General features: G+C 72.3%; 67 protein-coding genes and 1 pseudogene. 49 read left to right on the forward strand and 19 right to left on the reverse strand.

All coding sequences use genetic code 11. The features are described from left to right. Positions 1 to 19 precede the first annotated feature (19 nt). The 17 genes from ACIPAE_RS36765 to ACIPAE_RS36845 all read left to right on the forward strand — a co-directional run bounded on the left by ACIPAE_RS36765 (position 20) and on the right by ACIPAE_RS36845 (position 29,255). Complete coding sequence (locus ACIPAE_RS36765) at positions 20 to 10,699, forward strand: amino acid adenylation domain-containing protein (RefSeq protein WP_402451364.1); 10,680 nt, start codon at positions 20 to 22, stop codon at positions 10,697 to 10,699. 7 nt (positions 10,700 to 10,706) lie between these two features. Next, a complete protein-coding gene (locus ACIPAE_RS36770; protein WP_402451366.1) occupies positions 10,707 to 11,921 on the forward strand; it encodes a cytochrome P450 in 1,215 nt (404 codons plus the stop codon). Between the two features lie 5 nt (positions 11,922 to 11,926). Continuing rightward, positions 11,927 to 12,178, forward strand: coding sequence for a ferredoxin (locus ACIPAE_RS36775; RefSeq protein ID WP_329372616.1), 252 nt, complete (start codon positions 11,927 to 11,929; stop codon positions 12,176 to 12,178). Between the two features lie 86 nt (positions 12,179 to 12,264). Continuing rightward, positions 12,265 to 12,831, forward strand: coding sequence for a hypothetical protein (locus ACIPAE_RS36780; protein ID WP_329372618.1), 567 nt, complete (start codon positions 12,265 to 12,267; stop codon positions 12,829 to 12,831). After that, positions 12,828 to 14,195 carry a peptidoglycan-binding protein gene (locus ACIPAE_RS36785; RefSeq protein ID WP_402451369.1) on the forward strand — a complete coding sequence of 456 codons (1,368 nt, stop codon included), beginning with the start codon at positions 12,828 to 12,830 and terminating at the stop codon, positions 14,193 to 14,195. Before ACIPAE_RS36780 ends, ACIPAE_RS36785 begins: the two co-directional genes overlap by 4 nt. Beyond that, positions 14,192 to 14,917, forward strand: coding sequence for an ABC transporter ATP-binding protein (locus ACIPAE_RS36790; protein WP_402451372.1), 726 nt, complete (start codon positions 14,192 to 14,194; stop codon positions 14,915 to 14,917). Before ACIPAE_RS36785 ends, ACIPAE_RS36790 begins: the two co-directional genes overlap by 4 nt. Then, complete coding sequence (locus ACIPAE_RS36795; RefSeq protein ID WP_402451375.1) at positions 14,914 to 16,173, forward strand: ABC transporter permease; 1,260 nt, start codon at positions 14,914 to 14,916, stop codon at positions 16,171 to 16,173. The genes ACIPAE_RS36790 and ACIPAE_RS36795 overlap by 4 nt, the downstream gene beginning before the upstream one ends. Positions 16,174 to 16,457: 284 nt before the next feature. After that, positions 16,458 to 16,682, forward strand: coding sequence for an MbtH family protein (locus tag ACIPAE_RS36800; protein ID WP_329372624.1), 225 nt, complete (start codon positions 16,458 to 16,460; stop codon positions 16,680 to 16,682). A 70-nt stretch (positions 16,683 to 16,752) separates the two neighbouring features. Then, the gene (locus ACIPAE_RS36805; RefSeq protein WP_402451377.1) at positions 16,753 to 18,909 is read left to right on the forward strand and encodes an ABC transporter ATP-binding protein; all 2,157 of its coding nucleotides are present in this window, start codon (positions 16,753 to 16,755) and stop codon (positions 18,907 to 18,909) included. 347 nt (positions 18,910 to 19,256) lie between these two features. Beyond that, a complete protein-coding gene (locus ACIPAE_RS36810; protein ID WP_329372629.1) occupies positions 19,257 to 20,321 on the forward strand; it encodes a ParB N-terminal domain-containing protein in 1,065 nt (354 codons plus the stop codon). A gap of 491 nt (positions 20,322 to 20,812) precedes the next feature. Further along, a complete protein-coding gene (locus ACIPAE_RS36815; RefSeq protein ID WP_402451379.1) occupies positions 20,813 to 22,081 on the forward strand; it encodes a PLP-dependent aminotransferase family protein in 1,269 nt (422 codons plus the stop codon). A gap of 115 nt (positions 22,082 to 22,196) precedes the next feature. After that, the gene (gene dpgA / locus ACIPAE_RS36820; RefSeq protein ID WP_402451381.1) at positions 22,197 to 23,303 is read left to right on the forward strand and encodes a 3,5-dihydroxyphenylacetyl-CoA synthase DpgA; all 1,107 of its coding nucleotides are present in this window, start codon (positions 22,197 to 22,199) and stop codon (positions 23,301 to 23,303) included. Beyond that, positions 23,297 to 23,983 (forward strand): enoyl-CoA-hydratase DpgB, encoded by a 687-nt coding sequence (gene dpgB / locus ACIPAE_RS36825; protein ID WP_402451383.1) that lies wholly within the window; start codon positions 23,297 to 23,299, stop codon positions 23,981 to 23,983. Before dpgA ends, dpgB begins: the two co-directional genes overlap by 7 nt. Before the next feature lie 155 nt (positions 23,984 to 24,138). Further along, the gene (gene dpgC / locus ACIPAE_RS36830; RefSeq protein ID WP_402451509.1) at positions 24,139 to 25,410 is read left to right on the forward strand and encodes a (3,5-dihydroxyphenyl)acetyl-CoA 1,2-dioxygenase DpgC; all 1,272 of its coding nucleotides are present in this window, start codon (positions 24,139 to 24,141) and stop codon (positions 25,408 to 25,410) included. Between the two features lie 4 nt (positions 25,411 to 25,414). Further along, complete coding sequence (locus tag ACIPAE_RS36835; RefSeq protein WP_329372637.1) at positions 25,415 to 26,230, forward strand: alpha/beta hydrolase; 816 nt, start codon at positions 25,415 to 25,417, stop codon at positions 26,228 to 26,230. A gap of 377 nt (positions 26,231 to 26,607) precedes the next feature. Continuing rightward, a complete protein-coding gene (locus ACIPAE_RS36840; protein ID WP_402451386.1) occupies positions 26,608 to 28,116 on the forward strand; it encodes an arabinofuranosidase catalytic domain-containing protein in 1,509 nt (502 codons plus the stop codon). A gap of 146 nt (positions 28,117 to 28,262) precedes the next feature. Next, positions 28,263 to 29,255 (forward strand): EamA family transporter, encoded by a 993-nt coding sequence (locus ACIPAE_RS36845; RefSeq protein ID WP_402451388.1) that lies wholly within the window; start codon positions 28,263 to 28,265, stop codon positions 29,253 to 29,255. A gap of 105 nt (positions 29,256 to 29,360) precedes the next feature. Here ACIPAE_RS36845 and ACIPAE_RS36850 read toward each other — a convergent pair whose 3' ends face one another. The 5 genes from ACIPAE_RS36850 to ACIPAE_RS36870 all read right to left on the reverse strand — a co-directional run bounded on the left by ACIPAE_RS36850 (position 29,361) and on the right by ACIPAE_RS36870 (position 36,393). Continuing rightward, positions 29,361 to 31,775: an Ig domain-containing protein gene (locus ACIPAE_RS36850; protein WP_402451390.1), complete on the reverse strand. Its 2,415-nt coding sequence runs from the start codon at positions 31,773 to 31,775 to the stop codon at positions 29,361 to 29,363. Positions 31,776 to 31,879: 104 nt separating this feature from the next. Continuing rightward, the gene (locus ACIPAE_RS36855; protein ID WP_402451392.1) at positions 31,880 to 33,208 is read right to left on the reverse strand and encodes a Gfo/Idh/MocA family protein; all 1,329 of its coding nucleotides are present in this window, start codon (positions 33,206 to 33,208) and stop codon (positions 31,880 to 31,882) included. Between the two features lie 56 nt (positions 33,209 to 33,264). Beyond that, a complete protein-coding gene (locus tag ACIPAE_RS36860) occupies positions 33,265 to 34,095 on the reverse strand; it encodes a carbohydrate ABC transporter permease (RefSeq protein WP_329372647.1) in 831 nt (276 codons plus the stop codon). Then, on the reverse strand, positions 34,092 to 35,042 hold the full coding sequence (locus ACIPAE_RS36865) for a sugar ABC transporter permease (RefSeq protein WP_329372649.1): 951 nt from the start codon (positions 35,040 to 35,042) through the stop codon (positions 34,092 to 34,094). Before ACIPAE_RS36865 ends, ACIPAE_RS36860 begins: the two co-directional genes overlap by 4 nt. Before the next feature lie 46 nt (positions 35,043 to 35,088). After that, positions 35,089 to 36,393, reverse strand: coding sequence for an ABC transporter substrate-binding protein (locus ACIPAE_RS36870; RefSeq protein ID WP_402451396.1), 1,305 nt, complete (start codon positions 36,391 to 36,393; stop codon positions 35,089 to 35,091). A gap of 189 nt (positions 36,394 to 36,582) precedes the next feature. On the opposite strand from ACIPAE_RS36870, the gene ACIPAE_RS36875 reads away from it, so the two are divergent. The 3 genes from ACIPAE_RS36875 to ACIPAE_RS36885 all read left to right on the forward strand — a co-directional run bounded on the left by ACIPAE_RS36875 (position 36,583) and on the right by ACIPAE_RS36885 (position 43,763). Next, positions 36,583 to 37,698: an ROK family transcriptional regulator gene (locus ACIPAE_RS36875; RefSeq protein ID WP_402451399.1), complete on the forward strand. Its 1,116-nt coding sequence runs from the start codon at positions 36,583 to 36,585 to the stop codon at positions 37,696 to 37,698. Between the two features lie 253 nt (positions 37,699 to 37,951). Continuing rightward, a complete protein-coding gene (locus ACIPAE_RS36880) occupies positions 37,952 to 40,750 on the forward strand; it encodes a galactosylceramidase (RefSeq protein ID WP_402451401.1) in 2,799 nt (932 codons plus the stop codon). 316 nt (positions 40,751 to 41,066) lie between these two features. Further along, on the forward strand, positions 41,067 to 43,763 hold the full coding sequence (locus ACIPAE_RS36885; protein WP_402451402.1) for a beta-N-acetylglucosaminidase domain-containing protein: 2,697 nt from the start codon (positions 41,067 to 41,069) through the stop codon (positions 43,761 to 43,763). Between the two features lie 427 nt (positions 43,764 to 44,190). Here ACIPAE_RS36885 and ACIPAE_RS36890 read toward each other — a convergent pair whose 3' ends face one another. Then, positions 44,191 to 47,928, reverse strand: a complete 3,738-nt coding sequence (locus ACIPAE_RS36890; RefSeq protein WP_402451404.1) for a carboxypeptidase regulatory-like domain-containing protein — start codon at positions 47,926 to 47,928, stop codon at positions 44,191 to 44,193. 546 nt (positions 47,929 to 48,474) lie between these two features. On the opposite strand from ACIPAE_RS36890, the gene ACIPAE_RS36895 reads away from it, so the two are divergent. Next, positions 48,475 to 49,593 (forward strand): LuxR C-terminal-related transcriptional regulator, encoded by a 1,119-nt coding sequence (locus ACIPAE_RS36895; protein WP_402451406.1) that lies wholly within the window; start codon positions 48,475 to 48,477, stop codon positions 49,591 to 49,593. Next, positions 49,580 to 50,758, forward strand: a complete 1,179-nt coding sequence (locus ACIPAE_RS36900; RefSeq protein ID WP_402451409.1) for a hypothetical protein — start codon at positions 49,580 to 49,582, stop codon at positions 50,756 to 50,758. The genes ACIPAE_RS36895 and ACIPAE_RS36900 overlap by 14 nt, the downstream gene beginning before the upstream one ends. Positions 50,759 to 50,802: 44 nt before the next feature. On the opposite strand, the gene ACIPAE_RS36905 is transcribed toward ACIPAE_RS36900, so the two are convergent. Both ACIPAE_RS36905 and ACIPAE_RS36910 read right to left on the reverse strand, forming a co-directional pair. Further along, positions 50,803 to 52,329, reverse strand: a complete 1,527-nt coding sequence (locus tag ACIPAE_RS36905; RefSeq protein WP_402451412.1) for a sulfatase-like hydrolase/transferase — start codon at positions 52,327 to 52,329, stop codon at positions 50,803 to 50,805. Beyond that, positions 52,329 to 53,504: an ROK family transcriptional regulator gene (locus ACIPAE_RS36910; RefSeq protein WP_366411286.1), complete on the reverse strand. Its 1,176-nt coding sequence runs from the start codon at positions 53,502 to 53,504 to the stop codon at positions 52,329 to 52,331. The genes ACIPAE_RS36905 and ACIPAE_RS36910 overlap by 1 nt, the downstream gene beginning before the upstream one ends. Positions 53,505 to 53,695: 191 nt before the next feature. Here ACIPAE_RS36910 and ACIPAE_RS36915 point away from each other — a divergent pair, with 191 nt between their 5' ends. The 3 genes from ACIPAE_RS36915 (at position 53,696) to ACIPAE_RS36925 (ending at position 58,822) form a co-directional block, all read left to right on the forward strand. Then, positions 53,696 to 55,201, forward strand: coding sequence for a sugar porter family MFS transporter (locus ACIPAE_RS36915; RefSeq protein WP_402451415.1), 1,506 nt, complete (start codon positions 53,696 to 53,698; stop codon positions 55,199 to 55,201). 95 nt (positions 55,202 to 55,296) lie between these two features. Continuing rightward, positions 55,297 to 57,576, forward strand: coding sequence for a DUF4838 domain-containing protein (locus ACIPAE_RS36920; protein WP_402451418.1), 2,280 nt, complete (start codon positions 55,297 to 55,299; stop codon positions 57,574 to 57,576). A gap of 367 nt (positions 57,577 to 57,943) precedes the next feature. Then, positions 57,944 to 58,822, forward strand: coding sequence for a formylglycine-generating enzyme family protein (locus ACIPAE_RS36925; protein ID WP_402451419.1), 879 nt, complete (start codon positions 57,944 to 57,946; stop codon positions 58,820 to 58,822). A 79-nt stretch (positions 58,823 to 58,901) separates the two neighbouring features. Here ACIPAE_RS36925 and ACIPAE_RS36930 read toward each other — a convergent pair whose 3' ends face one another. Continuing rightward, on the reverse strand, positions 58,902 to 59,531 hold the full coding sequence (locus ACIPAE_RS36930; protein ID WP_329372701.1) for a TetR/AcrR family transcriptional regulator: 630 nt from the start codon (positions 59,529 to 59,531) through the stop codon (positions 58,902 to 58,904). A gap of 99 nt (positions 59,532 to 59,630) precedes the next feature. On the opposite strand from ACIPAE_RS36930, the gene ACIPAE_RS36935 reads away from it, so the two are divergent. The 3 genes and pseudogenes from ACIPAE_RS36935 to ACIPAE_RS36945 form a co-directional block, all read left to right on the forward strand. Next, positions 59,631 to 60,284, forward strand: a complete 654-nt coding sequence (locus tag ACIPAE_RS36935) for a CatB-related O-acetyltransferase (RefSeq protein ID WP_329372703.1) — start codon at positions 59,631 to 59,633, stop codon at positions 60,282 to 60,284. A gap of 84 nt (positions 60,285 to 60,368) precedes the next feature. Further along, entirely contained in the window at positions 60,369 to 61,580 is a 1,212-nt protein-coding gene (locus tag ACIPAE_RS36940; RefSeq protein WP_402451423.1) for a macrolide family glycosyltransferase, read from the forward strand. 353 nt (positions 61,581 to 61,933) lie between these two features. Beyond that, positions 61,934 to 62,143, forward strand: a pseudogene (locus tag ACIPAE_RS36945) (hypothetical protein); the annotation flags it as partial. A 20-nt stretch (positions 62,144 to 62,163) separates the two neighbouring features. Here the strand turns inward: ACIPAE_RS36945 and ACIPAE_RS36950 are convergent. Next, positions 62,164 to 62,742, reverse strand: a complete 579-nt coding sequence (locus tag ACIPAE_RS36950; protein WP_383212222.1) for a TetR/AcrR family transcriptional regulator — start codon at positions 62,740 to 62,742, stop codon at positions 62,164 to 62,166. Positions 62,743 to 62,822: 80 nt separating this feature from the next. Here ACIPAE_RS36950 and ACIPAE_RS36955 point away from each other — a divergent pair, with 80 nt between their 5' ends. The 4 genes from ACIPAE_RS36955 (at position 62,823) to ACIPAE_RS36970 (ending at position 67,031) form a co-directional block, all read left to right on the forward strand. After that, positions 62,823 to 63,596: an oxidoreductase gene (locus tag ACIPAE_RS36955; protein WP_366411293.1), complete on the forward strand. Its 774-nt coding sequence runs from the start codon at positions 62,823 to 62,825 to the stop codon at positions 63,594 to 63,596. Between the two features lie 33 nt (positions 63,597 to 63,629). Continuing rightward, positions 63,630 to 63,998 (forward strand): VOC family protein, encoded by a 369-nt coding sequence (locus ACIPAE_RS36960; protein ID WP_402451425.1) that lies wholly within the window; start codon positions 63,630 to 63,632, stop codon positions 63,996 to 63,998. A 191-nt stretch (positions 63,999 to 64,189) separates the two neighbouring features. Then, entirely contained in the window at positions 64,190 to 64,357 is a 168-nt protein-coding gene (locus tag ACIPAE_RS36965) for a hypothetical protein (RefSeq protein ID WP_402451428.1), read from the forward strand. 643 nt (positions 64,358 to 65,000) lie between these two features. Further along, positions 65,001 to 67,031, forward strand: coding sequence for a PQQ-binding-like beta-propeller repeat protein (locus ACIPAE_RS36970; protein ID WP_402451429.1), 2,031 nt, complete (start codon positions 65,001 to 65,003; stop codon positions 67,029 to 67,031). 13 nt (positions 67,032 to 67,044) lie between these two features. Here the strand turns inward: ACIPAE_RS36970 and ACIPAE_RS36975 are convergent, their stop codons facing one another. After that, positions 67,045 to 67,344: a hypothetical protein gene (locus ACIPAE_RS36975; protein WP_402451431.1), complete on the reverse strand. Its 300-nt coding sequence runs from the start codon at positions 67,342 to 67,344 to the stop codon at positions 67,045 to 67,047. Between the two features lie 141 nt (positions 67,345 to 67,485). Between ACIPAE_RS36975 and ACIPAE_RS36980 the strand changes: the two genes are divergently transcribed. Continuing rightward, positions 67,486 to 68,319 (forward strand): PIG-L family deacetylase, encoded by an 834-nt coding sequence (locus tag ACIPAE_RS36980; RefSeq protein ID WP_329372716.1) that lies wholly within the window; start codon positions 67,486 to 67,488, stop codon positions 68,317 to 68,319. Between the two features lie 100 nt (positions 68,320 to 68,419). Here the strand turns inward: ACIPAE_RS36980 and ACIPAE_RS36985 are convergent, their stop codons facing one another. Together ACIPAE_RS36985 and ACIPAE_RS36990 are read right to left on the reverse strand one after the other, a co-directional pair. Continuing rightward, positions 68,420 to 69,649, reverse strand: a complete 1,230-nt coding sequence (locus tag ACIPAE_RS36985) for an amidohydrolase (RefSeq protein ID WP_402451434.1) — start codon at positions 69,647 to 69,649, stop codon at positions 68,420 to 68,422. A gap of 66 nt (positions 69,650 to 69,715) precedes the next feature. Continuing rightward, a complete protein-coding gene (locus tag ACIPAE_RS36990; RefSeq protein ID WP_329372720.1) occupies positions 69,716 to 70,393 on the reverse strand; it encodes a FadR/GntR family transcriptional regulator in 678 nt (225 codons plus the stop codon). A 246-nt stretch (positions 70,394 to 70,639) separates the two neighbouring features. Between ACIPAE_RS36990 and ACIPAE_RS36995 the strand changes: the two genes are divergently transcribed. The 9 genes from ACIPAE_RS36995 to ACIPAE_RS37035 all read left to right on the forward strand — a co-directional run bounded on the left by ACIPAE_RS36995 (position 70,640) and on the right by ACIPAE_RS37035 (position 81,043). After that, on the forward strand, positions 70,640 to 71,602 hold the full coding sequence (locus ACIPAE_RS36995) for a sugar phosphate isomerase/epimerase family protein (RefSeq protein ID WP_402451437.1): 963 nt from the start codon (positions 70,640 to 70,642) through the stop codon (positions 71,600 to 71,602). Further along, positions 71,599 to 72,471 carry an ABC transporter permease gene (locus ACIPAE_RS37000; RefSeq protein WP_366411301.1) on the forward strand — a complete coding sequence of 291 codons (873 nt, stop codon included), beginning with the start codon at positions 71,599 to 71,601 and terminating at the stop codon, positions 72,469 to 72,471. The genes ACIPAE_RS36995 and ACIPAE_RS37000 overlap by 4 nt, the downstream gene beginning before the upstream one ends. A gap of 14 nt (positions 72,472 to 72,485) precedes the next feature. Beyond that, positions 72,486 to 73,502 (forward strand): ABC transporter permease, encoded by a 1,017-nt coding sequence (locus tag ACIPAE_RS37005; protein WP_329372726.1) that lies wholly within the window; start codon positions 72,486 to 72,488, stop codon positions 73,500 to 73,502. A 28-nt stretch (positions 73,503 to 73,530) separates the two neighbouring features. After that, a complete protein-coding gene (locus ACIPAE_RS37010; RefSeq protein ID WP_402451441.1) occupies positions 73,531 to 74,574 on the forward strand; it encodes an ABC transporter ATP-binding protein in 1,044 nt (347 codons plus the stop codon). Next, positions 74,571 to 75,656, forward strand: coding sequence for an ABC transporter ATP-binding protein (locus ACIPAE_RS37015; RefSeq protein ID WP_402451443.1), 1,086 nt, complete (start codon positions 74,571 to 74,573; stop codon positions 75,654 to 75,656). Before ACIPAE_RS37010 ends, ACIPAE_RS37015 begins: the two co-directional genes overlap by 4 nt. Further along, a complete protein-coding gene (locus tag ACIPAE_RS37020; protein WP_402451445.1) occupies positions 75,653 to 77,284 on the forward strand; it encodes an ABC transporter substrate-binding protein in 1,632 nt (543 codons plus the stop codon). Before ACIPAE_RS37015 ends, ACIPAE_RS37020 begins: the two co-directional genes overlap by 4 nt. 178 nt (positions 77,285 to 77,462) lie before the next feature. Then, a complete protein-coding gene (locus ACIPAE_RS37025; RefSeq protein WP_402451447.1) occupies positions 77,463 to 78,536 on the forward strand; it encodes a sugar phosphate isomerase/epimerase family protein in 1,074 nt (357 codons plus the stop codon). Between the two features lie 51 nt (positions 78,537 to 78,587). Then, entirely contained in the window at positions 78,588 to 79,481 is an 894-nt protein-coding gene (locus tag ACIPAE_RS37030; RefSeq protein WP_402451449.1) for an aspartate/glutamate racemase family protein, read from the forward strand. 65 nt (positions 79,482 to 79,546) lie between these two features. Beyond that, complete coding sequence (locus tag ACIPAE_RS37035) at positions 79,547 to 81,043, forward strand: chlorohydrolase family protein (protein WP_402451452.1); 1,497 nt, start codon at positions 79,547 to 79,549, stop codon at positions 81,041 to 81,043. A 536-nt stretch (positions 81,044 to 81,579) separates the two neighbouring features. On the opposite strand, the gene ACIPAE_RS37040 is transcribed toward ACIPAE_RS37035, so the two are convergent. Further along, the gene (locus ACIPAE_RS37040) at positions 81,580 to 82,608 is read right to left on the reverse strand and encodes an NAD(P)/FAD-dependent oxidoreductase (protein WP_402451455.1); all 1,029 of its coding nucleotides are present in this window, start codon (positions 82,606 to 82,608) and stop codon (positions 81,580 to 81,582) included. 249 nt (positions 82,609 to 82,857) lie between these two features. Here ACIPAE_RS37040 and ACIPAE_RS37045 point away from each other — a divergent pair, with 249 nt between their 5' ends. Next, entirely contained in the window at positions 82,858 to 83,784 is a 927-nt protein-coding gene (locus tag ACIPAE_RS37045; protein WP_402451458.1) for a DUF4862 family protein, read from the forward strand. Between the two features lie 137 nt (positions 83,785 to 83,921). Here ACIPAE_RS37045 and ACIPAE_RS37050 read toward each other — a convergent pair whose 3' ends face one another. Continuing rightward, a complete protein-coding gene (locus ACIPAE_RS37050) occupies positions 83,922 to 86,498 on the reverse strand; it encodes a discoidin domain-containing protein (RefSeq protein WP_402451460.1) in 2,577 nt (858 codons plus the stop codon). A gap of 674 nt (positions 86,499 to 87,172) precedes the next feature. Next, positions 87,173 to 88,027 carry a TIGR03564 family F420-dependent LLM class oxidoreductase gene (locus ACIPAE_RS37055; protein ID WP_402451463.1) on the reverse strand — a complete coding sequence of 285 codons (855 nt, stop codon included), beginning with the start codon at positions 88,025 to 88,027 and terminating at the stop codon, positions 87,173 to 87,175. Between the two features lie 84 nt (positions 88,028 to 88,111). On the opposite strand from ACIPAE_RS37055, the gene ACIPAE_RS37060 reads away from it, so the two are divergent. Both ACIPAE_RS37060 and ACIPAE_RS37065 read left to right on the forward strand, forming a co-directional pair. Continuing rightward, complete coding sequence (locus ACIPAE_RS37060) at positions 88,112 to 88,654, forward strand: TetR/AcrR family transcriptional regulator (protein WP_402451466.1); 543 nt, start codon at positions 88,112 to 88,114, stop codon at positions 88,652 to 88,654. Further along, positions 88,651 to 88,884 carry a choice-of-anchor Q domain-containing protein gene (locus tag ACIPAE_RS37065; RefSeq protein ID WP_402451468.1) on the forward strand — a complete coding sequence of 78 codons (234 nt, stop codon included), beginning with the start codon at positions 88,651 to 88,653 and terminating at the stop codon, positions 88,882 to 88,884. The genes ACIPAE_RS37060 and ACIPAE_RS37065 overlap by 4 nt, the downstream gene beginning before the upstream one ends. Positions 88,885 to 88,933: 49 nt before the next feature. On the opposite strand, the gene ACIPAE_RS37070 is transcribed toward ACIPAE_RS37065, so the two are convergent. Continuing rightward, positions 88,934 to 90,256 (reverse strand): alpha/beta fold hydrolase, encoded by a 1,323-nt coding sequence (locus ACIPAE_RS37070; protein ID WP_402451512.1) that lies wholly within the window; start codon positions 90,254 to 90,256, stop codon positions 88,934 to 88,936. 153 nt (positions 90,257 to 90,409) lie between these two features. Between ACIPAE_RS37070 and ACIPAE_RS37075 the strand changes: the two genes are divergently transcribed. Together ACIPAE_RS37075 and ACIPAE_RS37080 are read left to right on the forward strand one after the other, a co-directional pair. Continuing rightward, the gene (locus tag ACIPAE_RS37075; RefSeq protein WP_402451471.1) at positions 90,410 to 91,012 is read left to right on the forward strand and encodes a TetR/AcrR family transcriptional regulator; all 603 of its coding nucleotides are present in this window, start codon (positions 90,410 to 90,412) and stop codon (positions 91,010 to 91,012) included. A 222-nt stretch (positions 91,013 to 91,234) separates the two neighbouring features. After that, on the forward strand, positions 91,235 to 91,846 hold the full coding sequence (locus ACIPAE_RS37080; protein ID WP_402451473.1) for a chloramphenicol phosphotransferase CPT family protein: 612 nt from the start codon (positions 91,235 to 91,237) through the stop codon (positions 91,844 to 91,846). 126 nt (positions 91,847 to 91,972) lie between these two features. Here ACIPAE_RS37080 and ACIPAE_RS37085 read toward each other — a convergent pair whose 3' ends face one another. After that, positions 91,973 to 92,923: a hypothetical protein gene (locus ACIPAE_RS37085; RefSeq protein ID WP_402451476.1), complete on the reverse strand. Its 951-nt coding sequence runs from the start codon at positions 92,921 to 92,923 to the stop codon at positions 91,973 to 91,975. Between the two features lie 513 nt (positions 92,924 to 93,436). Further along, positions 93,437 to 93,880 carry a MarR family transcriptional regulator gene (locus tag ACIPAE_RS37090; RefSeq protein ID WP_329372759.1) on the reverse strand — a complete coding sequence of 148 codons (444 nt, stop codon included), beginning with the start codon at positions 93,878 to 93,880 and terminating at the stop codon, positions 93,437 to 93,439. A 313-nt stretch (positions 93,881 to 94,193) separates the two neighbouring features. Between ACIPAE_RS37090 and ACIPAE_RS37095 the strand changes: the two genes are divergently transcribed. Together ACIPAE_RS37095 and ACIPAE_RS37100 are read left to right on the forward strand one after the other, a co-directional pair. Continuing rightward, positions 94,194 to 94,967 carry an SDR family NAD(P)-dependent oxidoreductase gene (locus ACIPAE_RS37095; RefSeq protein WP_402451479.1) on the forward strand — a complete coding sequence of 258 codons (774 nt, stop codon included), beginning with the start codon at positions 94,194 to 94,196 and terminating at the stop codon, positions 94,965 to 94,967. A gap of 188 nt (positions 94,968 to 95,155) precedes the next feature. Beyond that, positions 95,156 to 95,733, forward strand: a 578-nt coding sequence (locus ACIPAE_RS37100) for an NAD(P)H-binding protein (RefSeq protein ID WP_402451482.1), incomplete at its 3' end; no start/stop codon positions are given.

Consider the following 95,733-nt stretch of genomic DNA (forward strand, 5'->3'; position numbering starts at 1 on the left):
GTGGTCGGTGGGGCGTCGGATGGTGAATGCGTATGGTCCGACGGAGGTGACGGTGTGTGCGGCGATGAGTTTGCCGTTGGATGCGGGTGCGGTGGGTGTGGATTCGGTGGGTGTGGGTGTCGTGGGGAGTGTTCCGATCGGGCGTCCGTTGCGGAATGCGGGGGTGTTTGTGCTGGATGGGTTTTTGCAGCCGGTGCCGGTGGGTGTGGTGGGTGAGTTGTATGTGTCGGGGGTTGGTTTGGCGCGGGGTTATGCGGGGCGTGCGGATTTGACGGCGGAGCGGTTCGTGGCGTGCCCGTTCGGCGACGGCAGCGACGGCAGCGACGGCAGCGACGGCAGCGACGGAGACGGTGGCGGTCGGATGTATCGGACCGGGGATCTGGTCCGCTGGACCGCGGACGGCCAACTCACCTTCGTCGGGCGGGCGGACGAGCAGGTGAAGATCCGCGGCTTCCGTATCGAACTCGGCGAGGTCGAGGCCGCCCTGGCCGCCTATCCCGGCGTGGACCAGGCCGTGGCAATGGTGCGGGAGGGCCGGCTGGTCGGTTACGTCGTCGGGGACGCGGACGCCGAAGACCTCCGTACGTTCGCCGGCACCCGTTTGCCGGACTACATGGTCCCGTCAGCGGTCGTCGTGCTCGATGCCTTCCCGTTGACGGTGAACGGAAAGGTGGATCGTGCCGCCCTTCCTGCCCCTGATCTCGGTGCCGGTGGCTCCCGGGGTCCGGTGACGCCTACGGAAGTGGTCCTGTGCGGGTTGTTCGCGGAGGTGCTGGGCGTGGAGAGCGTGGGTGCGGAGGAGGGCTTCTTCGAGCTGGGTGGTGATTCGCTGCTGGTGATGCGGTTGATCGCGCGTATCCGGTCGGTACTGGAGGTCTCGGTTGGTGTCCGTGAGGTGTTCGCGGAGCCGACCGTGGCGGGAGCGGCGCGGCTGGTCGACGCTGCTGGGGCGTCGACGGTCGTGGCGTTGGCGCGGCGGGAGCGTCCGGAGCGGGTGCCGTTGTCGTTCGCGCAGCAGCGGATGTGGTTCCTCAACCGCATGGAGGGCGAGGACATCGACGGCGCGGGGGCCGCCGCGTACAACATGCCTCTTGCGCTGCGCCTCGTGGGCGGTCTCGACGTCGAGGCGTTCGGGGCGGCGTTGGGTGATGTGGCGGATCGGCACGAGAGTCTGCGGACGGTCTTCCCGGATGTGGAGGGCGTGCCGTACCAGGAGATCCGCGAGGGCGCGGAGGGCCATCCTCCGCTTCAGGTGGTGCAGGCCGGCGATCGCTGGCAAGAGCTGATGCAGGAGGAGGTGGGGCGCGGGTTCGACCTGGCGGTGGAACTGCCGTGGCGCACAACGCTGTTGAAGGTCTCGGAGGAGGAGTGGGTTCTGCTGTTGGTGGCGCATCACATCGCGACGGACGGCTGGTCGATGGGTGTGCTGGCGAAGGATCTCCAGACCGCCTACCGGGCCCGCTTGTCGGGTGCTGCGCCGGGTTGGGAGCCGCTTCCTGTCCAGTACGCGGATTACGCGCTGTGGCAGCGGGAAGTGCTGGGCGAACTGGACGACCCGGAGAGCGCGGGTGCGGGGCAGGTCGAGCATTGGCGTCGCGCATTGGCGGGGGCGCCGCAGGAGACGGTGTTGCCGTTCGATCGTCCGCGGCCGGCGGTGCCGTCCTTCCGCAGTGGTGCGGTGCCGATCGACGTGGATGCGGCGACGCACACGCGGTTGGTGGAGCTGGCCGCGCGGGGCGAGGCGACGATGTTCATGGTGGTCCATGCCGCGCTGGTGGTGCTGTTGGCGCGGATGGGCGCGGGGGAGGACATCTGCGTCGGCACCCCGGTCGCCGGCCGGTCGGACGTGCACCTGGAGGGGCTGGCCGGGTTCTTCGTCAACACCCTTGTCCTGCGGGCGGATGTGACGAGAGACCCGTCGTTCCGTGAGGTGCTGCGGCGGGTGCGCGAGGCCGACCTGGCCGCGTACGCGAACCAGGACGTGCCGTTCGAGCGGCTCGTCGACGAACTCGGCGTGGCGCGCTCCGGGGCCCGCAGCCCCTTGTTCCAGGTGATGCTGGCACTCCAGAGCGTGCCCGAGGCGCAGTGGGACCTCGACGACCTGACGGTCGAGATGATCCCGCCCCCGTCCGCCCCGGCCGCGCGGTTCGACCTGTCGGTGGCCCTGAACGAGTTCCGCACCGCCGACGGCGAACCGGGCGGCCTGGGCGGCGGCATCCTGTTCGCGGCCGATCTGTTCGACGAGGAGACCGTCCGCCGGTTGGCCGAGCGCCTCGCCCGGGTACTGGAACAGGTCGCGGCCGACCCGGAGTTGCTGCTGAGTGCCGTCGAGGTGCTGGACGAGGCCGAGCGGACCGCTGTCGCGGTCGAGCGGAACGCCACCGCACGCGATGCCGATGTCACGACCGTCGTGGAGCGGTTCCGTGAGTGGGCCGCGTTGACGCCGACAGCGGTGGCGCTCGGCTCCGCCGGGCGTTCCTTGACGTACGCGGAAGTGGAGTCCCTTTCCGACGCGCTGGCTCGGGGGTTGGTGGCGCGGGGCGTGGGTCGTGAGTCGCGGGTGGGGCTGTGCCTGCCGCGCGGGGTGGAGATGGTGGTGGCGATCCTGGCGGTGTGGAAGGCCGGTGGGGCGTACGTGCCGCTGGACCCGGAGTACCCGTCCGACCGTCTGGCTTTCGTGGTGGCCGACAGCGGTGCCGGGCTCGTGCTCGTCTCGGACGAGACCGCCGGTCGACTGCCGGAGGGGGTCGCCACTGCCCGTGCCGACGAACTCGACGGCGCTTTGGGTGACTTGCCGGAGGTCGGTGCCGACCAGCTGGCGTACGTCATCTATACGTCGGGTTCGACGGGGCGGCCGAAGGGCGTCGCCGTGGCCCACGCGGCTGTGGCGAACCTGGCCACCGCCATGCGTCCGGTCCTGGGTGTCGAGGCGGGCGTGACGGCGCTGCAGTTCGCGTCGTTCAGCTTTGACGCGTCCGTCCTGGACCTCGCGGTGACGCTGGCAGCCGGGGGTACGTTGGCGATCGCCTCCCCGGAGGAGCGTCTCGACCCGGCGGCCCTGACCGCCATGGTGGAGACCTACGGTGTCGAGGTCGCGAGCGTCGTCCCCTCGCTGCTGGGTGTGTTGGAGCCGGCGGACGTGGCGGGGGTCGGCAACTGGGTGCTGGGCGCCGAGCGGTTGGAGTCCGGCCTTGCCGCCAAGTGGCGGGCGCGAACCCGGGTGTGGAACACCTACGGGCCGACCGAGGCCACCGTCATCTCCACAGCGACGCTGCTGCCCAGGGGCATCACTGCCGAGGATGCGCCGCCGCCGATCGGCCGCTCGCTGGACAACGTCCGCACGCATGTCCTGGACGCGTATCTGCGGCCTGTGCCGGTGGGTGTGGTGGGTGAGCTGTACATCGCCGGAGACGGCCTGGCACGTGGGTACATCGGTCGCCAGGACCTGACGGCGGAGCGCTTCGTGGCCTGCCCGTTCGGCGCGGACGGCGAGCGGATGTACCGCACCGGTGACCTCGTGCGCTGGATGGCCGACGGGCGGCTGGAGTTCGTCGGACGTGCCGACGAGCAGGTGAAGATCCGCGGGTTCCGCGTCGAACTCGGCGAGGTCGAGGCGGCGTTGGCCGCCCACCCGGACGTGAAGACGGCCGTGGCCGTGGTGACCGACCAGCGGCTGATCGGCTACGTGCTGCCCGCGACCGGGCGGGAGCCGCGGACCGACGCGGTGCGGGAGTTCGCCGCCGCCCGGCTGCCGGACTACATGGTGCCGTCCGCCATGGTGCTGCTGGACGCCCTGCCGTTGACGGTGAACGGCAAGATCGACCGTGCCGCTCTGCCCGAGCCGGCGCGTGCCGCGGACGGCGGCCGTGCGCCGTCGACCCCGACCGAGGAGACGCTGGGCACCCTGTTCGCAGAGGTACTGGACCTGGCGGCGGACCAGGTCGGGGCGGAGGAGAGCTTCTTTGAACTGGGCGGTGACTCGCTGAAGGTGATGCGTCTGATCGCGCGCATCCGGTCGGCGTTGGGGGTGTCGGTCGGGGTCCGTGAGGTGTTCGCGGAGCCGACCGTGGCGGGGGTGGCGCGGCTGGTCGAGAGCACTGGGGTGTCGGCGGGCGTGGTGTTGAGGCGTTGGGAGCGTCCGGAGCGGGTGCCGTTGTCGTTCGCGCAGCAGCGCATGTGGTTCCTCAACCGGTTCGAGGACGCCGGGAGCGAGGACACGGAGGCCGCTCCCTACAACCTGCCCTTCGCCCTGCGCCTTGCCGGGCGTCTCGACATCGAGGCGCTCAGGGCGGCGCTGGGCGATATCGCCGACCGTCACGAGAGTCTGCGGACGGTCTTCCCGGATGTGGAGGGTGTGCCGTATCAGGAGATCCGTGCGGGTGCGGGAGGCCGTCCCCCGCTTCAGGTGGTGCAGGCCGGCGATCGTTGGCGCGAGCTCATGCAAAGGGAGGCGCGGTGGGGCTTCGACGTCCGGGTCGACCTGCCGTGGCGGACCACGCTGTTGAGAGTTTCGGAGGAGGAGTGGGTTCTGTCGCTGGTGGCGCATCACATCGCGACGGACGGCTGGTCGATGGGTGTGCTGGCGAAGGATCTCCAGACCGCCTATCGGGCCCGCTTGTCGGGTGCCGAGCCGGGTTGGGAGCCGTTGCCGGTCCAGTACGCGGATTACGCGTTGTGGCAGCGGGAAGTGCTGGGCGAACTGGACGACCCGGAGAGCGCGGGTGCGGGGCAGGTTGCTTTCTGGCGTGGGGTGTTGGCGGGGGCGCCGCAGGAGACGGTGTTGCCGTTCGACCGTCCGCGGCCCGCAGCGCCCTCGTTCCGGAGCGGTTCGGTGCCGATGGACGTGGACGCGGCCACGCATGCGCGATTGGTCGAGCTGGCCGCGCAGAGCGGGACGACGATGTTCATGGTGATGCATGCCGCGTTGGTCGTGCTGCTGGCGCGGATGGGCGCCGGGGAGGACGTCTGTGTCGGGACGCCCGTCGCAGGTCGGACGGATGCGCTGGTGGAGGAGTTGGCGGGGTTCTTCGTCAACACGCTCGTCCTGCGGTCCGATGCATCCGGTGATCCGTCGTTCGGTGATCTGCTGGCGCGTGTTCGTGAGTCGGACCTGGCGGCGTACGCGAACCAGGACGTGCCGTTCGAGCGGCTGGTGGATGAGCTGAACCCGGCCCGTTCGGCCGCCCGTAATCCGTTGTTCCAGGTGATGCTGGCGCTCCAGAACGTGCCCGAGGCGCGCTGGGACCTCGAAGGGCTGTCCGTCGAGGAGGTCCCGCCGGCGGATGACCCGGCGGCCCGGTTCGATCTCTCGCTCGCGCTGGTCGAGCGCCGTTCCGGCAGCGGTGCCCCGGCCGGTTTGGGCGGCGGCATCCTCTACGCCGTGGACCTGTTCGACGAGGAGACCATGCGTCGGCTGGTGGAGCGGCTGGTGCGGGTGCTGGAGCAGGTGGCGGCTGATCCGCGGGTGCGGCTGAGCGACCTCGACCTGCTGGAGGAGCCCGAGCGGTTCGCGGTCGTGGAGGAGTGGAATGCCACGGCGCGGCCGCTTGAGTCCGGCATGGTGCTGGACCGTTTCCGGGGGTGGGTGACCGAGACTCCGGACGCGGTGGCGTTGTGGTCGGGGGGTCGGGCGCTGTCGTATGCGGAGGTGGATGCGCGCTCCGATGCTCTGGCGCGGGGGTTGGTGGCGCGGGGTGTGGGTCGTGAGTCGCGGGTGGGGCTGTGTCTTCCGCGCGGGGCCGAGATGGTGGTGGCGATCCTGGGGGTGTGGAAGGCGGGTGGGGCGTATGTGCCGCTGGACCCGGAGTACCCGTCGGAGCGGCTGGTGTTCATGGTGGCCGACAGCGACGCCGAGTTGGTGCTGGTGACGCCTGAGACCGCTGGTCGGTTGTCGGCGGATGTCGAGACGGTCCTGCTCGATGAGGTGGGGAGTAACGAGGGCGATCTGCCTGCGGTTGTCTCTGACCAGTTGGCGTATGTGATCTATACGTCGGGGTCGACGGGGCGGCCGAAGGGTGTGGCAGTGGCTCACGCCTCCGTGGCGAACCTGGCCACCGCCATGCGTCCGGTCCTGGGTGTCGAGGCGGGCGTGACGGCGTTGCAGTTCGCGTCGTTCAGCTTTGACGCTGCGGTGCTGGATGTGGCCGTCACCCTGGCCGGGGGTGGGGCCTTGGCGGTGGCGTCGTCCGAAGAGCGGCTGGACGGTACGCAGTTGGCGCGGATGGTCGGGGCGTCGGGTGTCGAAGTGGCGAGCGTCGTGCCGTCGTTGTTGGGTGTGCTGGAGCCGGAGGCGGTTCCCGGGGTGGCCAACTGGGTGTTGGGTGCGGAGCGCTTGGAGGCCGGCCTGGCGGCGAAGTGGCGTGAGAACGCGCGGGTGTGGAACACCTACGGTCCGACCGAGGCCACCGTCATCACCACGGCCGTCCTGTTGGAGGAGGGCATCACCGGTCAGGACCCGGCACCCGCGATCGGCCGTCCGCTGCCCAACGTCCGTACCTACGTCCTCGACGCGTACCTGCGTCCCGTCCCCGTAGGCGTCACAGGTGAGTTGTACATCGCGGGCGAAGGGCTTGCCCGCGGCTACATCAACCGGGCCGACCTGACGGCGGAACGGTTCGTCGCATGCCCGTTCGGTGGCGACGGTGGCGACGGCGGTCGGATGTACCGCACCGGGGACCTGGTCCGTTGGCTGCCAGGCGGAGACGGCCGACTGGCGTTCGTCGGGCGCGCGGACGAGCAGGTGAAGATCCGCGGCTTCCGCGTCGAACTCGGCGAGGTGGAAGCGGTCCTCGCCGCCCACCCGGGTATCAGGACGGCCGTCGCGACGGTCCGCGAGGACCGCCCGGGCAACCCGCGCATCGTCGGCTACGTCCTTCCGGCCGGCCCCGAGGACGGAGGAGCCGCCGAGGACGGGGGCACCGAGGACGAAACCGCCGAGGGTAGGGGCCCCGGAACCGGGATTCCCGAGGCCGCGAGTGTGCGCGAGTTCGCCGCGACCCGTCTGCCGGACTACATGGTCCCCTCCGCCGTCGTGGTTCTCGACGCCCTGCCCCTCACCGTCAACGGCAAGATCGACCGGGCCGCCCTCCCCGCCCCCGACCCCGAGAGCGACGGGTCCGGCCTTCTTCCGCGGACCGGGACCGAGGCACTGCTGTGCACCCTGTTCGCCACGGTGCTGGGCGTCGACCGGGTGGCCGCCGACGGCAACTTCTTCGACCTGGGCGGCAATTCGGCGCTCGCCATGCACCTCGCGGGCCGGGTCCGCACGGAGACCGGCGCCGAGCTGAACCTGAAGCAGTTCTTCGGAGATCCGACGCCGATCGGCGCGGCGCGCGTCCTGGGCACGAAGTCGCGCCCCTCGCTGGTCCCGGTCGAGCGCGAGAACGGCGAGGCGCCGGCGACCGCCGGACAGCGACTCGTCTGGCGGCGTGCCGCGGCCAACCCGCGCACCCGGGCCCTCCAGTCGTCCGTGGCCCTCCGCCTGCGCGGGGAGCTCCACCGGGACGCTCTGCGGGCGGCCCTTGCGGACGTTGCCGCACGGCACGACATCCTGCGGACGGTCTTCGCCGAGACCCAGGACGGCGGGCTGACCCAGCGGATTCTGGCCGCCGACGACCCCGCCGTCCTCCCGGCGCTCCCGGTCGTCGCGGCGACCGAGGAGGAACTTCCCGCCGCCCTGGCCGCCCGCGCCGCCCGCCGCTTCGACCTCGGAAGCGAAACACCCTGGGCGTCCTGCCTGTTCACGCTCTCCGACACCGATCACGTCCTGCTCCTCGCCCTGCACCGGATCGGTGGCGACGACGCGTCCCGGGACGCTCTCGTGCGCGACCTCTCCGTGGCGTACGGCGCGCGCCGGGAGGGCCGTGCCACGGAGCGCGCCCCCCTGACGCTCCAGTTCGCCGACTACGCGGTGTGGGAGAGCAGGCTGCTCGCGGGCGCGGAGACGAAGGAGAGCGTGGCCGGCGACCAGATCGCCTACTGGAAGGACGCGCTGGCGGACGCTCCGCCCGCCACCGCGCTCCCCGCGGATCGGCCGCGTCCCGAGCGGCCGAGCCACCGGGCCGGCGCGGTGCCGCTGCGTGTCCCGGCCGCGGTGCACGCCCGCCTGATGGAGACGGCCCGACCGCTCGGCGTGACCGCGGGTGCCGTCGTGCACGCCGGGCTCGCGATGCTGCTCGCCCGGATGGGGGCCGGCACCGATCTGACGCTCGGCGCCGTGCGGCCCAGGCCGACGGGCGAGGGCGAACTCGACGCCGCCATGGGCCCGTTCGCCGGGTTGCTCCCGTTGCGCACCGACGTCTCGGGCGACCCGACGTTCCAGGCCGTGCTCGTCCGCGTCCGGGAGGCCACCGAGGAGGCGGAGCGGTCCGGGGACGTTCCGTTCGCGCGTATCGCCGCGGCCCTGGGGCTCGCCGGCGAGGCACCCGGCGACCCGCATCCGCTGGTCCAGGTCGTCCTGGACATCCGGGACGACAGCGCGGCGAAGTGGGACGTCCCGGCGGTCCCGGGGCTGGACGCCTCGCTGGTCGACCTCGGCGCTCCGGCGTCGGCGTACGACCTGACGGTCCGGCTGACCGACCGGCACCGGGACGACGGCGGGCCGGACGGCCTCGACGGCAGCCTGGAGTACGCCGAGGAACTGTTCGACCGGGCCACCGCCGTCGACCTCGCGCGGCGGCTGCTGCGCCTCCTGGGGCAAGTGGCGGCACACCCGGGACTGAAACTGAGCCAGATCGACATCCTGCTCGGCGAGTCGGAGCTGCGGCGGCTGACCGAGGACTGGAACCGCGGCGCGGCCCGTGTCCCGGACAGCACCGTGCTCCCCGCGCTCACCGAATGGGCGACCCGCGACCCGCGTGCCGTGGCCGTCCAGGACCGGCACGGCCTGCTCAGCCGCGACTCCCTGGACCGTACGACGGCGTGGCTCGCCGCGCGGCTGAACCGGCGCGGGGCGGGCGCGGGCGACGTCGTGGTGGTGGCGGTGCGGCCCGGCACCGGCTGGGCGGTCGCCGTGCTCGGTGTGCTCCGGTCCGGTGCCGCGTGCCTGATCGCCGACCCGGACGGCCCCGAGGGCCCGCTGGCGGCGGCCGCCGCGCTGGGCTGCGCCCGCCCGGCCGCGCTCGTCGTGTCGGGCGGCGCCGCGGCCGGTGCGCCGGGGAGGACCCCCGGGGCGGAGGCGGTGACGGTGCTGCGGGTGGAGGACGCGATCCGGGCCGGGGGCAGGCGCCTGCGCCGTGCCGTCGCCGTCCCGGACCCGCTGCCGTCCCACCCGGCCGTGGTGCTGCCCGCGCGGGCGCCGGACGGCACGCTCGTGGGCGAGCTGGTGGACCACCGGTCCCTGCTCGGCCGGGTGATCGACCGTCAGGCGGCTTCCCCGCCGCCGGAGTCGGCCGGAGACGCGGTGCGCCTGGACACGCGTGCGACCGTCACCGAACTGCTCGTCGGGCTGCTGGCCGCGCTGCGCGGAGGCCGCACCGTCGCGGTGGAGCCTGCCACCGAGGCCGCCACCGAGCCTGCCGCCGAGCGCGCCACCGAGCCTGCCGTCGAGCCCGCGGGCGGGCAGCCGGGGGCCGAGCCCGCGCGGTCCGTCATCCCCCTGCCCCGCACCGCCCGTGCCTACGTCCTCGACGAGTGGCTTCGCCCGGTCCCGGTCGGCGTGGCGGGCGACCTGTATGTGGCGGGACCGTCCTTGGCCCGCGCCTATGCCGGCGCGCCGGGCCGCACCGCGGGCAGCCTCGTCGCCGACCCCTTCGGGTCCGGTGGCGGCCTGATGCTGCGCACCGGGCGGCGTGCCGCGTGGAGCGCGGACGGGCTGGTGCGACCGCGCGCCGCGGCGGACGGCGTTGCCGGTCCGACGGCGCCGCGGCGCGCCGGCCGGCGGGGCGACGGCCTCGACGCGCTGCTGCCGCTGCGCAGCGGTGGCTCCCGCCCGCCGCTGTTCTGCCTGCACCACAGCACGGGCCTGGCCTGGTGCTACGCCGCGCTCCTCGGCCATCTGCCCGAGGACCTGCCGGTCTACGGCCTCCAGTCGCCCGGGTTCGCCGACCGCAGGGCGATGGCGGACAGCGTGGACGCGATGGTGGCCGACTACGTCGACCGAATCCGGTCGGTGCAGCCCGAGGGGCCGTACCAGCTCCTCGGCTGGTCCTTCGGCGCGGTGCTGGCCCAGGCCATCGCCGTGGAACTGGAGCGGCAGGGCCAACAGGTCGCGCTGCTGGCCCTGCTCGACGGCTTCCCCGGCGGACACCACCGGGACAGCGTGGGCGGTCCGGAGGAGGCCGGCGAGGGGGAGGCCGGCACGCGGGTTCGCGGCGACGGCCGCGCGGACCAGGAGGGGCGGGCCCTGCTCGACGGTTCGGGAGTGGTGAACGCTCCGGCCGATGCGTTCTCGCTGAACATGGAGGAGACGAGGCAGTACCTGTTCCGGCTGGCGCAGGCGTACACCCCCCGTCGGTTCGGCGGTGGCGCGCTGCTGTTCCTGGCCACCGAGGGTGATCCGGCCGGCATGTCGCTCGCGACGGCGCGCACGGCCTGGGAGCGGTACATCGCCGGCCGTATCGAGGGGTTGGAGATCGCCGCCGACCACGCCGGGATGCTTCGGGGCGCGCACGCCGCGGCCGTCGGCCGGGCGGTCGCGGACCGGCTCGTGACGGGTTCGCCCGAACCCGGGGCCGACGACACATCCGTGTCAGAAAGGTAGGACTCGCATGACGCAGTCGTTCGACATCCCGATCGACAAGCGCCGGAACATGCTGGACCCGGTGCCGGAACTCCTGGAGATCAGCGCGCGCAAGCCGCTGTTCGGGCGCCCGGGAGGGATGCCTCAGTGGTTCGTGACCGACCGCGAGCTGGTACGGCAGATCCTCGCCGACGCCGAGCGGTTCTCCAGCATGCCGCCCCCGGAACAGGACGGCCACAGGCCCGATCCGCACCCGGGGAGCCTGCTGCAGACCGACGGGGAGCAGCACGCCCGGTTGCGGCGACTGGTGGCGCCGATGTTCACGGTGCGCCGGATGAAGACGCTGGAACCGATGATGACGCGGATCGTGGCGCGGCGCCTGGACGTGCTGGAGCGGGCGGGCAGGCCCGCCGACCTGATGCGGCACTTCGCCCGGCCGGTCTCCGGTCTGGTCCTCGCCGAGCTGCTCGGCCTGCCGCGGGACGACCTGCCCGAGCTGTCCCGTCTCGCCGATCACCGTGTTTCCCGGTACAGCCCCCGCCGTGACTCGGCGACATCGGAGTACATCGGGCACTTCCGGAAGCTGGTCGCGGCGCAGCGTCGTGATCCGGGCGAGGGCCTGGCCGGGGCACTGATCCGGGAGCACGGGGACGCGGTGTCGGACGAGGAGCTGATCGGGATCTGCGAGAGCGTCGCCAACGGCTCGCTGGAGAACACGTCGGAGACGATCGCCCTGGGGACCCTGGCGCTGCTGTGCCATCCCGAGCAGTTGGCCCTGCTGCGGGAGCGGCCCGAGCTGATGGACCGGGCGGTGGAGGAACTGATGCGGTACACGTCGGTGGTGGCGGCCGTCTCGCCGCGCACGGCGCTGGTGGACGTGGAGATCGGCGGTGAGGTGATCAAGGCCGGCGAGGTGGTGTCGTGCTCGGTGTTCGCCGCGAACCGCTGCCCGTACGGCGGTGACGGCGCTGGTGACGGCGGCAGCGGCGACGGCGGCAGCGGCGGTGACGGCGGTGCCGCGGACGGCCTGGACATCACCCGGGAACCCGGCAGCCACCTGGCACTGGGCTACGGCGTCCACTTCTGCCTGGGCGCGGCGCTGGCACGGCTCCAGTTGCGCGTCGCGTTCACCGGGCTGCTGGAGCGGTTCCCCGGCCTGCGGCTCGGCGCCGGGGCGGAGGAGCTGCGCTTCCGGCTGCTGGCGCCGCAGTTCGGCGTCGAGACGCTGCCGGTCCTCTGGTGAGGCCGGTGGAAGACGCGGCGCGGGTCGGGATTCGGGTGGACCGCGGCAGCTGCGTGGGCTCGGGTGCCTGCGCGCTCTTCGAACCGGAGTTCTTCGAGCAGTCGGAGGAGGACGGTCTGGTGCTGCCGCGCGTGCGTGAGGCGGGGCCGGAGGCGCTGCCGGCGCTGCGCGCGGCCGCGTCCCGCTGCCCCGTCTCCGCGATCGAGTTGGTGCCGTCCGACGGGCCGGGAAGCGCCGGGCGGGACCGGGCCGACTGAACCGGTGAACGGGGCCCCGGTTGCAACCCTGGTGTGACCGGGCGCCCCGTAGAACTGGCTGCATGCCGAATTACCATCGAAAGCGCGTGGCCGGACCACTCCTGCTGACACTGTCCGCGGTGACCGCCGGAATATTCGTCGTAGGGTGCTCTTCGGATTCGGGCTCGTCCGCGTCCGGCGACATTCCCGGCTCCGACCACACTTCGTCGAGCAGCACGAGCAACACGAACAATGCCGGCGTCGCCTACGCGAAGTGCATGCGCGAGCACGGCGTCTCGAACTTCCCCGACCCGGACCAGGCCAGCTCGGGCGGCATGAAGGTGGTCGTCCCCAAGAGCGTCGACCAGACCTCGACGACCTTCAAATCGGCCCAGGCGGCCTGCCAGAACCTGCTGTACCAGGGCAACGCCGGAAATGCCGCCGGCACCCGGCCCTTCGACGCGACGAAGGTCGCGGCCTGGGCGAAGTGCCTCCGCCAGAACGGCCTGCCCAACTTCCCGGACCCCCAGGTGAACGGTGACGCGATCATCATCGACGCCAACGCGGCCGGCGTGACCGGGCGGGACGATCCCAAGTTCGCCAAGGCCGCGGCGGCCTGCTACAGCATCCGGCCCGGGGGGATGCTCGCCTTCTCGATGGGGCCGCAGCAGTGACCAGCCAGGACGAGGGGATCGTCGCGCGGAGGTCTGCCGAGGACCCGGCGGGCGCAGAGTTGGAGCCCCTGGGCGGAGACCTCACCTCCTTCGACGGGGGCGGGAGCGGGGACGTCGTGGAGCCACGATCGCCCGCGGGCGGCCACCGGCGGCGCCGCCGCGCGCGCATCACGCTGATCGTCGCGTGTGCGGCGGTGGCCGCCGCGGCCGCGGGTGGCGCCGCCGCCGGCGTGTTCGGCGGTGGGAGCGACAATGCCGCCACGTCGGCGCCGTCCGGGCCGCCCGCCACCGCGAAGGTGCAGCGCACGACGCTGACCAGCTCCCAGACCATGGACGGGCAGCTCGGGTACGGCGACACCTCGGCCGTGCAGGCCCCGCCGTCGTCCGGGTCCTCGTCCGGGTCGTCGTCCGGCTCGGCGCGGTCCGGCGGCCCCACGCAGGGCGGCGGCTCCACGCAGTCCGGCGGCAGCACGTCCGCCGGGATCGTCACATGGATGCCCTCCGACGGCGACACCATCACCCGCGGGGAGCCGGTCTACAAGGTGGACCAGGAAACCGTGCCGCTGCTGTACGGCTCGGTGCCGCTGTACCGGACGTTGAAGTCGGGCAGCAGCGGGAGCGACGTCAAGATGCTGGAGCAGAACCTCCACGCGCTCGGCTACCGGGGCTTCACGGTCGACGACAGCTACGACGCGAACACGGCCGCCGCCGTCGAGACGTGGCAGGGGAAGCTGGGGCGTCCGAAGACCGGCGAGGTGCAGGTCGGCGACGCGGTGGTGACCTCCGGTGCGCGGCGGGTCGCCAAGGCCGGGCTCTCCATCGGCGACACCCTCTCCGGGCAGGTGCTCACCTGGACGGGCACCGATCGGGTCATCTCCGTGGACCTGCCCGTGCAGTACGCGGACCTGGCGAGGAAGGGCGGACAGAGCACGGTCACGCTGCCGGACAACACCACGGTGACCGCCGTGGTGACGGACATCGGCACGCCGACGTCGGCGAACAACTCCGGGGGCTCGGACTCGGGTTCCTCGTCCGCCGGCGGTTCGTCCGGCTCCGCGGACTCGGACTCGGGCTCCTCGAACGCGACCATCCCGGTGGAGCTGCGGGTCACCGACACCAAGAAGCTCGGCACCTACCAGGCCGCCTCCGTCAGTGTGGACTTCGCCTCCGAGACGCGCCAGAACGTCCTGGCGGTGCCGATCAGCGCCCTGTTCGCGCTGCCGCACGGCGGCTACGCGGTCGAGGTCGTGACCGGGACGAAGACCGAGTACCGCACGGTCAGACTCGGGGTGTTCGGCAACGGCATGGTCGAGGTCTCCGGCGCCGGCATCACCGCGGGCACGGTCGTGGGGGTGCCGAAGTGACCGTCACCGCCCACCCGGTGATCGAGCTGGCCGGAGTCAGCAAGTCGTACCAGGACGTGGCCGCCCTGACAGCAGCGGACCTGGTGGTCCACCGCGGCGAGATGCTCGCGGTCGTCGGGCCCTCGGGCTCGGGCAAGTCCACCATGCTCAACATCATGGGCACGCTGGACCTCCCCTCGTCGGGAACCGTGTCGATCGTCGGCCACGCCGTGGAGGACCTCAACGACCGCGAGCTGTCCGCGCTGCGGGCCGGCACCATCGGCTTCGTCTTCCAGCAGTTCCATCTCGCCTCCGGCGTGCCCGCCCTTGACAGCGTGGCGGACGGTCTGCTGTACAGCGGGCGGCCGCGGCGCGAGCGCCGCCGGGCCGCCGAGGAGGTGCTGCGCAGGGTGGGCCTGGGGCACCGGCTCTTCCACGAGCCGCAGCAGCTGTCCGGCGGTGAGAAGCAGCGGGTGGCGATCGCCCGCGCGGTGGTCGGCAACCCGCCGCTGCTGCTGGCCGACGAGCCGACCGGTGCGCTGGACTCCCGCTCCGGGACGGTGGTGATGGAACTGCTCCACGAGCTGCACGAGGCCGGGACGACGGTGGTCGTCATCACCCACGACCGCGACATCGCGGCGTCCCTGCCGCGCGAGGTCAGGCTGCGGGACGGCCGTATCGAGCACGACCCGGGGACGGCGGCCGCGGCCGGGGCACTACAGCCCACGGGGGTGGAGCGATGAGCACGACGGATCTGACGCAACCGGCCGAACCGGGCCGTCCCTGGGCGCAGTTGCCGCCGCCGCCACGGCCCCGGCCGGCCCGGATGGGCCTGGCCGATGTGGCCCGGGTGGGCGGCTGGGGCCTGCGCTCGCGGCCCATGCGGGTCTTCCTGTCCGCCCTGGGCATCGCGATCGGGATCGCGGCGATGATCGGCGTGGTGGGCATCTCCACCTCCTCGACGAACGACCTGAACAAGAAACTGGCCGCGCTCGGCACCAATCTGCTCACCGTCGCCCCGGGCACCACCATGACCGGCGCGTCCGCGCACCTGTCCAAGGACTCCGTCGCGATGATCGCGAACCGGCCGGAGGTGGTCTCGGTCTCCGCGACGGGCACCACGAGCGCGAAGCTCTACCGCAACGACCACATTCCGGCGGTGGAGTCCGGCGGCCTGTCGGTCAGCGCGGCGCGTACCGACCTGCTGCGCTCCATCGGCGGGAAGATCGTGGACGGCCGCTGGCTCAACGCCGCCAACAGCAACTACCCGGCCGTGGTGCTGGGTTCGGAGACGGCGCAGAGCCTCGGGATTCACCGGGCCGGGCCGGACGTGCAGGTGTGGCTCGGCAACCACTGGTTCACCGTGGTGGGACTGCTGGCGGACAACCAACTGCTGCCCGCCCTTGACACGCAGGCGTTCGTGGGCTGGTCGGTGGCGGAGAAGGAGCTGTCCTTCGACGGCTATCCGACGACGGTCTACACGCGGGCGAAGGACGCGGACGTCCAGAAGATCCACGCCGTGCTGGGCCCGACGGTCTCCCCGCAGGACCCCAACGAGGTCAATGTCTCCCGTCCCTCCGACGCGCTGGCCGCCAAGAACGCGACGGACAGCGCGCTGAGCGGGCTGCTGGTGGGCCTGGGCGGGGTCGCGCTGCTGGTCGGCGGTGTCGGGGTGGCCAACACGATGGTCATCTCGGTGCTGGAGCGGCGCTCGGAGATCGGGCTGCGCCGCTCGCTCGGCGCCACCCGCGGCCAGATCAGGGTGCAGTTCCTCGCCGAGGCGCTGCTGCTGTCCGGGCTCGGCGGCCTGGGCGGGGTGCTGCTGGGCATCGGGGTGACCGGCGGCTACGCCAGCTACAAGGGATGGGCGGTGCTGGTGCCGCTGTGGGCCATGGTCGGCGGCATGGCCGCCACCCTCGTCATCGGGGGCCTGGCCGGCTTCTACCCCGCGGTCCGCGCGGCCCGGCTGCCCCCGACGGAGGCCCTCGCGACCAACTAGCCAGGCCGGCCCGAGGGGTTGACAAGACTGCGGCGCCCCCTGACCGACCCCCGCGGATGGGGGCGTCGCGCCGCCCGGGTGTCCAAGCGCTCGGGATCGCCGGTTGGACACGCTGTCGCGCCGGCGGCCCGGCATGTGAGACTGGTCGCGATTCCGTCCGCCCGATGGAATAACAATATCAATATGCGTGGATTGCCTCCGGATATGGGAAACCTTGTTCCGGCCTGAATCGGTCGGCTAGGGTCTCGTTATCCACCAAGGGAATTCGATCCACGGGAGCAGTCATGGCCAACCCGTTCGATGACGAAAACGGGACCTTTCTGGTGCTCGTCAACAAGGAAAACCAGCATTCGCTGTGGCCGTCATTCGCTGAAATTCCGAATGGCTGGCGGCTTGTTTTCGGGGAAGCCTCGCGCAATGAGTGCCTCGCCTATGTGGAGGAGAACTGGACGGATCTCCGTCCGCAGAGCCTCATCGACGCGATGAGGGAGACCGAGGCGGCCCGCTAGTGGCCCGCCCGACCGCAGCGACGCGACCCAGGGAGTACCTGTGGCCATGATGGGCGGACCCGGCCCGGTCATGATCAGATCTGACGGGCCGGATTCCTCGAACAACAGCCAGCGGGCGAAGCCCGGAACGACGAAGAGAATCATCCCGTACACCCGCGGACACCGCCGCTCCATAGGCTTTCTCGTGGTCTGCACCACGCTGAACGCCGCCTGCGCGGTCGCTCCGCCCCTGCTGCTCAAGTACCTGATCGACAACGGCATCATGGCCCGCGACACCGGGACCGTGATCTGGCTCGCGGCCGCCGTCGCCGCGGTCGCCCTGCTGGCCGTCATGGTGGGCTTCGGCGAGACCTGGTTCTCCGCCAAGATCAGCGAGGGCCTGGTCTACGACCTCCGCGTGAAGGTCTTCGACCATGTGCAGCGCCAGTCGCTGGCCTTCTTCACCCGCGCGCAGACCGGCGCCCTGGTGAGCCGGCTCAACACCGACGTGATCGGTGCCCAGCAGGCGGTCACCCAGATGCTCTCCACCGTGGTGTCCTCCGGACTGACCGTCGTCTTCGTGCTGGCCACGATGTTCTACCTGTCGTGGACGGTCACCTTGATCTCGCTGGTGCTGGTGCCGTTCTTCATCCTCCCCGGCCGCCTCATCGGCCGCCGCCTGCAGGGCCTGGCCCGCCGGCACATGCAGGTCAACGCCGAGATGGGCTCGCTCATGCACGAGCGGTTCAACGTCGCCGGCGCGCTGCTCGCCAAGCTCTACAGCCGTCCGGACCGGGAGACCGTCCGCTACGCGCGGCTGGCCGGCCGCGGCCGCGACATCGGCATCCGCAACACCGTCGCGATGAAGCTGCTCTTCCTGTCGTCCATGTTCATCGGCGCGATCGCCACCGCCGTGGTCTACGGTGTCGGCGGGGTGCTGGCGGTGCACGGCACCTTCGAGATCGGCACCCTGGTGGCGCTGACCACGCTGCTCACCCGGCTGATGAGCCCGGTGGGCCAGCTGTCCAACGCCCAGGCCGACGCGATGACCGCGCTCGTCAGCTTCGACCGGCTCTTCGAGGTGCTCGACCTCCAGCCGCTGGTCACCGAGAAGCCCGACGCGGTGGCGCTGCCGCCGGCCGCGACCCGCGGCGCGGCCCCCGGCGTCGAGTTGCGCGGGGTGTCGTTCCGCCACCCCAGGCCCGCCGACGTCTCGCTGGCCTCCCTCGAGGAGTTCGCCACGCCGATACGCGAACACGACGGCGACAGCTGGGCGTTGCGTGACCTCAGCTTCACCGTGCCGGCCGGCAAGCTCACCGCGCTGGTCGGCCCGTCCGGGGCCGGCAAGACCACCATCACCCACCTGGTGCCGCGGCTGTACGACCCGGAGGAGGGCACCGTCCTCATCGACGGCCACGACGTGCGCGACCTGACGCTGGAGTCGCTCAACGACACGATCGGGATGGTCACCCAGGACGGGCACCTGCTGCACACCACCATCCGGGAGAACCTGCTCTACGCCCGCCCGGACGCCACTGAGGAGGAATTGGTCGCCGCCTGCCGGGCCGCGCAGATCTGGCGGCTGGTCGCCTCGCTGCCCGACGGCCTCGACACCATGGTCGGCGACCGCGGCTACCGGCTCTCCGGTGGCGAGAAGCAGCGCATCGCCATGGCCCGGCTGCTGCTCAAGGCACCGCCGGTGGTCGTGCTCGACGAGGCGACCGCGCATCTCGACTCCGAGTCCGAGGCCGCCCTGCAACAGGCCCTCAAGACCGCGCTCGCGGGCCGGACCTCGCTGGTGATCGCGCACCGCCTGTCCACCATCCGGGACGCCGACCAGATCATCGTCCTGGACCAGGGGCGGATCGTGGAGCGCGGCACCCACGACGAACTGCTCGCGCTCGGCGGTCTGTACGCAGAACTCCACCGCACCCAGTTCGCCGGACGCGCCCTCGCCGACGGCCCCGACGCCGACTCCGACACCGCGTACGAGGGCGACTACGAGGTCGAGGACCTGCCGGAGCGGCGGGTGCCGGAACCGGTGGGCGGCCCCGGCCCCGCGCCGGTCTTCTTCGGACCTGGCGGGGGGCCCGGTCCCGGCGGTCCCGGCCCTGGCGGCGGCGGCCCCGGCCCGGTCGTCTTCGGTCCCGGTGGCCCTGGTGGTCCCGGCGGTCCCGGCGGTTCGGGTCCGGGTGGTCCGGGAGGACCGGGAGGACCGGGCGGACCGGGCGGACCACGGTTCCGCTGAGCCCGCCCCCTGAGCGGTGTCCGTGACGCGCCCGACGGCGTCGCGGGCACCGCTTCGTCGTACCCGGCCAACCTCTTCACTGAGCCGTCACCCCACTGGTAACAGGGGGTTTCTAACGATCTGACGGGCTGTTACGTTCGGACTCATCCACGACGGGGGATGTTTGTGGTGTTGGATGCCGAATCGGGGGAGAGGGCGGCGTTCGACCCTGAGCAGCAATGATCCCGCGGACGGATGGTTCAGCTGAAGAAGTTCCTCTCTCGCTGACGAAAGAGCTGCCCGTCGCCACGGCAGGGGGCAGGTGAGGAGTCGGGGTGGAGTCCGGGGGATTCATCGATCAACAGGCTGTGACAGAAGTAGAAGTCGACGCATTACGGCTGGCCGGCTCGCCCCGGCTGGCGGGCGAGAGACAGGAGCACGTCGAGATACTCGCGGCCGCGTCGAACCCGCTGCCGCCGATCATCGTCCACCGTCCCACGATGCGCGTCATCGACGGTTTCCATCGGCTGCGCGCGGCCCGGCTGCGCGGGGACACCACCATCGCCGCCCGCTTCTTCGAGGGCGACGAGTCGGCCGCCTTCGTCCTCGCGGTCCAACTGAACGTCACGCACGGCTTACCGCTCGCCCTGGCCGACCGCCAGCGCGCCGCGGAACGGATCATCGACTCCCACCCCCACTGGTCCGACCGCAGAGTGGCCACCGTCACCGGCATCGCGCCCGGCACCGTCAGCGAGATCCGGCGACGCCTGGCACCGGGTACCGCCGACCCGGACGAGCGGCGGCTCGGCCAGGACGGCCGCATGCGCCCGCTCAACGGCAGCGCCGGCCGCCTGCGGGCCGGCGAACTGCTCACCGAGCAACCGGAACTGTCCCTGCGTCAGGTCGCCCGCGCCGCCGGAATCTCCCCGGAGACCGCGCGCGACGTGCGCAACCGGCTGAGGAACGGGGAGCCGCTGCTGCCCCGCTCGTACCGCCGTGACCAGGACGCCGAGCCCGACCCGCACGAGGACTCCGAGCTGGTGCCCACGATCCCTGTCCAGGTCAAGGTCCACGTGCAGTCCGAGTCCGAGTCCGACTCCGCGTCGCGGCCCGCCCGGACCCCGCACACGGAACCCGCCACCCTGCGGCTGGCCCGCGCCGTGCGCCGGGCCCGTGCGGACGCGGCGCCCGACCGCGTCGTCCTGGTGAAGCGGCTGACCGCCGACCCGGCGCTGCGCTTCTCCGAGACCGGCCGCACCCTGCTGCGGCTGCTGGCGATCCACGCGGTCCGGGAGGAGGAGTGGGAGGCGATCATCGGCAACGTCCCGCCGCACTGCAGCGGCATCGTCGCCGACCTCGCCGTCGAGGTCGCCGAGATGTGGGAGGACTTCGCGACACGTGTGAGGCGGGACATCGCCGCCTCGGCGGGCTGATCCCCGCACCACGGCGAGGCCGATCCCGGCAGCACGCAGGAAACGGACGGACCTGTCCCGGCAGCGGGGCGGGTCCGTCCGTGCGACCACCGGAAAGGACCGACGCCGGCGGACGCCGGGGAATTGAAGGGCGCCGCGCAGCCGATCTTCCGGCACCGCTCGCACGATTCTGCGGCGCGGTGGTGAAAATGGTCGAGAAAAGCCGAGTCTATCGGTCTCCCGCGTTCTTCGACGTGCCTCGTCCAACCGGCAATTCCGGCCCCTTGGACATGTTGTTACCGCGATGGGAACCGTGTGATGCTGGCGCTGAAATCGGCGCGAAAGACGTAGGTATTTCCGGGTCTTCAGGCGCCATGGATTCCCACCGGGGGTGAACCGTGTCCGTGCCCGAGTCCGCAACAGCGTCGACAGTTCCTACGGCCGCTCCGCGCGGTCTTCCGCTGCGCCGGGCGGAGTTGCACGCCTGCGTCAGCGATCCCGTCCTGGACACCATGACGTTCCTGAACGAGATCACGCACCGCTACCCGGACGCCATCTCCTTCGCGCCCGGCCGCCCCTACGACGGCTTCTTCGACGTCGAGCAGATCTTCGACCACCTCCGCGGCTACCTCGACCACCTCGCCGCCCAGGGCCGTACCCCCGCCGAGGTCCGTACCGCGCTCTACCAGTACGGCCCCACCGCCGGCCAGATCCGCGGCATCATCGCCGACTCGCTCCGCGCCGACGAGGACATCGACGTGCCGCCCGAGTCGATCGTCGTCACGGTCGGCGCGCAGGAGGCCATGCTGCTGGTGGTGCGTGCCCTCATCGCCCGCCCCGAGGACGTCCTGCTGGCGACCAGCCCCTGCTACTCGGGCATCACCGGCGCGTCGCGGCTGCTGGGCGCGACCGTCGTCCCGGTCGACGAGGGGGAGGACGGCTTCTCCTGCGCCGAACTGGAGGCCGTCATCGCCCGCGAGCGGGCCGCCGGCCGGCGGCCCCGCGCGCTGTACGCCATCCCGGACCACTCCAACCCCTCCGGGCACACCATGGACCTGGACACGCGCACCCGGCTCCTCGACGCCGCCGAACGGCACGGCATCCTGATCATCGAGGACAGCCCCTACCGGCGGGTGAGCCCCGGGGCCCAACTGCCCACCCTCAAGGCCCTCGACCGGGCCCGGAGCGTGGTCCACCTCGGCTCGTACTCCAAGACGGTCTTCCCCGGTGCCCGCGTCGGCTTCGCCGTCGCCGACCAGGAGGTGCGCGACGACGAGGGCGGCGGCGGCCTGCTCGCCGACGAACTCACCCGCATCAAGAGCATGGTGACGGTCAACACCCCCTCGCTCAGCCAGGCCGTCGTGGCCGGCGCCCTGCTCGCCGCGGACGGCCGGATCTCCTCGCTCAACGCCGAACCCGCCGCCTACTACGGCGACGCCATGCGCACCACGCTGCGCTGTCTCGACGCCCGCCTCACGGCACCGCGCCGCGAGGCACTGGGCGTCCACTGGAACGAGCCCAGCGGCGGCTTCTTCCTCAGCGTCCGGGTCCCTTTCCGGGCCGACAACACGGCACTTGCCCGCTCCGCCGAGAAATTCGGCGTGCTGTGGACACCCATGAGCTACTTCTATCCGAACGGCGGCGGCGAGCGCGCCCTCCGCCTGTCCACCAGTTATCTGACGACAGCGGAAATCGAGGAGGGCACGGCGCGGCTCGGCGATTTCATCGAGGCGCAGAGCGCGGCGGACGAAGACCTCCCCGACGTCACCAGAATCCCCTAGCACAGCATTTTCCCGACCGTCCCGAAAGGGTGAGAACCGTGAGAGAACTCGGCACGACGCCGATATCACGCCAACGTCCGTGCGCCAAGCGCCGGATGTGGGGGTGGACCTTCCGATGACCATCACGCTGGAGGCCGGCGAAGGCGTCGTCACCGCCGCGTACCGGCCGCGCATCATCGGTGTGGGCACCGCGGTGTCCCCGACCTCCTACTCCCAGCAGGAGGTCCTCGACGCCTTCGCGATCACCGACCCCAGGATCGGCTCCGTCTTCCGCAACAGCGCCATCGACCGGCGTTACCTGACCCTCCCCGACCCCGGCCCCGACGGCGTCCGCAGCCCCGAGACGCAGGGCGACCTGCTGGACAAGCACAGGAGATCGGCGATCGAGATGGGCGCCGAGGCGCTGCGCGCCTGCCTCAAGCGGGCCGGCGCCGAACTCTCCGACCTGCGCCACCTGTGCTGCGTGACCTCCACCGGCTTCCTCACCCCGGGCATCAGCGCGCTGCTCATCCGCGAACTCGGCATCGACCGGCACTGCTCCCGCAGCGACATCGTCGGCATGGGCTGCAACGCCGGCCTCAACGCCCTGAACGTGGTGGCCGGCTGGTCGGCCGCCCACCCCGGCGAACTCGCCGTGGTGCTCTGCACCGAGGCGTGCTCCGCCGCGTACGCCATGGACTCCACCATGCGTACCGCGGTCGTCAACAGCCTGTTCGGCGACGGCGCGGGCGCGGTCGCGCTGCGTTCCGGCCCCGCCGAGGACGGCGTCGCCGGCGGCGAGGGCCCCACCCTCCTGAAGTTCGCGAGCTGCATCATCCCCGAGGCCGTGGGCGCGATGCGCTACGACTGGGACCGCGACCTGGAGCGGTTCAGCTTCTACCTCGACCCGCAAGTGCCCTACGTGGTGGGCGCGCACGCCGAGATCGTCATCGACCGGCTGCTCGCGGGCACCGGACTGCGCCGCGCCGACATCCGGCACTGGCTGGTGCACTCCGGCGGCAAGAAGGTCATCGACTCGGTCGTCGTCAACATCGGCCTCACCCGCTACGACCTGCGGCACACCGTCGGCGTGCTGCGGGACTACGGCAACGTGTCGAGCGGGTCGTTCCTCTTCTCCTACGAGCGGCTGCTCGACGAGAAGGCCGCCGAACCCGGCGACTACGGAGTGCTGATGACCATGGGTCCGGGATCGACCCTCGAAACGGTGCTGGTGAAGTGGTGACGGGAGACAAGACCGTGGACGAAGCGCCGGCCCTGACCCTGGCCGTGGACGGCCGACGGCCGCCGACGCCGGTGGCCGTCAAGGAACTCGCCGATCTCTGCGACCGGGTGGAGGACACCGGGCCCGGCGCGGTCGCCGTGCTGCGGGTCGCCGGCATGCCCGACCCCGACTGGGTGACCGGCCTGGACACCGCCGTCGTCACCAAGTGGGAGCGCACCGTGCGCCGCTTCGAGCGGCTTCCCGCCGTGACCGTGGCCGTCGCCGCGGGCGACACCGGCGGCTGCGCCCTCGACGCGCTCCTCGCCGCCGACCTGCGCGTCGTGGCAGCCGGCACGCGGCTGACGCTGCCCGCCGACGGCGAGGCCACCTGGCCCGGTATGGCCGCCTTCCGGCTGGTCCGCCTCCTCGGCGCCGGCCGCGCCCGCCGGGCCGTCCTGTTCGGCGACCCCGTCGGCGCCGAGGAGGCCCTTGCCCTGGGCCTGGCCGACGAGGTGTCGGACGACCCGGACCGCGCCCTGGCCGACCTGGTCCTGCGCTACGGCGACGGCGGCGGCAGCGAACTCGCCGTCCGCCGCCAGCTCCTCCTCGACGACGCGACGACCTCCTTCGAAGACGCGCTCGGCTCCCACCTGGCCGCCTGCGACCGTGCCCTGCGCCGCGCCGCGCGGGAGCCGGCGTGACCGGCGTCCCCCCGGGCCGCTCGCCGGAGCCCACCCGGGTACCGGACCTTCCCGGCGTGCGCCCCGCCACCCAGGCCGCCGCCGAGACCGTCACCGCGGCCGCCGCCGAGGCCACTGCCGTGACCGTCACCGTGAGCGCCGCCGAGGCCGCCGCGGTGACCGTCACCGCGGCCGCCGCCGAGGCCGACCGCGTGCTCGCCGGGCTGCCGAGCCCGGCCGGCCGCGGCCCCACCGCTCGCGAGGCCGCCGACGCGGCGAAGGACACCGCCCGCGCCGCGCGCTCGCGCTTCCTCGACGCGCACGTGGACGCCGTCTACGCGCACCTCACCGACGGCCTCACCCGCGCCCTGCGCCTGGACGAACTGGTCGAGGCGGCCGCGGCCGCCTTCCCCGGCCTCGTCCCGACCCCCGAGCGGATGGCCGAGGAGCGCGCCCGGCCCCAGGCCGACAAGGAAGGCCACGAGATCGACCAGGGCATCCTGCTGCGCGCGGTGCTCCGCTCGCCCGTCGCCGGCCCGCACCTGCTCGACGCGATGCTCCGCCCCACCGCCCGCGCGACCCTGCTGCTCCCCGAGTTCCGGCGCACCGGGGTGCTCCGGACGGAGTCCGTCCACCTCGAACGCCGCGACGGCGTCGCCCGGCTGACGCTCTGCCGGGACGACCGGCTCAACGCCGAGGACGGCCGGCAGGTCGACGACATGGAGACCGCCGTCGACCTCGCCCTGCTCGACCCGGCCATCCGGGTCGGCCTGGTGCGCGGCGGCGAGATGGCCCACCCCCGCTACCGCGGCCGGCGGATCTTCTGCGCCGGCATCAACCTCAAGAGCCTCAGCTCCGGCGGCATCTCGCTGGTCGACTTCCTGCTCCGCCGCGAGCTCGGCTACCTGCGCAAGCTCGCCCACGGCATCCAGGCCGGTGACCTCGGCGGCACCGGGACGTGGCACACCCGGCACGCGGCCAAACCCTGGCTGGCCGCGGTCGACGGCTTCGCGATCGGCGGCGGCATGCAGATGCTGCTGGTCTTCGACCATGTCATCGCCGCCTCGGACGCGTACTTCAGCCTGCCCGCCGCCAAGGAAGGCATCGTCCCCGGCGCCGCCAACTTCCGCCTCACCCGGTTCGCCGGCCCGCGCCTGGCCCGGCAGGTCATCCTCGGCGGCCGCCGCGTCCGGGCGGCGGAGCCGGCGGCCCGGCTGCTGGTCGACGAGGTCGTCGAGCCCGAGGAGATGGACGCCGCGATCGAACGCGGCCTGGACCGCCTCGATGGCGAGGCCGTCCTCGCCAACCGCCGGATGCTCCACCTCGCCGAGGAACCGGAGGACGGATTTCGCGCCTACATGGCCGAGTTCGCCCTCCAGCAGGCGCTGCGGATCTACGGCGAGGACGTCATCGGCAAGGTCGGCCGGTTCGCGGCCGGGAGCGGGTGAGAGGGTGCCGACCGCGCGGATCAACGGCAGGAGCCTCGCGTACGAGGAGTTCGGCGCGCCCGCGGCACCGCCCGTGGTGCTGGTGGCCGGCACCGGCGCGCCGGGCCGGGTGTGGCGCGCCCACCAGGTGCCGGCGCTGACCGGGGCCGGCCACCGGGTGATCACGCTCGACAACCGGGGCCTCGGCCCGGAGCCGGCCGCCCCCGGCTCGTTCACCCTCGCCGACATGGTCGCCGACGTCGCGGGGCTGATCGAGCACCTCGGCGCCGGGCCGTGCCGGCTGGTCGGGCACTCGCTGGGCGCGATCATCGTCCAGGAACTCGTCGTCGCCCGGCCCGAACTCGTCGACCGGGCCGTCCTGATGGCCGGCAGCGGGCGGACGGACGCGCTGATCGCCGCCGGGACCGCGGCCGACCTCGCACTCGCCGACAGCGGTGTGCGGCTTCCGCCCGAGGTCGCGGCCCACCGCCACGCCCTCCAGAACCTCTCGCCCCGAACCCTGGAGGACGCCGGCCGGCTCACGGACTGGCTGAGCCTGTTCGAGCTCGCCCTTCCCGACACCGTCGCCGCCCGCGCGCAGCTCGACCTCGCCCTGATCCCCGACCGGCTCGCCGCCTACCGCCGCGTCAGCCGCCCCTGCCTCGTCGTCGCCTTCGCCGACGACCTCGTGGTCCGCCCCCGCCTCACCCGCGAACTCGCCGCGGCCCTGCCCGGCTCCCGCTACGTCGAGATCCCCGACTGCGGCCACATCGGCTACCTCGAACGCCCCGACGCGGTCAACGCGGAACTGCTCGGCTACCTCCCCGCGCATCCCGCGTAACCGTGCCACGTCATGCCCTGCGAGCCGACGATGTCGACGCCCGGCGCGGTGCCCGCCGGCGAACCCGGGCCGAGGAGGCCGGCACCCGCCCCGCGAGCGCGCGTTCGACCGGTTGTGCTCACTTTGTGCGGAAGGCTCCGGACGTTTGCGCCACCTTTCCCCCAAAGAATCTTTGAAAGGTCCACCGTGGCCAGTCCATCGTCTTGACTTATGTCTAGAGCCAGCTGAACATGTGTGCTGCGCCACTGGGGACGCCGCCTTTTGCCACAACACTGCGCAGAAACCGGCGATCCCCGACCGCGCCCGACGATGAGCGCGGCCGAGATCCGGCTCAACGCCACGGGCGGAATGGCACCATCACATTTCCGGAGGCATTTGTGCTGGTCTTACTCACACTCCGACGCCGGACGCGGCTGCTGATCGCGTTCCTGCTCGCGGTGGCGATCGCGGTGCCGGTCCTCGGCACGGCGACCCGCGCCGAGGCGGCTTCATCGGGGCCCTGCGACATCTACGCGTCCGGTGGCACGCCGTGTGAGGCGGCGTACAGCACCACCCGGGCGATGTTCTCCTCGTACGACGGCCCGCTGTACCAGATCCAGCGCGCCTCGGACAGCAGCACCCTGAACATCGGACTCGCGTCGGCCGGCGGTCTGGTCGCCTCGGCGCCGCAGGTCTCCTTCTGCGCCGGCACGACGTGCATCATCACCCAGCTGTACGACCAGACGCCCAACGCCAACAACCTGCCCATCTCGCCGGGCAGTTCCTGCTCCGGCTGCTCGGGCGGGCTTTCCGGCCCCGGCCCGAACGGCTCGGACATCGGCGCGGACGCGATGGCGCTGCCGATCACCATCGGCGGCCAGGGCGCCTACGGCGTGCTGGTCAACAACATCGGTACCGGATACCGCAACAACGCCGCCAAGAACGTGCCCACCGGCTCGCAGCCGGAGGGCCTGTACATGCTCACGTCGTCGAACCTCACCAGCAGCAGCTGCTGCTTCGACTTCGGCTCGGCCGAGACCGACGACTCCGACGACGGCAACGCGACCATGAACGCGATCTACTACGGCTCCGCCTGCTGGACCGGCGGCTGCACCGGCTCCGGCCCCTGGGTCGGCGGCGACCTCGAGAACGGCATGTACTTCAGCGCGGCCGGCCCCAACCCGTCGAACATCCCCAGCGAGACCGGCTCGTTCGTGACCGCCTGGGAGAAGAACAACGGCACGACGAACTTCACGCTGAAATACGGAAACGGGCAATCCGGCGGGCTGTCACAGGCGTATTCCGGCGCCCTACCCAACGGCTACAACCCGATGAAGGTGCAGCCCTCCATCGAGTTGGGCACCGGCGGCGACAACAGCCCCGAAGGCACCGGTGAGTTCTTCGAGGGCGCCGTCACCAAGGGCTTCCCGACCGATGCCACCGAGAACGCCGTGCAGGCCAACGTCACCGCGGCCGGCTACACGAACAACACCACCACGTTCCCGCCGCCCACCCAGTCCGTGATCAGTCTCAAGGCCCACGCCAACGGCAAGTACGTCGACGCGGCGAACAGCACCACCTCGCTCATCGCCGACGCCACCTCGATCGGCACCAACGAGACCTTCGACCTGATCGCGAACAACAACAACACCGTGAACCTGAGGGCGCACTCCGACAACCAGTGGGTCACCGCCGAGAACAAGGGCAGCTCGCCGCTGATCGCCAACCGCGGTGCGGTCGGCCCGTGGGAGACGTTCTACCTCCTGCACAACTCCGACGGCAGCGTCAGCTTCCGCGCCTACAACAACCAGCAGATCGTCACGGCCGAGGACGCCGGCGCCTCGGCGCTGATCGCCAACCGCACGGCGATCGGCCCCTGGGAGGAGTTCGACCTCATCAACGACTGACACGGTCACCGCGAGGGACACGGCACCCGTCCCCGCCCCTGTCCCCGCCCCGGCAACCGGGCGGGGACAGGGGCAAGTACCGTGGACCACGCATCCGGGGAAAGCTCTGGGCCGCGGGCCCGTGACGACGAGGGGGCCGCGCGACCGTGACGGACGCGTCGACGAAACCGCGGGCCGGCGCCACCGCGCCGGGGACCGGCAGGGCCGCGCGCGAACTCGCCTGGGGGCCCAGCCTGCTCATGGCCGCAGCGCTGGTGGCGCTGCTGTCGCTGACGTGGCTGCTGTCCGGGGACCTGGTCGCCCACGCCGATCCGTTCGCCGTCGCCGCCGGCCGCGCGGGCACCAGCTGCGTCGGGCTGTCGCTGCTCGCCGCCGCCCGCCGGACCACCAGACGCCCCGCGCTGGAGGTGGTGCGCAGCCGCCCGCGCGCCGTCGCCGCCCTGGGCGCCCTGGGGGTCTTCGGCTACTCGATGGCCTCGGTCTGGGCCATCGGGCTGATCGGCGCCGCGACCACCAACGTCGTCCTCGCGCTCCTGCCCTGCGTGACGTTCGTGCTCGGCCTGTGGCTGTTCCGCGAACGCCCCGGCGTGACCGCACTGGTGGGCACCTGCGTGGCTGCCGCGGCGGCGGTCGCCTACGGCCTTCTCGACCGGGGGAGCGGGTTCGGCGTCCGGGGCGGCGTCACCCCCACCCGCGCGCTGGTCGGAGTGCTGGCCGCCGTGGCCGCCATGGTCTCGATGGCGCTGTACGCGCACTTCTACGGCAAGCTCGCCCCCGACGTCTCCTCGGTGGTGGCCCTGCCGTCCGTGTTCGCGGCCGGGGCGCTGATGCTGCTGCTGCCCGCGCTGGCCCGCAACTCCTTCGGCCACCTCACCCTCGTGCAGTGGGGGCAGATCCTGCTGCTCGGTTGCGGGGTGTACGTGCCGGCCTACGTGATCCAGCACGAGCTGTTCCTGCGCCGGGGCGCGCTGTTCACCACCAGCGTCTCCCTGGCCGTCCCCTTCACCGTCCGGTTCTGCACGTGGGGCCTGGGGAAGGCGGCACGACCCAGCCTGCTCGCCACCGCGCTCCTCCTGACGTGCTGCGTCGGCGTCTTCCTCACCATGGCCAGGTCCGGCACCCGCGCTCCCCGGTCCTGAGCCACCCGGACCTGACGCACCCGGCCCGGGCGCCGGCGGGTGGTCGACGCACCGGTGGCCCGCTCTCCGGCCGGAGAGCGGGCCACCGGTGCCACTACGCCACGGTCAGCGCGTTCGGCCTCCCTCGGCGGGTGAGGGGTTCCCCACCCGGATCGTGAAGGTCTGGCGCGCGTCCGGGGTGCCGGGCGCGCCCTTGCCGGTGAGGGTGAACCTGGCGGGGGTGCCGGTGAGCGGGACGCCGGTGATGCCGCCGGTGTCGGGGTTGAGGTGCAGGCCGGCGGGCAGGGTGCCCGCGGTGACGGTGTAGCGGATGATCGAGGGCACGTTCGCGGCCGGCCGTGCCTCGTAGAGCTTGCCGGGCGTCATGCCCGGCAGGCTGGTGCTGGTGAAGCCCGGGGTGGGGACGGAGACCGTCCGGGGCGCGCCGACGGCGTTGCCGGCGGCGTCGAGCTGCTGGAGCGACCAGGAGCTGCCGGGCGTGATGACGCTCAGGTGCCAGTGCGTGGACTGGTCGCGGAACTGGGCGCGTTCGTCGTCGGTGAAGGCTCCGAGGTTGCGGGCCGTCTCCCACTGCTTGACCTCGTCGAGCAGGGCCGCGGTGTTCTGCCCGCCGTTGGTCAGGCTGGACACGGAGGTCTCGAATCCGGCGCCGGCGTTCAGGCCCGCGCCCCGTGCGAGGGTGTCCTCGACCGTGTGGAGGGCGGCGCCTCCCGGCAGCGAGATCCAGCCGAGCATCCCGGGCAGGTGGTTGGCCTGGTAGTAGGCGTTGTTGATGAACACCTGGTTCATGCTGGTGGAGCCGACCTCGCCCCAGCTGGCCCGGGACAGCGCGTCCCAGACGTTCGAACCCTCGCGGCTGGTCTCGGAGATGAAGCCGTCCTTGGCCTTCAGCTGCGCGAAGGCCCCGTTGACCATGCGGGCCATGCCGTACTGGCCCCAGCCGGCCTCCGAGGCGGACTCCAGCCCGTCGAACGAGGTCGCGCTGATGCCGGTGGTGTTCCAGATGGTCGCGAACCGGGTGGCGGTGGCGTCGATGAGCTTCAGGTCGCCCAGGGCGCCGTCGTACGAGTTGTGCGGCACCCGGGCGGCGGTGGCGCCGGCGGCGTGGTCGGCGGCGGCCGAGGACCACTGGGCCCGGGTCAGCCCGGTCACCTGGCACTCGTCACCGACGGTGGTGAACCCCGTGTAGTTCACGAACTCGTGGTCGATCAGCAGGGACTTGCCCGCCAGACCGTCGGCCAGCGGCGCGCAGCTCGCCATGTACAGGGAGGTGTCGGTGGCGGCCAGCGGCCGGGTCAGCTCGGCGCTCTGGCCGAGTTGGAGATCGGGGCTGGGCACGGGCTGGACGTAGGGGTCGTTGGTGTCGATGAAGTTCGACAGGGTGTGCGCGCCGACGGCGACGCCGTCGGACGTGGAGGCGTGCACCAGCGCGGTCGCGCCGGCGTCGCTGCCGCCGAAGCTGGAGTTGAACTGGAAGTGCCCGGCGGACTGCCAGGGGCCGTCGGCCCCGGGCAGCGAGTAGACCGTGTCGATGCCGGCGGCCTTGGCGAACCGGTCGGCGTCCGCGACGTTGCCGGTGTTGAGGTCGGACAGCACCAGGATGGACTTGGAGGTCGCCTGCGCCGCCTTCTGCCACTGCCCGTCGATCGTCGGGTACGGCAGGTTCTGGCCCTTGGCGATCGTCGACAGGACGGTCGGCGCGAGATCCGGGGTGGTGCCGTAGAGCGCGATCCGCGAGCCGACGATGCTGCCCTGGGCACCGGGCAGCGGCCCGACCGGAATCCCGTAGCCGGAGTCGTTCGTCCGCAGCCGCTGCTTGGTGTAGTCGAAGGTGAAGGCGCGCAGGAGGTTGCCCCAGGGGGTCCGGCCGCCGACGCTCCACTGCTCCAGCGGTGCCACCTGAAGGTCGGACGGGTTGTCCGACACCTCGTTCTCCCAGCCCATGCCGGTGTCCTCACGGGGCCAGCCGCCCTCGGTGCGGTCGTTGAGCACCTTCATCCCGGCCGTGAACCCGCTGTTGCTCGCCAGGCCCGCCGACTCGCCGAGCGAGCCGGTCAGCGTGGTCGCCAACGGGCCCCACAGCAGGGTCTGCACGTCGGCGCCGCGGGGCGCCTTGACCTTCGTGACGGTGAACGTGGAGTACGACGTCCGGTCGCTGACCGCGACGTCGACCTCGGTGCCGGCCGCGGAGTTGCCGAACACCAGCGTGCCGCCGGAGCGCCGCAGGGAGGTCGGCGTCACCTGCCGCCCACCGATGACCAGGCTGACCAGGGGAGCGGTGCCGTGCCCCGCCACCAGGTAGTTCCGGCCGTCGCGGGAGTCGACCAGGCTGGTGACCGTGCCGGTGGCGTCCATCCCCACCCGCAGGTAGCCGGCGTCCACCAGGACATCGCCGGAGTGGTGCGATCCGGTCGCCGCCGACACGGTCTGGATGCCGGCCGCCGCCGGCAGGGCGGTCAGCAGGCCCGCCACCGCGATCGCGGCGGTCAGGCGAGGGGTGAGTTTTCGTCTCAGGTCCATACGCGAGGGGTCCTTCCTCGGACGAGAATGCGTTCTTCACGGGTGTACGGGTGTACGGGTGTACGGGTGTGGTGCGGGGGTGGTACGTCAGGGGGCCGCTACGGTCAGAGCTCGACGACCGTCCCGGCGTGCCGGGCCCGCTCGGCGGCGAAGACCACGCGGTGGCTGGCCAGGCTGGCCTCGATCCCGGAGACGATCAGCTCGGGCCGGCCGCCGTGCAGGGCGTCGATGTAGGCGTTGAACATGGCCGCGTCGCCTCCGGCGTGTCCTTCGGCCGCGGAGGAGCCGTCGAGGGAGGTGTCGATGACGGTGGTGCGCTCGGTGCGGAAGTCGTACACCTCGATGTGGCGGCCGTCCCCGGTGAGCTGGCCGCGGGTGCCGAAGATCTTCGTCTGCCGGTTCTCCATCGGGGTGAACGCGGTCAGGACGAAGGACGCGGTCACGGCGTTGTCGAACTCCAGGTTCACCACCTGGTGGTCCGGCACGTCGTTGTCGCTGTGGTAGACGCAGCGGCCGTACGGCCCGTCGGTCAGCGCCGCGGTGACGGCCTCCTCGGTCAGCTCCCCGGCGGTCGCGATGCGGGTGAAGTACTGCTTGGTGCCTCCCCGGCGCAGCCCGTCCCGGTAGAGCCGGGGCGCCGAGAAGGCGCACGAGGACTCCAGCGGGCAGGTGACACAGCGATCCGTGGCGCCTTCGGGGGCGGACTCGGGACGGAAGTGGGTGAGCGACCCGAACGACGACACCCGCCGGACCGGCCGGCCGACGACGTCGCACAGCCAGTCGATGTCGTGGCAGGACTTGGCCAGCAGCAGTGGCGCCGACTGGTCCTCGCGGCGCCAGTTGCCGCGGACGAACGAGTGCGCGAAGTGGTAGTAGCCGACCGGCTCCAGGTGCTGCAGGGAGACGATGTCGCCGATCGCGCCGTCCCGCAGCAGCTTCTTCAGCGCCACGGAGTAGAGCGTGTACCGCATGACGTGGGCCAGGGCCAGCGCGGTGCCGTTGCGCTGTACGGCCTCGGCGATGGCGTCGCAGTCCTCCTGCGTGGTGGCCATCGGCTTCTCCAGCAGCAACTGGTAGCCGAGGTCGGCCAGGGCGACGGCCGCCTCGACGTGGTCGGCGTCCTGGATCGCGACGATCGCGACGTCGGCCAGCCGGGGCCGTTCCAGCACCTCGCGCCAGTCGGTGAAGCAGAACTCGTCGCTGACCGCGTGCCGGGCGGCGAACGCCCGGCGGACGCCGTCGCGGGCTTCGGCGACGGCCACCACCCGGGCCCGCTCCGGGCTCTTTGCCGCCAGGTCGGCGTAGGCCTCGCCGCGGGCTCCCGCGCCGAGGACGACCAGCGACAGCGGACGCCCGATCGGCGCGGACAGGTCCCCCGTGACGAACGGTGTGGAGGCGGGTGCACCGCCGGCGGGCGGGGCGGCAAGGTTCACAAGTACTCCTGTTGAGCGATCAGGTAGCGAGGCGGCGGGGGTCGGGGGAAGCGGAGTCACCCCTTGGTCGCGCCGCCTGTCAGGCCCTTGACGAAGTGGCGCTGGAACGCCAGGTAGAAGACGAGGATCGGGATGGTGGCGAGGAACATCAGCGCGAAGACCGCGCCGAAGTCCGACTGGTGCTCCCCGATGGCCCGGTAGATGCCCACGGTGACGGTGGTGCCGTTCGCCGGGCCCATGATGATCAGCGGGTTGAGGAAGTCGTTCCAGATCCAGACGCCGAGGAAGATCAGGACGGACGCCGAGGCCGGGCGCAGCAGCGGGAACACGATCTTCCAGAACACGCGGAACGGCCCGGCGCCGTCGAGGGCCGCGGCCTCCTCCAGCTCGATCGGGATGGTCTTGACGAAACCCGTGAAGACGAACACGCCGAACGGCACGTAGTACCCGACGTTGACCAGCACCAGCCCCGGGATCGTGGTCATCAGGCCGAGCCGGCGCAGCACCTCGGTGACCGGTTCGAGGATCACCGCGGGCGGGATCATCAGTCCGCACAGCAGGGTCGCCAGCACCCCCTTGGCCCAGGCTCCCTTGGCCCGGGCCAGGTAGTGCCCGAGCATGGCGGAGACGATCGTCAGGGCGGTGACGGAGATGGCGGTGACCTCGACGCTGTTGATGAGGCCGTACCAGAACAGGTGGTCCGGGCGGGACAGCACCTGGTGGATCGAGGAGAGCGTCGGCGGGATCGGCAGGCTCACCGGGTGCGCGGTGATGTCCGGGCCGTGCTTGAACACGTTGACCAGGACCACGTAGAGCGGGAGGAAGAACACCGCGGTGACGAAGAGCGCCGCTATCGGCCGGAGCCACAAGGACCGCTGGGAGTTCACAGCGTGACCTCCCGCCGCTGGAGCACGCGCAGCGCGAGGACCGAGATCACCGCGATGATGGCGAGCATGACGGTGGCCATCGCCGCGCCGTACCCGATGTGGTTTCCGGTGAACGTGGTCTGCACGACCTCGAAGGCGACGGTGGAGGTGGTGCCGTTGCCCGGGCCGCCGTTGGTGATCACCTGGATCTGGTCGTACGCCTTGAACCCGCTGATCAGCAGCATGACCGTGTTGATGGTCAGCGCGGGCGCCAGCATCGGCCAGGTGACGTTCCTGAAGCGTGTCCAGATGCCGGCGCCGTCGATGGAGGCGGCCTCGTGCAGTTCGGCCGGCACACCGGCCAGGCCGGCCAGGTAGACGACGACGCAGAAGCCGAGCATCTGCCAGGTGATGATGAACGCGACCGAGTACAGCGCGAGATCGGGGTCGGACAGCCAGCCGGGCGGGTGGTGCACCCCGAGCTTCTTCAGCATCGAGTTGAGCAGCCCGTCGTCGGTGAGGATCGCCTGCCAGATCACCGAGACCACGACCGAGGACAGCACGACCGGCGTGAAGAACACCGAGCGCAGGGCGTTGTAGAGCCAGCCGCGCCGGTCGAGCAACAGGGCGACGAGCAGCCCGAGGAGGTTGGCCAGGACCGTGATGATGACGGTGACGACGACGGTGTTCTTCAACGCGCCGGTGAAGTCGGGGTCGGAGAACAGCCGGGTGTAGTTCCGCAGACCGACCCACCGGGTCGGCGGATTGGCCGGGTTGCGGTTGGTGAGGCTGGTGCCGATCGTCATGGCGATCGGCACCAGGACGAAGGCGAGGTAGACGACGAGTCCGGGGGCGCCGAAGGTCAGGAAGTGCCACACCTTGGAGCACCGGGCGGACCATCGCCGGGCCGGACCGGCACCCGGCGCGTCCCGGGTGTGCGCGCCCGGGGGCGCGAGTGTCGCGGTCATGTCTGTCTTCTCCTCGTTCCTGGGTCGTCGTGCGGGAGGGCGCGGGCTACTCGTCGGCCTTGGCCCATTCGGAGTCGAGGAACGCCCCGAACTCCCGCGCGGTCTTCTTGCCGTTGATCAGGTCGGCGACGCCGGCGGCGGCTTTGTCCGCGACACCGGCGGGCAGCGAGTCGTCGCCGGACTCGACCGAGAAGGCGTCGACGATCGCGTGCTGCTTCACCGCCTGCTGGTAGAGGTCGAGCGTGGCGGTGTAGACCGGGCCCATGCCGGCGGGCGGGGTGTAGTCCTTCAGCGCGATGATCGACCCGTCGGTCTTCACCGAGGCGTCCAGCGAGGTCTTGTCGAGCATGAACGCCAGCGCCCACTTCTGGGCGAGCGCGACGTCGGGGGCCTTGGAGGACACGGACATGCCGCCACCGGTGTAGGACGGCATGACCAGCGAGCCGTCATCGGAGGGCCAGGCGAACACGCCCACGTCGAAGGGGGGCTTCTTCGCGTCCGCGGAGGCGGCGAACCACGAGCCCATCGGGTACATCGCGCCCTTGTTGGCGCGGAACGCCTGCTCGTCGTCGGCGTAGGAGCGGGACAGGCCCGCGCGATCGATGTAGCCCTTCTTCGCCAGGTCCGAGACCTTCTGCGCGGCTTTGGTGAAGGCCGGATCGGTGAACTTGGCCTTGCCCTTGGCCTTTTGCGCCAGCCAGTCGGGCTCGGGCCGGTAGGTGTCGGTGGCCACCGCGCCGATCAGCGGGTACATGTCGGCCCAGGTGTCCTTGCCGCCACCGCCCACCACCAGCGGGTTGATCCCCTTGGTCTTCAACTTCGCGCAGTCGTCCAGCAGGTCCTGGTACGTCTTCGGCGGGGCGGCGATCCCGGCGGCGGTGAAGTCGGACTTGTTGTAGTACACCAGCGGCGTCGGCTGGGTGTCGTACGGCAGCTGGTAGATCTTGCCGCCGATGGGGTTGGAGTGCGGCGACACGAAGTCGCTGAGCTGCCCGTCGCTCCACGAGGCGAGCTGGCCGGCCTGCGCGAACCCGTTCGGCGACACCCCGATCATGATGTCCGGCAACTGGCCGGAGGCCGCGAGCTGCTTGGCGTAGCCGACGCGGTCCACCGACGGGGCCACCAGCTTCTTGATGGTGACGCCTGGCACCTTCGCCGAGGCCCGGGCGATCGCGTCGTCCCAGTACTTGGCCGTCAGGTTCGGCGTCTCGAAGGTCAGGAAGGTCAGCGTGACCTTCCCCTTCCCGCCTCCACCTCCCGACGCCTTGCCGGAGCCGCCGGCCGCACAGCCGGACAGGAGTATCGCCGCCACCAGGCCCGAAGCGGCCAGCGGCATCAGCTTGCGTCTCACGGAAGTCCCCATCCGTCGTGGTGATAGATAACAAGACTTGTTTAACAATTGAGTCGAGAAGATACTGGTCTCCTGCGCCTGCTTGTCAAGGGGTCGCGGCCAGGATGATCACGTATGAATCGAGGCAGGGGCCAGATGCGAATCACGGGCGGGGACCCTTCGGCACTGCGCAGGCGGAACCTGGCGGCGATGCTGAGCAGGATGTACGAGCACGGCGCGCAGACCGTCACCGAACTCGCCCGGTCCACCCGCCTGTCCCGGCCGACCTGCGAGGAAGGCGTGGCCGAACTGCTCGCCCAGGGCTGGGTCACCGAGGGCGCGGCGCCGGACCCGGCGGCCGCCCGCCAGCCGGGACGGCCGGCCAGGCGCTACGAGTTCCACGCCGACGCGGGCCGGGTGCTGGGCGTGGACGTCGGCGCGCACAAGATCCTCGCGATGGTGGCCGATCTGCGCGGGGCCGTGACCGTGGCCCGGCGGATCGACGTCGATCCCGACCTGCCCGCCCGGGGGCGGCTGGCGGCGATGGGCGACGCGGTCACCGCCTGCCTGGCCCGCGAACCCGTGGCCGATCGCAGCCCGCTGCTGGCAGCCGTGATCGCCTCCCCGGGGGTCGTGGACGCCCGGGGGCGGGTGGTCCTGTCCAACGCGATGCCGGAGTTGACGGGGCTGAACCTCGCGGACGAACTCGCCCGGACGCTGGGTACCGGCAGCGTGGACGGGCCGATCCACGCCGAGAACGACATGCGTATGGCCGCCCTGGCCGAGCAGTGGCGGGGCGTTGCCGACGGGGTGCCCGACCTCGTGTACATCCACGCGGGCCACCGCCTGGGCGCGGCCGTGCTCATCGACGGCAGGCCCTACCGCGGTCATCGGGGCGCCGCCGGGGAGATCGGCACCCTCGGCCTGCTGGACTGGGCGAACAGCTACCGCCGCCTTCTGGCCTACGCCCCCGGCGGCACGACGGGCGACGCGACGCTGCGGGTCTTCACGGATCTGCGCGAGGGCAACGCCCAGGCCCGGGAGCTGGTCGACCGCTTCGCCCGCGACCTGGCCACCGGAGTCGCCGTCATGTCGATGACCATCGACCCGACGCTGGTCGTCGTCGGCGGCGGCATCTCCCAGGCCGGCGACGACATCATCGAGCCGGTCAGCCGGCACCTGGCCGACCTGTGCCTGTTCCCGCCGGAGGTCCAGGCATCGAGTCTGGGCGACGAGTCGGTCGCACTCGGCGCCCTGCGCTACGGCCTCCAGGACGTGGAGGGGCGGCTGTTCGGGGCGGACGGGGCGGAGTGGGCCTCCTCGTGACGTCCGGGTGCACGGAACACGCGCGCTGCTGAGCGAAGTTGATCGGTCTGCCGCCGTTCCGATCAAGCCAGCGCGCCGCGTTGCGTGTGCGAAACCTTGACGCCATGCGACCGGCTCCTTACTCTCAGGGCCGTCTGAGCGAATCTGATGGGTTTCGTTGGGTCCGGCGGGTGTACCGATCGGTCTCGCACACCATCGCACCTGACCAGCAGTCATCCACCGATGAGGACGCCGTCCTCCCAGGAGACATGCCATGCACACGCACACCGAGCGACGGAGATCGGGCGGTGGGGACCGCTTCGTGGCCGTCGCCGCCGTCCTGGCCCTGATCATGGCCGCCGCGGCGGTCCTGCTGGCCCCGGCCGGAGCCGGCGCGGCCGCGTTGCCGGACACCTCGATAGCGGTCAACGGCCAGGACACCGGACGTACCTTCGACGGGCTCGGCGCGATCAGCGGCGGCGGTGGCAACACCCGGCTGCTCACCGACTACCCGGCCGCGCAGCGCAACGCGATCCTGGACTACCTCTTCAAGCCCGGCTACGGCGCCGACCTGCAGCTCCTGAAGGTCGAGACCAGCGGGGACGGGAACACCACCTCCGGCGCCGAGCAGACCGTCGAGGAGACCCGGGGAGTGATCAACTGCCAGGCGGGCTACGAGTTCTGGCTCGCCCAGCAGGCGGTGAAGCGCAACCCGCAGATCAAGCTCTACGGGCTGACCTGGGCGGCACCGGGCTGGGTCGGCTCCAGCATGTACACGCAGAACGGCATCCAGTACATCACCGACTGGCTGGGCTGCGCCAAGCAACGCGGCCTCACCTTCGCCTACATGGGCGGCTGGAACGAGAAGGGCGGCTGGACCGCGGCCTGGTGGAAGGACCTCCGGGCGGCGCTGGACGCGCACGGCTTCGCCAAGGTCAAGCTGGTGGCCGCCGACCAGGTCAGCTCGTTCTCCGACGTCAGCGGCGCCATGGCGCAGGACCCGGACTTCGCCGAGGCGGTCTCGGTCATCGGCGAGCACTACCCCTGCGGGTGGAACGGCCCCACGCCGATCTCGGACTACCCCAACGTGGAGACGTCCTGCCCCTCCTCGCCGGCCGCCCAGGCACTGAACACGCCGCTGTGGGCCGCTGAACAGGGCTCGATGAGCTACAACGCCGGCGGCCTGCCGATGGCCCGCGCCGACAACATCGACTACGTCGACGGCCGGATGACCGCGAGCATCAACTGGCCCGTCGTCGCCTCGGCCTACTCGGACGTCGGCTTCGCCGACCAGGGACTGGTCAGGGCCGACGAGCCGTGGACCGGCGCCTACGATGTCGGCCTGTCGACCTGGGTGACCGCGCACACCACGCAGTTCGCGCAGCCGGGCTGGCAGTACCTGGACGGCGCCAGCGGCTACCTGGGCGGCCGGAGCTCCGACGAAGTCGGCAGCTACGTGACGTTGAAGTCGCCCGGCGGCAAGGACTGGAGTTCCGTCGTGGAGACGACCCGGGCCACCGGCCCCCAGACGGTCGAGCTGGCCGTCAGCGGCGGCCTGTCCACCCGGCCCGTGCACGTCTGGAGCACCAACCTGGTCTCCAATGACCGTTCGCAGTGGTTCGCGCAGGACCGCACGCTCGTGCCCGACGCGCACGGCACGGTCACGATGACCCTCCAGCCCGACCACCTCTACTCGTTCACCACCACGACCGGGCAGCACAAGGGAAGCGCCGCGGTGCCGGCGAGCAAGCCCCTCGCACTGCCCTACTCCGACTCGTTCACCACCGGGACCCAGGGCCAGCAGGCCCGCTACCTGGCCACCATGGAGGGCGCGTTCACCGTCGAGCCGTGCGCCGGCCGCGGCGGCAACTGCGTGCAGATGAACACCCCGGCCAAGCCGCTCGAATGGCAGTCCAACATCCGGACCCCCTACCCGTACACGGTGGGCGGCGACGAAGCCTGGAGCAACTACCAGGTGTCCGCCGACGTGCGCAACGCCCAGCCGGGTTCGGTCGGGATTCTGGGCCGCCAGAGCAACCTCGGCGGCACGGAGGAAGACCCGTCGAAGGTGCACTACTACTCGCTCACGCTCGGCGACACCGGCGCCTGGTCGATCAACCTCGCGGACGGCTCGGGCAGCGCGGCACGGTCGCTGGCCGGCGGAACGCTGTCCTCGGCGGCCGGGCTGAACACCTGGCACAACCTGGCGCTCACCTTCGACGGCTCGCTGATCTACGCCTCCGTCGACGGCACCACCGTCGGCTCGGCCACGGACACCACCCTCGCCGCCGGGAAGGTCGGCCTGGTCGCCAGCGGGTATCTGGCAGGCGAGCAGTACGACAACCTCAAGGTCAGCACGCTGACAGACCTCGCGGTCCCGGTCGCGCTGCCGGCCGGCACGCACACCCCGGAAGCGGTGACGAACGTCGGCTACGACGCCACCGGCGGCGCGGTGAACCAGTGGCAGTACAGCGGCTCGTGGCAGTCCGGCGGCGGAAACACCTGGGACGACACCGCCGGTGACAAGGCGACGCTGACCTTCCAGGGGGACAGCGTCACCCTTCAGTCCATGGCCAACGCCAGCAACGGCGTCGTCGACGTGTCGGTGGACGGCGGCTCGCCCACCGCGGTCGACCTCTACAGCGGCAGCGGCGCTCTGGCCTCGGTGTTCACCCGCACCGGCCTCGACCCCGCCCAGCGGCACACGTTGACCGTGACCGTCACCGGCAGCAAGAACCCCGCGTCCGGCGGCAGTTTCGCCTCCGTGGCCGGCGCCCTGGTGAGCGTGCCCGGCAAGCCGGCCGCCGCGCCGGTGCTCGCGAGGCCGGCCGACGCGTCCTCGGTCCACGCGGGCCGGATACGGATCGAGGGCGCCGCCACCCCGGGCGAACTGGTCACCGTCTCGGTGTCGGGCAAGCCCGCCTGCGTGGACCAACCCGCCGACCGGCACGGGAACTGGCGCTGCGACACGCGCCTCCAGCGCGGGTCCGCGGTACTCACCGCGGTCGGCGTCGACCCCGTGACGGGCCTGATGTCGGCGCCCACCGCCCCGGTCCACGTGCGCGCCACGTAGACCGGAGCGGCGCCAGGGCGCTCCCGCCGCGCCATTGACGTCGCAATTTCACCGGGCCTACCGTAGATGTCTAGACCACTGTGAGCCCGCCGGACGGTCACGGCCCACGGTCCGGCACCCGCGGCACCTCCACGCCGAGCGCGCCCGCCACGCGCACGGCGACGTACTCCTCGATCACGGAACTCCTCGATCACCGCACCCTCGCTCGACGGTCGCACCAGGCCCGCCCCGCCGGCTGACCCTGCCGGCGGGCGCGGCCCGCGAAGGCACAGCGCACTCAGGAGCAAGCCGGACAGCAGACCAAGGAGGATGACTCGTGCAGCACTCCCACGGATCGACCCGCGCCAGACGCACAGTGGTCGTGGCCGCCGCCGCCCTCGCGCTCGCGGCCACCGGCGCGTTGCCCGGAGTCCGGGGGACGGCGCATGCCGCCGCCGCCCCGAGCGCACCGCGGATCTTCCCCACCCCCCGCTCCGTCACCCCGCACACCGGCCACGTCACCATCACCCCTGCCGTGACCCTGGTCGCCGGGCCGTCCGCGGACACCTCGGCGATCAGCGCGACCGAGCAGGCCCTGCGCGCCGGGGGCGCCCGCACCTTCGCCCGCGCCGACCACCCCGCGCGGCACGGCGGCCTCACCGTGTACGTCGGCGGCCCGACCGAGACCCCCGGGTCCGCGGCGGCGCTGGCCGCGCTCCGGCTGCCCGGAACCGCCGGGCTGCCGGCCGAAGGCTACGAACTGGGCGTCGGGAACAGGTCGATCGTGCTGGCCGGAGCCGATCCCACCGGCACCTTCTACGCCGCGCAGACCCTCCGCCAGCTCGTGCGGCCCGACGGGCGCGCTCCCCGCCGCACGCTGGACGGGCTCGCCGTGCGGGACTGGCCGTCCACCCCCTTGCGGGGCGTCATCGAGGGCTTCTACGGCACGCCCTGGTCGGACCCGGCCCGCCTGGACCAGCTCGACTACCTCGCCGCGCACAAGATGAACATCTACGTGTACTCGCCCAAGGACGACCCCTACCTGCGGGCGCAGTGGCGCGACCCGTACCCGGCCGACAAGCTCGCGGTGATCAAGAGCCTGTCCGACCGCGCCACCGCCGACCACGTGGCGTTCACCTACGCGCTCTCACCCGGCCTGTCCGTCTGCTACAGCTCCGACGCGGACGAGAAGGCGCTGGTGGCCAAGTTCCAGACGCTGTGGGACGTGGGTGTGCGCTCCTTCGCCGTCCCGCTGGACGACATCAGCTACACCAACTGGAACTGCGACGCCGACAAGACCAGGTTCGGCACCGGCGGCGGCGCGGCGGGCGCGGCGCAGTCGTACCTGCTCAACCGGGTGCAGCAGGACTTCATCGCCACCCACCCCGGCGCCGCGCCGCTGCAGATGGTGCCCACGGAGTACTACGACACCTCGCCCAGCCCCTACAAGAGCGCCATCGCCCAGCAGTTGGACCCCGCCGTGCTGGTGGAGTGGACCGGCGAAGGCGTCGTCGCGCCCACCATCACGACCGCCCAGGCCGAGGAAGCCCGGCAGGTCTTCGGCCACAAGATCCTGGTCTGGGACAACTATCCGGTCAACGACTATGTCACCAACCGGCTGCTCCTCGCCCCCTACACCGGGCGCGAGCCGGGTGTGGCCGGCGCGGTGGCGGGGCTCACCTCGAACCCGATGATCCAGCCGTACGCGTCGAGGATCGCGCTGTTCACGATGGCGGACTACCTGTGGAACGCGGGGGCCTACAACCCGCAGACCTCGTGGAACGCGTCCCTCAGCGAGCTCGCCGGGGGAGACCCGAGGACCACCGCCGCCCTGCGGGCCTTCGCCGACCTCAACTACACCTCGGCGCTGACCGGCGGTCAGGCACCCGAACTGAGCGCCGCGATCAAGAAGTTCTGGACCGCCTGGCCGGCCGACCCGGCCAAGGCCGCCCGCGCCCTGAGCCCCCGTCTGGCCGCCGTCGCCGCCGCTCCCGCGTACCTGCGGGCCCATCTGCCCCACAGCGAACAGGGCTTCCTCACCGACGCCGCGCCGTGGCTCGACTCCACGGCCGACTGGGGAACGGCCACGCTCACCGCCCTGGACATGCTGCGACGGCAGCAGGCGGGCGACGCGGCCCACGCGTGGGCCGACCGGCAGGCGCTGCCCGCGCTGGTCGCGGCGGCCTCCGCACACGGCGTCCTGGTCGGGGACACCGTGGTGGACACCTTCGTCACCGACGCCGAGAACCGGTACGACGCCGCGCTCGGCGTCGTGCACACCCGTGCCACGGCGACCACCTCCCTGGGCACCTACAACGGCAACAGCCCCGCGAACTACACCGACGGCGACCCCGACACCTTCTTCTGGTCGGACGCGGCCCCGTCGGTCGGTGACTACGTCGGTGTCGACCTGGGCTCGGCGCGGCCGATCAGCACCGTCGACATCCTCATGGGCAAGGCGTCGAGCGCCGACGACTACATCCACCAGGGGACCCTGGAGTACTCCTCCGACGGCACCACCTGGAAGTCGCTGGGCGACTTCAGTGACACCGCCGAGGTGAAGGCCGAAGCCCCCGCCGGGACCACCGCCCGCTACGTGCGGCTGCGCAACACCTCGGCGCAGGACAACTGGGTGGTGGTACGGGAGTTCACGGTCGGCTCACCGCTGACGGCGGTCACCGCGTCCGGGACCCCGGCCCCGGCGGCGGACTCGTCGCTGGCCGCCGCGGTGGACGGCGACCTGACCACCGCCTACCACGCCGGCGCCGCCCCCGCCTCCGGCGACGCGCTCGTCGTGACGCTGCCGGCGGCGAAGGCACTGGACTCGGTGCTGGTGCTGCAGCCCGGCACCGGCCGCGCCCGGGCCCTGGTGCAGGTCCACGACGGCACGACGTGGCGGACGATCGGCGCGCTGGCCGGGCCCTACACCCGCCTGCCCGCGCACGGCGTCGCGACCGACGCCGTCCGCCTGCTGTGGACGGCCGGCAGCCCGGCCCCGGTGGTCTCCGAGGTCGTGGCGAGCGCCGCCGGCTGATCATCGGCCCGCGGATGAGAGGGCGGACGGGCCCGCTCACGAGCACGGTGAGCGGGCCCGTCCTCGCCGTCCGGGTGCGTTCGTGGCCGGTACGGAGCCCCGTCGGTCGCCCACCACCCGAGCGGCCCATCCCCGCGCGCGAATGAGGGGCGCCGTGGTGGGTACTGGGGAGGAGGGGGATCACAGGAGCGAGAGGGGTTGCCGTGCACGACCAGATGGTGCAGCTGGCTCTGACCACGAACGCCCGGGAGGACATCACCTGGTACGCGATCATCGCGGTGATCTTCATCATCGGCGTGATCTTCGCGATCCGGAGCAACTGATCTGATCCTTCCCGCGCCGCGAGCCGTCCCGGCGGGGCGTGCGCGCGGACCGGCCCGCCCTCGCTCTGCGGGGGCGGGCCGTTCCGTTCCGGGCGGGGAGGTCCTCAGCCGCCTGTCGGGTGGCCGGCGGGCCGGGCCGCGACCGTCAGCGTGACGGGCAGCGGCGCGATCGCGTGCAGCGCGTCGCTCTCGAATCCGAGCGACCCGGCCACGGTCCCGGGGCGGTCACCGCTCAGCCGTACGGTCACGGTGACCGAGCGCCCGGCCGGGACGGTGACGGTGCCGCGGCTCAGCGAGAGCCACGGCAGGTGGACGGGTCCGGCCTGGTCGTAGCCGGTGAGCCGGTAGGCGCCGGTCAGGGAATCGTCCGCGGTGACCCCGCCGACCGAGTAGAGCCCGGTCGCCCCGGCACCGTAGTACTGCGGCCCCGGCAGGTCCGGCAGCTGGGCCCACCAGTCGGCGGCCGGGTCGTAGGCGAAGGTCCGGGCACTGGCGGCCTGGCCGTCCTCGACGATGCCGCCCGCGACGACCAGTTCGCCGTTCGCCGTGGCGGCCGTCGCGCACTGCGCGTCGACGGGCAGCGCGGCGATACGGTGCCAGCGGTTCGCGGCGGGGTCGTACCCGAAGGCGTCCGTGGTGGCGCCACCCGCGGTGACGCCGCCCGCGCAGTACAGCTGCCCGCCGGTCGCGCCGCACTGCGTGTTCATGATGTTCTCGGGGTAGTCGGCCGCCTTGCTCCACGTGTCGGTCGCGGGGTCGTAGACCGCGACGACGGCGGTGGCGTCGGCGCCGGTGGTGAGCCCGCCCACCTCGTAGATCCTTCCGTCGAGCACGGCGGTGGCACCGGCGATCGTGTACGGGTCGGGCGCGGCCTCGGTCCAGCTGTCGGTGGCCGGGTCGTAGACCTGGGTCGCCGGCTGCACCGTGAGCAGGGGCCCGACACCCCCGGTGACGTAGAGCTTCCCGCCGACGAATCCGGACCCGGCCGCGGCGACGGCGTGGGGTGCGTCGGCCTTCCGCTGCCACGCGCCGCTGCTCGGGTCGTAGGCGTAGAAGGTGTTGGTGACGTCCTCGGTCCCGGCGCCCAGGCCGGCGTAGACGACGCCCTGGTCGGTACCGGCGACGCCCTGCACGGACGGGGTCGGCAGATCGGGCAGGCCGGTCCAGGCCGGCGCCGGGGCACCGGTCCGCGCGGCGGCCGGGGCCGTGGAGGTCCCGTGCGGGGCGGCGGTCCTCGTGCTGCCGATGCCGTGCCCGGCCCGGGCGGCCGCGGCCAGAACCGAGGCCAGCGGCCGGGCGGTGCCCTGCTTCAGCGGCGCCGCCTGCTTGGTGGCGGGGGCCCCGGACGGCGCGGACGGCGTGCCGGCCGATGCGGCGCCGTCCGATGCGAACTGGTCGATGCGGACGGTCGCGGGGCCGTCCCCGGAGTTGGTGAGGGTCAGCTTCCTGGTCGCCGAGCCGTGCGGGCGCACGGTCGCGCTCAGGTCGCCGCTGACGGTGATCTCCCCGTTGGCCAGGGCGAGATCGACTCGGGTGACGTGGTCGGCGGCCAGCTTCACCGAGGCGCGCGCCTGGTCGTAGTAGACGAGCGAGCCGGTGACGGTGCGGTGACCGGTGGCAGGGGAGAACAGCCAGTAGAAGGCGTCGGAGCCGCCGCCGGGTCCCGACCCCGCGGCCGAGGTCGCGCCCGCGGTGGTGCCCGCCACGGCGACGGACACGCCGTCGAGCGGCCGGCCGGTCCGCGCGCTGGTCACGTCGCCGGCCACGAGGGTGCCCTTGTCGAGGTGCAGCCACGCCTGCGCGAGGGAGACGTCGGCGATGTCCCACCAGCCCACGGCGGAGGTGGTGTAGTGGAAGCGCAGCCGGACGGACCGGTCGTTCCCGGCGGCCGGAACCACGGCGTGCTGCGCGCCGGACTCCCTTCCGTCGCCGGTCCAGACGGTCTGCCAGGTCGCCCCGCCGTCCGCGGTGGAGTCGATGCTCGCCAGACCGCCGGCCTGCACGGTGCGGAAGGCCAGCAGCAGGGACTTGCCCGCCGGCAGCGCCGTCGCGGGGGTCAGCAGGGTGGAGTCGGTGTCGCCGCCGGACATCGCGGACGCGAAGCCGAGCGTGGGGTCGGCCGTCCAACTGGACGGGTCGGGGGCGTGGAAGGTCCAGGGATCGCCCTTCGCGCTGGTGGTGCTCCAGCCCGCCGGGAGAGTGCCGGTGGCGAACTTCTCGGTGGCGGACGTGGCCGTCTTCTGGGTGTAGCCGGGGGCCGAGCCGTCGGACGCGAGCAGTTGCGCGTCGAGCCCGATGTCGTGGGCGACGTTCCCGGAGCCGACCTTCACCTGCACGTCGCGGTGGGTGTAGCCGGGGATCGCGGAGGTCACGTGCAGGGTGTAGCTGCCGTTGGCCGGGACGTCCACGGAGTAGGCGCCGGTGTAGAAGTCGCTGCTGAAGGGCGCCGTCTCGGAGCCGTCGTCCAGGGCGAGGGTCGCGCCCAGCGGCCAGCCGTGGCCCGAGGCGTCGGTGACCTTGCCGCTGAGCGTGACCATCGCCCGGCGGGCCAGCACGAAGTCGCCGGCCGTGGTCGTGCCGGTGGTGACGGTGGCGGCGTGCGCGACGGAGGTCCAGCCGAACTCGGCCGCGGTGACGGTGTAGTCGCCGACCGGCAGCGGGAGGCTGTACGTGCCGTCGCCGCGGGTCGTGGTGCGGCCGGACCCCGCCCCCGTCGCGGTCACCCGCACTCCGCCGACGGGCGCGCCCGCCTCGTCGGTGACCTTGCCGGCGACCGTACCGAAGTCGGTCGCCGCGAAGGCGGTGGTGCCGTCGGGGGTGCCGAGCCCGGTCGGGCCGTCGTAACCCGGGCCCGCCGTGCACAGGTAGGCCGTGGTGCAGGTGCCGTTGGAGCCGGAGGTGACGTCGTTGAGCGCACCGGGCCGCGCGTACGGGAAGGTGTTCGGGTGGCCGTGGTCGGCTATCGGACCGGCCAGCGCGTAGACGGATGCGATGACGGGGGCCGCGACGCTCGTGCCGCCGTACTGCGCCCAGCCGTCGCCGCTGCTGCCGTAGGTGTCGTAGACGGCCACGCCGGTGTGCGGGTCGGCGACGGCGGAGACGTCCGCGACGGACCGGTTGCCGCAGCCGGTGTCGGTCTGGAAGGACGGCTTGGGCACGTAGGCGGAGCAGCCGGAGCCCGCGCCCGACCACGCCGTCTCGGTCCAGCCCCTCGCGGTGCCGGCGTCCCTGGTCAGCGCGGTGCCGCCGACGGCGGTGACCTCAGGGGCCGCCGCCGGGAACTGGACGCCGTATCCGTCGTCACCGGAGCTGGCGACGACGGCCACGCCCGGGTGGTCGTAGTGGGCGTCGGCGAACGCGGCCTCGGTCCCGTCCTCCGAGCCGCCGTAGCTGTTGGAGATGTACGTGGCGCCGAGCGCTGCCGCCTCGTCCACGGCCGCGGCGAGGTCTGCGAGGGAGGCCGAGTCGGCCTCGACCAGGAGGATGTCCGCCTCCGGGGCGACGGCCGACACCATGTCCAGGTCGAGCGAGGTCTCGGTCGCCCAGCCCGCGTCGGGGGTCGGGTAGCCGTTCTGCGAGCCGCGCTGGTCGACCTTGGTGAACTGGCCGGGCTGGAGCGCGGGCAGGCCGAACTGCGTGCGGTAGACGGCCAGGTCGGCCGCCGCGGTCGGGGCGTCGTAGGCGTCCACGATGGCGATGGTCGCGCCCCGGCCGCCGTCCGCCGGGAGGTGGTACGCGCTGAGCAGGTCGCCGGGGCCGTAGCCGGAGGGCGCGACCGCCGCGGCCTTGACGCCGGTGCCCGCGGCGGTGCCGTCGACCCGCTTGGCGAAGCAGCGGGCCACGCCCTTCGCCTTGGGGGCCGCGCAGGACGACGTGACGGCGCCGGTGCGCTTGGGGGCGCGCGAGCCGGGGGCGGTGGACGTGTGGACGGTCGTGCCGGAGGGCTTGCCCGCGGGCTTGCCGGCCGGGGCTTTCGCCGCAGCGGCCGTTGCAGCCGGGGCCGTTGCCGGGGCTGTCGCCGGCGCCGCGGATTGCGGCGCGGGTCGCGGCGCGGCGGCCTCGGCCGTACCGAGAGGGCCCGCGGCGCCCACCGCGAGGGCGGCGGCGAGGAGGACGCCGAGGGCGCCCGCGGCTCGTCGCCTCCGGGTTCGTCCGGGCGGGGGGCCGCCCGCGCCGTGGGGGAGGGAGGGAATTCGCACCTTGCCACCAAAGTGGTCGGGGCGGCCGGGTACGCCGCCGGGTCGATTCGTGTGGGGTGGGAAACCGGGCAGTCGGGGTCAGGTCGCGGCAGCGATGCTTCTCGCCGGAGATCACGCAGGTCAAGAGCGCTCTACGCCAGTGTCGTAAAGTGCTATGTCGGCGGCGGGAATTGCTGTCACACTCGGCGGATGCTCAACGTCCTCGGTCTGACCGCCGCCGAACAGGCCCTCTACGAGCTGCTGTTGACCCGGCCCTCGGTCACCGAGGCCGAACTCGGGCCACCGCCGGAAGCCGCAGGAGCCGAGGGCGGAGCCGGAGCCGAGGCCGGAACCGGGGCCAGCGCCGGAGCAGGAACCGAGGCCGGAACCGCGGCCGGAGCCGAGGCAGCCGCCGGTGCCGCGCCGGGCACCGCGGTACGCGCCAGACTGCGCCGGCTGGAGCAACTCGGCCTGGTCGCCCGGCTTCCCGAGGACCCGCCGCGCTACGTCGTCGCCCCACCGGGCGACGCCCTGGACGAGGTGCTCTTCGCGCGGGACCGCGAACTGGCCGCCGCCCGGAGCCGGGTGGCCGAACTCACCGCGCGCGCCGCCCGTCCGCCGACCGTCACCGACCCCCTCGACCTGGTCGAGATCGCCCACGGCCCCGAGGCGGTGACGCGGTGGCACGAGCGGCTCCAGCGCGGCGCCCGCAAGGAGATCAGGGCCTTCGACTCGCCGCCGTACATCAACGACCACCACGCCAACCCGCTGGAGTTGGAGCAACTGCGGCGCGGCATCCGCTACCGCGCGATCTACGACCGGCGCGCCCTCGGCCTTCCCGGCGGGGTCGCGTTCCTCGACGACTTCACCTCGGCGGGGGAGATCGCCCGGGTCGTCACCGACGTGCCCATCAAGCTCGTGCTGAGCGACGAGCCGCTGGCGATGCTGCCGCTGCGCGAGGCGGCCGCCCGCGGGGACTGGCTGATCGTGCACGGCTCCGTGCTCTACGACGGGCTGTCCGCGCTGTTCGAGACCTACTGGGAGCGTGCCCTCCCGCTCCGGTTCGCCACCGGCCCGGGCGACGGGCCGCAGGACGGCCCCTCCCCGCTCGACCGGGCCCTGCTGACCCTGCTCACGGCGGGCCACACCGAGGACGTCATCGCCGAACACCTCGGCTGGCACAAGCAGACCGTCCGCCGCCACCTGGCCGACCTGATGCGCCGCCTCGACGCCACCTCGCGCTTCCAGGCCGGCTACCAGGCGGTGCGCCGGGGCTGGCTGCGCCCGGACCACGAAGCCCCCGGGGGCGCCGCCGATGCCGGACACTGACGACCGCCGCGGGCTCGCCGCCCCCGAACGGGAGGGCGCCGCCGGGCAGTTGCGCGCCCTCGGCGTCGGGGCGGCCGAGGAAGCGGCGTACGAACTGCTGCTCGTCCACCCCGCCGCCGAACTGGCCGCCTTCTGGGACCGCCCCGAGGATCTGGGCGCGACGCTGGCGGCGCTCGAACGTCAGGGCCTGGCCGCGCGCGAACCGGGGCCCGTCCCGCGCTACCGGCCCGCGCCCCCGGCGATCGCGCTGGGCAGGCTCGTCGCGGAACGCGAGCAGCGGCTGCGCGAGGCCCGCGAGCACCTGGCCGAGTTGACCGACCGTTACCACCGGCGCCAGATCGCGGCGCCTGACCCGGAGGTGGTCGTCGAGGTCGTCACCGGCCGCGACGCCGTGCTCCAGCGCACCGCCCAGGTCCAGTGGCGGGCCCGCGAGCAGATCCGCTGCCTGGACGACGCGCCCCGGGCCCGCGGCGCCCTCGCCGACGATCTGCGGCTGCTCGGGCTCGGCATCGACCTCCGGGCGATCTACGGCAGTTCGGCGATGGAACGGGCCGACGCGCTGAGCGAGGTCGAGCGACTGGCCGCCGCCGGGCAGCGCGTCCGGGTGCTGCCCGCCGTGCCGATGCGGCTGTACCTGGTGGACCGGGAGGTGGCCGTGGTGCCGCTGCACGGTGCCGCCCGCGCGGCCGGGCACCGCGACGACGCGGGCGCCGGGCTCGACGCCGTGGTCATCGTGCACCCCTCGATGCTGCTGGACGCCCTGTCCGGCCTCTTCGAGAGCCTGTGGGACCGAGCCCTGCCCCTGCCGCTCACCTTCGGCGAACCGGCGCAGGCGGCGCGGATGGCGCAGGCGGCGCAGACGTCGGGAGCCGCGGAGACAGCGGCGGCGGGGGCGGCGGGGGCGGCGACCACGGCGGCGGCCCCGGACACGGCGGCCTCCGAGGACGGCAGACTGCTCTCGCTGCTGCTGGCCGGCCTCACCGACAAGGCGAGCGCCCGCCAACTCGGCGTGAGCCAGCGCACCGTCCAGCGCCGGGTCGCCGCCCTCCTCGACTCCCTCGGCGCCCGCACCCGCTTCCAGGCCGGCGCCCGGTTCGCCCTCCACGGCCTCGACCCGGGCACGCCCCCTCCCTCGGCACCGCCGGGAACCGCACCCGGGCCCTGACGCGGCGGGGCGTCACCTGGCCGGGTGGGCCTCGGCGTTCCGGCTCAGCCGCGCAGGGCGGCGCCGGTGTCGTCGGGTGCGGCGTCGACCGCGTCGTAGTCGCTCTTGGAGGTGTTCGCGAGCGGTACGTCGAAGCGGGTGGTGGCGGCCATCCACTTGGCGAAGACGGTGTCACCGCGGGCGGTGAGCGCCTCGTACAGGCGCAGGCTCAGGTCGCGGCGCACCTGGTCGTAGGCCGGTACCTCGTGCACGTTGGTCAGCTCGTGCGGGTCCCCGCGCAGGTCGTAGAGCTCGTTGACGGACTCGGGGTTGACCACCAGCTTGAAATCCGGGGTGCGCAGCATGCGCTGCTGGTAGTGGAAGTGGTGGCCGTGGAACTCCGCCACCAGGTCGGTGCGCCAGTCCGCGGCCTCCTGACCGTGCACCAGCGGCAGCAGGCTGCTGCCGTCGACGGCGGCCGAGGGATCGAGGCCGGCCAGGTCGAGGATCGTGGCGGTGCAGTCGGTCAGGGTGGTGAAGTGGTCGTCGACCCGGCCGGCGGGGGCGCCGGGGACGCGGAGCAGTCCGGGGATGCGGTAGATGTCGTCGTACATCGCCGGGCCCTTGTCGTTGAGGCGGTGGGCGCCGGTGAACTCGCCGTGGTCGGCGGTGAAGAAGACGGCCGTGCGGTCGGTCTGGCCCAGCTCGTCGAGGACGTCCAGCACCCGGCCGATCTCGGCGTCGATCATCGAGACGTAACCCCAGTAGACCGCGATCAGTTTGCGCCACTCGTCGGGGGAGAAGCTGTCCGCCGACCAGTAGGTGCTGTACTGCTGCTGGACCGGCGGCTTGCCCTGGAAGTTCTCCGCGAACGAGTCCGGCAGCTCGACCACGGCGGGGTCGATCAGGTCGTAGTACTCGTCGGGGATGAGGTACGGCAGGTGGGGGCCGTAGAAGTGCAGGGAGAGGTGGAACGGGCGGCCGGTGGCGGCGTAGCCGCGCAGCATCTCGATGGCGCGGTCGGCGAGGAAGTGTTCGAAGGTCGCCTCCACCGGCTGGTCGAGACGGGCGGCGAGGAGGTGGCCGGGGCGGTCGCCCGGCAGGGTGCCGCGTATGCGGTCGCGGATGCTGACCGGGGGCAGGCCGCGTGCGGCGAGCCAGTCCTGGTACTCGCTGTTCAGCACCGGGTTGATGGCACCGGGCAGGTACGGCCCGTCGAACCCGAAGTCGGCGGGCCGGCGCGTCTCCCCGACGTGCCACTTGCCGACCTGCCCGACCTGGTAGCCCGCGCCGCGCAGGGCCTGCGAGAAGGTGAACTCGTCCTCGGCGAGGTCGGTGCGGTAGCCGATGTTCCACTCGTCGTTCGCCAGCAGGCGGTGCCGGAACGGCGACTTGCCGGTCAGCAGGCTGGCGCGGGCCGGGGTGCAGATGGCGGTGGGGGTGAAGGCGTGGGTGAAGCGGGTGCCGCCGGCGGCGAGACGGTCCAGGTTCGGGGTGCGCGCGTGGGGGTTCCCGTACGCGCCGATGGTGTCGATGCGGTGCTGATCCGTCATCAGGAAGAGGATGTTGCGGGCCTGTCGGGGCGTGTCCATCAGTGCTCCTGGGGTGGAATGCGGCCCCCGGCGTCGTCGCGGGGCGCGGTGCGGTAGGGGTGGTAGCCCTCGAGGATCGGCGAGTTGTGGTAGACGAGGGCGAGGGCGCCGGTGACGGCGGCGGTGTCGCCGGCACGGGCGCGGCCCACCTGCACGCTCTCGCGCATGGCCGGCAGCAGGTGGGCGTCGAGGGCCGCGGTGAAGGCCCGCTCCGCCTCCGGCGGGGCGTACGCCAGCATCCCGCCGAGGACGACGCGGGAGATGTCCATGGTCGTCACGGCGGCGCCGACGGCACGGCCGCAGAGTTCGGCGGCCCGGGTCAGCTCCTCGGCGAGCGCGGGGTCCGCGGCCAGTTCGGAGAAGGGCCGTCCGGCCCGCTTGACGCGGGCGCGGCGCAGCAGCACCGGCAGCGCGGTGTACGTCTCCAGGCAGCCCCGGGCGCCGCAGCGGCAGGCGGGCCCCTCCGGGTCGATCCGCACGTGGCCTACTTCGCCGGCCGCGCCGGTCGCGCCGCGGTAGAGGCGGCCGCCGATCACGATGCCCGCCCCGACGCCCTCGCCGAGGTGGAAGTAGAGCAGGGAGCCGGTGACGAGGTCGGTGCCCCAGCCGGTCTCGGCGAGCGCGGCCAGGCGCAGGTTGTTGTCGACGTGCACCGGCGCGTTGAACTCCGCGGTGAGGCGGTCGGCCGCCACCCGCCAGGCGGCGTCGGGGGCGGACTGCCCCACCGGTCCCGCGACACCCATGCCGATGCCGGTGAGGTGGGTCGGTTCGATGCCGTGCTCCTGGTAGAGGCGCCGCACCTCCTCGATGGCGATCCGCGCCCGGTCGAGCCAGTTGAGGGCCGCCCGGTGGCTGCGGACCGCGGTGCCGACGATCTGCTGCTGCGCGTCGGCGACGGCGACCGCGGTGGACGCGATCTGGAAGGCCACGCCGATGGAGCGGACGCTGCCCTGGGACAGGACGACGAGCCGGGTGGGGCGGCCGGGCCCGGCCCGGCGCTCCTCGGCCGCGGGCCGGTCCACGACCACCCCGTCGGCGAGGAGTTCGGCGACGATGCTGGAGACGGTGGCGCGCGACAGACCCGTGCGCGCGATGATCGCGGCCCGGCTGATCGGCCCGGAACGCAGCAGGGCGAGGACCTGCTCAGTGTTCAGGCGCCGCACAGATCCCTTCATATTTTGTCAATCTCCTCGACACAATCCAGGGGGACGGAGCGGGTCTCACCGTACACAGATGCCTGGTGATCGCAAGTTCGCGACTCACCGTGAAATTAATTATGTCCAAGTTGTAGACAGAAAAAAACGGGTCCCGCACGCTGTTCCGCACGGCGAACACCGAGCGCAGGGACAGGGGACAGGTCATGGTCATGGGCCGAATGGACACCGGGTCCGGGAGAGGCGCCGGGTCCGGCAACGGCAGAGGCGGAGGCAGCGGCAGCGGCACCGGCACCGGCCGCGGCACCGGCACCGGCCGCGGCACCGGGTCCGGGGGAGACACCACCCTTTCGGCGCCTCCGGCGCGGTCGGCGGTCCTCGCGGTCGGGCTGGCCGGCAGCGCCGTCGGGCTCATCTACGGATACGACACCGGCGCGCTCGCTGGAGCCCTGCTCTCCCTGAAGCGCGACTTCGGTCTGAGCACCCACATGCAGGAGACGGTCACGTCCGCGGTCGGGGCCGGCTCCGTCATCGGCGCGGTCCTGGCGAAGTCGGCCTGCGACCGGCTGGGCCGGCGCCGCACCATGTACGCGGTCTGCATCGGGTACGTGGTCTTCTCCGCACTGTCCGGCCTCGCCCCCGACCTGGCCACCCTGCTCGTGGCCCGACTGCTGCTCGGCGTCGCCATCGGCGGTTCCGTGGTCGCGGCGCCCGTGTTCGTCGGCGAGTCCTCCCCCCTGCACCTGCGCGGCCGATTGCTGGTCTGCTACCAACTCGCCACCACCGTGGGCATCGCCGCGTCGTACTTCGCCGACCTCGGGCTGGCGAACGGCGGCCGGAACGACTGGCGGTGGATGCTGGGCATCTCGGCGCTGCCCGCCGCCGTCGTCACCATCCTGGTGGCCCGCCTGCCGGAGACCGGCCACTGGTACCTGATGCACGGCCGCGCCGAGGAGGCCGCGGTGTCCCTCGCGCGGACCCGCGGCGCCGAGGAGGTACCGGCTGAGTTGGAGCGGATACGCGCCTCGCTGGCGGCCGGCAAGCCCGGCACCGTACGCGAGTTGCTGCGCCCGCCCTACCGGCGCGCGGGCCTGTTCGTGGTCGGGCTCGGCTTCTTCGTCCAGGTCACCGGGATCGCCGCGATCGTCGCCTACAGCCCCCTCATCTACAAGAAGGTCGGCTTCACCAGCGACCACGCCGCGATCATGGTCACCGCGATGGTGCAACTCGCGGCGATGCTCGGCGAAGTGCTGGCACTGGTCCTGGTGGAGCGGGCCGGCCGCCGCCCCACCCTGCTGACCGGCATCACCTTGATGGCCGTGGCCAACGCGGTGCTGATCGCCGCCTTCGCCTGGGGGGTCGGCCGTGGCGCGACCGAGGTGATCGCGGTGACCGGCGTGGTCCTGTTCCGGATCGGCTACTCGGCCGGGTTCGGCGCCATGGTCTGGGTCTACGCCTCCGAGGCGCTGCCCGCGCGGCTGCGCTCCACCGGCGCCTCCCTGCTGCTCACCGTCGACCTGCTCACCAACCTCATCATCACGCTCACCTTCCTGTCCCTGCTCACCTCGCTCGGCGGCGTCACGGCCTTCGGGCTCTTCCTCGCGCTGTGCCTGGCAGCCGCCGTCTTCGCGCTGCGGTTCGCCCCCGAGACCCGAGGCCGGACCCTCGACGAGGTGGAGGGCTTCTGGAAGCGGGGCGGCCGCTGGCAGGCCGACTGAGGCGCGGTCCGCTGAAACGCCGTCCGTGCCGCCGCCACCTCGACGGGCACCCCACCCCACCCCGTCCCACCGTTCCGGAACCGAGGAGACCTCGCATGCACCGTCCGCAGCCGAGCCGCCGCAGTGTCGTCGGCATGTCCGCAGCCCTCGCCGCGAGCAGCACGCTCGCCGGGCAACTTCTCAACGCGTCCGCGGCGTCGGCGAGTTCGCCCGGGCCGGGGGATTCGGCAGGTCCGGGGGGCTCGGCAGGTCCGGCCGCGGCGGGCTGCCGGGTCGGGCGCGGCGGGCGCGCGCAGGGGCACGTCGTGTGGTGGGCGGCGTCCGGCACCTCCCAGGCGGGTCCCCCGGCGTCTTCCCCGGTGGCCTTCGCGGCGGCCGAACTCGCGCGCTACCTCGGCCGCGTCATCGGGGGGAGCGTCCCGGTGGTCCGGCTCGCGAACCCCTCCGGCACGGCGCCGTACGGCCTCGCCTTCGTCCGCGGGCAGGTGCCCACCGCGGACGTCCTGGCGGCCGCCTCCCGTGACGCCGAGGCCCTGAGTTCCCAGCCCGAGGACAGCTGGACCGTCACCACCGGCACGGACTTCTCGGTGCTCACCGGAGCCGGCGAGCGGGCCTGCCTGTTCGCCGCGTACGGGCTGCTGCGCCAGGCCGGTGTCGAGTTCTTCGCCCCGACCTTCACCTTCTACCAGGGCGCGGCCGAGTCGGTGCCCCGCTCGCCCGACCTCGTCCTCGGCTCCGGCACCACGCACCGGTTGCCGCAGTGGGCGCTGCGGCGCAAGTACGTGGAGGAGGGCTGGAGCATCAACACCGGCGCCCTCGTCGCGCTGGTCGACTGGATGGCGAAGCAGGGCCTGAACACCCTGGTCTTCCCCTACGACTACGGCGGTTTCGGCTCGACCCGCTACGACGACTTCCGCACCGCCCTCGCCCCCGAGATCGCCCGCCGGGGCCTGGAGCTGGAGGTGGGCGGGCACGGCTACCAGTCGTTCCTGCCGCAGTCGACGTACCCGCAGTACTACACGTCCGGCACCAACGTCTTCGACGTGCAGAACGGCGCGGCCGTCGACCAGTACGTGCACAACGTGCTCGACTACCTCACCACTCGCCCGGAGATCGGCATCTTCGACTGCTGGCCGCCGGACAGTGCCGTCTGGCCGAAGGCCGCGCTCACCGCGTACGGCACCGCCGGCAACGCCGAGACCGTGGTCGTCAACGCGGTCGTCGCCGCACTGCGCGACGCGGCCCCCGGTGTGCGGGTGGAGCGGATCGCCTACGGCGCCGCCATCGACCCGCCCACCGGCGGCCACTCCTTCGACCCGGACGTCATCGTCGACTTCGCCCCCTACGGCCGCACCTACTCCGCAGCCCTCGACGACCCCTCCTCCACCACCAACGCGGGCTACCTCGCCCTGCTGCGGCAGTGGCGCGACGCCCACGAGGGGCCGCTCGCGGTGTACGACTACTCGCGCCGCTACCGCTGGCGGCAGCTGCCGGCCAACGTCCTGCCGGTGCTGGCCCGGGACGCCGCCGTGTACCGCTCGCTCGGCCTGAGCGGAATCGGCTGCTACGCCGAGCCCGCCGACTGGCTGTCCGCCGAGGCCGTCCACCTCTTCGCGGCACACAGCGCCTGGGACCCGGCGCTGGACGACGGGCAGTTCCTCGGCGCCTACCTCCCGGCCCGGTTCGGCGCGTCGGCCGCCGCCATGGCGGACTACTTCGCCCGGACGACCGCCGACCCCGATCAGCTCGGCTCCGCGGCACCGTCCTTCCGGGACAGCTACACCGCCGCGCGGGCCGACCTGGACAGCGCGCGCAGGGCCGTACCCGCGGGCAGCCCGCGGCGGCTCGTGCTGGACCGCCTGGACCAGGCCGCGGAGATCTCGCTGGCCGATGTCGCGATCTCCCTCGCCGCTTCCGGGACCGCCGCCGAGCGCACCGAGGCAGCCGACCGCTACGAGCAGCTGACCCTGCGGCACCGCTTCGACGGCGTCCAGTTGGACTGCTCCTACGTGGCGAGCCGGTACGGCGAGGACCGCGACCGGGTCGCGATCGCCCACGAGTACCGCGCGCCGGCCTGGGGCTACGCCGACCCGTCCCGGCTGGCCCTGCCCGCGGGCGGCACCGCCGTACTCACCGTCCACGCGCAGGACGTGGACTACCGCGGGCACCGGGTCCAGTGGCGGCTGACCCTGCCGGAGGGCGTCACCGCCGACCGCACCTCGGGCGTGCTGGAGGCGCACGGCGAGCGACAGGGCGCCGTGGCGGTCAGGCTCGACGCCGGGCCGGTGCCGGCGACCGGGGACCGCTCGATCGTGGTGGCGTTCAGCAGCTCGGGCACCGAACTGACGAGTGTCACCTGCACGTTGACGACGTGACGACCTGACAGCGTACCGACGTGACGACCATGCGGCGCGGGGCCGGCGGAGTCCGGCCCGCGCCGCGGCCCACCAGGCCGCGCCCGACGGGGCGGCCCGCACCACAGGACCCCATGTGATTGACGCCGAGACACCCGCGTCCGCTCACGGCACCGGACCGGCCGGCGGTTCCGGGCAGGCCGCGGGCCCCCGACCCTGCTGCGCACCGCGGCGCACCGGCCCGCCGCCGGGACCGACGACCACGCTCGGACCGCCGACTCCGCTCGGACCGCCCGCGCGGCCTGAACCGCTCGCGCGGCCTGAACCGTCTGAACCGCCCGCGCCGGCGGAGCGGACCGCCGGCCCGCGGGCGGGCCTCCAGTCGCCGGTGCCGCTGCCCGGCGGCGAGTTCGCCATGGGGGACGCCTTCGACGAAGGGTACGCCGCCGACGGCGAGACCCCGGTGCACCGGGTGCGCCTGCGCCCCTTCGCCCTCGACCCGACCGCGGTCACCAACGCCGAGTTCGCCGCCTTCGTGGCCGCCACCGGCCACGTGACGGACGCCGAACGCTACGGGCAGTCCGCGGTGTTCCACCTGGCCCTCGCGGCGCCGGCCAAAGCGGTGCTCGGCCGCGTGCAGGCGGCCCCGTGGTGGGTGAGCGTGCGCGGCGCGGACTGGGCGCATCCCGGCGGACCGGACTCGGGTATCGAGGACCTGCTGGACCACCCCGTCGTCCACGTCTCCCACCGCGACGCCCTCGCCTACTGCCGCTGGGCGGGCAAGCGGCTGCCGACCGAGGCCGAATGGGAGTACGCGGCACGCGGCGGTCTCGCGGGCCGCCGGTTCGCGTGGGGCGACGAACTCACCCCGGGCGGCGAGCACCGGTGCAACATCTGGAACGGCGACTTCCCCACCGTCAACACCCGCGCCGACGGCTATCTGACCACCGCACCCGCCGCCGCCTTCCCGCGCAACGGCTTCGGGCTGCGGAACATGTCCGGCAACACCTGGGAGTGGTGCGCGGACTGGTTCTCGCCGTACTACTACCGCCGCTCGCCCGACGAGGACCCCCGGGGCCCGCGCTTCGGCCAGGGCCGCGTGATGCGAGGCGGCTCCTACCTGTGCCACGACTCGTACTGCCACCGCTACCGTGTCGCCGCCCGCTCCGCCAACACCCCCGACTCCACCGCGGCCAACCTCGGCTTCCGCTGCGCCGCGGATCTCGGCGCGGACCAGGGGCCACGGGAGGTCCAGGCCAACCCGTAGCCCCGGTTCCGCCACGGCGGGAGCGGTGCGGGGGGTTTCGGGAGGCGCGGACCAGCGGGGTCGGCTCGCCGCAGGGCTCCTATCGCACGCTCTCGTCCCGCCCGACGCGGAAGGCCCCCGCGGCGGCCGCCAGCACCGCTGCCAGCGCGGCGCGTTCCGGGAGTCGCGGGTCGGGGTCGGCGCGCAGGAGGACCAGCTGGTGGTAGAGGGGCGCCGTCGCGGCGATCAACAGGCTGCGCGCGTCAATGTGTTGTGCGGGGAGTTCGCCGCGCGCGAGGGCGCGCTCGACCAGGATCTCGCACTGGTCGTACCGGTCCTTCCACAGCTGCGTCTGGGCCCGCGCGGCCTGTTCGGAGTGGAACGAGGCGGCCATCAGGGCGACGGCGAACGACGGCCGTACGAGCAGGGATTCCTGGATCTCCTGGTTGAGGGCCGTCAGGTCGCCGCGCAGCGAACCGGTGTCCGGCGGCTGCCAGTCGATCTCGCCGGCGGCGGCGATGACGTCGACGAGCAGGCCGCCGACGTCGCGCCAGCGCCGGTAGACCGTGGCGCGGTGCACGCCGGCCCGCGCCGCGACCCCCTCCATCGTGAGTCCTTCGTGACCGCGTTCGGCGAGTTCGGCGCGCACCGCGTCGAGCACCTGGGCGCGGACGCGGGCGGTGCGACCGCCAGGACGGCGGTCCGACGTCGGGTCGAGTGGGTCTGTCATCGGCGACCAGTATCCGGTTGATCGGGGTGGCGGGGCTGTGCCAGCATCTTAACGCGACAGTTGTCGCTCTAAGCCCGCCCGAGAGGAACCGCCGCCACGATGCCGCCCGTGCCCGCCGACCCCACCGTGCTCCACCCGATGCCCGGGCACCCGCGGGTGGTCCTGCTCAAGCCACTGGTGACGTCGCCGCTGATCGAGGTCGGCGACTTCTCCTACTACGACGATCCGGACGACCCGACCGCGTTCGAGACGCGCAACGTCCTCTACCACTACGGCCCCGAGCGGCTGGTCATCGGCAGGTACTGCGCGCTGGGGACGGGCACCCGGTTCCTGATGAACGGCGCCAACCACCGGATGGACGGTCCTTCCACCTTCCCGTTCCCCACCATGGGGGGCTCCTGGGCGGAGCACTTCGACCTGATCACCGACCTGCCCGGCCGGGGTGACACGGTCGTCGGCAACGACGTGTGGTTCGGCCACGGCGCCACGGTCATGCCCGGGGTGCGCATCGGCCACGGCGCGATCATCGCCGCGGGCGCCGTGGTCACCGCCGACGTCCCCGACTACGGCATCGCCGGCGGCAACCCCGCCCGGCTCATCCGCACCCGCTACGACGCCGCGGACATCGCCCGGCTCCTCGCGGTGGCGTGGTGGGACTGGCCCGTGCGGCACATCACCCGGCACGTGCGGACGATCATGTCGGGGACCGTCGCCGAGTTGGAGGAGGCCGCCGCGCAGCTCGACCAACCCTGACACCGCGTCCTCGGCGAACCCCCGTCGTCGCCGCGCCGCCCGCGTCGCCCGCAACCCTCCCGCGCCAGAATCGAGTGATCGCCCATGTCCCGTCGCCGCGCCCACATCGCGATGGTCGGCGTCCCCCTCGTCAGCCACGTCCTGCCCAGCCTCGCGCTCATCCGTGAGCTGGTGGCCCGCGGGCACCGGGTCAGCTACGCCAACGACCCGCTCGTGGCCGACCGGATCGAGTCCGCGGGCGCGGAACGGGTGCCCTGCACCTCCACGTTGCCCGTCGTGGACAACGACTGGCCGGCCGATCCCATCGCCGCGGCGAGCCTCTTCCTCGACGACGCCGTCCAGGCACTCCCGCAACTGCGCGCCGCCTACGACGCCGATCCGGCCGACCTCTACCTCTACGACATCGGCGCCTACGCCGCGCGCGCCCTCGCCGAAGCGCAGGACCGCCCCCTCGTGCAGCTGTCCCCGACGTTCGTCGGCTGGGACGGCTACCAGGAGGACGTCGGCGCGCAGTTGCGGAAGCTGCCGGGCGCCGACGCGTACCAGGACAGGTTCGCCCGGTGGCTCGCCGGCTGCGGTGCGACCACCACGGACGTGGACACGTTCTGCGGTCCGCCCGCCCGGGCCCTCGCCCTGATCCCGCGAGCGATGCAGCCGCACGCCGATCGGGTCGACACCGACACGGTGACCTTCGTCGGCCCCTGCTTCGACACCCGAGCGGACCCGGACGGCTGGACCCGCCCGGCCGGCGCGGACCACGTGCTGCTGATCTCGCTCGGCTCGGCGTACACCCGCCGGCCCGCGTTCTACCGGCAGTGCGTCGCGGCCTTCGGCGACCTGCCCGGCTGGCACGTCGTCCTCCAGATCGGCAAGTACACCGACCCCGGGGAACTCGGCACCCTCCCGCCCAACATCGACGTGCACTCCTGGGTCCCGCAGCGGGCGGTGCTGGAACAGGCCGACGCGTTCCTCACCCACGCCGGCATGGGCGGCTGCGGCGAAGGGCTCCTCGCCGGCGTTCCCATGATCGCCGTGCCGCAGGGAGCCGAGCAGTTCATGAACGCCGACCGGCTCGTGGAACTCGGCGTCGCCCGCCGCGTGGACACCGACGACGCGACCCCCGAGACCCTTCGCGCGGCGCTGAACGACCTGGTCACGGATACGGAACGTGCCGACCGGTCCCGGCAGTTGCGGGCCGCCGCCCAGGGAGAGGGCGGCACCCCGCGCGCCGCCGACCTCATCGAGGACATGCTGCCCGCCGCCGTGGTCCCCGCGACGGGCCGCGGGCCGCGGTAGCCGGCCACGGGCACCCTTACGGTTGATGCCCTTCGGCTGTCGAGTGAAAGCCGCCTGTCGCGGCGAAAGGGGCCGAGGTGTCGACCGAAGAGCGGCGCGAGGCGATTCTGCGGATGGTCGAACGCCGGGGGTCGGTCACGGTGACGGACCTCTGATCGAGGAGATGGCGGTCTCGACCCTCACCGTGCGCCAGGACGTACGGGAGCCTCGCCGGAAAGGGGCAGATCACCCGGGTACACGGCGGCGCCATGTCGCCGGCCGCGGCCCGGGCGCCCGCACCGAAGACTCCTGCGGCCCGCGCCCCGCCGGCGCACCCGGGCAAGAGCGTCGGACTGGTGGTCCCGCCGGGCGGCTACCACTACGCGGCCATCGCCCAGCTGCGTGCCGAGGGCCACGACATCCGCGTCGAAGATGGCGCCCGGCTCTCCCCGCTCAAGCGCCGGAACCTGAGCCTGCTCGGACGCTACAGCCTCACCGCGAGCGTCCCGGTCGACGGCACCCTGCGGCCGCTGCGTGATGCGGACGTCCCGGACCCGGACGAGGACGACGACGGGCAGGAGCAGCACGCCGCGCGCTCTTCGGTTCAGGTCGCGCGCGGGACGCCGTGGCGCAGGCCGTCGAGGAGGAGGTTGGTGATCTGGCGGGCTTCGTCGAGCCACCCGTCGCTCACGCGCATGGCGCAGATACCGCCCAGGGCTCGTAGCAGGGTGGGGCCGGTGACGTCGCCGCGGACGGTGCCGGCCGTGGCGCCGGCGTCAAGGAGGCGGGTGAGGGCGTCGCCCATATGGGTACGGGCGACGCCGAAGACCGGTGAGTCGCTCGCCATGATGCTCTCCAGCGCGACGGACATGCCTTTGCCCACGGCCGCGTGGTCGACCAGCAGGAGCAGGAAACGGCGCAGGGCCTCCGCCGGGGCGTGGTGCTCCAGCAGCTGCTCGGGTGCGGCGCACAGGTCGTCGACTTCCTTGCGGTAGACCTCCTCGATCAGTGCCTCGCGGGTCTCGAAGTGCCGGTAGAGCGTTCCGACGGCGACTCCGGCGCTGCGGGCGATCTCTTCCACGTGCGCGTCGGTGTCGCCGGCGAGGAACGCTTCGCGGGCGGCCGACAGCAGGGCTTCGCGGTTGCGGCGCGCGTCGGCGCGCAGCGGGCGTGGTGACGGCAAGGGACCTCCGTAAGGTGAGTCCGGTTCCGTTTATGTGTATCGTTTCCGGAGTCAGGTTCATCTTACGGAAGGGCCATCCGATGCCGATCACCGATGAGGGGCTGGAGGGCCTACGGGTCCTGGTCACCGGCGGCAGCCGGGGCCTGGGTGCGGCGACCGTGCGCCGGTTCGTCGCCGCGGGCGCGACAGTGCTGACGGCCTCCCGCAGCCGGCCCGGAGAGAACAGCGGCGCCACCTTCATGCCGGCGGACCTCTCCACTCCGGAGGGGGTGGCCGACCTCGGCCGCCGCGTCATCGACCACGTGGGCGGCGTGGACGTCCTCGTGAACAACGCCGGCGCGGCGAGCCCCCCGGCACCGACTCTGAGCCGGTCGGACGAATCCTGGCACGCGGACCTGGGGATGAACCTCCTGAGCGCCGTGCGCCTGGACCGGGCCCTGGTGCCGGGCATGGTCGAGCGAGGCTCCGGCGTCGTCGTGCACATCTCCTCGATCGCCAGCCGGCTGCCCCAACGCACGGAAGCCTCCTACGCCGCAGCGAAGGCCGCACTGAACGCCTACAGCCGAGAACTGGCCACCGAGGTCGGCGAACACGGAGTGCGCGTGGTCTGCGTTCTTCCCGGCTTCGTCGTCACCGACGGCGCCACCGCCCACCTGCGGCACATGGCCGAGCAGCAGGGCGTGACCGCGGACGAGATCACCCGCCGGATCGTGGACCACCTGAAAATCCCCATGGACCGCCCCGGAGACCCCGAGGACGTCGCCGAGATGATCGCCTTCCTCGCCTCCAGCCGCGCGAAATGGCTCACCGGAGCGCAGTTCCGCGTCGACGGTGGCATCCTCCCCACCGTCTGAACACGAGCCGGCACCAAGAACAGGACCACCATCATGTCCCTCACCCTGACCTCTGTGATCATCGACGCGGCCGACATCGGGACGGAGGGTGCCTTCTGGCACCGCCTGCTCGGCGGATCGACCACCACCACGCCCACCCACCACTTCATCCAGGCACCCGGCCTGCCCGTGATCGTCGTCCAGTCCGCCCCCGGACACACCGCCCCGGGATGGCCGGACGGCGCCCCCCAGCAGATGCACCTCGACTTCGGCGTTGAAGACCTCGCGACCGCAGACCGCGCCGCCGTCGACGCCGGTGCCACGCGCCTGCGCCCCACAGAGGAGTCCAGCTCAGACGCCGGCACCGGCAGCCGTGTGTACGCCAGCCCCGCCGGACATCCCTTCTGCCTCCGCGCGGCCTGAGACTGCCATCGCTCATCGTGGACGCCTGTCGTCAGACGATCGAATGACGACAAGCGCGGCGGGCATCCAATGAACCCGGTGATTCCGGGGCCTGACGGCGGCTCCGATCCGATGGGATCGATCCTATGAGGGCTGACGACAGGGTTGGATGACATCCGAGGTCCGATGCGGCAGCAGGAGCGGGAAACAGCGTGGCCCATCTCGTCTACAAGCGGGTGTCGACCGACCAGCAGTCCACCGCCCGCCAGGATCTCGTCCTGGCCGAGGCCGGTATCGAGGACCCGATCGCCTTCGAAGAGGACTCGGGTACCTCCGGCCGCCTCTACCCGCTCCAGCGCCCGAAGTTCGGCTACGCGTAGCCGGGCGACACCGTGTCCAGCGAGACCTCCAGCGCGAGCTGACGTACGACGGACTGCGGGCCGCCGAGGCCAAGGGCAGAGCAAGGGCGGACGCCGCCCCGCCGTCGCGGTCGACGAGATCGGCACGGTCCGCACCCCGTACGTGGAGGGCCGCTCGATCGCTGCCCTCGCCCGCGACCACGGCGTAAGCCGCGGCGCGATCCGCACGGCCGTCGCCGACCTCTGAGCGGGCCGCGCTCGACCAGGGCGTGACCGTACGGCGGGGGCCAGGGCTACACCCTGCGCGTCAGAGCCGTCCCCTCCACGCACCGACAGTTCCTCGCCCGCTGCCGGCCGCTCGACAGCGGTCACGGACTCCCCGCGATCCCGGCCCAGCGCAAGGCACCCCCCGAGTACGAGAACCGGGTCACACGCTCACACCCGGGCCGGGATCGCGCACGGGCCTCCAGCGGGCCCACGGTTAGCGACCGGTAGGCAGGAGCGGCAGGGCTGGGACTGGGGCTGGGGCACTGCAACTCCCGCGCGCTTTCGTTTCGTTCGCAACGCGTCGTTCATTCGAAGAGTGAAAGCAATACTCCTTGACGACGTTTCGTATGAAGCGAATGATGACGGATGCGAAAGCGCTTACCTAGGAGGAGCCCGCATGACCGAACCGTTCTCCACCACCCGCCGCCGCCTCTTGCAGTTCGGTGGCGCCGCCGGGCTGGCCGCCGCCGCCAACTCGCTCGCCGCTCCGGGCGCGGCCGCGGCGACCGCTTCGTCGCGCGGCCCGCGCACGACCGTGACCGACCTGGGCCCGGCAGTCGTCCAGTACTCCCTCATGAGCGGACTGCTCGTCGGCGACACCGTCTACATCGGATCGCGCAACCTCGCCCCTGCCCGGGTGATCGGGTTCCACCTGCCGACCCGGAAGGTGGTCTCGGTCACCGATCTCGACGCGGCACCCGATCCCACCGTCCAGGCGCTCGCGGCGGACCCGACCGGCCGGTACCTCTACATCGGCGTGCTGCTCAAGGGCGACCAGGGCAAGCCGAACCTCTTCCGGTGGGACCTGACGACGCCGGACAAGCCTGCGGTGGGCATCGGCAGGACGGGCGGGGACCGCGACATCCGCGCGCTGGCGGTCGCCCCCGACGGAACGGTGTACGCGGTGGGCGGCGTGACGGGAACGCCGCCCGCGCTGTGGGAGTACGACCCGGCCACCGGTGCGACCACCAGCCTGGGTGTCGCCAATCCGCTTGCCACCGAGGCCGAGGCCGTCGCGGCCACCGACACCGCCGTCTTCGTCGGCTCGGGCAGCGTCCTGGTCGGCGGGGGCGACGCGAGCAAGGCGGCGCTGTTCGCGTTCGACCGGACCAAGCGCACGTTCACCTCGGTGGTGCCCAAGGAGATGGAGCAGGACCCCAGCCTGCGGTGCCTCGGCGTCGTCGGCGGGAACCTGGTGGTCGGCACCTCGGGCGGGGTCGATCCGGCGAAGCTCGCGGTGATGGACCTGGCGGACCTCTCCTCTTACACGGTGGTGAGCGTCAACGGCACGACCGCCAAGTGCTTCACCGCCGACACGGACCGGATCTACTTCGCCACCGACACGGGAGTGTATTCCTACTCGTTGGCGGACAAGGCGGTCTCCGCGGTGGAGTTCGACGGACCGGATCTCGGAGAGATCTGGGGCGTGGACCACACCGACGGGAAGCTGGAGGTCGTCTCGGCCTACGGGTTCGTCGCCGAGATCGATCTGGCCGCCGGCACCTCGGTGATCACCGACCTGGGCACGGCAGGCGCTCCCGCGGACGCGGAGGCGGGCATGGGGATCGCGGCCGGCGGCGGATACGTCTACGTCGGCGGCACCGGCACCCTCGCCCGGCACGACCTGCGGAGCGGAGCCGTCGTCAATCTGCGGGCGCCCGGCGAGGTCAAGGACGCCGAGGTGATCGGCGGCCGGCTGTACACCGGCCAGTACGACGCCCTGGGCATCTGGGAGTACGACCCCCGCGCAGGCGGGCAACCGCACCAGATCGCGCAGTTCCCCAGCGTGCAGAACCGGCCGATGGACACCTCCTGGGACCCGGCCAACAAGTTGCTCCTGCTCGGCGTGCAGTCCGACACCGAGGGCGGCGGCGCCTTGTGGACGTACGCGCCGAGGACGGGGAAGTCGACCTCGTACGTCAACCCGATCGACAGCGTCCAGCTCGTCGCGGCGGTGGCGAACCGGGACGGCGTCGCCTACCTGGGCGGTGACAACGAGGCCGCCACGGGAGCGCGCGGCACCGTGGTGGCCGTCGATCCGGTCACCGGCCGCGAGCTGTGGCGCCTGGAGACGGGGCAGCAGAAGGGGGTGACGGCCCTCGCGGTGCAGGGCCGCCACCTCTACGGGCTGACCAGGGACGGCGTGCTGTTCGTCATCGACCTGCACACCCGGCAGTTGCTGCACACCGCGGACGTGAGCAGCGTCAGCCGCGGCTACGCGGCCCTGGTCACCAATCGCGGCACCGTCTACGGCGTCTCGATCACCACGCTCTTCCGCTTCCACCCGAAGACGTTCGCCGTCAGCACCGTCGTCCCCGGCATCAACGGCATCTGGTACAGCGAACCGCACGTCAACGCCCACGACGGCAAGCTCTACACGCTGCGTGGCCACAACCTCGTCGAGGTGGACGACCGCCCGCCGCGATGACCGGTGGGGACGCTCAGGGGAGCGGCCGCGCCGCCAGGCCCGACGCGATCCGGCGCAACTGCCGGGCCGCGCCGGGCAGGGCGGTGACGGCGGTACCGGCCGTCACCGCCGAGCGGGCGAACGCCGCCAAGATGTTCGGCCCCGAGCGCGTGGTGGTCGCGTTCACCCCGGAGATGAACCTGCCGGAACTCGCGGCCCGCGTGGAGCGGGTCTTCCGCCGGCAGTACGAGCTTCCGGGCGGGCCCGATCCTGCGTGCACCCGCGTGCCGCGCAGCCGTATCGGGAACAGCAGGTCCGGCCGTCGCCGTTGCACCGATCGACGGCCCGGCGCCGTACGCGCGGGGGGATACGGTGATCACAAGGTCGTCCGCCCTCGCGCGGAACCGGGCTCCGAGGTGGCGGTACGCCTGCCGCGCACCGGGACCACGACACATTTCTGCAGAAGGACTGTTTGATGGCTGACCGGCCCCTGACGCTCATGGCAGTGCACGCCCACCCCGACGACGAGGCCACCGGAACCGGGGGAGTCCTCGCGCGGTACGCGGCGGAAGGCATCCGCACGGTCCTGGTGACCTGTACCGACGGCGGTTGCGGTGACGGACCGGGAGGTGTCAAGCCGGGCGATCCCGGCCACGATCCGGCGGCGGTCGCCTCGATGCGCCGCAAGGAACTCGAGGCGAGCTGCGACGTCCTGAAGGTCGGCGATCTGGAGATGCTCGACTACGCCGACTCCGGAATGATGGGCTGGTCGAGCAACGACGCCCCCGGGTCCTTCTGGCAGACCCCCGTGCAGGAAGGCGCGGCCCGGCTCGCGGACCTCATGCGGGAGTACCGCCCCGATGTGGTCGTCACCTATGACGAGAACGGCTTCTACGGCCACCCCGACCACATCCAGGCCCACCGCATCACCATGGCGGCGCTGGAGATGACCGACCTGACCCCGAAGGTGTACTGGACCACCATGCCCCGCACGATGTTCCAGCGGTTCGGCGAGGTCATGCGCGAGCTGGACGAGGACATGCCGGAGCCGGACCCCGCCGAGGCCGCCGCGATGGCCGAGATCGGGCTCCCCGACGATCAGATCACCACATGGGTGGACACCACGGCGTTCAGCGGTCAGAAGTTCGACGCGCTGGCCGCGCACGCCAGCCAGGGCGAGAACATCTTCTTCCTCAAGATGGGCAAGGAGAGGTTCGGCGAGTTGATGGGCATGGAGACCTTCGTCCGGGTCCAGGACACCACCGGCGCGGCCACACCCGAGAACGACCTCTTCGCCGGCCTGCGCTGATCCGCCGGCCTGCGCTGATCCGCCGGCCCGCGCTGATCCGCCGGCCCGCGCTGATCCGCCCCCGCCCGGCCGCCGCCACGGCCCTGCCTGCCCCCGGGGCTCAGACCAGCACACCGTCCTCGGCCACGACCCTGCCCTGGCGGATGACGACACGGTCCTGCGGCCGGTCCATCACCGCGCTGGTCACCGTCTCCCCGGAGAGCAGGACGAGGTCGGCGGCGTCGCCCTGGGCCAAGCCGCGGGGTTCCGGGGCGGCGGCCGTCCAGGCGGCGCCGACCCCGCCGCCCGCCAGGACCGCCCGGCCGCCCACGGTGGCCAGCGCGACGCAGCGCTCGATGTGCTCGTCGCGCCGCAGCTGGTTGGTGAACGCGAGCTGCCAGGTGCGGCCGAGGATGTCGCCGTCGCCGAACGGCGACCAGTAGTCCCGAATGCCGTCCTGGCCCAGGCCCACCCGCACGCGGTGCTCGGCCAGCAGTTCCAGGGGCAGCGTGCGCCGGCCGCTCGGGGCGATCGTGGTGAGGGCGATGTCGAGTTCGGCGAGCTGGGTGACCAGTTCCTCGACCCGGGGGGCCTGCGACGTGGCGAGCGCGAAGGCGTGCGAGATCGTCACCTTGCCCCGCATGGACAGGGCGCGGACCCGGTCGAAGACGAGGCCGAGCGTGAAGGCCCCGAGCTCGCCCTCCTCGTGGAGATGCAGGTCCAGGCCGGTCTGGTGGCGTTCGGCCAGGCCGAAGACGATGTCCAGGTGCTCGACCGGATCGCGATCGAGGCCGCAGGGGTCGATGCCGCCCACCAGATCCGCGCCGCTGGAGAGCGCGTCGGCCAGCAGGTCGGCGGTGCCGCGGTCGCGGACGATCCCGGCCTGCGGGAAGGCGACGACCTGGACCGTCGCCCGGTCCTGGTGCGCTTCGCGCGCGGCGAGCACGCCATGGAGGCGGTCGAGGCCGGATTCCGTGTCGACCTGGGCGTGGCTGCGTACGGCGGTGGCGCCCGAGGCGATGGTCCTGCCGAGGGTGTGGGTCGCCCGCTCGCTGACGCTCGCCTCCGCGGAACGCCAGTTGGCCCGGTCGTTCTCGATCAGGCCCTCAAGACCCGGCCCCGCGGTGTGCGGGCGGAACGGCAGGCCGAGCCGGGTGGAGTCGAGGTGGGCGTGCGCGTCGGTGAAGGAGGGCAGCGCGATCCGCCCGCGCCCGTCGATGACGCCCGGCTCGTCCCGCGCCGTCCCGCCGCCGGCCGGCAGCACCTGCGTGATCCGGCCGTCCTCGACGAGGAGGTCGCTCGGCTCGCCCGCCCAGGGGCGTACGTCGATGATCTTCTTCGGACTCGTCATGGCTCTCCGTAGGTTGTCAGCGGGGCAGGCAGGGCAGGCGGGGCAGGCGGGCCGGGCGGGGCGGGGTCACTGCAACGCGCACTGCTGCTCCTGCCCAGCGATGATCGACAGGACGATCTCGGAGGCGCGCGCCGCGTCCCCCGCCCTGATCGCGTCGAACAGGGCCTCGTGGTCGTCGCCGCCCTCGCCGACGGCGTGTTCGAGCGACCGGACCGTGTCCAGCGACTCCCGCATGGCCAGCGAGAGCCCCTCGTAGAGGTCCAGGAGCAGGGAGTTGCCGGCGGCCTTCGCGACGGCCAGGTGGAAGGAGACGTCGGCGTCGACGAAGGTCGACTGGTCGCCCGTGGAGGCCGCCTCGCGCCGGCGCCGCAGGATGTCGGCCATCGCCTCCAGGTCGTCCTCGGTACGCCGTGCGGCGGCCAGTTGGACCGCGGCCGTGTCCAGCCCGCGCCGCACTTCGAGGACGTCCCGGGTCTTGCTGTCGGTGAGCTTGCGGTTGAGCGCCACGGTCGCCTCGTCGACCGCGATCACATACGTGCCGTCGCCCTGCCGTACGGAGAGCAGGCCGGCGTAGGTGAGGGCGCGGATGGCCTCGCGCAGCGGCGCTCGGCTCAGGCCCATGGTCTGGGTGAGTTCCGCCTCGGACGGCAGCCGGTCACCCAGCGCCCAGTTCCCCTCGCGGATCTGGTCGCGGATCTCCTCGATGGCGACCTGTACTGCGGAAACGCGGTTGAAGCGTGGCACTTAACCCCCCACCTTCCTGGTGGTCAGCCGGGCCCTCGCCGGTGGAGCGGCGACCGAGGCGATGCCATGTCGTGCGGCTCGGAGGATCTGCCGAAAGTCCATCGAGGTCCCTATCCAGAAACATCAGACGTCTGGTAATCAGATTACATGACGACCACGTCCCCGCGTATCGCCTTCGATCAAACCGAGTCCCGAACCCTCCCTGACCGAGCCTCAGATCCGCGCACGACCAAGCGTCTTGGAGCCATGTGCGGCCCGGTCCAGGGCATCGGCGCGGGCGACTGGCCGACGGCCCTCGACCTGGCCGGCCAACTGGGCCTGGGCGGCGTGCTCTTCGCCGACCCTCGCGCGGTCAGTCCTTCGCTGGACCGGGCCGAACTGCAGGCGGCCCGGCAGGCCGCCGACGAGCGCGGCCTCTTCATCGAAGCCGGGGTGGGCTGCCTCGGCCCGCACGGCGACCACGCCGAACGCGTCGCCGAACTCACCGCGATGATCGGTGCCGCCGTGGCCCTGGGCTGCGACCGGTTCTTCGCCTACACCAGGACCGAGCGGCAGCGCGCCTCACCCTCGCACGCCGAGCAACTGGCGGAGATCCAGCGGACGTTGGCCGCCCTGCGGCCGGTGCTGCTGGAACACGGCTGCCGGCTCAACGTGAAGACCCACGAGGACCTCTCCTCGGACGAGGTGATCCGGCTGGTCGAGACCGCCGGCACCGACGTGTTCGGGGTGAGCCTCGACGTGGCGAACCTCGTCGTACGCGCCGAGGACCCGGTCGAGGTGACCCGGCGGCTCGCGCCCTACGTCCACCAGACCCATCTGGAGGACGTCGCGCTGTACTTCACCCCCGCCGGTCTGCGCCGCGAACTGCGGCCCTGCGGCGACGGAGTGCTCGACTGGACCGCGATCCTGGACACCCTCGTCCGGGACGCTCCGGCCCGGCACCTCGTCTTCGAGCAGCATCGTGGGCAGTTCGACACGGAGATGTTCCGGGACGACTGGTTCGACGCGGAACCCCACATCAGGCCACGGGAGCTGGCCCGCCTGGTGCGCGCCGCGGTGCGCTGTGAGCGCTCGGCGGCGGAGCAAGGCGGCCGGCAGCCGGTCGACGCCGCATCGCGCACCGACAGCGCCGGGTACCGCGCCGAACTGCGCCGAAGCATCACCCACGTGCGTTCCGTACTGGTCACGATCTCTGGAGAGCAGCCGTGACAACCATCGCCTCGACCCGGCTGCGCGCCGTGCGCCGCCGGGTCTCAAGAAACGACAAGGTCCTGGTGGTCGCCCTGAGCGCGCTGGGAGTCCTCGCCCTGGTCGTGGTCTTCGGCCCGCTCGTGTGGCCGGACAACTCCAACACCGTCGATCTGGCCCAGCAGTTCACCCCGCCCTCGGCCCACCACCCGCTGGGCACCGACAACCTCGGCCGGGACATGCTCGCCCGGGTACTGGTCGGCGCGCGGGCCTCGCTCGGCGCCGGCCTGGTCGTCGCCCTGGCCGGGGCGGTCCTCGGCTGTGTCACCGGCCTGCTCGCCGGGGCGCTGGGGGGCTACGTCGACACCGTCCTGACCTGGCTGACCAACTCGATCCTCTGCTTCCCCTCGATCATGCTCGCGATGGCGGTCGTGATGGCCCTCAAACCCGGTATACCCGCGGTCGTGATCGGCCTGTCGATCCACTCGTTCCCCTGGTACATGCGCACCCTGCGCAGCGAGGTCATGCGGATCTCCGCCAAGGACTTCGTCAAGTCCACCCGGGCGATCGGGGCGACCCAGCGCCGAACCCTGTTCGTGCACATCTTCCCGCACCTGATCTCCACCATCGTGCTGCAGATGGCGGCCGTCTTCGGCGCGGCGGTCCTCTCGCTCGCGGCACTGGGCTTCCTCGGCATGGGCGCCCAGCCGCCGACCGCCGAACTCGGCTCGATGATCACCGACGGCCAGCAGTTCTTCCTGACCGGCCAGTGGTGGGTCGCGGCCTTCCCCGGCCTCGTGCTGCTCATCGCCGTGACCCTGACCACCGTCGTCGCCGACCGGACGCGCGAGATCCTCGACCCCCGCGGCGAGTACATCGTGGCCGACTGACGAGAGGGACCCTGATGCTCGCCACCGTCTCCAAGCGCCTCGCCGTCGGGATCACCACCATCCTCGGCGCGCTGGTGTTCTCCTTCCTCATGCTGCGCAAGCTGCCCGGCGACCCGGCCCGGCTCGTCGGCGGTGACCTCGCCAACCCGACGACGATCGCCAACATCCGCGCCTCGATGGGGCTCGACAAGTCGCTGCCGGCGCAGTTCTGGGACTACCTCACCGCGCTCGCGCACGGCAACCTCGGGTTCTCCTTCAGCACCGGCCAACCGGTGGCCGGCCTGCTGCGCTCCCGGCTGCCGGCCACGATCGAACTCGGCCTGACCGGCGTGTTCATCGCCGTGGCGTCGGCACTCGTCTTCGGCGCCGTCGCGGTCTTCCGCCGCAAGAAGGGCGCCGACGTCTCGCTGCGGACCACCTCGTCGCTGGCGATGGGCTCCCCGCCCTTCTGGCTCGCCCTCGTGGCCATCCTGCTGCTCTCGGTCAAGCTCGGGATCTTTCCCGGCCCCGAGGGACGGCTGTCGCCGGGCAGGGCCGCCCCGCACGACGTCACCGGCCTCTACACCGTCGACGCCCTGCTCGCCGGCCAGTTCGCCACCTTCCTCAACGCCGTTTGGCACCTGATTCTGCCCGGCTGCACCATCGCGGTCGGACCGTTCGCCTTCCTCAGCCGGCTGTTCCGGTCGCAGCTGCGGAACACGATCCGGGAGCCGTTCGTACTGGTCGCGCGGAGCCGGGGCATCACCCGCCGGGCCGCCTTCCTGCGCCATGTCGTGCCCAACTCGCTGCTTCCCCTGGTGGCCGCCACCGCGATGCTCCTCGCCGAGCTGATGACCGGCAGCGTCCTGGTGGAGAAGGTGTTCGGCTGGCCCGGCGTCGGCTCGCTGACGGTCGACGCGATCCTCCAGAAGGACTTCTCGGTCGTCCAGGGAGTCATCGTGCTGAGCGCCTTCCTCTACGTGGCGGTCAGCTTCCTGGCCGACGTCACCTACTCCACCATCGACCCCCGCATTCGAGTCGGCGCCAAGTGAGATGACAAACCGGACAGGAGCCGAGCTGATGGCTCAGACACCAGCAACCGCCGCCACCACACCCCCTACCGACGCCCTGCTCCAGGTCAGGGGCCTGCGCACCGAGTTCGCCACCCCCAGGGGAAAGGTGGCCGCCGTACGGGACGTCAGCTTCACCGTCCACCGCCGCGAGCGCCTGGCGATCGTGGGGGAGTCGGGCTCGGGCAAGTCGGCCATGGCCATGTCCATCGTCGGCCTCCTCCAGCCACCCGGCCGGGTGACCGAGGGGGAGGTGCTGCTCGACGGACAGGATCTGCGCGGGCTCACGGACTCCGAGATGTCCCAGGTCCGCGGCCGCCGGATCTCCCTGGTCTTCCAGGACCCCATGAGCGCGCTGGACCCGATCCGCAGCATCGGCTCCCAGATGGTGGAGGGCATCCGCGCCCACCAGGACATCACCCGCAAGGCCGCCCGGAAGCTGGCCGCCGACCTGCTCGGCGAGGTCGGCGTGGTCAACGCCGCCCACCGGTTGGCGGACTACCCGCACCAGTACTCCGGCGGCATGCGGCAGCGCGTGCTGATCGCGATGGCGCTCGCCAACTCGCCCGAGCTGGTGATCGCCGACGAACCGACCACCGCGCTCGACGTGACCACCCAGGCCCAGGTACTGGAACTGCTCGACCGCCTGGTGACCGACCGCGGCGCCGCCCTGATGCTGATCACGCACAACCTCGGCATCGTCGCCGGCTACTGCGACTCGGTGAAGGTCATGTACGCCGGCCAGCTGGTCGAGGAGAGCCGCAGCCGGGACCTGTTCTCCGCGGCGGCACACCCCTACTCCCGCGAGCTGATCAAGTGCGTGCTGAGGACCGACCAGGTCCCGCAGGGGCGGCTGTCCACGATCCCCGGCGCGCTCCCCGACCCCACCCTGCCCATCACGGGCTGCTCCTTCGAGCCGCGCTGCCCGGCCGGCCGCGGCAAGCCCGACTGCCGCAGCCGGGAACCGGTGCTCGTCAGCCTCGGCGCGCCGGGCGCCGAGCGCGCCACCAAGTGCCACTTCCCCGGCACCGAAGAGCTGGAGGACACCGAATGACTTCCCCGCCAGTCCAGCAGGCCGCCGAACCCGACGTGCTGCTGCGCGTCACCGACCTCACCAAGTCCTTCGGCGGCAGGCGCGCCGGCGTCGGCACCCGCAGGACCGGGCAGGTGCACGCGCTGCGGCAGGTCTCCTTCGAGGTGCGCCGGGGCGAAACCCTCGGACTCGTCGGCGAGTCCGGCTCCGGCAAGTCCACCGCCGCCTCGTGCGCGCTGCGGATGACCGACCCCGATTCCGGCTCGGTCGTCTTCGACGGAGACGACGTCGGGAAGATGTCGCACGCCGCGCTGCGGAAGATGCGCTCGCGGGTGCAGATGGTCTTCCAGGACCCCTACGGCTCGCTGGACCCGCGCTTCTCGGTACGCCGGCTCGTCGAGGAACCACTCCTGGTGCACGGCGAGCGCGACCCCGCCGTCCGGCGGGCCCGAGCCCTGGAGATGCTCGAACGGGTGGGCCTGTCGGCGGAACTGGCCGAACGCAACGCCCACGCCTTCTCCGGCGGCCAGCGCCAGCGCATCGCCATCGCCCGCGCGCTCGTCCTCCACCCCGAACTCCTCGTCCTCGACGAGCCGGTGACGGCCCTGGACGTGTCGGTGCAGGCCCAGGTCCTCAACCTGCTGGCGGACCTCCAGTCCGGACTGGGCCTGACCTGCCTGTTCATCGTGCACGACCTCGCCGTGGCCCGGTACGTCTGCCACCGCATCGCGGTGATGTACCTCGGCGAGATCGTGGAGGTCGCCGACTCCGACGAACTGTTCGCCAACCCGCTGCACCCCTACACCGTGACGCTGCTGCTCGCCGCGCCCGTCCCCGACCCCGACGTCATGGAGCGCAGCCGGCGGGCCCTGGACACGGCCAAGCCGGCCGCCGGTCCGGCGCCGGCCGAGGGCTGCCCCCTGCTGCCCCGCTGCCCGGTCGGCGCCGGCCGCCCGGACTGCGCGCAGCGCCGCCCCCGGCTGCGCGAGGTCGTCCCCGGACACCAGGTCGCCTGCCACTTCCCGGGCGAGATGCAGGAGCAACTCGCCCGGCGGGCCGGCGCCCAGAGCCGTACCCCCACGCTCGGAGAGGAGGACAAGTGACAAGAACCGATCGGATACCGGCCCGTCCCCACCGCCGCACCCTGCTCGCGGTCGGCCTCGCCGCCACCGCGGCCATGACCGCGGCCTGCGGCGGCTCGGACGTCAACGGCGCGGGGGCCGGCTCCGACCGCCCGTTCACGGTGAACTGGGCGACGAGCATCTCCAGCCTCGACCCCGCGTTCTCGTGTCCCGGCGACGACAACTCCCTGGCCGGCAGCTTCTACGGACGGCTGGTCAAGCAGTCGGTCACCGCCGACAAGGACGGGTTCACCACCGCAGACCCCGACCCGTCGAAGGTGGAGCCCGACCTCGCCACGAGCTGGAAGGTCTCCGACCAGGGGAAGACGTACACCTTCACGCTGCCCGCCGGAAAGACGTTCGCCAACGGCGACCCGCTCGACTCCAACGCGGTGAAGTACTCCCTGGAGCGCACCGTGAAGATGGGTGCCTGCGGCGCGCTCTCGCTCCAACTCGGCATCACCGACCCACCGTTGATCACCGGTGTGGACGCGCCCGACGCGACCACCGTGGTGCTGCACCTGCGGAAGGCGTATCCCGAGATCCTCTACAGCCTGTCCCAGAGCCGCGGCTCGATCTACGACCCCAAGCCGATCGAGGCCCACGGCGGCGTCAAGGCGGGCAGCCCGAACCAGTGGCTGCAAAGCCACACCGCGAGCAGCAGCGGACCGTACGTCCTACAGACCTACGTCCCCAACAACCACGCCGTCCTGGTACGCAATCCGCACTACTACGGCACCCCGGCCATCGAACCGAAGGTCCAGGTCAACTTCATCCCGTCGATCCCGACCCTGCTGCTCCAGGCCGAGAACAGCCAGGCAGACGTCACGCTCGGGCTGCCACCGCAGAGCGTGCACAGCGTCAGCGGCAAGTCCTGCTGCAAGGTCGTCAGCGCGGGCAGCGCCACACCGGTCACGGTCTCGCTGAACAACCAGGGCCCCGTCACGGGCAACGCGAAGTTCCGCGAGGCCCTCACCTACGCCATCCCCTACCAGCAGATCATCTCCAAGCTCGTCTACGGCTACGGCGACTCCTACTACGGCCCCGTGGTGCCGGGCATGGCCGGCTACAACGCCTCCCTCGAACCGCCGCGGGCCTATGACCCCGCCAAGGCCAAGCGGTTGCTGGCCGCATCGGGCCTGAAGTCACCCCACCTCGACCTGATGATCAACCCGCAGTCGCCCGGCGTGTCCGACCTCGCGGCGCTGCTCCAGTCCGTCTGGCGCGCCATCGGCGTCAAGGTGAACCTCGTGGCCAAGCCGCCGGCCGACTTCAGCACGCTGTTCAACAACGGCACCTACCAGTCGGCGCTGCTCTTCGAGTCCAGCACACCACTGGGCAGTTACGAACTGCGCAAGAAGACCACCTGCGGCAGCAGCTTCAACAACCAGCACATCTGCCTGCCCGGCAGCAAGCCGCTGCTCGCCCAGCTCAACAGCGTCACCGACCCGGCGCAACAGCAGCAGCTCATCGACCGGATCAGCACGCTCTGGGTGGACAACTCGCCGACGATCATCCTCTACCGGGCCCGGTTCACCGCCGTCCTCGGCAGGAACGTCAAGCACTTCGCGTACGCCGGGAACCTGCCCCTCGCGCAGTGGGGCCGATAGCCGGCCCGCACCCGGCGCCCCGCGCCGTACGCCTCACGTATTGCGCGTGACGCCTTACGCCCTACGCCTCGCGCCTCGCCGTGAGGACCCAGCACCCAGTACCCAAGCGGCCGGCACCCCGCGGCCGCACGCGACCCGGCCCAGCGGCCGAGCCAGAAGTCACAAGGAGAACCCCGCCATGAAGATCGGTGTCGACGGCCGGAAGATCCCCGGCGCTGCGGACCGTACCCCCCTGGAGATCCTCGGATACGCCCGTGACCTGGGCATGGAGGGCGTGTACTTCCGCACCGTGCTCGACATCTCGCCGACGCTCGACCTCGGCGTGCTCCGGGAGGTCCGCCGCGAGGCGGACACGCTGGGCCTCTACCTCCAGATGGGGCTCGGCAAGGTCAACCCGTACGCCGCGGCCGAGGCCCCGGAGATCCGCAGGCTGGGCGAGGGCGACTACACCCGCGGCATGCTGCGCATGCTCCAGGCGTGCCGCGAGGGCGCCGACTGCGGTGAGTTGTGGGTCGCCTGCTGCAACTACAAGGCCGACCTGCCCGGTTACTACGCCATCGACCGGTTCCGTACCGACGCCCCCTGGGCGGACCAACTCGTCGCGATCGAGAAGTTCCTGGGTCTGCTCGCGCCGGCCGCCCGCGACCTGGACTGCCACCTCAACATGGAGACCCACGAGGAGATCACCACGACCGAGGTGGTCCGGCTGGTCGAGTCGATCGGGCCGGACGTCATGGGGATCACCTTCGACACCGCGAACGTCATGGTGCGCGGCGAGGAGCCGGTGGCCGCCGCGCGCCGGGTCGCCCCGTACGTCCGGGCCACGCATCTGCGCGACTCGATCCTCCAGCGCACCGGCGTCGGCCTCACCCGGACCTTCTCGCCCTGCGGCCTGGGGGTCATCGACTGGGCCGGCCTGCTCGGCGCGCTGCTGGAGCACACACCCGACCTGGACGCCTCCATCGAGCCCGCGGGACCGACGCTGGCGATCCCGATCGGGATCGCGGACGAGAGCTGGCGTGCACTGCACCCCGATCTCGTGGAGGACGAGGTGACCGAACTGGTCCGCCTCGCGGACGACTACGCGCGACGCTCGGCCGACGGTGCGGTGCCGTCGGTGGAGGACTTCCGCGCGACCCCGTTCGACGGTGAGGACTTCGTCCTGCGCAGCGCCGAGCATCTGCGCGAGACGCTCGCGACCCTCCAGGCACCCGGCGCGACGGCCGGCGCGACGGCCGGCGAGAACCGCTGACGTGACCGTGCCCGCCGGCCAGAAACGCCACCGTCCCCAGCGAGGTTCGACGTGACCAGTCAGCACAGCCCTGCCGGCGCGAGCCCGGTGCCGAGTCCGGTTCCGAGCCCGGCGCTGAACCCCGCGACGAACCCCGCGCCGGGCCAGGACGCGAGCCCGGCGCCGGACCCGAACCCGAACCCGGACCCGATCCGGGTCCTGGTCCTCAACTGCAATGTGACCGAGTCGATGACCGAGGTCATCGGGGAGTCGGCCCGGGCCGCCGCGGGCCCGGGGACGGTCGTCACCGCCGTCTCACCGGAGTGGGGAGTGGTTTCGGCCGAGGGCTATCTGGACAGTTTCATCGCCGCGACGGCCATGCTCGACCGGCTCGCCACCTGGCCCGGCGGCATGGACGCGGTCGTGCTGGCCGGCTTCGGCGAGCACGGGCGGGAGGCCGCCCGCGAACTGCTGGACGTACCGGTGGTGGACATCACCGACGCGGCCGCGCACGTGGCGCTGATGCTGGCGCCCCGCTACGGCGTGGTGACCACCCTGGCCCGCTCCGTCGTACAGATCCAGGACAGCCTGCGGACGGCCGGGGTGGCGGACCACTGCGTCGGCGTGCTCGCCGCGGGCGTCCCGGTCCTGTCGGCCCACGCCGACGAAGCCCGTAGCCGCGAGGCCGTGCTGGCGTGCGGCCGCCGGCTGATCGACTCAGGCGCCGAGGCGCTGGTGCTCGGCTGCGCGGGCTTCGCCGGCCGCGCGGCCTCCTTCGAGGAGGAGCTGGGCATTCCGGTGATCGACCCGGTCGCCGCCGGGCTGCTCTTCGCCGAAGGGCTGGCCCGGCTCGGCCTGCGGACGAGCAAGGTGTCGACCTTCGCCCGGCCGCTGCCCAAGTCCCGTCCGGGCTGGGGCTCCGAACCGCACCGGACAGCCGCCGTCCAGGACACCCACCCCGTCTGACATTTCGCGGGCCCGCGGCAGACGCAAGCGAACGGCGGACCCGTCCGGGTCCGGAAAGGAGACACATGACCACCACGGTGCACGCGCGCTACGTGCTCGGCTACCGCGAGGGCGACCATGTGCTGATCGAGGACGCCTCCGTCGTGTACGACGGTGCGCGCATCGTGTACGCGGGACCGCGCCGGGACAGCACGGCGGGGGAGACGATCGACCTGGGCGAGGCCCTGGTGACACCGGGCCTCATCGACCTCGACGCGGTGTCGGACATCGACCACGCGCTGCTCGACTCCTGGTCCGCACCGGAAGCCGCCGCGAGCCTCCAGTGGTCGGCTGAGTACTTCACCCACCGCCGTCACGACGTCTTCGACCAGGAGGAACGGAACTTCATCCGGCAGTACGGCCTCGCCCAGCTCCTGCTGCACGGCATCACGACCTGCATGCCGATCGCCTCGGAGACCCACAGCTCCTGGGCCGAGACCTACCAGGACGCGGTCGGCATCGCCGAGGCGGCCCGCGCCCTGGGCATCCGCGCCTACGTGGGTCCCAGCTACCGCGCGGGGGTCAACGTGGTGCGCGGCGAGGGCGGGCGGGAGGTCCGGTGGGAGGAGCAGCGCGGGCTCGCCGGCCTGCGGGACGCCGAGCGCTTCCTGGAGTACGCCCGGTCGTCCGCGGGCGACGGCCTGGTCCGGGGCGCCCTGCTGCCGTGCCGGATCGAGACCATGACCCCGGAACTGCTCGCGGCCACCGCCGAACTGGCCCGCCGCCACGACGTGCCGGTCCGGCTGCACTGCATGCAGGGCACCGTCGAACTCGACCTGCTGCGCCGCGAGCACGCCGCGACACCGCTGGAGATCATCGAACGTGCGGGCCTGCTCGGCTGCCGGCTGCTCCTGCCGCACGCGACCTACGGCGCGGGCGGCGGGACGCGGGGGGCGGCGCCCTCGGACAGCGAACTGGAGACCCTCGCCCGCGCCGGGGCGTCGATCGTCCACTGCCCGTCGACGTCCCTGCGCTACGGCATGGTGCTGGACAGCTTCGACCGGTTCGGCAGGGCCGGGGTGAACATCACGCTCGGCAGCGACAGTTTCCCGCCCGACCTGTTCCGCGCGATGGATGTGGGGTCCAGCCTCACCAAGGTGCTCGAAGGCCGGCTCGACGCAGGCGACCCGGCCGCGTACTTCCGCGCGGCGACGCTCAACGCCGCGCGGGCCCTGGGCCGCGACGACCTCGGGCGGCTCGCGCCCGGTGCGCAGGCCGACCTGGTCGCGGTCCGGCTCACCGACTTCCGGCTCGGTGTCCTCGACGACCCGCTGCGCACCTTCCTGATGTCCGGCTCGCCGCGCGACATCGCCCTGACGGTGGTGGCCGGACGCACCGTGGTCCGGGACGGCGAACTGCCGGGGCGCGACGTGACCGCCATGCAGAGCCGGGCGCAGCGGCTCTTCGGCCGGATGCGGGCGGGCTACGGCGAGCGGAACGCGCACCGCCGTGCCGCCGCCGACCTCTTCCCTCCCGTCTTCCCACGGCTCCCCGCAGGGTCCGCCGCAAGCGAGGCGCCGTGACGGACGAACTCCCGTGACGTGCACGGCCTCGGCGGTGGTGGTACGTCACGCGTGGCGGCCGCTGCCGCATTCGCCCCGCGGACGGGCCCGCCGACCACGGCGTCAGACCCGGGGTCGCGTGCGCGGGGCGGCCGGGACCTTGTCGTCGGCTGCGCGACAGCCGAACGTCTGGCCCGCCGTCGCAACGCGCCCCACCGGCCGCTCGATGTCGTCCTGGACGGCCCGCGCGCCCGACCGGAGCAGCCGGCGGGCCAGGCACCGGGAGATCACCGGCCGTGATCCGGGCGGGGCGCATCGCGTCCTACCCGCGCGTTCAAGCCGACAGGCGAGGGCGACTGGCGCAACAAGCCGCGCGAGCAGGCCCCATGCCTCCGGGTTCAGCGCACGGGAGCCGTTCCGCCGATCGGTGGCCTCGCGGGCGTCGCGACGACCGTGTCCCGAGGGAGTTCGGGACGAGCCCACTCCACCGTTCGCGGTGGGGCGAGGCACGCCCGGCGCGGCCCGGCACGGAGACAGGGTCGGCCGGGGAGCCCGTCTCACCGCGAGAAGCGGTCGGGGCGGCAACCCGAGAGAGCCGGCTCGACGGTTCCGCCGACCAACTCCCGCGCGACCAGGCGGCCCACGGCCGGGGCGAGCGTGACGGCCGAGTGCATCGCCGCCACGTAGAGGCCGGGGACCCCGGCGACCGGGCCGATGATCGGCTCACCGTCGACCGGCATGGGGCGTACTCCGATTCGGGTGCTGAGCAGTTCGACGCTCCCGGCGCCGTGGAAGGTGGACCGGACGGCGGCGAGGGCCCGTTCGGGGGAGTCCGCGGCGGCGATCAGCCGGTCCGCGGCGACCTGCCGGAGATCGAAGTCCTCGGTGTTGACCACGGTGCGGACCAGGTCGGCGGGGGCGCGGAAGCGGAGCAGCGGGCACGGCGACGGCTCGACCGGGACGTGCACGCCGAGCGGCGCGCCCAGCGCGGCCGTGGCAACTCCGGCCGCCAGCACCACCGTCGTACCGGCGAGGGGTCCTGCCGCCGTGTCGACCCCGGCGATCCGGCCCGCCGTATCCCGGCGGACCGCGGTCACCGGCGTGTCCGGATGCACCCGGGCTCCATGGGCGCGAGCGCCGGCGACCAGCCGCTCGGTCACGCCCACCGCGTCGACAGCGCCGTCACCCGGCGCCCAGACCGCCCACTCCGGCGGCTGCCGGAGGGCGGGTTCGAGCGTCGCCACGGTGGCCGCGTCCACGATCGTCTGCCCGGGCCCGGCGTCCGGCGCGCTGCCCTGCCCGGTCCAGCTCAGCGAGCCGGACCAGGTCACCGGGAGTCCCGGCAACTCGGCCCCGAGCCGGTGGTACTCCGCCGTCGTGGTGGCCCGCAGCTCCGCGGCCGGACCTGTGCGCACGCCGGACGACCCGATCCAGGCGAACGAGTCCGCCGTCACTCCCGCGCCCGGCCGCCCTGCGTCGACCAACGTCACCGTCGCGCCCGCCCGGGCGGCGTGGTACGCCACCGACGCGCCGACGATACCGGCACCGACGACGATCACGTCCCGACTCACCTGTGGGCTCAACACGTTCACGACCCTAGCGTCCGCCCGCGCGCCCTGACGGGCCGACGCCTGCCGCCCGACGACCGGAGTCCGCCCGCGTTGCGCACCAGGGGCGATCAGGACCAGGACGATCAGGACCAGGACCAGGACCAGGACCGCGACCCGGCGGAACCCGGGCGGACAACGCGCGGCTCCCCGGCGACGACCCGGACGAGCCACCCCCGTACGGTCTCACCGGAGAACCGTGCACGGAACATTTGGAGACCTGACACCATGACCACAGAACGGCCCGCCGCCCTGGTGGGCGCGTACGCGGCGCTGCCCTCCCTGCCAGCCGACCAGGAGCGCTTCTACGACGGGCTCGCCGGTCGGGGGATCGCCGACGGGCTGGAGATCCCGTTCCGTGATGGTCTCGGTGTGGACATCCGCTGGCTGGCCGCACAGATGCGGGGCCGCTTCACCCGTTCGGTGATCACCCTGATTCCCGGCACGATGGTGCGGGTGGGGGCCACGGGTGTCTTCGGGCTCGCCTCGAAGGACGAGGCCGGACGGAGTGCGGCGCTCGACTTCCTCCGCGAGGCCCGTGTTGTCGCCGAGGAGCTGAACCAGCTCACCGGCGAGCAGTCGGTCTCCGCCCTCCATATCCACACCGCGCCCTCGAAGACCGCTGCCCGGGAGATGTTCGCCCGTTCCCTCGACGAGATCGCGGCGGGCGCACCCGCCGAGGGCGCCTGGTCCACCCGGCTCGTCCTGGAGCACTGCGACGCGTACGCGCCGGACGTACCGGGCGAGAAGCGGTTCCTGCCGCTGGAGGACGAGATCCCCGTCGCACGGGAGGCGGGGATCGGTGTCACCGTCAACTGGGGCCGTTCGGCGATCGAGGCCCAGGACCCGGGCCGGCCGCTCGCCCAGGTCGAACGGCTCGCCGCCGAGGGCCTGTTGGAGGGCGTCATGTTCTCCGGCGCCGGGCCGGCCGGCAACGGGTACGGGGGAGCGTGGGCGGACGCGCACCTGCCCCTCACCGAGGACGAGCCCACCTCCCTGATGGACGCTGACGAGGTACGCCGCTGTCTGCGCGCGGCCGAAGGGGCGTACTCCTACGCGGGGGCGAAGATCCAGGTCCCCGGTGGCGCCACCGTCGACGAGAGGCTCGCGATGGTGGGCCGCGTCATGCGGCTCCTGGCCCAGCAGATCTCATAGCGATGGTGTCCCGTTCACCCCGTGACCGGTGTCCCGTGACCCGTGATCCGTGACCCGTGTCCCGGTGAGCGGTCCCGCCCCCTCCTGCCCGCGCCATGCGGGCAGGAGGGGGCGGCGCGGCTGCGTGTCGGGGTGCGTCACGCGCCGGGGAAGATCTGGAACTCCGAGAGCTGGGCCGCGCTCCACCCGGTGTTCGCGGTGAAGCTGAGGCGGACGTAGCGGGCGCTGCTGCCGGACGGCAGGCTGATCTTCGCGGTGTTGCCGGTCGACGGGTCGAAGGTGTGGCCGGCCGAATTCACCAGCGTGGTGTACGTGTTGTTGTCGGTGCTGCCGAGAACGGACAGCGTCTCGGTGCGCGTGTTCCACGCGGTGGCCGGCGGGAGGTCCAGCGTGACCGAGCCGATCGACTGGGCGGAGCCGAGGTCGACGGTGAGGGTCTGCGGGTATCCCGCGCCGTCGGAACTCTCCCAGTAGCTGCTGGTGTTGCCGTCGGTCGCGTTCGCCGCCACGTAGGTCTGCTCCGAACTGCTGGCGGTGGTCGGCTGGTTGAGCGCCAGGTTGGTGCCGGCCGTCACGCCGGTGCCCGCCAGCGCGATCGTCAGCGGGCTGCCGGGGGCGTTGCTGGTCACCGAGAGCGTGCCGGTGAGCGGGCCGCCGCTGGTCGGCGCGAAGGTCACGCCGACCGTGCAGGACCCGCCCGCGGCGAGGGAGGTGCCGCAGGTGTTGGTCTCGGTGAACGGTCCGGTGGCGGCGATCGAGGAGATCGCCGCGGCCGAGGTGCCCGGGTTCTTGATGGTCACGCTCTGCACCGCGCTCTTGCTGCCCGAGGCGACGTCGCCGAAGGAGAGGCTGGTGCTCGACGCGTTGAGCGAGCCGGCCTGCACCGGGTCCGGGAAGGTGGTGAGCACCGGGGTGGTGCTCCAGCCGGAGTTCCCGCTGCCCAGGTTGAAGGTGTACGCGCCCGAGACCTTGCCCGGGTAGCTGTAGTTGTACGCGCCGGACACGCCGATGCCGCTCGCCGTCAGACCACTGACGCTCGCCGCGCCGCCGGTCTCGGCCTGGAAGACCGTGGTCCCGGTGTTGGTCACCTTCACGTTGCTGATGTTCAGCCCGTTGGCGACATGGCCGGTGCCGTCGCCCCCGACGATCTCGAACGCCTCGTACGGGCTGTCCAGGATCGCGCCTCCCGAGTAGTTGACGGTCACCCCGGTGAAGTCCGAGTCGTAGGGGTCGAACTGGACCGCGCCCATCGGGTGGCTCCAGTTCGGGTTCATCTCCCCGGACCGGATCACGTAGTTGCCCGAGACGGTGATCGTGCCGGACAGCGGCGAGAAGGGCTGTAGGAACGCCTCGTTGGAGATGTCGATGCCGGAGCCGAGCGGTTCGGTGTCCGCCACCACGTTGTTGGAGATGGTGTTGTTCGAACCGCCGTAGTCGGCGATGCCGTTGGCCAGCGTCGGCTGCACGATCGTGTTGTTGCTGAAGGTGATGCCGGAGTCGGCGGTCGGGTAGGACCAGATCGCCAGGGCGTCGTCGCCGGAGTTGCGGATGAAGTTGTTCTTCACCGTGCAGTTGGTGGCGTTGCCGTTGAAGTTCAGGCCGTCGGCGTCGGTGGACTCGATGACGGTGTTCTCCACCGTGCAGCCGCTGTTGCCGTACTGCAGCCAGAATCCGACGTTGGTGTCCTGGACCCACAGGCCGTCGACGGTCCAGTTGCTGCCGAGCGAGCCGTCGATCGCGTTGGACGTCGAGTCGTCGTGCCGGCCGACGGTGGAGCCGAGGATGGCGAAGTTGCTCAGGTTGATCGGGCCCGCGACCGACGAGGTGTTGTCGATCAGCTCATTGGTCTTGAGCTGGGTGTACCAGTTGCCGGCGCCCTCGATCGTGCCCTTGGAGATGTTCAGGTGCGAGCTGACCAGGTACGTGCCGGAGGGGACCCAGACCGGCTCGCCCGCGCTGTTGGCCGCGGTGATCGCGTTGTTGAACGCGCTGGAGGAGTCCTTCGCGCCGGTCGGATCGGCGCCGTAGCCCGCGACCGAGACCGAGCCGGATGGCTGGGTGATCGCGGCCGGGACGTTGTAGAAGTCCGCGACGTCGATGGTGTACGGCGTGGCCGTGTTCCCGGAGTCGACCTGCAACTTGACCGTGGTGCCGGCCGGGTAGGACTGTCCGAACGCCAACCGGGCGTCGTCGTAGAACTTGTGCGTCTTGCTGCCGGTGATGCCGCCGGTGGAGATGTAGCTGTAGGCCGAGGTCAGTGAGAGCTGCTGGCTGAGCTTGGTGCCGTTGACGTAGACGTCGAGCGTGCCCGACGTGCCCTGCGGCACGGCGTAGTGCAGGTCGACGGCGTTGGCCGCGCCGGTCAGCGTGAACTGCACGTACTGGCCGGCCGAGGACAGCTGCACCGCCTCGCGTCCGGACGCCTCGGTGGCCAGGTCGCCCTGGGTGAAGTCGGGGCCGATGACGGTGCCGGTGTGCGCGGCGGCCTCGGCCTCGTACTCGGTGAACGGCAGGCTGGCGCCGACCCCGCTCGGCACGTTGAACGGGGACTGGGCCCAGTAGGGCGGGGTGCCGGTGGCGGCCTGGGCGGTCGCGGCGCCGAGCAGCACGGGGATCGTGGCGAGCGCGGTGGCGGCGGCCACTCCCCACGTGGTCAGCCGCCTGCGGCGGCCTGTGGGGGGAGGGCTGCCGGGTAACGCGGGGAGTTGGGACATCGGTGTCCTGTCCTTTCGGCGAAACGGTGGGTGCGGTGCCGGTGGGTCGGATACGCGCGGGGAGCGCGTCGCGTGCCGCGGGGAGCGGCAAGGGGGGCGCGGTGCTCGCGCTGCTGGTGGCGGTCAGCTTGCCGGCGCGGGCCGGGCCGGTGGTCGTTCCGATGCCGCTGCCGGGGCCTCGTCAGCCGGCTCGCCCGCGGAGTACCTCGGGCCGATCGCGGAGCCGCCGCCGGCCATGGCGAGCGCGCGTTGCAGTGCTCTGGAACTCCTGAACACCTTTGACTCCTTGAGGCGCGAGAGCGAGGGCGGAGTCCGCCGTCGCCGTCTGTTGACAGTGGGGGTGGGGCAACAGCACGGATACGGGTGCGCGGTGGGGAGATGAAGTTGTCGGGGCCCTTGGTCCATCGCGCGTGCCGCGCCGACGTGAGGGGGGAGCGGCGCGCTGTCGGGCCACGGGACCGTGCGGGCTCGGGCTCGGACTCGGAGGTGGACTCGGTCCGGTAGTGCACGGTGGACCGTAACAGAGCTGATATGGCCGTGCAATAACTCGACAAGGCTTTGTTAGTTATTGACTTACCGCCAGTGGGGTCGCTCGCCCGCCGGCAAGATCCCTGTCCCGCCGGCGGGCGCGGGGGCGGTGCGGTGACCGGGCGGGAGCCGTCGCGGTGGGCCCCTTACAGGGAACCGGCCAGTTCCCCGGCGAGATTCAGTGTCCTGGCCTTCTCCGCGCTGTTGCCGACGAGGCTGACCAGCACGTCGGTGGCACCGGCATCGGCGTAGGCGTGGATCGCGGCGGCTATGGTGTCCTCGTCTCCGGCGATGATCGTCTCCGCGACGTTGCTCTGGCCTTGGCGGTCGAGCAGTGCGCGGTAGCTGGGAAGGTCCGAGGCGAAGCCGAGCGCGCCGGCGACCTCCTGGCGCACGGTGTCCGGCCTGTCGGTCACGCTCAGCATGACCGCCGCCACGACCCGCGGGTCCTTCGCCACGGCGTCGATCCTCGGCCGAATGTGGTCGGCGACCGTTGCCGCGGTCGTCCACACCGTGACCGTGCCGTCGGCCAGTTCGCCCGCGATGCGCAGCATCACCGGGCCGAGCGCGGACAGCAGGACCCGTGGGGGCTGTGCCCCCGGCACCTGGACGTGGCCGGTGCCCGACAGTTCGGCCCGCAGCGCGGTCAGGTACGCGCGCGTGTGGCGTGCGGGCTGGTCGTAGGACAGCCCGTACACACCCTCGATGATCTGCTTGTGGCTCGGCCCGATGCCGAGGGTGAGCCGGTTGCCGGTGGCGGCTGCCACCGTGAGCGCCTGGCCGGCAAGTGAGATCGGATGCCGGGGGTAGGTCTGCACGACGGCGGTGCCCACTTCGATCCCCGGCACCGCCGCCCCGACGAGTGCGGCGACGGTCAGCGGGTCCCACGCGAGGACCTGGCTGAAGAACGCGCTGGTCAGCCCGTGTTCGGCTGCCGCGCGCGCCTGCTCGATCTGGGACTGGAGATCGCTCTGGTCTCCGACGTACAGGCCGATCCGCATGAGCTCTCCAAGGTGAACTCGGTATTCAGGTTCCGCGAAGGTAGCATAAGGTGAATCGGCGGTTCAGATTGGTGGGAGGCAGGGGTGCGGGCGGACGCGCGGCGGAACCGGTCGGCGATCATCGATGCCGCCCTCCGGGCGGCCGGCGAGCGTGGCGACGCCGTGTCGATGGAGGACATCGCGCGCGAGGCGGGCGTGGCCGTCGGCACGCTGTACCGGCACTTCCCGGACCGGCGCGCCCTGTTGGAGGACATCGCGGTCGACGCGCTGCGGGAACTGCTGGAGGCCACGCGGGCCGAACTCGGCCGGGCTCCCGCGTGGGAGGCGCTGTTGCGGCTCGTGGACCGCTGCGTGGCCCTGCCGCTGTCGTTGACCAAGTCCCTGATCACCGGTGAACCACGGCGCCCCGAACTGCCCGCGTTGGAGACCGAGATCAACGCGCTGATCGCCGAGATCGCCGCGGACGCCCAACGCCAGGGCGACCTGCGCGCCGACGTGCCGCCGGCGGAGGTGGTGCGAGTGCTCAACGTGGCGGTCTGCCGCTGCGGTGCCCGATCCGACGACCACCTGACCCGCGTGCTCCTCGACGGGCTCAGCACGCCCTCTGGCCGCACGACCGCAACGTGATCCAGGGCGTGCTCGGTGACGCCGCGGGCACCAGTGACGTCCTGGCCGACCCCCGGTTCGCCGACCGCGACGCGGGCGACTACCGCCCACTGCCCACCAGCCCCGCCATCGACAACGGCGGGCCGGCGGCTGGGACGACCGACTTCTACGGTGCCCCCGCGCTCGTAGGACCCGCGTCCGACAGCGGCGCCATCGAGAGCCAGGATGCGAGGACCGGCTCCCGCCGCTGACCGCCCCGCGCGGGTGCGGGGCGGCCTGCGGCCCGGAGGCCGGCCGTCGTCACTTGTGGGCGCGGAGGAAAGCCGGGATGTCCGCACGGGTCGGGTAGTTCGGCAGCGGAGCGGGCCGGTCCTGGAGGAAGTCGCTGATGACCGTGGCGGCCCGCTGGTCGTTGTCGTCCAGGCCGTTCCACATGTGGTGTCCGACGCCGGGCATGTACTGGGTGCGCTGGATGGCCGGGTCGTCGGCGAGGACCGTGGTCTCCCACGCGCGGACCTGGGAGGAGCACTCGGCGAGCATGAGCATCGCGGGCGTGTTCGACCGCTTCAACCGGGGCGCGATGGACGGTGAGTCCTTGATCGTCTGCTGGACGCGCAGGCTCGCCGCGGCGCTGAAGGAGAAGTTGTCCGGCGTGTCCTCGACGGGGATGCGGTGCGCGTCCTTGGCGCAGTAGCCGGACGCGGTGTCGCTGCCGAGGTCGGCCGCGGTGAACGCGTTGTCGCCCTCGGCCTGGCCGACGAGTCCGGTGTCGGGCCGGAGCAGTCCGAGCCGCATCAGGCCGAACGCGACGGCGTACCGCGGGCGGTGGGTGGAGCGCGGCCCGGTCATGGCCGGTGCGATGCCGCGCGCCGACGGCCGGCCCTTGTTGCCGGACAGGTGCGCGGTGGGTCCGTCCACCGGGCCGGGTTCGGCGATCACCGCCCGGTGGAAGTGCGCGGAGACGGCCGGGTCGGCCAGGGCGCGGGTGAGCACGACGGCGCCCGAGGAGAAGCCCACGACGTCGACCCGGCCCTTCCCGAGCCGTTCGACGAAGGCGCCGAGGTCCGCCACGGACCGGGTGATCGAGTACTGGTCCATGGGCAGCAGATCGCTGCGGCCGCCGCCGGCCTGCTCGTAGGCGTAGACGTCGTAGCCCTGCCGGGCCAGGAGTTGCAGGAAGCGGTGGTCGAGCACCGAGATGCCGCGCACCGGGCCGCCGTTGAGGTAGACCAGCGGCACGGGGTGCCGGCTGCCGCCGGGGGCGGGCGGGTAGTGGTAGACCGCGACGCGGCTGCCCGTGGCCAGGCTCCAGTGCTGCGTGGCCACGAAGGGCAGGGCCGGCGGATAGTGCCGCGCCGTGGCCACCGTCGGCACGCACACCGTGGCGGTCAGCGCCGCGGCGAGGACCACCGGCACGAACGGCACGATCCGCCGTCGCCACGTCCGGCGCCTGCCGCGCCACAGTGCGGCGGCGGCCGCGACGGCGAGAGTCGTCCCCCACGCGACGACGCCCGAGCCCGCTCCGTCGGTGGCGACGATCAGCGCCAGGAAGACGGCGATCAGCCCCACGACGGCCGCGAGTGCGGCCAGCAGGCGGCCGGTGATCCGGCCGACGGTGCGGATGGCGGTGCGGCTGCCTGTGCGACTGGCTCTGCGACTGGTGGCGGAGCCGGTCCTGCGGGCGGCACGTATGGCGGAAAGTGGCACGAAAAGCCCCCGGTTTGTTTTGAAACGACGTTCTAAAACGATGTTACCAAACCAGGTAGACTGCTCGACGTGGGAAGGCCGAGAACGAACGACGACGCCGTCGGAGAACGGCTGGTGTCGTGCGCGACGGAGATGTTCGCCACGCACCGCCCGGAAGGGGTGACCGTCCGGGCCCTGGCCGCCGCCGCGGAGACGTCGACGGGGGCGGTGTACACCCTGTTCGGTGGCAAGGACGGGCTGGTCGCCGAGGTGCGCGGCCGGGCGGTGGCCGGCTTGTTCCAGGACCTGTCGACGGTCGCGGTGTCCGGCGACCCGCTCGCCGACCTGCGCGCGCTGGCCGCCGCGTACCGGGGGTGGGCCGTCGCCCACCGCCACCTCTACGCCGTGCTGTTCGGCGGTGCGCAGCGCTTCGACCCCTCGGGCGATGTGGGCTCCGGTGACCCCGTCAGGCCGCTGCTCGCGGCGATCGACCGGGCCGTGGCGGGTGCGGTGCTCGCGGGCGAACCGACGCTGATCGCCCTCTCGTTGTGGGTGACCCTGCACGGGCTGGTGTCGCTCGAACTGGCCGGCGCGCTCGACTCCGCGACGCTGGATCGGGCGTTCGGATCGACGATCGACGCGACGCTGCGCGGGTGGGCGCCCGCACCGGCCGGCGGCCCTCCGCTCCCGTAGGGGCCCTCGGCTCACGCGCCGGGCTGCCGGCCCGAAGCACGCCGTACGCCGACACCTGGTGCGCGGAACTCCCCCGGGAAGCGGCGGATTTGCTCCCAGCGGGGAACGCGGCGCCGAGGCGGGGTCGTCCGGGTTCCTGCGTCCGAGGGCCGCACCGTCGTGGATCGGGCCCGATAGGTTGGTCGGATGGGAGCCTCTGCGCGGTATGACCGCCCTGGTCGCGTGATCTTTCTCAACGGCACGTCAAGTGCCGGCAAGACCACCTTGGCCCGCGCGATCCAGGAGGAAAGCGACGAGCCGTACCTGTACTGGGGCATCGATACGCTGTTCGCGATGGTGCCGGAGAAGTGGGCCGGCGCCCGCGGCGGGCCCTTGAGCTTCGAAGGGTTCCGCTACGACCGGTCGGAGCGTGACGAGGACGGCCGTCAGCTGATCACCGTCCGGTACGGCGACGTCGGCCGCCGGATGCTTGCCGCCGCCTGTGCGTCGGTCGCCGAGCTGGCCCTCAAGGGCTGCAACGTCGTGGTCGACGAGATGCTGCTGGACCCCGATCTGCTGGCGGACTGGCTCCAGGCGCTCTCCGGCGTGGAGGTCTGTCTCGTCGGGGTGTACTGCCCCCTCGACGTGCTGGAGGAGCGGGAGGCGGCACGGGGCAATCCGGCGGGCCTGGCGAGGGGACACCTGCGGACGGTTCATGCCCATGAGGCCAGGTACGACCTCAAGGTCGATACCAGCAGGGCTCCCGCGCAGGAGCTGGCGCGCACGGTTCTTCGGGCTCACTCGCCGGCGGTGGCAGCGGGGCGCGACGGTGGCGGGCCGGGAAGCCAGAGGTGAGGGCCCTCGTCGACGGCGCGATCGCCGGTGACCTGGACTACCTGTCGGCGTAGGCGAAGCGGCACTGGGAGAGCGGTGGCCGGCCGCACGGGAACCGAGGCCGGCCACCGCCTTGTGCGTCCCCGCTCAGCGGCGCGCCGTGTAGGGCGGGAAGGCGGTGGGATCGGTGAGGTCCACGTCGGCGTCGGGCCAGCGCCGGCGCAGCAGGTCGGCGGTGTGACGGGCCCAGCCGGTGAGGTGGGGGAAGGCGCGATGGGCCTCGGCGGTACGGGCCGAGGCTTCCAACGTCTCGACGAGCTGGGGTCTGCTGTGGTCTCCGGGCGCGCGGGTGTCGAGGAGGGCGAACCGTTGCAGGCGGACGATCGCCCAGGAGACGCACGCCGCTGCCAGGCCGAAGCCGAACCGCAGGTCGTCTTCCGCTTGGGGAATGCCGTGGGCCAGAGCGCCGCGGTAGTGGTCGCCAAGGCGGGCGCTCAGGGGGCCACCCACAGTCATCCATGCCGGGCCGGGCACATGAAGGCAAACGGCGTCGAGGAGGGCGTGGGTGTAGCACGCTGACTCGAAGTCGATGAGGCGGGCGTCGGCGGGGCCTGACTCGTGGAGCAGGATGTTGTTCGCCTCCGCATCGCCGTTGCTGAATGCCAGGAACGGGCCGGGCTCGCTCAACTCAGCGAGAGCGGAACTGAGTTCGGTCTCGGCTCGCCCGGTGACGGGGGCGCCGGGGAGCGCGGTGGGCCCGTCTCCGTGTGCCTCGTCCAGGAGCCGGGCGAACCGGTCCACGTGACCGGCCTCCGGGTTGCTCGGCCCGCTGGACGACCGTCGCGCGCGGTAGGTGTCGGCGTACCCGGCCGTGGCGGCGTTGAGTTCGCCGCGGGCGCGGGCGAAGGTGACCAGTCGATCGGAATGGGCCGCGGCTCCGTCACGGCGGAGCAGCTCGTCCAGGGCGGTGCGGGGTGCCAGATCCTCCAGAACCACGATTCCCTCGGAAAGGTCGGCGGCGACAACCCGCGGCGCGAGAGCCAGACCGAGGTCCTCGGAGAGGAACCGCAGTGCCGCCAACTCGGTGTGGAGTCGCATGGGTTCGGTGCGAGTGTCGCTCGGGTGGCTCCGCACCCATTTGACGACCACGGTCCTGGGGACCGCCGCGCCGCGGAGCGTTGCACGGGCGACGGACCAGGGCGCCAGGTGCTCCCAGGTCTCGACCCCGACGGGTGACCCGTAACGATCCGTCAGGAGAGCTTCGACGGCGGAGTATCGAGGGCGCGCACTCCCGGCAGGCATCTGGGCACCCTATTCCGGCGGATGGAAGGGATGTCCAGGGGATGTCCGCCAGGAGCGGCTGGAACGCCTGGCTGCCGTGCACCTTCGCGCCGGAGACCTCGGGGGGCGGCGGGATGCTCTTACCTCCTTGCGCGAGGGTTCGCTTCGCGCGGCAGGCACGCCTCCGATCGCCCAGATCGTAAGGATAGCTGACGAACAAGTCAATGAAACTGACTATGGCATCGCCGAGCTGAAGGCCGCCGGAGCCCACCGGCTCCGGCGGCTCTGGGGCGAAGGGGAAGCGAGGGCGGGCGGCCCGGTGGGGCCGGCCTACCGCGCGTAGGGATCGGTGATCTCGCGGAGCTGATCAAGGATCTGGTGCAGCAGCGCGAAGTTGCGCGTGCCCAGGTACGCCTTCCACTCCGCGAGGATCTCGTCGAGCGTCGCCGAGGCCACCTCGACCGCCCGCCTGCCGCGCTCCTCGATCACGATCAACCGGGCGCGACCGTCCGTGGGGTCGGGGACCCGGCGGACATAGCCCAGGCGCTCCAGTTGGTCGACCAGCACGCCGGCGCTCTGCTTGCTCATTTGTGCCTGGTCAGCGAGGTCCGTGAGGCGTGATCCGTCAGGGGCGACGCGTTGGAACACCCGGCACTGGGCGAGGGTCCAGTCGTCGAACCCGGCATCCTGCAAGGCCCGGAACATCCGGTCCTCGGTGTACCGGTACGGGATGAACAGCGCCACCCCTAGATTCACCTGCTGCTCGTCGTCCATACCGCTCTCGGCTCCGTCGCCCACCTGATCCCACGAGGTTCACACCTTACGTCAATGCCGCCGGGCCGGATCGCGGCCGGCGCCGGACGCGGCGGCGCGTGCCCGGCTGCGCGCTCGCCGCGTTCCACCGCGCGCCGTCCGTCCCTCGGCGACGCCCCGCCGACTGCTGTTGGCGTCGGCGCCGCCACACGAGTACGGTAGTCAATGTTCCTGACGAAGTCGCATGGCGGCTCGATGAAGGAACGGGCGGTACGCCCGAGGACTGTGCACGTCCGGAGACCGCATCGGAGACAGAGAGAACGCAGGTATCGCGATGACATCGACATCAAACCTGACCGGCAAGCGGGCCCTGGTCACCGGAGGCAGCAGTGGAATCGGCGCCGCGATCGTGCGGCGGCTCGCCGCCCAGGGGGCCGCGGTCGCGGTCAACTATCGATCCGACAAGGACGCCGCCGAGGCGCTCGTCGCCGAACTCCGCAACGACGGGCGTGAGGCGTCGGCCTTCGCGGCCGACATCAGCGACAGGGCGCAGTGCCACGAGCTGGTCGGCGCGGTGGCGTCCGAGTTCGGCGGCCTGGACCTGCTGGTCAGCAACGCCGGGGTCGAGCACTTCGGGGCGCTGGAGACCATCACCCAGGCCGACTTCGACCGCCTCTTCCAGACCAACGTGGCCGGACAGCTGTTCGTCACGCAGGCGGCGGCCGCCGCGATGGCCGACGGCGGCCGGATCGTGCTCAGCTCCTCCGTCAGCGCACGCCTGGAGGTCCATCGACACGCCCTGTACGCGGCAAGCAAGGCCGCCATCCCGGCCATGGTGCGCAATCTCGCTCCCGAACTGGCCGAACGGAACATCGCCATCAACGCGATCGCCCCCGGCGCCACCGCCACCCGCATGGCCGGCTACGCACCCCACTACATCCACCCCGCGCTCACCGATGTTCCCTTTCCCGCACTCGTCCGCTCGATGAGCGCGCTCGGCCGGATGGCCCAGCCTGACGAGATCGCCGCCGTGGTCGCGTTCCTCCTCTCGCCGGACGCGTCGTACATCACCGGCGCCACCATCGAAGCCGACGGCGGCTGGAACTGATCCGCCGGGCCGTCGAACCCGGCCGTGGCATCGGCACTTCGAGCGTCGAGCCCGGTGGTACCGGCCGCTGGTACGGCGGGCGGGGTGTCCACGGCCGTCGGCAGGACGGCCACTCCTCGCGGGGGCGCCGGCGATCTTCGCTCCCACAGTCGTTCACCCACACCGCACACCTATCGAAGGAAAACACCATGTCCACTGTCATCACCGGAGCATCGGGTCACCTCGGCCGGCTCGTCGTCGATCAGCTCCTCGCCGGCGGCACACCGCCGGCGCAGATCGTGGCCACCGGCCGGGACGTCGACAAGCTCGCCGACCTCGCACACGGCGGGGTGACGGTGCGGCGCGCGGACTTCGCCGACCCGTTCACCCTCGACGACGCGTTCGCGGGCGCCGACACGCTGCTGCTGGTCTCCACGACGACGGTGGGGGAGCGGTTCGACAACGCCCGCAACGCCATCGACGCGGCGGCCCGCGCCGGGGTGTCCCGGATCGTGTACACCAGCATCGTCAACGCCTCGACCGCGCGCATGACACTCGCCGACGAGCATCGCCGCACCGAGGAGTACCTGCGTGCCAGCGGTTCGGAGTTCGTCATCCTGCGCAACGGATGGTACTTGGAGAACTACACCGACCAGCTTCCGATGATCACCCAGTACCGCGCGCTGCTCGGCCCCGCCCCCCACCGTCTCGTCAGCGCCGCCCGCCCCCGCCCCCAAACCGCCCCCCCCCCCCCCGGGGTGACGCCGGCCGGGCCCCACCGGGCGAC

The sequence above is a fragment of the Streptomyces sp. NPDC087270 genome (genome assembly GCF_044744625.1).
Classification (GTDB): Bacteria; Actinomycetota; Actinomycetes; order Streptomycetales; family Streptomycetaceae; genus Actinacidiphila.

Coding starts and splice junctions, on each gene's coding strand:
- ACIPAE_RS36875 (WP_402451399.1), top strand. CDS start 36,583: ATGCTGAGCAGGATGTACGAGCACGGCGCGCAGACCGTCACCGAACTC.
- ACIPAE_RS36880 (WP_402451401.1), top strand. CDS start 37,952: ATGCACACGCACACCGAGCGACGGAGATCGGGCGGTGGGGACCGCTTC.
- ACIPAE_RS37055 (WP_402451463.1), bottom strand. CDS start 88,027: ATGCGGATCGGCCTGTACGTCGGAGACCAGAGCGATCTCCAGTCCCAG.
- ACIPAE_RS37045 (WP_402451458.1), top strand. CDS start 82,858: ATGACCACAGAACGGCCCGCCGCCCTGGTGGGCGCGTACGCGGCGCTG.
- ACIPAE_RS36765 (WP_402451364.1), top strand. CDS start 20: ATGGTGAATGCGTATGGTCCGACGGAGGTGACGGTGTGTGCGGCGATG.
- ACIPAE_RS36940 (WP_402451423.1), top strand. CDS start 60,369: ATGTCCCGTCGCCGCGCCCACATCGCGATGGTCGGCGTCCCCCTCGTC.
- ACIPAE_RS36955 (WP_366411293.1), top strand. CDS start 62,823: ATGCCGATCACCGATGAGGGGCTGGAGGGCCTACGGGTCCTGGTCACC.
- ACIPAE_RS36795 (WP_402451375.1), top strand. CDS start 14,914: ATGAGCACGACGGATCTGACGCAACCGGCCGAACCGGGCCGTCCCTGG.
- ACIPAE_RS36910 (WP_366411286.1), bottom strand. CDS start 53,504: ATGAAGGGATCTGTGCGGCGCCTGAACACTGAGCAGGTCCTCGCCCTG.
- dpgA (WP_402451381.1), top strand. CDS start 22,197: ATGACCATCACGCTGGAGGCCGGCGAAGGCGTCGTCACCGCCGCGTAC.
- ACIPAE_RS37095 (WP_402451479.1), top strand. CDS start 94,194: ATGACATCGACATCAAACCTGACCGGCAAGCGGGCCCTGGTCACCGGA.
- ACIPAE_RS37035 (WP_402451452.1), top strand. CDS start 79,547: ATGACCACCACGGTGCACGCGCGCTACGTGCTCGGCTACCGCGAGGGC.
- ACIPAE_RS37010 (WP_402451441.1), top strand. CDS start 73,531: ATGGCTCAGACACCAGCAACCGCCGCCACCACACCCCCTACCGACGCC.
- ACIPAE_RS36985 (WP_402451434.1), bottom strand. CDS start 69,649: ATGACGAGTCCGAAGAAGATCATCGACGTACGCCCCTGGGCGGGCGAG.
- ACIPAE_RS36935 (WP_329372703.1), top strand. CDS start 59,631: ATGCCGCCCGTGCCCGCCGACCCCACCGTGCTCCACCCGATGCCCGGG.
- ACIPAE_RS36980 (WP_329372716.1), top strand. CDS start 67,486: ATGGCTGACCGGCCCCTGACGCTCATGGCAGTGCACGCCCACCCCGAC.
- ACIPAE_RS36865 (WP_329372649.1), bottom strand. CDS start 35,042: ATGACCGCGACACTCGCGCCCCCGGGCGCGCACACCCGGGACGCGCCG.
- ACIPAE_RS36915 (WP_402451415.1), top strand. CDS start 53,696: ATGGGCCGAATGGACACCGGGTCCGGGAGAGGCGCCGGGTCCGGCAAC.
- ACIPAE_RS36895 (WP_402451406.1), top strand. CDS start 48,475: ATGCTCAACGTCCTCGGTCTGACCGCCGCCGAACAGGCCCTCTACGAG.
- ACIPAE_RS37025 (WP_402451447.1), top strand. CDS start 77,463: ATGAAGATCGGTGTCGACGGCCGGAAGATCCCCGGCGCTGCGGACCGT.
- ACIPAE_RS36805 (WP_402451377.1), top strand. CDS start 16,753: ATGATCAGATCTGACGGGCCGGATTCCTCGAACAACAGCCAGCGGGCG.
- ACIPAE_RS36850 (WP_402451390.1), bottom strand. CDS start 31,775: ATGGACCTGAGACGAAAACTCACCCCTCGCCTGACCGCCGCGATCGCG.
- ACIPAE_RS37090 (WP_329372759.1), bottom strand. CDS start 93,880: ATGGACGACGAGCAGCAGGTGAATCTAGGGGTGGCGCTGTTCATCCCG.
- ACIPAE_RS36960 (WP_402451425.1), top strand. CDS start 63,630: ATGTCCCTCACCCTGACCTCTGTGATCATCGACGCGGCCGACATCGGG.
- ACIPAE_RS36900 (WP_402451409.1), top strand. CDS start 49,580: ATGCCGGACACTGACGACCGCCGCGGGCTCGCCGCCCCCGAACGGGAG.
- ACIPAE_RS36920 (WP_402451418.1), top strand. CDS start 55,297: ATGCACCGTCCGCAGCCGAGCCGCCGCAGTGTCGTCGGCATGTCCGCA.
- ACIPAE_RS36995 (WP_402451437.1), top strand. CDS start 70,640: ATGTGCGGCCCGGTCCAGGGCATCGGCGCGGGCGACTGGCCGACGGCC.
- ACIPAE_RS36905 (WP_402451412.1), bottom strand. CDS start 52,329: ATGGACACGCCCCGACAGGCCCGCAACATCCTCTTCCTGATGACGGAT.
- ACIPAE_RS37005 (WP_329372726.1), top strand. CDS start 72,486: ATGCTCGCCACCGTCTCCAAGCGCCTCGCCGTCGGGATCACCACCATC.
- ACIPAE_RS36815 (WP_402451379.1), top strand. CDS start 20,813: ATGACGTTCCTGAACGAGATCACGCACCGCTACCCGGACGCCATCTCC.
- ACIPAE_RS36800 (WP_329372624.1), top strand. CDS start 16,458: ATGGCCAACCCGTTCGATGACGAAAACGGGACCTTTCTGGTGCTCGTC.
- ACIPAE_RS36970 (WP_402451429.1), top strand. CDS start 65,001: ATGACCGAACCGTTCTCCACCACCCGCCGCCGCCTCTTGCAGTTCGGT.
- ACIPAE_RS36930 (WP_329372701.1), bottom strand. CDS start 59,531: ATGACAGACCCACTCGACCCGACGTCGGACCGCCGTCCTGGCGGTCGC.
- ACIPAE_RS36770 (WP_402451366.1), top strand. CDS start 10,707: ATGACGCAGTCGTTCGACATCCCGATCGACAAGCGCCGGAACATGCTG.
- ACIPAE_RS37085 (WP_402451476.1), bottom strand. CDS start 92,923: ATGCGACTCCACACCGAGTTGGCGGCACTGCGGTTCCTCTCCGAGGAC.
- ACIPAE_RS37015 (WP_402451443.1), top strand. CDS start 74,571: ATGACTTCCCCGCCAGTCCAGCAGGCCGCCGAACCCGACGTGCTGCTG.
- ACIPAE_RS37050 (WP_402451460.1), bottom strand. CDS start 86,498: ATGTCCCAACTCCCCGCGTTACCCGGCAGCCCTCCCCCCACAGGCCGC.